This window comes from Ruminococcus sp. AF31-8BH, from assembly GCF_003460605.1.
Lineage (GTDB): Bacteria > Bacillota > Clostridia > Lachnospirales > Lachnospiraceae > Blautia_A > Blautia_A acetigignens.
Genome location: NZ_QTVN01000007.1, coordinates 57,672 through 173,014, shown reverse-complemented (window position 1 = coordinate 173,014; position 115,343 = coordinate 57,672). Strand labels below are relative to the sequence as shown.

The window sequence follows — 115,343 nt, the reverse complement described above, 5'->3', positions numbered from 1 at the left end:
CACAGAGAATAGAGATAGGCCGGGAACTTGTACACAAGCGTTGTGCCGGAATACATGGCAGAATTGTAAAGCTCCGGGATGATCTGCCCCAGCGTGTGCTCCAGCCCTGCATTAATTGCAATTTCCCGGTACTGTGCATAGTCCTCCAGGGTCCGCTGATAATTGCGCACAGAATACTGTTTGGAATCTATGGTCACAAATGCATCCGGATATTCGTCCAGGAGCTTCAGAAGGTCTTCGAAGGACATTGGCGTATATTTCCCGTAAATGGGTGTGTTCAGAAATTCTTCTGCGGAAAGTACTTTCTTTTTGTCCCCTTCCCACTGTCCCATAGGTTCCTTCCAGTTATGGCGGCATACCCATACTCCATCGCTGGTCTGGGATAAATCCACCTCAAAAAAGCGGCAGCCCTTGTCGTAATGGTTGATAAAGCTTTCCCGGGAATTTAAATAAGTGTAGCCATCAAGGCCACCCAGCGCGTGGGTTATGATATTGTAATTTTCCCAGTTAAATTCCGGCGTATTCACAGCAATTTCTTCTTTGGCATTCCCATATGGGACAGAACCTGTAAAGAGGCAGGCTGCCAGAAGGATTTCGATCAACAGTATAATTCTTTTCACGAATGCCTCCATATAGAAAAAAAGAGATATCTACGAAACGTAAATATCTCTTTTAATATGATCAGTAATTCAGTTTCGGATTAAACCAGCTCGATGAGCACTTCCATAGCGCCATCACCTTTACGCTGTCCAATCTTAACGATTCTGGTGTATCCACCGTTACGGTTAGCGTATTTTGGTGCGATCTCCTCGAACATTTTCTTAACCATATCTACTTCTTTAGTGTTTTTCTTCTTGCCAGCGCCCTTAGCCGGAACTTCTTTAACCGGGTAGAACACTTTCATCATCTGACGACGAGCGTGAAGTCTGGAAGGAGCGTCTTTTGTGATCTGCTTCTCAACTTCGTCATATACGGTTTTCTTCTTTCCGTCTACAACTTCTTTCACTCTCTTGCCTTCAGCGTCTTTTCTTGCAACCTTAGCTGTTACAGTAACAGTCTCAAAGTTGTCTTTCTCGCGAACTGCCATAGCAACAAGACCCTCAGCGATTTTGCGGATCTCTTTTGCTTTCGCTTCTGTTGTAACAATCTTGCCGTTGTATAACAGGTTTGTTACCTGGTTTCTTAACAGAGCTTTTCTCTGGTCAGCTGTTCTGCTTAATTTTCTATATTTTGCCATTTTAATTTTCCTCCATCTGTGGGACAGCAGTCCACGCTTGTTCGGTCTTACTGGACTGCTGCTTAGCAAATCCCCACTGTAATATGCTTACGAAGTGTCTTTGCAATCACTGCGATGCAGCGGTTCTTACTCCTCTGTTGGCTGAAGCTGTAAGCCCAGCTCTTTCAACTTGGCAAGTACTTCCTCTAAAGACTTACGTCCAAGGTTACGTACTTTCATCATGTCGTCGGAAGTCTTGTTGCAAAGCTCTTCAACTGTATTGATACCAGCTCTCTTCAGACAGTTATAAGAACGTACGGAGAGCTCAAGTTCATCAATGCTCATTTCAAGAACTTTTTCTTTCTCATTGTCTTCTTTCTCGATCATAACCTCAGCGGTCTTCGCATTCTCGGAAAGGTCAATGAAAAGGCTTAAATGCTCGCTTAATACCTTAGCAGCAAGGCTTACTGCCTCATCAGGATCCAGCGTGCCGTTTGTGTATACATCAAGTGTCAGCTTATCAAAGTCAGTCACCTGTCCTACACGTGTATTCTGCACGACCATGTTGACTCTGTCAACCGGGCTGTAGATCGCATCAACTGCAATCACGCCGATCGGCATGTCATCAGATTTGCCCTTATCCGCACTCACATATCCGCGGCCTTTTGTAATGGTAAGTTCCATTGCAAGTCTGCAATCCTTACCACCGTTTAAGGTAGCGATTACCTGATCCGGATTCATGATCTCGATATCCTGGTCAGCCTGAATATCAGCAGCTGTTACAACACCTTTGCCCTCACACTCGATGTATGCGGTCTTCGGCTCATTGTCAGCACTGTTATTCTTGATTGCAAGACTCTTCAGATTCATGACGATCTCTGTCACGTCTTCTTTCACGCCCGGGATTGAGCTGAATTCGTGAAGGACACCGCCAATCTTAACCTGGCTTACTGCTGCTCCCGGCAGGGAGGACAGCATAATTCTTCTAAGAGAATTGCCAAGTGTCGTACCGTAACCTCTCTCAAGAGGCTCTACAACGAATCTTCCAAATTTTTTATCTTCAGATATCTCGGTAATTTCGATTTTTGGTTTATTAAAATCAAACACTATAAGTTTCCCTCCTTCTGGGTATTCAACATGTTGAGGGTATTATTAGGGCTCATTATTTGGAGTACAACTCGACGATAAGCATCTCATTTACAGGAACGTCGATTTCTTCTCTTGTAGGAAGCTCTTTAACAACGCCCTTAAGGTTCTCCTGATCAGCCTCAAGCCAGTTCGGAACAAGTCTTCCGCCTGTTACTTCCAGGATTCCTTTGTATCTCTCAGAACCTTTGCATTTCTCTTTGATCTCGATGCTGTCACCAGCTTTTACAAGATAAGAAGGAATGTTTACGCATTTTCCGTTTACAAGAACATGCTTGTGGTCAACGATCTGACGAGCTTCTTTTCTTGTTCTTGCGAATCCCATACGGAAAAGAACATTGTCAAGTCTGGACTCAAGCATGATCATCAGGTTCTCACCAGTCTGACCTTTCATTCTGTCTGCTTTCTTGTAGTAGTTACGGAAAGGTTTCTCCAGAACGCCATAAATGAATTTAGCTTTCTGTTTTTCTTTTAACTGAAGACCGTACTCAGATACTTTACGGTTTGCACGTTTTAACTGTCTTGTGGATTTTTTATCAATTCCTAAATAAATTGGATCCATTCCAAGGGATCTGCATCTTTTCAGGACCGGTGTTCTATCTACTGCCATCTTGGCTTACCTCCTAATTCAATTAGACTCTTCTACGTTTTGGTGGACGGCATCCGTTGTGCGGAACCGGAGTTACGTCACGGATACTTGTTACTTCAAGACCGCATGCCTGAAGGGCACGGATAGCAGCCTCACGACCTGATCCTGGTCCTTTAACCATTACGTCTACTGTTTTTAATCCATGAATTAAAGCAGCCTTTGTTGCAGTCTCAGCTGCCATCTGTGCTGCATAAGGGGTAGATTTCCTTGAACCTCTAAATCCCAGACCGCCGGCACTTGCCCATGAAAGAGCATTTCCTTCGTTGTCAGTCAGAGTAACAATTGTGTTGTTAAAAGAAGACTGGATATGTGCCTGTCCGTGTTCAACGTTTTTCTTGACACGACGTTTTGTAGTCGCTTTCTTAGTTGTTTTTGCCATTTTAAAACTAACCTACGCTTTCCTTAATCAATTAAAATTTATAGTTAGGATACTGAATTATTTCTTCTTATTTGCTACTGTTCTCTTCGGACCTTTGCGAGTTCTTGCATTAGTCTTAGTCTTCTGACCACGAACCGGAAGTCCTTTACGATGACGGATTCCTCTGTAGCATCCGATTTCCTGCAGTCTCTTAATGTTCAGGGCGATTTCTCTACGAAGATCACCTTCTACCATCATTGTCTCATCAATGACAGCCTGAAGTCTCTTAACTTCATCATCAGTCAGGTCTCTGACACGTGTGTCAGGATTTACATTTGCCTGAGCAAGGATTTTGTCTGCACTTGGTCTTCCGATACCATAAATATAGGTAAGACCGATTTCAATTCTTTTCTCTCTTGGTAAGTCTACACCAGCTATACGAGCCATGTACTGTTTCCTCCATTTTCTTTACTGAAAGTCCTGCGTCCTGTACACCACTTGTATCAGATACAAGGTGAAATGGGGTGCATCTTAACGCACTCTTTCTTCTTTTTTAGTTCCTAATTGGGGTGCCTCGGTAAAACACCCAGCTGCTTTTGGCGATTCGCAGCCTTTCCGAAATTTGCGGCCAACGGGCCAACGTTGCCTCCGGTATTAGGCAATACATGCTTAGTTCATTATTTGTCAGATGTTACAACCCGTCCGGGTGTTCCATCTACAGCCGCATTCACAAACTAATCGGATTCATCAACCCTGACGCTGTTTGTGTTTTGGATTCTCACAGATAATTCTGATAGAACCTTTTCTCTTAATGACCTTGCATTTCTCGCAGATCGGTTTTACAGATGATCTTACTTTCACTGGAAATCCTCCTTCCGTAAAATATAGCATTAAAATCTGCAGTTTAGGCGCAGCTATACATAGGTACAGGCGCGTCCGCATTGTATTGTAGCATTATGGTCTACAAAATGCAAGCAGTTTTTTTATTTATTTGCAAATTTTTTTCATCTTTTTGGAAATCCGCTCCCATAAGATGAGAAACGAATAGAAAAACTCCTACATCCGGGAATCTGGGATTCACAGAGGCAGGAGCTTCGTTTTATAAAATCATTTTCTATTATAGAAGAATAAGCGAATAATGATTATTTATCTCTCCAGATGATTCTTCCCTTGGAAAGATCATATGGGGAAAGCTCCATTGTTACTTTGTCTCCCGGAAGAATACGGATAAAGTTCATGCGCAGCTTGCCACTGATGTGTGCAAGTACAACATGCTTGTTCTCAAGTTCCACTTTAAACATTGCGTTTGGCAGCTTCTCTAAAACAGTGCCTTCTACTTCAAGTACATCTACTTTTGACATTTTATACCTCCTGTATCGCCTTATATAATGATGTCAGGGTCAGAATCCTTTCCCTGATTCAAGTCTGGTGCCTGAAGCATCAGAACTTTGTGAGTGTCAGAATCTCCGGTTCGCCATCTGTAATCAGTATGGTGTTCTCATAATGTGCGGAAAGGGAACCATCCATGGTCACCACTGTCCATTCGTCATCCAGCCAGCATACATCTGCCCTGCCCATATTGATCATAGGCTCAATGGCAAGCGTCATGCCTGGAAGTAATTTCACTCCCCTGCGTTTCTGAGGGAAGTTGGGAATCTGCGGATCCTCGTGGAGATGGGTACCAATCCCATGTCCTACCAGATCTCGTACAATACCATAACGGTATTTTGCCGCATACGCGCCGATTGCCTTGGAAATATCATTGAGATGATTTCCTGCTTTCGCGAATTTTATTCCTTCAAAGAAGCACTGCTTGGTTACGTCCATAAGCTGCTTGGCTTCTTTGGAAACTTCTCCGACTGCATAAGTACGGGCCGCATCAGAATGATATCCTTTGTAGATCAGACCTGCATCGATCTTTACCAGATCACCATCCTGGATAATTTTGTCCTCCGAAGGAATTCCGTGGACCACTTCATCATTCAGGCTGATGCAGAAGGAGCCAGGAAAGCCTCCATAATTCAGAAAGTTCGGAATGCATCCCATGGAGCGGATCATATCTTCACCGATACGGTCGATCTCCTTGGTGCTCATTCCCGGTTTGATATAAGGGATCAGTCCGTCATGGACCTTTTCCAGAAGATGTCCAGACTCCCTCATAAGTTCAATTTCTTGTGCTGTTTTTATTGAAACTGACATTACTTCTTATCCTCTATTCTATTCGCCAAGGATCTTAACAATATCACCAAATACCTCATCCAGGTTCTTGGTACCGTCTACAGTTTTGAGTACGCCCTGTCCGGTATAGTAATCGATAAGCGGCTGAGTCTGCTCATGATATACGTTCAGACGCTTCTGTACAGTCTCCGGCTTGTCATCATCACGCAGTACAAGCTCTTCGCCGCATGTATCGCAAACGCCCTCTGTCTTCGGAGCTGCGAATACAACGTGATAGGTTGCGCCGCATTTTACGCATGCGCGTCTTCCGCCCATACGCTTTACAATGTTCTCATCCGGAACATCAACGTCGATTGCATAGTCGATCTTGCTTCCCAGCTTGCTTAAGGCATCGGTAAGGCACTCTGCCTGCGGAATGGTTCTCGGGAAACCATCCAGTACATAGCCGTTCTTGGCATCCGGCTGCTGGATTCTGTCCACAACAAGGTCGCAGGTAAGTTCATCCGGTACAAGCAGACCCTGATCCATATAAGTTTTTGCTTTCTTTCCAAGTTCTGTGCCATTCTTGATATTGGCACGGAAAATATCGCCTGTGGAAATGTGCGGAATGCTGTATTTCTCAGCGATTTTCTTTGCCTGGGTTCCTTTGCCTGCACCTGGTGCACCTAACATGATAATTCTCATAAAAAGCCCTCCACTTTCTCATACTACGAATTAAGGCTGTGACGCATAAGCACCACAACCTTTATTCTTTTAGTTGTTCAGGAAACCTTTATAATTGCGGACAAGCATCTGTGACTCGATCTGCTTCACAGTCTCCAGGATAACTCCAACAATAATGATGATGGAAGTACCGCCGAAGGATACGTTTGCTCCGAATACTCCATTGAAGAAGAACGGAATAACCGCAACGATAATCAGGCCTACTGCACCTATAAATATAATATAATTTAAGATTTTAGTCAAATAGTCTGACGTAGGTTTTCCTGGACGGATACCAGGAATAAAACCACCCTGCTTTTTGATATTGTCTGCTACTTCCAACGGGTTGAATGTGATGGAAGTATAGAAATATGCGAAGAATACGCATAATACAATATACAGAAGCAGTCCCCAGCTATACTGAAGCTGATTTGGATTACACCAGTTATTGGATGATAATCCTCGGATGATCTCACTGCCGATTCCAGTTCCGTTTGCTTTACCTGCAAGCTGTGCGATTACGCCCGGGAAGGACATAATTGAGGAAGCAAAGATAACCGGGATAACACCAGCAGTATTCACCTTCAACGGGATATTGGTAGTCTGACCGCCCATCAGTTTTCTGCCGACCATCTTTCTGGAATACTGAACAGGAATTCTTCTCTCAGCACCGTTGAGGATCAGTACGAATACGACCATAACAACAATGATTGCAAGAATAATAAGTCCTGCAAGCAGTCCTTTCGCAATTGTTTTACCTTTGATGAAGTTCTCATAAAGCAAAGATAAATCACTTGGGATTCTGGAAACAATATTAATAGTCAGGACGATGGAAATACCATTTCCAACACCCTTCTCAGTAATACGCTCACCAATCCACATCAGCATGGCTGAACCAGCTGTGAGACAAGCAACTACAGTTAAGCCCTTGAAGAAATTCATATTCGGGATCAAGCCCTGGCGACCGAAACCGATTGCCATAGCTACTGACTCAAACAACGCAAGACCAACAGTTACATAACGGGTAATGGCAGTAATTTTCTTTCTGCCCTCTTCTCCATCTCTCTGCATCTCTTCCAGTGCCGGAATGGCAATGGTAAGAAGCTGCATGATAATGGATGATGTAATGTATGGCGTGATGTTCAATGCAAAGATTGACATCTGGGTAAATGAGCCTCCGGTGAACGCATCAAAGAAGTTAAATGCGTCACCGGTGTTTTTTGCAAACCACTCTTTAAAGAAATCGCTGTCTACTCCCGGAACCGGAAGCTGTGATCCAATACGGATGACAAGAATCATCCATATAACATAGAGGAGTTTACGTCTCATCTCTTTTACTCTGAAAACGTTTTTGAGAGTTTCAAACATTTGATCACCTCTATTAGATCAGCTCTACTGTACCACCTGCTGCTTCGATTTTCTCTTTTGCAGTTTCACTTACAGCGTTAACCTTAACTGTAAGCTTCTTGGTAAGTTCGCCGTTTCCAAGGATCTTAACACCGTCGCCGGCTTTGGAAATAGCGCTGCTTGCGAGTAAGCTCTCAACTGTTACCTCTGCACCGTCCTCAAAACGATTCAGAACATCAACATTGATAGCAATGATCTCTTTAGAGTTTCTGTTTGTGAATCCTCTCTTAGGAAGACGTCTGTATAAAGGCATCTGTCCACCTTCAAATCCCGGTTTCTTGTGTCCGGAACGTGCTAACTGTCCTTTATGGCCTTTACCGGCTGTTTTGCCGTTTCCTGAACCATGTCCACGGCCTCTTCTGAAGTTATCGCTGTGCTTAGAACCCTCTGCTGGTCTTAAGTTTGATAATTCCATTATGGCACCTCCTTTTTGTAATTATGCTTCTTCTACTTTTACCAGGTGCTGTACCTGCTGAATCATTCCTCTTGTTGCCGCATTGTCTGGCATTTCAACTGTTTTGTGCATTTTGGTAAGACCCATTGCCTTAACAGTAAGTTTGTGCTTCGGAACTGCGCCAATCGGAGATTTTACTAAAGTAACTTTTAATGTATTTGCCATTTTAATATTCCTCCTTAAGCCAGAATCTCATCAACAGATTTTCCACGAAGTTTTGCAACTTCTTCCGGAGTTTTTAACTGTCTTAAGCCTTCGATGGTTGCAAGAACAACATTCTGCTTATTTCTGGATCCCATACATTTTGTACGGATGTTTTTGATACCAGCTAACTCGATAACGGCACGAGCCGGGCCGCCGGCGATAACTCCAGTACCTTCCGGAGCTCTCTTAAGAAGCATGGAAGCGCTTCCGTAAGAACCTACGAAGTCATGTGTGATGGAACCATTCTCATCTCTTGCTACGGTTACTAATTTCTTAATAGCGTCCTCTTTTCCTTTGCGGATTGCTTCCGGAATCTCGGCTGCCTTTCCAAGTCCTGCACCAACGTGTCCATTGCCGTCACCTACAACAACTAAAGCTGTGAAACGGAAGTTACGACCACCTTTAACAACCTTGGTAACACGCTTGATTGATACTACTTTATCTTCTAACTCTAACTGACTAGCATCAATAAGATTACGTTTCATGTGTTTCGCTCCTCCTTATTAGAATTTCAGTCCAGCTTCTCTTGCTGCATCTGCCAGTGCTTTTACTTTACCGTGGTAAATGTATCCGCCTCTGTCAAAAACAACTTCCTCGATGCCGGCTTCCACTGCCTTCTTACCGATTACAGTGCCAAGATATGCTGCTGCTGCAACATCGTCGGTGTTCTCAAGCTGTGCTTTTACGTCTTTCTGAAGAGTAGAAGCAGATACTAAAGTCTTTCCAACGGTGTCATCGATAATCTGTGCATAAATGTGTTTATTGGAACGAAATACTGCAAGACGCGGAGTTGTTGCAGTGCCATTTAAATGATGACGTAATCTTCTATGCTTTTTCTCGCGAATTTCCGCTCTAGATGCTTTATTAACCATTTTCTCACTCTCCTTAATTATTTCTTACCAGTCTTACCAACTTTACGTCTGATAACCTCAGTCTCATATTTGATTCCCTTGCCCTTATATGGCTCAGGTCTTCTCTTATCTCTGATTTCAGCCGCAAACTGTCCAACTTTTTCCTTGCTGATACCGGAAACGATAATCTTGTTACCGTCAACTTTGGTCTCAATACCTTCCGGATCTTCCATTTCTACCGGGTGAGAATATCCAAGGTTTAAAGTAAGCTTCTTACCCTGCTTAGCTGCTCTGTAACCAACACCGTTAACTTCAAGTGTCTTTGTATAACCTTCGCTTACACCAACAACCATGTTGTGGATAAGGCTTCTGGTTAAGCCGTGAAGGGCTTTCATTTTCTTTAAGTCGTTTGGTCTTGCAACAACTACATGACCATCTTCAACTTTGATTTCCATTTCTGTTGGAAGCGCTCTTTCAAGTGTTCCTTTTGGTCCTTTTACGGTTACTACGTTTCCTTCTGCAACAGATACTTCAACTCCTGCCGGGATAGCAACCGGAAGTCTACCGATACGTGACATACTATGTGTCCTCCTTACTTAGATTATCGGAGAGGTTACTGGAACCTCTCTGTTTTCAGTGTTTCGTCTACTTCTTGAATATATGGGGCCAAAGGCTTACCATACAAATGCAAGAACCTCGCCGCCTACCTGAAGTTTACGAGCTTCTTTGTCGGTGATAACACCTTTATTAGTGGAAAGGATTGCGATTCCAAGTCCTCCAAGAACCTTCGGAAGCTCATCCTTGCCAGCATAAACACGAAGACCTGGTTTAGAGATTCTCTTTAAACCTGTGATGATCTTCTCGTTTTTGTCTTCGCCATATTTCAGTGTGATATGGATGTTTTTTGCAACACCATCTTCAACTAAATCATATTTTGCAATGTATCCCTCATCAACAAGGATGTTAGCAATTGCAATTTTCATTTTGGATGCCGGAACATCTACTGTGTCATGTTTTGCAGTGTTTGCATTACGGATTCTTGTAAGCATATCTGCGATTGGATCGCTCATTGTCATGTTAGTTTCCTCCTCATATTCAGACTTTACATGTCATAGTGTATATAATAAATTTATGTGTTACCTGTAATAGCGGCTTACCAGGAAGCTTTCTTAACTCCCGGGATCTGTCCTTTGTAAGCTAACTCACGGAAGCAGATTCTGCAGATTCCGTATTTTCTTAAGTATGCATGTGGACGTCCACAAATTCTGCAGCGGCTGTACTCTCTTGTGGAGAACTTAGCTGGACGCTGCTGTTTGATTTTCATTGCTGTCTTAGCCATGAATCGTTCCTCCTATATCAGATCTGCTGACCCCGGCAAGAAGCCGGCGGTCAACTTTGGAATGTTCCTCTACTTATTTCGCAAAAGGCATGTTGAACAGCTTCAGTAACTCACGAGCTTCCTCATCAGTTTTTGCTGTTGTAACGAAGATAATGTCCATACCTCTTACTTTGTCAACTTTATCGTACTCAACTTCTGGGAAGATCAGCTGCTCTTTGATACCAAGAGCATAGTTTCCTCTTCCGTCGAAAGCGTTAGGATTAACGCCGCGGAAGTCACGTACACGTGGAAGTGCCAGGTTGATCAGACGATCAGCGAACTCATACATCTTCTCGCCTCTTAATGTTACTTTACATCCGATCGGCATTCCCTCTCTGATTTTGAAGTTAGCGACAGATTTCTTTGCCTTTGTAGCAATTGCTTTCTGTCCTGTGATCAGCTCCATATCTGCGATAGCAGCGTCAAGAAGCTTAGCGTTTTCTTTGGCCTCACCAACACCCATGTTAATTACGATCTTGTCGAGTTTTGGCACTTCCATAACGTTTTTATATCCGAATTTCTTGGTCATGGCATCCATGATCTCATTAGTGTAAAGTTCTTTTAATCTACTCACTTATGTCTGCCTCCTCTCTCAATTAATCGATAACCTTACCTGTTGCCTTAGCAACGCGGACTTTTTTGTCTCCATCCATCTTAAAGCCGACTCTTGTAGCTTTTCCGTCTGCCATAAGCATTACGTTGGAGATGTGAAGCGGAGCTTCTTTTGTAACGATTCCACCATTCTGGTTTGCAGCGGATGGTTTGGTGTGTTTTGTAACCATATTAACGTTCTCTACTAATACGGTATTGTCTTTTACGTTAACGGCAAGGACTTTGCCTTCTTTGCCTTTATCTTTACCAGCGATTACTGTAACAGTATCACCTTTTTTAATCTTCATAGCTGACATTAGGCACCCTCCTATAATACTTCCGGAGCTAAGGAAACGATCTTCATGAATTTCTTCTCACGAAGCTCTCTGGCAACTGGTCCAAAGATACGTGTTCCTCTCGGAGTTAAGTCGTCTTTAATGATTACGGCAGCATTTTCATCGAAACGGATATAGGATCCGTCTTTACGACGAGCGCCTTTTTTGGATCTAACTACAACAGCCTTTACTACGTCACCTTTTTTAACAACGCCGCCTGGTGTTGCATCTTTAACAGTAGCAACGATTGTATCGCCAATGTTTGCATATCTTCTTGTAGAGCCACCCATAACACGGATACAAAGGATTTCTTTTGCACCAGTGTTGTCGGCAACTTTCAGTCTTGTTTCCTGCTGAATCATACTGGTTATCCTCCTTATTTAACTCTCTCTACAACTTCAACCAGTCTCCATCTCTTGTCCTTGGACAGCGGTCTGGTCTCCATAACCTTTACGGTATCACCGATGTTGCACTCATTGTTTTCATCATGAGCTTTTAATTTATATGTTCTCTTCACGATTTTCTTGTAAAGAGGATGTTTTACATGGTCTTCAATTGCAACTACGATGGTCTTGTCCATCTTATTGCTGACAACCTTACCCACGCGGGTTTTTCTCAGATTTCTTTCCACGATTATGTCCTCCTAAATTCACTATTTGGAAGCGTTAGCTTTCGCAGTGATCACTGTCTGGATTCTGGCAATATTTCTGCGAACCTCTTTGATTCGTCCTGTATTGTCTAATTGATTGGTTGCATTCTGAAATCTCAGATTGAAAAGTTCTTTCTTAGCAGCTACTAATTCGTCGTTTAATTCTGCAGCTGATTTTGCCTGTAAATCTTCTACGAATTTATTAATTTTCACTGTTATCACCGCCTTCTAACTCTGCACGAGAAACTATTTTGCATTTACATGGTAACTTGTGCATTGCAAGACGTAATGCCTCACGAGCGATTTCTTCAGAAACGCCTGCGATCTCAAACATAACACGTCCTGGTTTAACAACTGCTACCCAGTATTCCAGGGCACCTTTTCCGGAACCCATACGAGTTTCTGCTGGTTTTGCTGTTACTGGTTTATCTGGGAAAATCTTGATCCAAACCTTACCACCACGTTTGATATAACGGGTCATAGCAACACGGGCTGCCTCGATCTGATTAGATCTGATCCAGCAAGGCTCGGTAGCAACAAGACCGAATTCACCATAATTGATCTGATTACCTCTAAGGGCTTTTCCTCTCATGGAGCCACGGAATTGTTTACGACGTTTAACTCTTTTTGGCATTAACATTATTTATCGCTCCCTTCCTTAGTTCCTTTTGTTGGAAGAATCTCACCATTGTAGATCCATGCCTTTACACCAACTTTGCCATATGTGGTGTCTGCTTCTGCGAAACCATAATCGATATCTGCACGAAGTGTCTGAAGCGGGATAGTTCCATCGCTGTAGAACTCTGTACGAGCCATATCAGCTCCGCCAAGACGTCCGGATACGGATGTTTTGATTCCCTTAGCACCGGATTTCATTGTACGCTGCATTGTAGATTTCATAGCACGTCTGAAGGAGATACGGTTCTCCAGCTGAAGAGCGATGTTCTCTGCAACAAGCTGAGCATCTCTGTCTGGTCTCTTAACTTCTTTAATATCAACGATAAGCTTCTTGTCTGTATATTTAGCAAGTTCAGCTTTTACTTTCTCGATCTCTGCGCCGCCTTTACCGATTACGATACCAGGTTTTGCTGTGTAGATGATAACTTTTACTCTGTCAGATGCTCTCTCGATCTCGATTTTGGAAACACCTGCGCTGTATAATTTCTTTTTAAGGAATGTTCTGATGTTGTAATCCTCAACCAGATAGTCTGCGAAATCGCTCTCTGCATACCATCTTGAATCCCAATCCTTGATAACACCGACTCTAAGGCCATGTGGGTTAACTTTCTGTCCCATGCTTATCCTCCTTATTTCTCATCCAGCACGATGGTAATATGGCTTGTTCTCTTCTCGATTCTGTAAGCTCTACCCTGTGCTCTTGGCTGGATTCTCTTCATTGTAGGTCCTTTATTTGCATAGCAGGCTGCAACTACGAGATTGTCTGCGTTCATTCCGTTATTATTCTCAGCGTTAGCAATAGCTGATTCCAGTAACTTTTTGATTACGCTGGAAGCGTATCTTGGGTTGTATGTCAGGATACCAAGTGCTGTCTGCACATCTTTGCCACGGATTGCATCTAAAACGTAGCAGGCTTTCTGAACAGAAATTCTTGCATAAGATAATTTTGCAGACGGTCTTGTCTCTCTATTATTCTCATTTCTGGCTCTCTTAATCTGGCTTCTATGTCCTTTTGCCATTTTAAAGTGCCTCCTTTCGTCATATTCAATATTCAGGGAAACACCGCGCATGCCCGAACCGCTCCTTGCGGATCAGGCAGCCTGGTGAAAAATTCTAACTAGCGAACACCGGATTTCTTTTCGTCTTTTCCGTGTCCTCTGTAGGTTCTGGTAGCAACAAACTCACCAAGTTTGTGACCAACCATATCCTCAGTAATATATACCGGCACATGTTTTCTTCCGTCATGGACAGCGATTGTATGTCCAACAAAAGACGGGAAGATTGTGGAACGGCGAGACCAAGTTTTGATTACGGATTTATCATTTGCAGCGTTTAATGCGTCTACTTTTTTAAGTAAGCTCTGATCTGCAAAAGGTCCTTTTTTCAGTGAACGAGACATTCTTAATCCTCCTTATTATTTGCTTAAAGCTTTTCCATCGCGTCTTCTTACGATGAGCTTGTTGGACGCTTTGTTTTTCTTTCTTGTCTTCAGACCAAGAGCAGGTTTGCCCCAAGGTGTACACGGACCTGGACGTCCAACCGGAGCGCGGCCCTCTCCACCACCATGTGGATGGTCATTCGGGTTCATGACAGAACCGCGAACTGTAGGTCTGATTCCCATGTGACGCTTACGACCAGCTTTACCGATGTTAATCAGGTTGTGATCGCCGTTTCCGATGATACCTACTGTTGCACGGCAGATGATCGGAACCATTCTCATCTCACCAGATGGGAGACGAAGTGTAGCGTACTTGCCTTCTTTAGCCATAAGCTGAGCGCCGTTTCCTGCGGAACGAACCATCTGGCCGCCCTTTCCAGGATGAAGCTCGATGTTATGAACCATAGTACCAACCGGGATAAGCTCTAACGGTAAGCAGTTACCTACACGGATTTCAGCTTCCGGTCCGTTCATAACTTTCTGTCCAACTTTAAGTCCTTCTGGAGCAAGAATGTATGCTTTCTCGCCGTCTGCATAGCAGATAAGAGCGATATTAGCTGTTCTGTTTGGATCGTACTCAATAGATTTCACTACTGCCGGGATTCCATCTTTTCTTCTCTTGAAGTCGATGATTCTATATTTTCTTCTGCTTCCGCCTCCGTGGTGTCTTACAGTGATCTTACCCTGGTTGTTGCGTCCAGCAGTTTTCTTTAAGGACACGGTAAGGGATTTCTCTGGTGTAGTCTTAGTGATCTCAGAGAAGTCGGAACCAGTCATATGTCTTCTAGACGGTGTATATGGGTTATAACTTTTGATTCCCATTTCTTTTCTCCTTTCAAATTTGTTCTCACGCTTTTGAATGCGTATAAAGTGCTATCAATTAAAGGCCTTCGAAGATCTCGATGTCCTTGCTGTCCTCTGTAAGGGCAACGATAGCTTTTTTGGATTTAGCAGTTTTTCCAACTACCATTCCACGGCGTTTTTTCTTACCATCAAGATTCATGGTATTTACGCTCTTAACTTTTGTTCCATCGAACATTTTCTCAACAGCTTCTTTGATCTGAGCTTTGTTTGCTTCCGGATGAACAAGGAAAGTGTATTTCTTCTCACCCATAGCAGCCATGGATTTTTCAGTGATCACTGGTCTTTTGATCACGTCATAATATTTAATATCAGCCATTATGCGTATACCTCCTCGATGGATGCTACAGCGTCTTTAGTTACTACTACAGTACCGTGGCTCATAACATCATATACGTTGATGCCGTTAGCTGCTACTGTCTGTACGTTCTCGATGTTTCTTGCGGAAAGGATTACGTTCTTATCTTCCTCTGCTGTTACGATAAGAGCTTTCTCTGCTTTCAGGTTTGTAAGAACCTTCTGCATTTCTTTTGTCTTAGCTTCAGCAATTGCAAGGCTGTCAACAACTACGAATTTATTGTCCTGAACTTTGGAAGTCAGAGCGGATTTAAGAGCTGCTCTTCTTTCTTTCTTGTTCATTTTCACTTCATAATCTCTTGGAGTCGGTGCGAAAATAATTCCGCCGCCTGTCCACTGTGCAGCACGGATGGATCCCTGTCTTGCATGACCGGTTCCTTTCTGTCTCCACGGTTTTCTTCCGCCGCCGCTTACTTCAGAGCGAGTTTTCGCTTTCTGAGTACCCTGGCGTTTATTTGCAAGCTGACGAACAACTGCAAGATGAACAAGATGCTCATTGATCTCAACGCCAAATACTGCATCGTTCAGCTCCATTGTTCCAACTTCATTGCCTTCCATATTATAAACAGTTACGTTTGCCATTTGTGTGCTCCTCCTTTCTTATTATAAGGACTTTACTGTCTCTTTGATTGTAACCAAGGATTTCTTAGGTCCTGGAACAGCACCTTTAACTAACAGTAAGTTATTCTCTGTATCTACGCGTACGATCTCAAGATTCTGAACAGTTACCTGCTCGCTTCCCATATGACCTGGCATGTGTTTTCCTTTGAATACCTTGCTCGGATCAGAACAAGCACCATTGGAACCTGCATGACGATGATATTTGGAACCGTGAGCCATAGGTCCTCTGGACTGTCCATGTCTCTTGATTGCACCCTGGAAACCTTTACCTTTGGAAACAGCTGTTGCATCGATGTGATCGCCAGCTGCAAAGATATCAGCTTTAATTTCCTGTCCTACTTCATATTCAGCAGCGTTCTCGAAACGGAACTCTTTTACGAATCTCTTAACTGCAACGCCTGCTTTTGCAAAGTGGCCTGTTTCCGGTTTGTTCACCAGTTTCTCTCTGATGTCGCCGAAGCCAACCTGAACTGCTGTATATCCATCGTTCTCATCTGTTTTAACCTGAGTTACAACACATGGACCAGCCTGTAAAACGGTTACCGGAATTAACATTCCATCTTCGTTGAAGATCTGAGTCATTCCGACTTTGGTAGCTAAAATAGCTTTCTTCATCTTTCTTCCTCCTATAGCGGATTGCCCTCTCGGGTAATCATATAATAAATAGCTAAATGCTTATGCATTTACAAGATTAATTATTTTGCCTTCATCTTGATGTCGATATGAACACCAGCAGGCATTTCCAGTCTGGACAGAGCATCAACTGTCTTCTGGGTCGGAGCAATGATATCAATCAGTCTCTTATGTGTTCTCTGCTCGAACTGCTCTCTGGAATCTTTATATTTGTGAACAGCTCTTAAGATTGTAACAACCTCTTTCTTAGTTGGAAGCGGAACTGGACCGCTAACTGTTGCACCATTCTTCTTAACAGTATCGATGATCTTTGCAGCAGATGCATCTACTAACTGATGATCGTAAGCTTTTAATGTGATTCTCATTACCTGATTTGCCATAAAAAAAGTCTCCTCCTATTCGTACTCACTATCAGTACGACAAGCGGCGACTGTACACATCTCCGTGTGTGTCCTAAAACACCTTCGTGCTTTGGTTCTTCACACACTCCCATCCCCTAGATGGCTATTGAACTTGTACAGTGACTTGTCGTCAGTTTCCTAACTTGACATTCGCTCCACGGAAAACCTGCCTTTCTGGCAGCAACCTCACGCTTCATTGCTATCATGTCACAGCAGATATTAGTATACACAAGGTTTTCAAAGATTGCAAGTGTTTTTTTCAAAAAATCGAAATATTTTTTGTACTAATTTAAATACAATTTTTGTGCAGATATTTTGTCTTTTTTCCTATTATAATAATACCAGCATCCAAAGATTCAATAGCTTAATTCAGAACAATGCCGTTGCAGGAAAGCATAACCGCAACTGCCTGATGCCCGTAATCCTGTTTTCACTTTAAATGAGACTGATGAAAATACGCATCTTCAATCGGATGCAGAGCCCGTGACGAAGGCTTTGTCTTTGAAACTATCGTATCGTCTACAATACAAAAAACAGGCTTTCCGGTGCGTGCTACTTCTGAATAAATAATCTCAATGACAGAACGCTTTAATATATCTGAAAGTAATAAATCATCCCATTTCCCAGAATTGAGAAAATGGGCAATTGTAGTTCTATGACAAGAACTGCTTTTAGCAAAGTCTGTGGTTTTCCCATGGGATCCTGAGCTGAAAATGCTGATCAGAATGCTCATGAGGTGATTTACCACTCTGTTGGAATAAGATTTGCATAAGTCAAATTTCTTAAACTGGTTGTATATGAATGACGAATGATGTATCGTATCTGTGAGAGACACCTTCTTTCTCGTGAATGTTGCAAATATTTTGTTTGGTCACTTTCATTGTACAACATAATCGAATTTAAGGTTTCTTTCTTTTATGCAAAATCACAAACTTGCTCATTTATAGCTGAAATAATATGAATATCCATATTTTAAGTAGTTATTCATTTTTTAGTAGGCTTTTACGATTTAGCAAGTAAAAGTTTTCTAGAAGAAAAATAGCCGCCAGCCAAATGAACACCTTAGAGTCTGTTAAAAAACGCTCTAAAGCGCACATCAGCCAGCAGCCTTTTATCAAGAAGCGTATTTATTATGTAGCAATTACATTATCTTTTTTGTGAACTTCCAGTTTTTATTCCATTATCAGTTCAGCACGTTTTTCTTCCGAAAGCATCACTGCTTGTATATCATTTTTGAATGTTCTTCCAGGTAGCAGGCACAGTATATGTGCACATTCTTTATGAACAGCATACTGTGAGCCATGAATAATAAATGGATCTAATTTTACAAAAGTGCCCTGCGGCACCAGAAAGGCTTCCAGATTATCAACACTGAATGTCTTTCCCGGCAAAGGTGTTCCCACAAATATAATCATATCATCGTCAAGAGCAAGCAATCCTTCACAGGTAAACTGATGTGCCTCCAGCATAGAAATTTCCATTTTTTCCGGCTTCACTGCCTGACATACCGATATTGTTGGCAATGTTGTATTACCAAGATCCAGTTTCACTACATCTGCAAAAAAACTATACGGAAAAATAGATTTCTCAGCCAAGGATTTATCATCCAGTAAATTTTGGTACTCTCCATATTTTGCAAATTTTTCCTTACTTAACAGCTGTACTTTTATTGTTTTCATATCAGCATCCTCCACTCATAAACAGCTCGGGCCAGGTTCATCTACAGAATCCAACTTTATATCCAAATATCTTGCAGCTTCCTTTAATACAGAAAACATCTTTCCATAAATGCCTCCCAAATGATGGATATAAGGACCAAACATAAGTTTTTCTTCCCACTTTTTCCAGTTATCTGTTTCCATCCAGACATAGGTACCAGTTGTAGCCGGTCCAGTTGTTGTTCTTGCTTCTCCAGCAAACAGACAATATTCGCCATTAACTTCATCGAACCTACATACAGTCAATTCCCCCTGCTTCAATTCAAACTGCCCCTGTCCGCCTACAATTTTCGCCTGGCTGTTCTCTGCCTTCAAAGAATATGGAAATGGTCCACAGTGCCATAACAGTTCTGCATTATCATTTTCCGGATGTCGAATTGTCAAGTCTGCTAAAAACTCAGCCTGTTCTCCCAATGTACAAGCACGTAAAATTGACATGGTAATAGCTCCATTAATGTCTGTTTCACATGCTACCGGAATTCCTAAGTCTGTCAATTCTCCAATTACAGCACAAGATGGCAACTTCATTAAAGCGCAGGTTGGCCAGCATTCAATTGCAGCTACATTACAATGATTCCGGGTAAGTGTTGATACTAATGCCACCTTAAATGCCACAAGTCTATCCGTATAATCATCGTCCATGGCAGAACAATCCATACGCATTTTTAAATCCTTCACTTGTTTCTCAAAATCTTCGCCTCTGGCTTCCAGTATTTTGTTTACTTCCATCTGCAGCATTACTGGTGCAATTGCTACCGTCTGAATACCAAACTTTTTCATTAATTTGGTTTCATCTGTCATCACACTGCGAAATGGAGAAGGCCGTTCCCCAATTTTGGCAATACGCAGACCTCTTACATCTTTAACAATGCAGGCTATACGGACAAATTTTTCATAACCGTTGCGAAATTCCTCAGTATCTGCCGGAACATTAAAAATATAACTGTATGTAATGCCATAACGGCGTAATACCTTAGTTGCTGCAAACATACCACATTGCGTATCTCTTCCTCTCTTTTGCGGTGTGTTTGGATATTCATCCCGTGCTCCCCAGACTAGCACCGGAACATGGAACTTTGATACTACATCAACAACAGCGCCTTCATCACCAAAATCACAAAATGGTACAAATATTGCATCTACATTTTCTTTGCGAAACTTATCCACAACCGCCGGTGCAAAAGCCTCATTCTCAATAATTCCATTGGTACAGATATCATCAATATCCACCAAAGTAACATTTTCAGCTTTAATGCTTCGGATAACCGGCATGAATTTTTCTTTTTCTCTGGTTGCTGTCTCAAGGTCCAGCATTCCTCTTCTTGTAGGCAAAACCCCAATTTTAACATTTGCTTTATACATGCTCTAACCCTCTTCGGTAAAAATTAACTCTCTCATCAATCTCCGTGTAATCTATTTCGCCAGTATCTAAAAATTTTTGCAATGTTTCCGAATTTGGAATTCCTGCTCTTCCTCCAATTCTGGTACATTTAATAGCGGAAACAGCACTGGCGGCCCTTGCACACTCCATTACGCTCTGTCCTTTAAGTAACTGTGCCAGAAATGCACCATGAAAAACATCTCCAGCTCCTACCGTATCTACAACATCAACAGAAAACGCCGGAAGGACAAAAAAGCCTTCCTTACTGTAGCCTACACAGCCTTTCTCGCCGAAAGTGAACACAACGATCTTCGGTCCTGATGCAAATATTTCCCTGCATTCTTCTTCCAGTTTCTCCAGACCTTTTTCCTTGCTCTCCGGGAACAGACCATCAAATACAAATTCAGACCCAATAAAAACATCAATCTTCGGAATCATCTCTTTAAGTGCCTCAGAATAAAAGTCCGCATCAATAAAAATTTCTGTTCCATTTTCTCTTGCAAAATCTACTATTTTTCCGGTTAGCTCTGATGTATCTGCAATAAACAGATATCTGGAATTTTTAATTTTATTCCAGCCAACCTCAGATTCAAGAAGCTTCGGTATAGTTCCTTTCTTAAATAAAATCGTCCTTGACTGTGTTTTCTGGTCACTTACTACGATACTGAAATGTGTTGCCGCATTTTTATGCAACACCATATCATCCACGTTAATTCCATGACGCACAAAATCAGCGTAACAGAATCTTCCATAGACATCATCTCCTAATGTTCCCCCGGCAGCACACTTTCCTCCCAGCCTTGCGCAAGCTACCAGACCACTTGATACCTTACCGCCACCCTGCCAGGATAAGCCTGTAATTAATGCCCCATGATTTTTCTGTGGCAAATTTTTAAGATTCAAATTCAGATCTATGCAGGGAGCATCCAATCCATATACGTCAAACTGCCTTTTCATATCTCTCCCCCCCGTTTTACATAGAAAATTTATTAGGATTCAACAGACGCATCTTTCCTGCTACAAAATCAATCATTCCTTTTCTAGAAATAAACAGCATTTTCAATCCATTGCCGTCATGTCCTGTTGCTTCCATTCCCTGCTCCATAGAACGATACATAGCGGTAAAATATTCCGTTGCAATATTAAACTTGCTCATGCCAAGATTCACAGCTTCCTGCATTTGTTCGTCAGGGATTCCGGAACATCCGTGCATAACCAGCGGAATTGAAACTGCCTTTCTGATCTCTTTAATGCGATCAAAATCCAGATCTGGTTTCTGGATGTAGTTACCATGTGCATTTCCTACAGCAATTGCAAGAGAACCGCATCCTGTCCTCTCCACGAACTCCACAGCCTTGTCTACATTAGTAAAATGATCTGTATTTGTTAAATCATCAAGATTCTGTGCATTTCCTACATGCCCCAGTTCAGCTTCCACATCCACATCAAAAATAGATGCTGTTTTCACCACCGCTTTGGTAACTTCAATATTTTCTTCATACGGTAGCGCAGATCCATCAACCATAACGGACGGAAAACCATCACGTATACCACCAACTGCAATTTCATAAGAAGCAGAATGGTCCAGATGCACAGCAACCGGTACAGTAGCTTTATTCGCAAGATCCTTTGCCATATAAGAAATATGTTTCAACGGAATATACTTATCCAACCCCGGAAAAAACTGAATAATTACAGGTACTCTTTCAGCCTCAGCAGCCGCAATTGCACAGCTGATGGTTTCATAATTAACTGTATTAATGGCAGCAACACCGTAATGATGTTCGGTAGCATGCTGAAGTAATTCGTTTACTTTTACAAGTGACATTTTTATTCCCCCTTTACTTTTGTATCAAAAAACAGCTGATACTCAGGCATTTTTTCGCAAAACGCACTGCTTATTTCATCTATTTTTTTGTAATCTTCCTGCTCCATGATAAAATCAAGCGCTTTCAGATTGTCAAGTGCATGCTCGGCATTTGCACCTCCCACAATCGGCGCTGTAAGATTCGGATTTTTTACAAGCCAGTTAATACAGATCTGTGTTGCGCTGTGATCATATTTTTTTCCTAATTCAATAAGGGCATCCGTTACCTCCAGGCATTCTTCATAAACACCTGGCTGAAACAATGCAGCCTTCGCACGCCCACCTGTAATCTGAGTATCTTTTGTAAACCTGCCGGTAAGCAATCCCTGTGCCAGTGTACTGTAAGGAATCACCCCAATATTTTCTTTTACGCAATAAGGTAGGATATCTTTATCGATATAGCGCCACAGCAAATTATAACAAGGCTGAATTACATCTACTGTACCGTAAGCAGATGCCTCCTTAAGCATATCTAAAGTGAAATTTGAAACACCAATACTTCTGATTTTTCCCTTTCTCTTCAGCTCATTTATGCTCTCCATAGCCAATTCCATTGACGTTCCTGCCTGCGGTGGATAATGTAAAAAATAAACATCCAGATAATCCATTCCCAGCCTCTTTAAGCTTTGATCGCAAGCCTCTTCCATTTCTTTCTTTCCATAATGCAATGGCCATACTTTAGAAAAAACAACAACAGACTCTCTGTCCGTCCCTTTTAATGCTTCTCCCAGCACTTTCTCCGCTCTTCCCATTCCATAAACTTCTGCAGTATCAAAAGTATTGATTCCATGTTCCAGGTATGTCTTAATGCATCGAATGCTGTTTGTATCCTCTATACTTCCAAAATAATCACCGCCTACAGACCAGCATCCCATAACAAATGGTGATACTTTTATTGCAGTATTTCCTAATTTTTTATATTCCATAAGTATATCCTCCCACAGGATTATCTTTCTTGTCCTTCATTGTTTTTACGATATTCATTTGGTGTCATACCATTCATTTTTTTAAATTGCTTGGAAAAATGTGCAAAACTTGGATATCCAACTGTTTCTGCAATCTGGCTGATACTAAGAGTACTTTGCAGGAGTAATCTTCTTGCCTCTCTCATTCTGCTTCTTTGAATATATTCACTTAACGATATTCCATTCTGGCTACGAAACAGTTTAGACAGATAACTGGGAGATAAATAAAAATCACTTGCGATCTGGCTTCTTGTTACACTGTCCAGGTATTTTTTTATATATGCTTTAATATCTGCAATAATCTGATCTTCTTTTTCCACATAGTTAATCTGTTCTGAAATCATAGCTGCCTCAGATAAAATCAATTTCTCCATGCAGGAAACATTAACAACTGCCCGTTCTTCTAGCTCCCTGTTACGCAATTTTGTCACTACTTGATACGTTGTAAGATTACATTCTTTTAAAATATTAACTGACATCATATTCCAGTCTGCCAAAACCGCATGCAAAAAATGAGAATCAATTGCCTGTGTACGCTTTACTCCGTCAAAATATCCGCAGACCCTCTGTTCAAACAAATCCAGTCTTTTCTCCAGAAGCAATGCTCTCCATTCATCAATTTCTGGTTCGTTATAGGCAGTGTCCAACCTTTTGCTGAAATCTTTTTCCAGGAAAACGCCGCTCTCACGGTTCAAATTATCCAGAAAGATTTCTTCCAGTTTTCGGATATGTGAATGAACATTTATAATCTCACAACATTCACTAAGATAACAAATTGTCTTATGATGATAAAAAGAAGAAAAAGTTTCAGCAAAACATTCTGCTGCATGCTTCAACTGTTTATATGGAAATGGATTTGCACCTGAAAAAACAGCAACAAACTGGGCATAACTGTTATATGACAAAAATTCCAGTCCGATATGCTCTTTTTCCACAATCTCTCTCAATATATTCTCACAGGTGAAGCTTAACAGCTCTTTGCTAAAATTCTCTTGTTCTTCTTCAAGACAGATCAACATCGCTACAAAGCTTTGTCCCTGCGTATAACTCAGCTTATCCTTTTTTATCCTGCTCGCCAGATTTTCCTGCGTTACTATATTTTCCTCATTTACCAATTCTCGCCAGAACATTTCTTTCACCAGATTCTGATGCGATATCCAGTTATTTCCAAGTTCCTGCAGCTGTTGCTGTTTCTGATAATCAATTCGTTTCGTGACAAGCTTCTTTACAATGTCTTCCAGAACATTTCTGTCTACCGGTTTCAGGAGGTAATCAAAGCACTGATATTTCACGGCCAGCTGAGCATAAGAAAAATCAGCATAACTTGTGAGCAAGATCGTCTCTGAACGTATATTCTGATTTTTTAGCCACTCCAGAAGATCAAATCCATTTTGTACCGGCATTTCAATATCCGTAATCAAAAAATCAATCTGCTTATTCAGGAAAACCTCTTTTGCCTGCTCCACACTATATACTCCGATAAGCTCCTCAATGCCAAAGGCCTCCCAATTTAGCTGTTTGCGCAAAAATGCAACAACATATTTGTTATCGTCTACAATCAAAAGCTTCATCTGTTTCCTCCTGTGGTATATGAATTTCCACACATGCGCCTCCATTTTCGGCGCAGGAAAACTCAACATTGGCCTGTCCTTCATAAATTAATTTCAATCTCTGAATCACATTATTGATACCAATGTGTCTTCCCAGCTTTTCTTTCGGATAAATTCCCTGTCTGAATCCTTCAAGCATTTCCTTCTGAAAGCCTTCTCCATTATCCGTGATACGAATACATAATACCTTTTTTTCTGTCCATACCCTTAACCCAATTTGCAGAATTCCTTCCCGTCCGACCGTATGCTTAATGGAGTTTTCCAGAAAGGTGCTGATCATCAATACAGGAATTTTCCGATTTTTGGCACTTTCCTCTATCTCAGAAGTAAATATAATCTGATTACTGTTCCACTCGTCATTGACCGCTATAACATCGTTCATATGGGATACTTCCTGCCCCACTGTGACCATATCCATGCAATCATGCATAATATATCGGTAATAATTGGCAAGACATACTGTAAGCTTATTGATTTTCTCAATTTCATTGTTCTCTGCCATTGCAGACAACATTGTAAGACAATTGGCAAAAAAATGAGGCCTGATCTGCAAATTTCTGAAGTTAATTTCCAACTGTTTTTTTTCAAGCTCGTTTGCATAGAGCTTCGTTGTAAGGCTATCCGCTCTTTTTCCAAGCTTATCCAGAATTTCATAAGCATCTTGTAAAGAAGTGTCATTCTCTGGCTTTCCTGTTTCACTGTCTGCTGTCTGATATTTCTCTAATATCTCTATTAGATTTTGAGTCGGAACCAAAAAAGAACGTCTTACATACCGGGTTAATTCAATCAGAATTCCAATCACCCACATTAACATAAGTATTTGGAAAATCTGAATAAGCATTTGCCATTTAAGGCCTCCATCTTTAGAAATGGTAATCTGAACTGAAAAGTCCGTATTACAGTTTGGAAAGCTGTAACACAACACACTGTTTCCCCACAGATGAAATTGCTTCTCATCTTGTTCTTTGTGCCCTGGCAGAAGTTCCACCTGCCCATATTTTCCCCAGTCAATTGTATTAATTCCAGACAGGAGATCACATTCTCTCGTCCAGGTACCCAGCATATAGTTTTCATAATGCCAGCTGGACAGAATTACCCTGCCAGCTGGTGTTTCTGCAAGATACCAGACTCCGCTTTTGTTTTCTTCATTATCCATCTTCAGGCGTTCTTTTAATGTATTTCGTATTTCCCGATATTGTGAAAACTGTATGTCGACCCTGGTCAGTTCAAGAAAGCTGTCCTTCTCTCTGTCATATACGAAATAGTTATAAGGAATGTCAGCCATCTCTCCCAGCAATTTATAAATCATCTGTAAATCTGATATTTTATTGACTCTTTCCAAATCGTTCATCTGATACATATTACGGTAATCCCGCCTGAGAATTACCGTCTGGTTCATGTAATTTGAATTATTCTGCAATTCTGACTCTATTTTCTGTACAAAACGATCTGCAATCTGCACCATCTGCTGCTCATCTGTCTGACGTTTCTGTACGTAAAAAGCGATCAGTACCAAAGTGCATATACATTGCAGTACAATACTAATAATCAGGAACTTTTTTAAATATCTGACAAAAAAGGGCTGAGTCATAATAATAAAACCTATCCTTTCACAGCTCCCAGCGTAATTCCTTCTTCAAAGTATTTTTGTAAAAATGGATACAAAATCAATACCGGCAGCATTGCTACAAAAGCAATTGCCATTCTGAGACTGATGCTGGGGATTTGTCCTGTCCCGCTGCTTCTGCCAAACTGTGTCAGATACTGAATATTTTTCACCATGACGTTCAGAAGCTGCTGGATAGAATATTTCGATGAATCACTTACATAGTATAATCCATTCATCCAGTCATTCCAATACGCCAAACCGGAAAAAATACCGATTGTAACAAAAATAGACTTTCCAAGGGGTAACACAATGTTTGTAAAAATTTTAAATTCTGAAGCCCCATCTATTCTGGCAGATTCATAAAGTGCTTCTGGAATGTTCCCTTTCAAATAAGTTTTTACAATGATCGCATTAAATGCACTGAACAGCAGGTTCGGAACAAGCAGTGCAAAATATGTATCTTTAATATGCAAAACGGTAGTATAGATCATATACGTCGGCACCATTCCGCCATTAAATAACATTACAAATAAAATCAGAAATGAGAAAATCTTTTTGCCGGGTAACTTGTCCAGAGACAGTGGATAAGCTACCATTGCAGTAATCAAAACATTGATAACAGTACCCACCGCAGTGACGCAGATTGTCGTAATATAAGCCCTAAGTATTGTTTCTCTGGATTCCCAAATATAAGAATAAGCTGCGAAACTGATTTCTTTTGGAAAAATAGAATATCCATTGATCAGAAGGGAATTTTCTTCCGTTATGGATGACATAAACAGCAGCAGGAATGGGAAGAAAATAACCAGCATCACAATCGACAGGATAATATATGCGGCAATTTCAAAATGTTTGTCTTGCTTTGATTTTACCATGTCACTCTCCTCCTAAAACAATGCGTTTTCCTCGCTGAATTTTCGTGTAATTGTATTAAATATTAAAATCATGATAAGCCCCATCACCGACTGGAAAAAGCTGGCAGCCGCCGACATTCCGATATTGCTCTGTGTAATCAGTGCCTTATATACAAATGTATCTATTGTCTGAGTTACATCCGATATCAGGCCAGAATTCTGTGGTACTTGGAAGAACAGACCGAAATCACTGTTAAAAATTCTTCCTATAGAGAGTAATGCCACGGTGATAATCGTAGGTTTCAGAAATGGAAGGGTAATATAACGTATTTTTTGAAATTTCGTTGCGCCATCCAGAGACGCAGATTCGTAAAGTGATGAATCAATGCCCAGGATTGTTGAAATATAAAGAATGCAACCATATCCAACGCTTTTCCATGTATTTACAAAAATCAGAATGAAAGGCCAGAATTTCTCAGTATCGTACCAGGATATCTTCTGGTGTCCTATGGACACCAGAAGATGATTAAGCATTCCTGCTTCTGGATCAAGAAACGCTCTTACCATATATGACACAATCACTATGGACACTACAAATGGAAACAAAATACTACTCTGTGCAAATTTTCGAAACGCAAGATTACCGATTTCCGTTATCAGAATAGCAAGCGCAACTCCAAAAATAATATTAATAATAATGAAACACAGATTATATCCCAATGTGTTTCGGAACAGAATCGGAAGTTCGTTGCTTTTGAGTAGGAATTTAAAGTTTTTCAATCCTACAAATTTACTTCCCCAAATACCATCCTGCACATTGTACTTTTCAAATGCAAGCACAAGACCGGACATAGGAAGATAGTTATTAATGAACAGATAAAGCAATGCCGGCAACATCATCAGATAAAGCGGCAGATATCTCTTATAGGGCTTAATCCGTTCTGCTAAAGTTTTTTTCTCTTTAACTTTATTACTCATAGCAGTCTCCATTCCGCAGACAATGTCTTAATGTAATGCCTGTTCTTTATTTTGATGCCAGAAATTCATCCAACTGTTTCTGTGATTCTGCAATAATATCCTGCATACCTGCATCATCCATTTCTTCAAGGAGCTTCGGCAGATATTCGTCAGGATCTACTGCTCCAACGACTAAAGCTTTATAATATTTATTTCGTACATTCGTTACTGCTGCAACTTCATCAGCAACTGGTTCAGAGTCAAAGGTAAATCCAAGCGCTTTAGATACTACAGCGGTATTGTTATAATCCACAATTGTCTGGTAAATGTCTGCACCATCTGTTGCCCATGGAGTACAGATAAACTGGTTCGGAAGAATCCAGCCTGCACCCAAGTGATATCCTACTGAGCTTGCATCCTTGCCTTCCGGATAGTCTAACAGCCCATCAGAATTAACTACATAATCTTCGCCTTCTACTCCCCAGTTGAGCAGATTCATAATATCAGAATCTGTTTCAAGCAGATTTAACATCTTCATTGCCTTCGCAGGATCTTTGGAACCGGAAGAAATCGCATAAGAAAAAATTGCTGCTGTAGAAGTTGTGGCATAAGGCTCGCCTAAATGTACCATCGTGAGATCTACGCCACCGCAGTTGTTTTCCTGGTCAGCCTCTGAAAGAGGATGTCCATAATCACTAAAGAATGAAAATGCCTGTCCGGATGCAATATAAGAATAATATGACTCTGTATCAGAAGCAGCACCGGAATTAATCCAGCCATTGTCAAACCATTTGTGATTGTATTCACACCATTCCTTAAACTCCGGAGATGCAAGAAGATTGGTAACAGTTGTATTATTTGCGAAGTCCATTAAACCGGCAAATGAAGTACCACCTACAGACATATCAAACACGACAGCTTTACCAACTCCAAGATTATCTGCTGCCAGCATCCACATACCTGGTTCTTTTTCAGCTACCTGCTCATAAATAGCATCTACATCTGCCATTGTTTTTACATTGCTTACATCAATATCATACTTATCCAGAATATCTGTACGGAAGAAAATAGTTGGCTGCTGTGCAATTTCTTTATGAACCGGCAAACCAAAAATCTTACCATTTAACTGAGCAGCTTTCGCAAGATCAGGAGAAGAATATGTAGCAATCGCCTCTTGACCATATTCATCCAGAAGGTCTGTCATATCAAGCAGATAACCGGAACTTACCCATCCCTGTGCATATCCGGTAATCGCAGTAAGAATATCAATATCACTTCCAGAGCTTAACTCCAAAGGAATCTGTTCCAGGTAAGTAGAGTATGGAAGCAACTGCAGGTTTAATGTCATATTCAGTTTCTTTTTCGTGATTTCATTTACATGCTCAACTACTCTGTCAATTTCACTCTGGCTTGGAGATGCCGCAGGAAGAGTAATCACCATATTAACCTCATATGGATCCTCTGAGAAATCAATGTCCTCATCAGCAGTTTCTGTCTCCTCATCTGCCCATACAGTCTGTGTTGCAAACAGCCCTGTTGTCATTACTGCACATAACAGTAAGCTCATTAGTTTTCTTTTCATTTACATTTCCTCCTTTGAAATTATATGTAATAAACGCTTCATTACATCCATTTTACTTGCAAAGCCTTACGTGGTACGCTTCTTATGTAGGTAATACCCGGATATCCCAGAAGCATACAACAACGTAATTTCTCTGCATCAATTTGTATAAGTTTCAGTGCTTCCGGATTATTTTTCAGGCCTAGCTCTATGAACCCGGAATACAGACATCCCAGTCCTTCTGTTGCTGCCATCAGCTCTATATTTGAAGCTGCCAAGGCTCCATCAATTGGCATATCTGAAGATATTAGCAGCAGTACAGGTGCCTCAAAAAATAAACTATCCTGTCCATTTTTATATTTTTCATAAATTCGATTCAAAGTTCCACTATATGGATTATCTGGTTTCTCTTTATGAAATTGCTCTGCACCCTGTCTAACGCCTTCAAATATTTGCGGAATCAGTTCTGGCAATCTGTCCTGCACTACCGTATAACGGACATCCTGTGCATTTCCTCCGGTGGGTGTATATCTTCCAGCCTGCAGAATTTCTGTCAGTAACTCCTTTTCCACTGTTCTTTTTTGATAATTTCTTATGCTTCGTCTGCATTTGATCGTATGCAAAAGCTGTCTGGAAGTCATATTTTCTGTCTGTCCGCTGCACTCCTCAAACTCATCATCCGGACAGTTATCCATATGAATTGCTGAGACCGGACAAAGTGCAATGCAGTGTCCACACTCAAAACAGTTTCCTTTTACTTCCATCTTGCCATGCTCCATAGACAGGTTATAGCCAAAACAATCTTTGGCACAATTTCCACATCCAACACACTTTTCTTTATCAATAATGATCATACGTTATCCTCTCGTGGCTATGAAACCGTGCTCAGTTTTTTTCAATTTCCATGCATTTTTGTTAACCACACAATTACAAATTTCTTTTTCACTGTATACTTCAAACAGCTCTATTTTCATTTCTTCACTTTCTATTATGAGTGTTTCATTTACAAGTTTGGCAAATAACTTTCCACAGATACCATCATCATAATAGTGTGCTTCTAATTCCCCCTGCAAATTCAGGATAACAACAAGCTTTTCAAAGTTTCTGTTTTCAATATGCATTGGCGCTTCCTGAAGCATGGGAATCATATGATTCTCTCTTAAATACAACGGAATCTGATCCAAACGTTTCTCTGCCGTAATCCATTTGCCACCTTCCAGCCGTTCTCCAGTATAAAAATCTATCCAACTGCCTTTTGGAAGATAAACCTTTACAATCTCCTGGTCGAATACTGGAGCTACGAGAAGGCTTTCCCCAAGCATATACTGTCTTGACAGATTTCTCACATTCCGGTCTTCTTGAAATTCCAGCACCATAGCACGCATCATAGGTAATCCCTTATAGTGTGTTTCATATGCTGTAGAGTATAAATACGGAAGGAGCCTGTATCTCAGCTTGTTGATTTTCAAAAACGCTTTCTGGGTTTCACGGGAAAATACCCAGGGTTCTCTCGGCGTAGACTGTCCATGGCTTCTGCTAAGAGGTGACATAAGTCCCATCTGCACAGACCGGATATATTCATCATCGGAAGGGATGCATCTTCTCCCTTCATAGTCGCAGTTATAAAAACCTCCGATGTCAAATCCCCAGAATGAAACTCCACTCATTCCTATACTCAGGCCGCCGTTTAGTACTGCTGCCAGATTATTTTTTGCTGCGGAAGAATCGCCAGCCCAGTTTGCCGGATAATTCTGGCTGCCTGAGTATCCGCTTCTGCCCCACAGAAGCGCACTTTCTCCCAATTCTTCTTTTGCTTCAACGGAAGCCTCATAAATCGTGCGGGCATATAGTAATGTGTATTTATTATGTGCTTCTTTTCCTGTCGATCCATCCCAAAATACCGCATCTTCAGGAACCTCCTCCGAAAAATCGGTCTTAATCACTCCAACTCCCATTTTCATCAGGCGTTTCACACGTTCTTTCATATATAGAACAAACTCTGGATTGGTAAAGTCAAGTGCTGCCACTCCCCATCCTGCTGCGTCTCCCTCGCCTGGAGAAAAAATATAGGGTTCTCCGTCTGTACGTTTCACCAGAAAGCCTCTTTCTTTCATAGAAAGGTACTGACGGGACACTCTCTGTGTTCCATCTGCCGTAATCTTTGTCTGTACATACGGGAACATCCAAAGAGAAAGATGAAAGCCTTTCTTTCTCAGTTCTGCAATCATTTCCTCCGGTTTCGGGAATCGCTTCTCGTCAAAGCTTAGTAGCTCCGAAGCATTGCCAAACATATCCATCCAGGCATCAATATGAATTACATCTGCAGACATTCCGAATTCATTCATCTTTTCTGCAATTTCTTCCACTTCTGCTCTGTTTAAATAGCTCATTTTGGACATCCAGAAGCCAAAAGCCCATCTTGGAATCATCGGTGATCTTCCGCTAGCTTCTGTATAATCGGCTAAAAGCCCTTTCATATTACGATTTGCAAACAGATAGTAGTCAAGATACGGATCTTCAGTTTCCATCGTATATGACACTCCTGACGAAGCCCCCATATTAAAGTGCGTTCTTGTAAACGTATTTACCAAAATGCTATAACCTTGTGTACTGACAAAGTATGGCATTCCTTTATAAGAAATATCTGAATTGGTAGATTGTGCATCTCTCTGCCAGACACATATCTTCTGGCCTCGTTTATTGAAATCTGTAAATTTTTCTCCAAATCCATAGAATGCCTCATCACTGTACATATACATGGTTTCAAATGTGTCTGTTACTCTTCCATTTTCATCCACGGAAAATCCTGTTGGAACCGACTTGTATTTCTGACCCACATCCTGATCTTTTATCTGCTCCTTCGTTAATTCCTCGCCATCCAGGTATACACTCATCTGCCATGGACACTTCTGAAACCTAAGCATCAGTCTCTCTGTAGATGCTGTAATTTCTTCCTCTTCTTCCTTAATTGTCATTGGTATTGTATCTGTTTTAGGAAGAACTGAATTTTCACAATATGTCTTCCCCGCTTCCGGATACATCCGGAAACGAAAAGCAGTCTGTGATATAAATTCTACTACAACCTCGGCCTGTTTCTTTCGGAAGGTCTGTAATTCAAAAGTAATCTTTGAACATCCTGGTTCATACGCAATCATCTTGTTCAAAAAATCTTTCTGTCCAGTCTGATTAAAATGGCAATATCCTTCCTTCAATTTAAGAGGGTCCTCAACAGTATGCTGACAATACCCTTTTTTCTCATTATCTGCTAATTGAATCATGATATCACCTCACTTTGCTTTAAATACGATAAATCTGTCATTTGCTTCAAAAGGAACTTCTTTTCCGTTAACTATAACTGTTTTAGGAGTCTGCTCAGTATAAACATAAATTTCAGAAATATCCATCTGTCTGATTCCTACTTGCAACGTGTCTCCCTGTAAGTTTGCACACAAACATCCTTCCACTCCATCATCATAATATGTCTGCTCCATCTGCCCGCCCAGATTGATCCATACCCTCAGTGATGTAAAGTTAGACTCAGCAATATGGTTCGGAGCTTCCGATAACATAGTAATCATACTGTTTTCTCTTAAATAAAGTGGTATCTGATCAAGTGGAGTGTCCAATTCTATCCAGTCTCCACCCGTCAGGCGCTTTCCTGTATAAAAATCTATCCAGCTTCCTTCCGGAAAATATACCATATGCTTTTTCTTATCAAATACCGGTGCAACCAGAAGTGATCTTCCCAACATATATTGTGTAGAAATTTCTGACACGTTTAAATCTTCAGAAAACTCCAGTAACATAGCCCTCATCATCGGTATTCCTTCACGATGTGTTTCCCATGCTGTACTGTAGAGATACGGAAGCAGCCTATAACGAATCTTATTAATTTTTAGGAATGCACTCTGCGCTTCCTCAGAATATTCCCATGGTTCTCTCGGTGTTGCCTGCCCATGACTTCTGCTTAAAGGTGCCATTAACCCCATCTGTACTGAGCGGATATATTCTTCATCAGAAGGCATTGCACGATTGCCTTCATCATCAGAATTATAAAAGCCGCCGATGTCGAATCCCCAGAACGAGATTCCGCTCATTCCCAGGCTCAGTCCGCCATTTAAAATAGAAGCCAGATTGTTCAGTGCCGCCGAAGAATCACCAGCCCAGTTTGCCGGATAATTCTGACTTCCCAGATATCCGCTTCTACCCCAAAGCAGAGCCTTTTCTCCCATTTCTCTTTTTGCTTCAGCAGATGCCTCATAAATTGTTTTCGCATAAAGCAAGGGGAACTTATTATGGCTTTCTTTTCCGGTCGTTCCATCCCAAAACACTGCATCTTCCGGAATTTCCTCTGAAAAATCAGTTTTTATTACGCCAACTCCCATCTTCATCAGGCGCTTTACACGTTCTTTCATGTACTGCACAAGCTCCGGATTGGTAAAGTCAAGTGCTGCTACATGGAATCCATCGCCCTCACCTAATGCAAAAAGATACGGTTCTCCGGCCTGATTTTTTACCAGAAATCCTCTTTGTGCCATATTCTGGTACAGTTTACTATTGCCTGGCACTGCCTTTTCTCCCATCATTCTGAATGGCAGTACATAAGGAAACATCCACAGCGATAAATGTAGTCCACGTTGTCTCAGCTTCTGAATCATTTCTTCCGGTTCCGGGAAGCGTTTTTCGTCAAAGTTTAGCAATTCTCCACTGCCTTCCTCACCTCCCATATTATCGAGCCATCCATCAATATGAATAACATCCACAGACATACCAAATTTTTCCATCTTATCTGCGATGTTCTCTACTTCTGCACGATTCATGTAACTCATCTTGGACATCCAGAAGCCAAAGGCCCACCTCGGTATCATATCAGATCTGCCACTGAGTGCTGTATAATCACGAATAAGTCCTTTATAGTCCTTGTTGCAAATCATATAATAATCCAGGTATGAGTCCTCTGTTTCCATCGTATAGGAAACACCGGAAGTTGCTCCCATATTGAAATGAGTTCTACTGTACGTATTCAGCATTACTGCGTAACCTGCTGAACTTATGAAATAAGGCATCCCTTTGTAAGAGGAGTCCGAATTGGTTGACTGGGCATCCTTTTGCCATATGGTGATTTTCTGACCCCGCTTATTGAATTTTGTAAATTTTTCGCCAAAGCCATAAAATGTTTCGTCACAATGTAGATACATTGTCGTAAACGCATCCGTAACCTTCCCTTCTGCATCTACAGTAAAGCCGGTAGGTATTGCCTTATACTTCTGATCCACATTATAGTCTTTAATCTGTTCGCATGTCAGTTCTGTTCCATCCAGCTCAATGCTCATTTCCCAGGGGCATTTACGAAATTTTAATGTGACTCGGTCTGTTTTTACACTAATAAAATTGTCATCTTCCAGTGTCTTCACTCCTGACATTTCCGAAAAATGAAATACTTCATTCAACCTGCAGATGTTTTCCCCTTCCGGCTGCATATAGAAACGAAAAACATTGTTTTTCTGGAAAGTAACAACAACTTTTGCCCTCTTCCGTCGAAAAGTTTCTGTTTCAAAAATACATCCCGCATCTGTCGGTTCATAGCCAATCATTCTGCCTAAAAAATCTTTCTGTCCCTGATGATTAAAATGACAATATCCCTTTTCAACTGACAATGGATCTCCGTCCATCTGCGGATGATACCCTTGAAGTCCATTATTCTGAATCTGAATCATTAATGCTACCTCCGACTATATTTCTTAATTTTCTCTATTGTATAACACGGAAACTTTCTTCACTATAATTTAAAAAACCCAAATTATAACTTTTGTTACATTTTCACACTCAGTTCTATCTCAGAATAATCATATATGCGGATTATTACAGTACCATCATCCTGTACAACCCATCCTTCTTCAAAATACAATGCAGTCTTTGCCAGGCACTGCTGGTACTCTCTGTGATTAACCGTTATACCAACAGGCTTGTCTTTCAAACCTTTGATAATCAGATAAGTCCATTCTCCAGTTCCCTGACACCGCATATAAAATCCATCTTTTTGCGGAACCATACAATATCCTATCCGATCAGTGCGGTCACGATGCCAGGTTCCCATTCTCTGTGTCTCCGACGGCGTGATCAGCAAAGCTTTTTTGCGGCTGGTTGTCATACTTTCACCCAGATGTAAGCTGCCGTTTAATTCCAGTGGCAGGAAAGTTCCTTCTCTTAAATAAACAGGAATCCTGTCAAGAGGTGCAAAAATCTCCAGCTCTTTCCCACCTTCTATAACATTCGTATTGTCCCAAAAATCTACCCAGTTTCCCTCCGGGAAAATAACATTTCTGTGTTCTCCTTCCGTATGTACAGGTGCCACCAGTAAATCAGGTCCATACATATAGGAGTCCTCGCATCCGATAAGTTCCGGATGGCCTGGAAATTCCATTGCCATTGTCCGCATCATCGGCATACCAGTCTCATGTGCCTGTATTGCCAGTCCATATGAATACGGAAGAATATTCTCACGAAGCCATGCATATCGCTTATATATTTGTACTGTTTCAGGGCTGTATTCCCATGGCTCCCTTGGCTCCGTGCCATGATAGCGCATAATCGGACAAAATACTGCCCATTCTGTCCATCTGAGATATGTCTCCTCATCTGAAAATCCGTCATACCCTGTTACATCCACTCCCCAAAATGGAAGGCCGCTGGCTGCTGCTGTTATTCCTCCATGGAGTGCATATGTCATTCCAAGGAAACTCGTTAAATGGTCTCCACCAAACTGACAGGCAAATGCCTGAGAACCAGGTGCTGCGCCTCTTGTATAAAGGACATGATCTTCTCCATAACGTTCGCAAAACAATTTTCGATAACTTTTGGCATACTCATAGGCATACCCATTATGCATCTGATCCCCACATCTGCCATCATAAAACTGTGCTTCATCTGGTACGAAATCTCCAAAATCAACCATCGTTCCACGAATTCCTGCATCCAGACGTACCTTCCATTGTGCACGCAGTAGATCCATTCCCTTCGGATGTGTAAAATCAATATAAGTAGGAAGTTTCTTATTCCCTTCATGTGGTGCAATCTTATTGATCGGAATATCCTCTGGTTCTATATCTGGAAGATATCCCCTAGCTTCTTCCATTGACATATCTGGATACTGCCAGGAAAATGCACGAATTCCTTTTTTCTCTGCAAAAGCTACAATTTTATATAATTCCTCACTCTTTGGATTCTTAAACCAATGGGCACCTGCCCCCTCTGCATAAATTCCAGAATGAGGAATATCCAGCTCTTCAAACTGTTCCAACACTGCCATCTGCTCTTTGCATACATCGTGAAGAGGACCGTGATACCACCTTCCCGCTCCACCTCCCGCCCATGGCTCAAATACCCATTTGGGCGGAAGAATTGGTCTTCCCGTCAACTGTGTGTAGCCATTCATAGTCTGCTCTGGTCTTCCTCTCCATATAAAGAAGTCCACAACAGGTCCGGAAACATGAAAGCGCAAAAGGTCTGTTGTCTCATTGGCAATATCTGCACGTATACGGTAATGACTGTTGATAAATACAGAATATCCTGAACTGATATGCGCTAACGGTATATTTTTGTAGGACTGATTTCCGATGGATGCCAGACATCCTTCACAGGCATCACGTTGCCATAATGAGCGAATTTTCCCTCTCTGGTTTACTGCATCAAAACATTCTCCAAAACCATAGACCCCATCTTCTCTATTGAGACGTAAATCCCATTCAGCACCTGCAATTTCATCCTTCTTTTCGTAATAAATCTTCAGTTGATCTGACCGAATCTCAAAATCTGTTCCTTCCAGATGAATTTTCCAGAGTAATCCAGGTGTTATTCTTATTTTTCCGTATACACTTTCAGCCACCCAGAAATCTTCCTGCCTGCTCAACTTAAGCTCTTCTTTCTTTGCATCAAAAAACCCTTTTTGAGCTTTATGAAAGCGAAAACCGCCTGCCCCTGCAGCAAGATACAGCTGTTGTCCGTCAGCAAAAGTCATGCAGACTTCCTGGTCTTCCTTACTTACTTTTTCCAGTCTGCCAAATGTTGTCCAGGCATTGCTGCGATTTCCCAGTGTGTGGTCGGTGTACCACCACTCAGTTAATTGTACAAAATATGCTATTGCAATGTCCAATTCTTTACATACAGCATCAATATCCCCTTTGAGGAATGCCTCGTTGCATAGTCTGCGTTCAACCCATGGTTCTCTAAATTCCCACGAGTTTGCTACAGACTGTCCTGTAAAATAGTCCATTCCTTCCAGCGTTAAAACATCCTGCCATCTTTGCAGAAGCCTGATTCTATCTGCCATATTTGCCAGAGTCGTAGCCTCTTTTGTATGGTGTAGTTCCTCTATTTCTCTTCTTTCTTCTTCTGATGGCCATACCAACTTTACAGGGCGCTGCCAGCGTTTTACTCCATCTGGAAGAGTACATAATACTTCTTTTTCAGAAGAAACTCCCTTTTCCCCATTTAAAAATACTTCCAGAAAAGTCAATGGGTCATACTCGAATCGATCTGAAAAATTCACCTGCATATCTAGCGGAAATGGAGTACTGATTTCACTGGTCTGATGTTTTTTTCGATATACCTGAAGTGCAAACTGCTTTTCCGGTCTTCCTCCAAATAGCTGCCACGGCAATGCCAGAAATGCCATCCAGCCATTCTCTATTGTCTTGGTTTTACAAGTATACATATCTTGTGTGATTTCTGTAATCTCAGCCTGATTCTCAATTCTGTCACATCCACCCAGATATCCCTTGTCACCTCCCAGGTAGGTCATCCCTCTTTGTGTAACAGCTTTTGCTACTCCCGTATTTTCGACTGTAAACACACTGAAGTCACGATGTCCAAATATTCCACTCTGTAGTGCAATTTCAACACAGTCCTTCCGTTTCAACCTTATTCTGTCTTTATCCTGAACCAGCTTTTCGCTGTCAGTCCTCTTCTTTTCTTTACATAAAAACAGTACATAAAGAGCTTCCGCATCCCACAAAAAACAACATTCTGTATCTGAAGCTGGTAAAAAGTGTCCACCAGCCCGATAGAACTTGGAAATTTTCACTGCGTTTTCCCAATCGGAAATTTTAACCTCAGGAGATGGTTTTTTCTCCACAGCAGCTCCAAGGTTCATAGATGAAATACCAAATCTTAATTGCTCCATATAGACTTCTCCCTTCTGTGTTCTCTTTATTTCAAGTTTATTGTAAATATCCTCTTTTCGACTATAATTTTCCACTCCAGAAATAGCACTTTTGTGTGCTTCTTATTATCTTCCAAAATTAATAAGAAAAAAAGAAGAGGCATCTCTCAAATGCCTCTTCTTTTCATAATGATAAATCACTCTTCATCATCATAGTAATCTTCATCGTCATCTTCTTCGTCAGCAAAGATATCAGAGTAATCAAATAAAGTAACCTTTGTAATTTCATCCTTTACAATGTCAGGTGCATCTCCCTCTTTCTTCGCCTTCGCTGCAAGCTGCGCCGGTGAATATCTCGGGATTGCCAGCTTCTTAATCTCTACCGGCTCATCATCCTCTTCAGAAGCTTCCTGTACCGCTTTCTTCTTAGACACTGCTTTCCTGGTTTGGGTTGCAGGTTTAGCAGACTTTCTGACCGGCTTACGATCCTCAGCAGTAGCTGCAGCGATTTCTTTCTTCAGAAGCTCATGTGCCTCACTTGTAGCATTCTGTACTGCTCTCTGTGGGCGTTCATCCTCCTCTGTGTCAAAATCATCCTCGTCAATCTCATCAACAAAGCCGCCGGTGCGGATCTTGCATTTCTCTTTCTTGCTGCGTTTGCTCTCAGCCTTGATCTCACGTTCCTCGTCACGGTACTCACGCTCTCTGCGCTTCTCTTCCCGTTTCAGTTCCTTGCGGCTCTTCACATATCCAGGCTCTGTGTCATCCGGGTAATCATCATAGTCATCATCCGGATCTTTCTTCCACAGCTCTGCGATCACATAGAGAATTACCAGGAACAGGACAACAAGTCCCAGAACGATCAGTCCCTCAATGCTCTTGGTAGCCGCCATCAGATAACCGATAAACGGGATCGTAGCAACGATCTTCGGAAGGTAGCTTCCAATTGCTACGTTAATCGGCTCTCCCTGTGAAACAGTAGGGTCCATGGCAGTTCCTGTGCCATTCTCCACATCAGCACTTGCAAGTGTATAACGATATACAGCATTGTCTTCGTCATTTACAAGGATCGGTGTACCCAGAGCTGCTTCTTCTGTTTTAACCGGAATTGCATATGTAACAGATCCCATTGCAAGATTGGACTCGATTGTGGAGTCGTCCCGAATTTCGGTAGTCACTCCGAAGAACGGAGGCACCGCTAATGCAACTACGCAAAGTATGGTGCATATCACAACAAAATGTACAATAAATTTTAGAAATTTAGACATTGGTAACCATCCTCACTTTTTATAGCATCCTTTACTGGTTGCTTAAGTATTGTTCAATACTGCTCATGGCAGCATCTTCATCTTCTCCGTTAGCTGAAAGTGTAATTTCCTCACCAGCATCCAGTCCCAGTGTCATCATGCCCATGATACTCTTGGCATTGACTTTCTTCTTGCCTACTTCAACGTAAATCTCACTGTTGAACTGGCTTGCCACCTGTACAAGCTGTGCAACGGGTCTGGCTTCAAGTCCTGTGGACAGGTGAATGGTGATTGGCTTTTTGATCATAATAACTCCTCCTTGTTTTCCCTCAGATCATCCGCGAGCAGGCTTAGCTTACGAAGTCGATGATTTACTCCGGATTTCCCGACCTGTGGGTTCAACATCAATCCTAATTCTTTAAGTGTTGCTTCCGGATACTGCAGCCGCAATCTTGCGATCTCCTCAAGTCCTTCACTCAGACTCTCCAGGCCCACCTTTTCCTCAAGCAGTCTGATATCTTCGATCTGCTTCACAGCCGCATTAACCGTTTTGTTGATATTTGCAGTCTCACAGTTGACCTTCCGGTTCACAGAATTACGCATTTCCTTCAGGATGCGGATATTCTCCAGATCCATCAGGGCCACATTTGCTTCCATGATAGCCAGCATATCCACAATCTGTGCACCTTCCTTCACATAGAACACATAGGACTTCTTGCGAAGCACGATCTTGGCATCTATGTGAAAGCTCCGGACGATTTCCTGTAACTGCACGCCAATCTCCTGGCTGGGACATACAATCTCAAAATGATATCCCTTCCTTGGATCACTGATGGATCCCGCACAGAGAAAGGCTCCGCGTACAAACGCCCTTTTGCAGCAATCCCGCTGATATACAATGGAATTAGATACGAATGGCATTCCTCCGCTGATTCCCGAAATTTCCAGTTTCAGAGAGTCCAGTATTTCCTTGATCAGAGCCTGATCGGTAACGGAAATACAGGAAAGATTCCCCCTTCTGAAACAGTCGGTCCGGGAATTTGATACATCTATCTCTATATTAAATGTTTTTTGCAATAATGTAAAGCTTTTTCTTGCAAGTGCCTCATTTTCTGTCTGGATACGGAGGAAAAATTTCCCATCTGATCCAGTGCCCAGGCTGCCGCAGAAAGTGAAAATCGCAGCCAGTTCTGCAATCTTACAGTGCCTTCCGGTGCCTATATGCCTGGAAAGTTCTTCTTTCACCATCCCTGAAAAAGACATTTCCAAAACTCCTTTTTATTTTTTCAGCAGACGATCCTTATCCACATCCCTGTGCTCCAGCCGGAAACCGTATTCCCCGTTTCGGGCAATTCTGCTGTACAGCTCTCTTGCAATGGTAACAGAACGATGCTTGCCGCCTGTACATCCAATGGCGATCACAAGACTTGTTTTGCCTTCCTGGGCATACTTGGGAATGAGAAACTCCGTCATATCCTCCAGCTTGTTTGCAAAAATCCTTGCAGTCTCATTGTCCATTACATAATTAAAAACGCTCTCATCCATACCCGTCAGCGGCCGCAGCTCATCCTCGTAATATGGATTTGGAAGAAAACGGACGTCAAACACCAGGTCTGCATCTGCCGGGATTCCGTATTTGAATCCAAAGGACAGCACCGTAACCATCATATTGCAGAACTTTTCGTCATTTACAAAAATCTTCTCGATTTCCTGACGAAGCTCTCTGGTGAGCAGATGAGTGGTATCAATGATGTAGTCCGCTCTTTTCCGAAGAAATTCCATTTTCTGGCGTTCCAGCCGGATCCCGTCATCCACTCTTCCGGAAGCGGCAAGGGGATGACTTCTTCTGGTCTCCTTGTATCTCTTTACAAGCACGGAATCCTCCGCATCCATGAAAAGAATCTCAAAATCATATCCGGCTTCCTTCATGTGATCCAGAACCTGTGCCAGTTCTTCCAGGGAACGGCCACTTCTGGCGTCAATTCCAAGTGCCGCGTTCTGCACGCCTTCCTCATGCACCTCCAGCATCAGTGAAGCAAATTTCTCCACCAATGGAATGGGAAGATTATCCACACAGAAATAATGGGCATCCTCCAGCATTTTCAGCACGGTAGACTTACCAGCACCGGAAACGCCTGTAACTATTACAAATCGCATATCTTATCTCCTGATGGGACAAATTTTTATTTCGTCCTGAAACATAAATTTCCGGCCTGAATTTCTCAGTCAGAATTCTCCAAGAAACTTCACTTCCGGCTCCAGTGTCACGCCAAACTTTTCTCTGACAATCCGCTGTACATCTGCCATCAGCCTGCATACATCTTCTGCGGTGGCATTTCCTGCATTGATCACAAAGCCGCAGTGCTTCTCGGAAACCTGGGCACCGCCTACCTGATATCCCCGAAGTCCGCTGTCCATGATCAGCTTGCCTGCAAAATATCCCTCCGGTCTTTTGAAGGTGCTGCCTGCACTTGGATAGGAAAGGGGCTGCTTGCTGCTTCTCATGCCTGCCAGCTCCTGCATCCGGCTGCGGATTGCTTCCGGATCTCCCTTCGCAAGAGAAAGCACGGCCTCCAGAACAATATAGCCGGCTTCCTTTACAACGCTGGTCCGATATCCCATGTGAAGCTCATCTGCCTGCAAAGTAAGAATCTCACCTTCCGGTGTCAGAACCGTCACTTCCTTCAATACATCCTTCATCTCTCCGCCGTAAGCACCTGCATTCATCACAACAGCACCGCCTAAGGTTCCCGGAATTCCGCCGGCAAACTCAAAACCGGTAAGAGATGCATCTCTTGCCGCTGCCGCAATTCCGGATAAAAGAGCACCCGCCTGGGCATGAATTTCCTCCCCGGAAACCGTAATCTTCCCAAAGCCGCGATACAGCTGTACCACTACGCCGCGGTATCCCTTATCACTTACCAGAAGATTGCTCCCGTTTCCAAGTATAAAATAAGGAGCCTTCTCTTCCCTGCAGATTTTCAGGACTTCTGCGATCTCATCCACTGACTTCGGTACCACGAACAGATCTGCCGGGCCGCCAATGCGAAATGTGGTGTGTCTGCTCATAGACTCCGCTTCCAGAACCTGCTCCTTTTCCAGAACCGTCTGAAAACGCTGTTTTATTTTTTCATTCACAGATTTACATCCTCTATCTTTCTAACTGATTTCATAAGGTTAAGAATAAATTATTCCATCTGTGCAGCAACGTAATTCTTCCCATTGCCGCATCGTTCTATTATACTATCTAACTGCCCAAATGTACAGGAAAAACGTATATTTTTCAACATTCTTTCTATACTAATAAATGTTCCACAGAAAGGAGATATCCATCATGTTTCAGCAGATTTTTCTGGCAGTCATCGGCTTCTGTGCAGGAGTCATTATCGCAGGCGGTGTAGTGGGCCTTCTCATCGGTCTTTCCATTGTGCCAAGATACGCCGGCGTTACCCACACAGGAAAACACATATTATTATATGAAGATATTACGCTGCTCGGAATTGTTTTCGGCAATCTTTTCTTTCTATATCGCTGGCCCATTCCAGGGGGCATGGTGTTTCTTGGCCTTTGCGGACTTTTCTCCGGCATTTTCCTGGGGGGATGGATCATGGCACTGGCCGAAATGGCAGATGTCTTCCCCATCTTTTCCCGAAGGATCAAGCTGACAAACGGGATCCGCCTGGTGGTAATCGCCGTAGCCCTGGGAAAAGCACTAGGCTCTTTGTATTACTTTTATCAAAGATGGTTTCCGTAAACTTTCCTATAATAAATAGGAGGGAACATTCTTGCCCTTTGCAGCTGCGCCGGACTTCTTCGGCGCTTTTTCTTCTCCCTGATCCGGATTTGCTGCCGCTACCGGGCATTCTTCGTTAATTCCCTTGTACCACTTCCGGTAATCCGCAGGGGAGCATCCCATCTCCTTGCGGAAAGTCTCGGAGAAATAGCTTGCTCCAGCGAACCCATTGGCAGATGCAATCTCGCCCATGGAGGCCGTCTTGTCGATCACTGCATCCATGCTGTTCCAGATCCTGCATTTCTGGAGATATTCAAATGGGGTCATGCCCATATGTTTCTTAAAGAACCGGCAGAAATCTCCGGTGCTTACCTGGCATGCCTCCGCCATTCCCGCAAGGGTCAGCTTCTCATTGCAGTTTGAAGCCAGGTATCCGGTCATGCGGTTTAACTTTGTACGCTCACGGATCACTGCATTTTTGCAGGATGGGGCAAGCTGAATGAATTTTTTGTAAAGACTTCCCCACGCAGTGAACATCCAGCTCTTCATGTCCAGCTCATAGGCCAGGTCTCTTCCAGCTGCAGTCTGCGCTGCTGCCAAAAGTGCCTGCAAAAGGATATCCTCATCTGTGTCTTCCTCTTCTGATGGCACGAATCTGCAATACGCAAAAGCCTCTGCCTCTGCCACAGGTGCAAGGTATTTCTCCCGAAGGCTCTCATCTCCTGCCGCCAGATAGCCTGCTGAAACTTCAATTACATAAAACCGACATCTTTCATTCCGGCTGGAGATCAGGCGGTAAGACTGATTCGCGTTGATAAACAACGCTTCCCCTGCCTGTAAGTCTGTTCTCTCCTGGTTTATCTGGCACTGCATTTGTCCCTCTTCGGCCAGAATAAAAGTAAAAAACTCCCCCTTTATACATGGCATATGTCCAAATTCAGGGGAAAGCAGCTCCAGCTGGCGTATCCGGATCTTTTCCTCGGATTCCTCTGTCAGAAGCTGCGCCCCTTTTCCTATATAATATTTTCCCATAAGGCACCTCTTTTCTTTTGTCCATAACAATACTAACATCATATTATAATTCCGCTGAAAAAGAAAGTATATTTTACATCTTTTTTCACATACTAACTGTAAATTCCATAACAATCTTATCCGCAGCAACTTTACATTTCCGTATACACAGGAGGCAGCAATGAATCAAGAACAGCAAAAAGAACAGCAGAAAAAATATGCCGATTATGTAAAAGAGGTCACACCGACTCACAGCCTGCCGCTTAACATGGCAAAAGCCTTTCTCACAGGCGGCCTGATCTGCGTTCTGGGACAGATCATAACAAATTTCGCAAAGTCACAGGGGCTGGATCAGGAGATGGCAGGAACCTGGTGTTCTGTTACCCTGGTTTTCATCAGCGTCATTCTCACCGGATTTAATCTTTATCCCAAAATCGGCAAATTCGGCGGCGCCGGAAGTCTGGTTCCCATCACCGGATTTGCCAACTCCGTGGCAGCACCTGCCATTGAATACAAAGCCGAGGGACAGGTTTTCGGAATCGGCTGCAAGATCTTCACCATTGCAGGGCCGGTTATCCTCTACGGAATCATGAGTTCCTGGGCCGCCGGAGTGATCTACTATATTCTGAAAATCATGGAGGTGATCTCATGAACACACAATCCCCCGCCAGACTTGCCGGCTCCGCCAGCATTGCCTTTCAAACTCCGGTTTATATTTCCAGCTGCGCATCCGTCGTTGGAAAAAAAGAAGGGGAAGGTCCCCTTGGAGATAAATTTGATCTGATCTGCGAAGATCCTATGTTTGGATGCGATACCTGGGAAGCAGCGGAAAGCACCATGCAAAAAGAAGCCGCCTCACTGGCTCTTGGAAAAGCAGGCCTTGCGCCAGGCGATATCCGCATGACCTTTGCCGGAGACCTTCTTGCCCAGACCACAGCTTCTTCCTTTGGCATTGCAGGTATGGGCATTCCTTTTTACGGACTTTTTGGTGCCTGCTCTACCATGGGGGAATCCCTTTCCCTGGGAGCCATGTCCATTGCCGCCGGATATGGAGAGCATATTTTATGCGCCACCTCCAGCCATTTTGCCAGCGCGGAAAAAGAATTCCGCTTTCCTCTGGCTTACGGTAACCAGCGCCCCCTTTCTGCCACCTGGACGGTAACCGGAAGCGGTGCCTGTGTTCTCTCTGGCGCACTGCCCCAGGAAGAAATCCCCCGGAAAACAAAACCTCTTCTCTCGGACAAGGGCTGCGTGCAGATTACCGGTCTTACCACCGGAAAGCTGATCGACTACGGACTTAAGGATTCCCTGAACATGGGCGGCTGCATGGCGCCTGCTGCCTGTGATACCATCTACCGGAATCTGTGTGATTTTGACAGAACACTGGAGGATTACGATGCGATTTTCACAGGCGACCTGGGGGCTGTGGGACAGAAAATTCTGTTTGATCTTCTGATGGAAAAAGGGTACGACATCCAGTCCATTCACCAGGACTGCGGACTTCTGATTTTTGACGGGGAGACACAGGACACGCACTCGGGAGGAAGCGGCTGCGGCTGCAGTGCATCTGTTCTTGCCGCCCACATTTTGCCGGAGCTTGCCAAAGGGACCTGGAAACGGGTGTTATTTGTTCCCACCGGGGCACTGCTCTCCAAAACAAGCTTTAATGAAGGCGATTCCATTCCGGGAATTGCCCATGCAGTGGTGCTGGAACATTGTCCTGTTTAATTCTTAGAAACGGAGGTTACACTATGGATTATTTCAATGCATTCTGGGTAGGCGGGCTGATCTGCGCCCTGGTCCAGATTCTGCTGGATAAAACAAAGCTGATGCCCGGCCGGGTTATGGTACTGCTGGTGTGTACCGGTGCCATCTTAGGAGCTGTGGGCATTTACCAGCCGCTGATCGATTTTGCAGGAGCCGGAGCTTCGGTGCCTCTTCTTGGATTCGGCAATACCCTTTGGAAGGGACTGAAAAAAGCCATCGACCAGGATGGCTTTATCGGACTTTTCACCGGAGGCTTCACTGCCTGCGCAGCCGGAATTTCCGCCGCACTTATTTTTTCCTATCTGGCCAGCTGGGTATTTAAGCCTAAGATGAAAGAATAATACAACTGGAGGTACTTTTCCATGAGCGATACCCTTTACATTCAGACAGAACAAAACGTGGAGGTTCATCACCCCCACGTTTATTTACAGGACATTGCCAAACTCTCCTGCAGCAATGCCAAAATATTAAACCGCCTGCGCGTAATGCCGGTAGCCAATCTGGACCCGGATAAGCCAGGACGCTACGTGATCTGTGCCATGGACTTAATCAAGGACATCCAGCAAAAGGAACCGGACCTGGACATCACCAACATTGGAGAGCCTACCTTCATCATCACTTATCAGAAGGAAGGCAGCGTCAATGTTGTTCTCAGATGGTGCAAGGTGATCTTCGTGTGTCTCGCCACCTTTTTCGGCGCAGGCTTTTCCATTATGACCTTTAACAATGACGTAGATGTCCCGGCGCTTTTTGAGCAGATCTACACTCAGGTCACCGGGCAGGCAACAGACGGCTTTTCTGTTTTGGAGGCTTCTTATTCCATCGGGATTGGGTTTGGCGTTCTGTTCTTCTTCAATCACTTTGGAAAAATGAAACTTACAGATGACCCCACACCTATGCAGGTACAAATGCGCCTTTACGAAGATGACGTAAATACCACCATCATGGAGGACGACTCAAGAAATTCGGAAAATAAATAACTATCTTCACACTTTGCCGGATCACAGAGAACACCATACATTAAAGCAGCTCCCATGATTCTTCATCATGGGAGCCTCTTTTTAACCCTCGTGTCCCTGGGTTTCCATAATATAATCTTTGCCATCCATTGTGATGATCGTGCACACATGCCCTCCGCAAAATGCAGAGCCGAAATGGTAATAGACATCACCGTAGCCTTTTTCGTAGTCATACTGAGGACCTACAAAACGGTATCTTGCAGTAAGTCCCAAGTCTCTGGCTGCATACAGAAGCGCCTGTGCGCCTGCATTGCACATCACGCCATCGGTTGTGTAGGTATAATTGTCATAAATGTATTTCTTTATGGCAGTTAATTTTTCCATCACAGTCATGCCGCTTGTCCAGGCTTTCTGCTCAAGTTCATTCATCCATTTCCGGTATTTTACCACTTTGCTGTCTGCCCCTGTTACGGTTACCTGGCAGGTTCTAAGCAACGTATTTTTGTAATAAACACTTACTGGAAAAGTACCGGCCTGCAGCTGATTGTAAATTTCAACTCTGTGTTCCAGATACATTTCCGGCTCATAAGAAGTCTTTATATAAGCAACCATGTTTTTCCAGTCTGATACATAATAATCAGATTCATATTCGGTTCCATAACCTAAATGCAGATTTGGTGTTGCCGGGGAACAAAGCTGCTGTGCATTTCCATTTGCAATTTTATAGGTAATATCTGTCGGCTTAATTGTACTTTTCGGAATAACTGACAGGCATTCCATATCATCGCCTACTATTGCTGTTTCGGGAAAATAACTCATATCAAAGGTTACGCCATGGGCTGTCACTGTGTTTGCTGACGGAGCCTGGGTTGGAATCGGAGTTGCCGTCGGCTGCGGCGTTGGCGGAACTGTTGGCTTTGCTGCAGGTTTGGCAGGCACTTTTACCGTAATGCCTTTTGCATCATAGGAGCCCCACTTTTTTGAGCAACTGTTGTAGGCTCTGACTGTGTACACATATTGGGTTCCAGCTATTAATGCGGCACTTTTGCTGCTTTTATGCACGTAGCTTCTCAGACTGCCCTTTACGTCGGTAACCCTGGTCCAGTTCTTTGCATTTGCCTTCTTGTAGTAGATTCGGTAGGAAGAGGCATTGGAAGTTTTGTTCCAGGTTACCGTTACCTTATTGTACACATTTGCCTTTACAGAAACCAGCTTCACTTTGCCCGGCACAATGGGAACTGTCACGCCTTTTCCATTTTTATCGTATGTACCCCATTTGCGGCTTGTCTTATTGTAAGCCCTTACCGTGTATACATATTTCTTTCCGCCTGCCAGAGGATTCCTGTTATTAGAAGTATGGGTATAGCTTGTTTTCCCGGAACTCACATCTGCTATTGCTTTCCAGGACCTGGCACCAGACTGCTTATAGTAAATCCGGTACTTCGTAGCATTCGAAGCTTTTTTCCAATTAATGGTTACCTTGTTGTTTCCAGTCATTTTCACACTGGTAATATTCACTTTGCCGGGTGTTTTCACTCCTGCTGCCTGTACAGACACCGCCGGAATTCCCATCAGCAGCACTGCCAGAAGCGCCAAAAACAGTGAGTAAAACGGGCAGGAAGTGACTTTCCTGCAATTTTCCTTCATACATTTTCACCTTCCTTTAATAAAAATCCATTTAACGTCATTTTACACCCATTTGCTCAAATTGCCAATTGCAACAATGTCAGTAATATCAAATAATTTCCACTAACAAAAATATTCTTCAGCTGTAACTCACCATGGCTCTACTATCCGGTAAACTATCTGCTTTCATTTATTACCTCCTGAATATTTCTGTACGGTACCTGGGAAAAAATGTTCCGCAGTTCGTCTGCCATATCAAGTGCCATGGCAATTTTAGTCAGAGCCAGCAGGGAAATCTGTCCGCTGGTTTCAAAACGTTTTATGGAACCGTAGCTTACACCGCTTAAATCAGCCAGCTTCTGCTGGGAAATCTTGCGGCGTTTTCGTATTTTGCGCACTCGCAGTGCCAAATTTTTATCAAGTTCCTCAGCTGTTTCCCATATAAGCGCTTCCATCTTTTCTCTCCTTTTACAGATAATATTTTATCTATAAAAAAATCATACCACACAATGCGTGTAACGGCAACGAAAATGTCTACCCACCATTGCCAAATCCCACTAAAGATGGTACTATATTCCTATGTGATTGCTCCCTGTGAACATTTTTGCACAGGGAGCTTATTTTACCAGATGAGGAGGTACATAATGAACGATTACAGAATGGGAACAAAATGTGTGCAGGCAGGTTATAAGCCTGGAAATGGGGAGCCGAGACAGATTCCGATCATTCAGTCAACAACATTTAAATACGATACCAGCGAGGACATGGGCAAGCTGTTTGACCTTGAGGCAGAAGGATATTTTTATTCCCGCCTTCAGAATCCAACCAATGACCATGTAGCAGCCAAAATTGCAGCCATGGAAGGCGGCACAGCGGCTATGCTTACTTCTTCCGGACAAGCCGCTAACTTCATGGCTCTGTTTAATATCTGCGAATGCGGAGACCACATTGTGGCCTCTTCCTCCATTTACGGCGGAACCTTCAACCTGATTTCCGTCACTATGGCAAAGATGGGAATCACAGCAACCTTCGTTTCCCCAGACGCTACAGAAGAAGAATTAAACGCGGCATTCAAGCCGAACACCAAAGTCATGTTTGGAGAAACCATTGCCAACCCGGCACTGACAGTCCTGGATATTGAACTGTTTGCAAAGGTTGCTCATGCGCATGGGGTTCCCCTTGTAGTAGACAATACATTCCCCACACCAGTAAACTGCCGCCCGTTTGAGTGGGGTGCTGATATTGTTACCCACTCTACCACCAAGTATATGGACGGCCACGGTGCAGCACTTGGCGGTGCCATTGTAGACAGCGGTAATTTCGACTGGATGGCTCATGCTGACAAATATCCGGGACTTTGCACTCCGGATGAAAGCTATCACGGAATCACCTATGCTGAGAAATTTGGCAAAGAGGGCGCATTCATTACCAAATGTACTGCACAGCTGATGCGTGATTTTGGTTCTATGCAATCTCCCAATAATGCCTTTATCCTGAATCTTGGACTGGAGTCCTTACATGTCCGCATGCCGAAGCATGTAGAAAACGGCCAGGCCGTTGCAGAATTCCTGGAGAAGCATCCGAAGGTTGCCTATGTGAATTACCCGGGTCTTCCTTCCAACAAGTATTATGAAAGAGCTCAGAAATATCTGCCAAACGGCGGATGCGGCGTTGTTTCATTTGGCTTAAAGGGCGGACGCGAAGCAGCTTCCACTTTCATGCAGAACTTAAAGCTTGGTGCCATTGAGACACATGTCGCAGACGCAAGAACCTGCTGCCTGAACCCAGCCACCTCCACCCACAGACAGATGACCGACGAGCAGCTCATCGAAGCCGGCGTACCAGCCGAACTGATCCGCATCAGCCTTGGTCTTGAGGACAAAGAGGATTTGATTGCTGATATTTCAAATGCACTGGATGCAATTAAATAACTTTTCCATATACCAAAGGGCGGCCGGATTATTCCCGCCGCCCTTTTTTATGAAATCCCTATTTACATTTCCTTTTCCCAAAACGAAATTGCCTCGTCCATCCAGCCGTCTGCGTCTGTTCCGGCTCCGGTGCCGAAGCCGTGATATGCATGGTCGTAGGCGCGCACTTCAATGTCTTTGTCCAGATTCTTCATGATATCAATCGTCTTTTCGATATCCTTCACATTCTGTTCTCCAATAACCTTATCCTCTTTTACATAAGCAAAGAAGGTCGGCGGCTGTGTTCCATAGCATCCTGCAAAGTCCTCATCATACCAGCCAGAATATGCAAGCATTGCCGCTGCAGGAGACGGAAGCCCATACCTTTGGTAGCCATACTCATTATCCAGGCCCCATAGCTGCGAAAGCCTTCCGCCTGCCGAAAATCCCCAGACAGAATAATTCTCAGAAGACACCTGGAACTTATCCGCATGATCCAGAATATATCCCATTGCTTTTCCAAAATCCTGATTTGCAATCGCTTCCTGGCTTTTGATCAGCTCGTTCGTGGTTGTCTGTCCGGTTGCTACCCTGTATTGAAGAATAAATACATTATATCCTTCTTCATGAAGCTTTTGTGCCACCGGAAATCCCTCCCCAAAAGAACATACAGCAGTAAAGCCGCCGCCTGGTACCACAAAAGCAAAAGGTGCATTTTTTTCTCCGGGAATAAAAAATAATCCGCAAGCTTCAAGGGTCTGATCCTCTTTCATTTCTGCTTCAGAATAATAGCGGTAAAACACCTGCTGCTGATTTTCGCATACGTCTAGCATGAAATTAAACCCATTTATGATAGCTTTCGTATTATAGTGATTCATGTCACATACACTCCGAAGTGTCTGATACGGCATTACAAGACTGTTCCAACGATCCTTCCAGGGAATAATAAAATCAGAAAAATCAGAAAATGCCGGATGCTTTACAATATGTCCGAAAGAATTTTTCTCATTTATATATGCATACGTCTGGCTTCCATCTTTTGCAGTCTGATAGTAGCTGCCGTCTCTTCCGATAAAATAATTTCCTGCCGCAGCCAGTCCCCCAAGTACAATCACGCTTACTGTTATTTTCACAATTTTTCCAGCTTTCATAATACTTTTCCCTCTCAAGAATGTTGCTCTTCCTTTAATTTCTTCTCCACTGTAAAGAAAAAAATCAGAATTGCACATATAAAATAAGCCGCTGTCTCTGCTCCAATGTAGCTTACAGATATTACACTTCTCACGCCTGTATTCTGTGCTGCCGCCCCCATTGCAATATCAGCAGTCTGATCATATCCTGCCCAGTTAAGCAAAGCACTGAAAACCGCATTGCAAACAGGGGTTCCCGCAACTGCGATCGAGCTGTAAATCGACATGGTAAATCCATCTGTTCTGATAGAGTTTTTCTTCTCTATGTAATCTATAACATCAGATAACATTGCAAGAATCATATAGCATACCGGAGAGGAGCCAAGGCATTTTAAAGCCACGCCAACTGCCACCGGTATCATCTGATCTTTCCCAAGCAGTGCAATAACTCCGCCAATACCGCCAAATATCATTCCCGCCGCACAAACATTTCTTTTTCCAAACTTATTGCAAAGAGGAATCACAACTACTGCCGCCATAGCCATTGGAACAGCTCCCATAATACTTAAAATTGACTGAGAAGCCCCCCACGCATCCGCTGTGCCCAAAAATGTATTATCAAGCACCCATTTACAAAAATAAGACATGGAACCATTTTTCATAGCTCCACTCCACTGAAACAGCAGATAGAACACCATGACAAGCCACCACATTTTCTCCCCTGCAGCTGCTTTTATCTGTTTTTTCACAGATATCCTCTCTTTTTCCAAATCAGAATCTTTTGCTGTTTTAAAAAGTTCTTCAGTCACTCTCTCCCGTGTATAACAATACTGCAGATAAATTGTAAATGCAGAGAAAACAGCAACTACAGCCATTGTACAGAACCATTTATACTGATTTTCTTTTAATGAAAAAGACACAAGCATTGGAAATACCATGGAACCAATTCCCATTGCGCCAAGGCCTGCAATATTTCCAGCAGCTGCAAGTGTTCCCCTTTTCTGGCTGTTCCTTGTTGATACCGAAACCAGCACAGAATTCGCCGTACTGTAAATCGGATATGCCACACTGTAAAACAGATTATACGCAACTGCAATCCATATATATTTCATCGTCCCTTGAAATGGTACTACAAACATTAAAACAGAAGATACAGATATCGTGAATGCAGAAAGCAGGATCCACGGTCTTGCTTTCCCTGCCATACACTTCGTTCTCTCGATCAATTGGCCTACGATCAGATTTGCTGCGATAATAAAAATTGTAGACACCAGCTGCAATCCTGTCAGAAAACCAAGATTTAACCTTAATACATCTGTAAAGTAGTTCTGCAAAATACTGGTAAAAATTCCAGAAGACAGAACAGCTCCAAATGGTCCGATAAAATACCCTAATAAAATCTCCGGCATATTGACTTCTTCTCCGGTAATTTTGGATTGCGGAAGTTTACTGTCTTCAAAATTCTTATTCAAAATTTTAGCCATTTTTCAACCTCATTTTCTTGCAATAGCAGACCAGAGCATTTTCCCCAATCCAGTTAAAAGATGTCCATTCACGATTTTGACAAATCCATCCACCATTCCACTTGTAAAAATTCCATGAGTTGTATTGATCAGGCCTCTAAAAGGCATATTATAGAAAAATAATATATCCAGATTTGCTTCCCCCTTCTTTTCACTTTTTTTCATCATTTTATCAAGTATCCTATAAATGATTCTTCCAACTGTTCCCTTTGCATAATACAGCTGACAAAAAGCATCATTTTTTTCTAATTCACCATTCCATGCTCCATCTGGAATTTTATATCCAAGAAGTTTTTCATATGAATCATCTGAAACCTGCTCTACATGTCCTGTTTCGTACTCGCTAAGATGAACTTTGTATGGATTTTTGGCTCCTGTTCCTTTTTGATAAACATTTTCCTGTAAAACACATTCTCTGGAATTTTTCGCTATCAGAATTTTATAGTTTCCTTCTTCAATTTCCCATTCTCCTGTTTGTACATTAAAATATGCAAATGTCCTTTCTTCAAATGGAATCTCAATTCTTCCAGTCTCTCCTGGCTTAAGAAATACTTTAGAAAATCCTTTCAGTTCATGCGCAGGCCTGAAAACTTCCGGGGCTTCTTTCTCAATATAGAGTTGAGCAATTTCAGCGCCAGCAAAATTTCCCGTATTGGTAATACAAAAGCTTACTCCTTTTTCTGATACGCTTAAATCCGAATATGTAAAATCCGTGTAACTCAATCCGTATCCAAATGGAAAAAGAACCTCTTTTTTCACTGTATCATAGTAACGGTATCCAACGTATAAACCTTCCCTGTACTCGCTGTTTCTCTCTTTTCCCGGATAATAGGCATACGCCGGAGTATCTTCATAACAAATCGGGTAGGTTTCATTTAATTTTCCAGACGGATTTGTTTTTCCTGTAATCACATCCAACATTGCAGACGCGCCTGCCTGTCCGCCAAGGTAGCCGTGCACAACTGCTTTTACTTTTCGGATCCATGGCATTTCCACCACACTTCCGGCAGATACGATCACAACCGTTTCCGTATTCATTCCAGTAACTGCATTTATAAGTTCCAGCTGGTTTTGCGGCATTTTCATATGAACACGATCCATTCCTTCTGACTCACTTGCCTCGTCAAGCCCAACAAACAGTAATACTGTATCTGCCTCTGCTGCTGCCTTTTTTGCACACTCAAGCAGCCTGTGATCTGTCTTTTGGTTTCTGTGATATCCTGGTTCATATATTACTTTTTTAAAGGAATATCCATCTATAATGTCCATGATATTCTCTACTTTTGTTGGATTCACAAGAGAAGAGCCTGCGCCCTGATATCTTGCCTTCTCTGCAAACTCTCCTATTACCGCTACTGTTTTATTTTCGGACAAAGGTAAAATATTATCCTGATTTTTCAGAAGTACAATGCTTTGGGCAGCTGCTTTTCTTGCAAGCTTATAATGCTCTTCCGCATCAAAACTCTTTTTCCCCATTTCGACTAACTGATGAACCGGAAGCATTGTTGTCAAAATTTCATCAATACGTTTGTCCAGTATCTTTTCATCCAGTCTGCCTTTTTGCACAGCTCTTACCAGTTCTTTCGCTGTTGTTCCGGAATTTCCTGGCATTTCAAGATTACTTCCGCATCTTACGCCCTCTGTATGGTCGTTGCTTGCCCCCCAGTCAGATACCACAATTCCATGAAATCCGAATGTATCTCTTAATAATTTCTGCAATAAATCTTGGTTTTCGTTTGCATATACGCCATTTATCTGATTGTAAGAAGACATGATTGCCTTTGGGGCAGCTTTCTTCACTGTTGTCTCAAAAGCCGCTGTATATATTTCACGCAAAGTTCTTTCATCTACTACTGAATTATTTGACATTCTTCGAAGTTCCTGACTGTTAACGGCGAAATGCTTTGGGCATGCAGCCGGGCCTTTGCTCTGAATTCCTTTTACATAAGCAGCTCCCAGTTCACCTGCAAGATACGGGTCTTCACTAAAATATTCAAAATTTCTGCCGCAAAGCGGACTTCTCTTTATATTCATTCCAGGTCCCAGAATCATGTCTACTCCAAAAGAGACTGCTTCCTCTCCCAATGCTGACGCAACTTCCTCAGCCAGCTCTGGATCCCAGCTATTTGCAATTGTTGCAGCTGTTGGAAAACAAGTTGCAGCTTTACTTTTATTAATTCCCAGCCAGTCCCCCTGTCCTTCCTGGGTTCTCATACCATGAGGACCATCTGACAGAAAAAAAGCTGGTATCCCATATGCCTCAAAATCATATGTTTTCCACATTCCCTTTCCACTTAACAGCAATGCCTTCTCTTTTAGTGTCATTTTATTTATAATATTTTTATTTTTTAATTCCACCTTATATCTCATCCTTTACCATAACATATCCAGATACAAAAGGCCTGGCAAAGATAAAACTGTATTATCATTGCCAGGTCTTTTTCGTCATTAAGCATTACCGGCTGCGTTCTCCCCGGTAATGTTTAAATTTCATTTTCCTCTACAATCCCGGTAAAACCTGCCGCAACATTTAAAATCATTGCAATTGCCACTACAGCCGCATAGATCACATACGACCGGATCTGGCTGAACTGATATAATCCGGAAACTACAAGTCCAAATGCATCCAGCATAATACTGCAGCTGATAATAGCAGTAAGTGCAGTTACCACAGCATTAACAGGTCCAGCCCAGTTGAGAAGTTCTTTTGCGCCAGTCATTTTCATTCCGGCTAATACCAGTACAGCTACTATTGCCGGAATTACCGATAATCCATATACCATTCCCAACTGACTGAGAACTGTACGATAAATCAGCATACTCACCAGAGAAAGAACTGCTGCCGCCATGACCAGATAAAATCCAATCTTTTTTTCACCTGTTGTTTTTTTCATTCTGACTTCCTCCTTCTTATGCTTTCTTTAACTTTTTCGCATACACTACAATAAATAACAATGTCAGTAATGCCAGGAATGCGTCCACACCATAGAATGCTATCTGCCACCATGGAGTTACAGATTCCATTACACTTGTATTTGTAATTCCATTCATTGCATTGGATTTCACAAGATTATAAAGCCAGTATTTGATGTTCTGCTTTAAAGCTTCCTGGAAAGCTGTATCTTTTGCAATCTCTGCTTTTACATCTTCCATCAGTCCAATTTCAGAACTTGAATATGCAGAAGAGGTAAGTGCCATACCGCCGCCATTAAATACAATATCTCTCCAGTTCATATAGTCGGCACCATTGATCATATCTGTCACATAAGCGCCAGTAAAGCCCCATTCAGTTCTTGTAATTTGCTCCAAAAGACTCTTCTTGGCACCAGAATAATCAACTCCCATACGATTAAAGGCTGTCATAGCACCTCCGGCAATATTCTCTGCCATTGCTCCCTGGAAGCCTCTGAGTTCATTTTCCCTTGCAGCCTGCTCCGTAAAGAACACAGACATTCCGGAACGGTTCGTTTCCTGATGATTATAGGCAAAATGCTTTACTGCTGCCACAAGCCCCTTTGACTGGGCACCCTTACAGATTGCTTTTCCAAGAATATTGGTAAGCATGGAATCCTCGGAATAGTACTCAAAGTTTCTTGCACAATATACTGCTCTGTGAAGGTTTAATCCTGGTGCATTGATAACACTGATGTTAGACCATAATCCATCTTCGCCCAGCAGTTCTCCCTCGCGTTCCAGAAGATCTGTGTTAAATGTCGCAGCTACCACTACCTCTGTTGGGAAACTTACCATGGAAGTATCTGCATTTTCATCATCCTCTGCTACATAAGTAGGCTCATCTGATAAATCCTTTGACCATCTTGCACTATATCCTGCTACCTGATCATAAGAGAAACCAATCGGTCCATCCTGTTCATATGTTCTCGGAAGAAATACGGAATCAATATTTTCAATGTCGTCACCGCCATACTCAATGAACTGAATGGCCTCGTCCAAAGACATCTGCTCAATAAGCTGATCCCACATAGGATCATTAATATCAATCGCACCGGAATAATTTCCATTTTCATCGATAATCATCATATCAATTAATTTCAGCCCGTTATCTTTATCCCAGGTTGTTCCTGAACCATTTTCCGTAAGTTCTGTTCTGCTGTTTCTAAGACCTTCCATCATCTCTTCTGTTGGAGTAATGCTTGTAACAGCGGTCCAGCCCTTGCGCCAGTCTGTTCTGGTTGTATATTCTACTGTGTCTTCAATGACTTTATTAATGTCACAATCCTGTAATGCATTCTGTACATTTGCAGAATATGTTTCCATATCTTTTGCTGCCAGATTCCATATCTGTACATTATCCGCATTGATCACAGCATCATCATTTACAGATACAAGCCCTTCCTCGGATCCTGTTTTCTTCGCAAGAACATTATTCAGTGCTTCATGGGCGCCATTTCCAAGAGCAAAATAATAGTCACCTTCATCCAGAACCCATGCACCAGCTGTTCCATCTGCTTTCACTGCGGTTTCGTCATAGCTCGCAAAATATGCAGGATTGATTTCAATTTCCACTGTTTCAGACTCTCCTGGTTCCAGAATCTGTGTTTTGGAAATTCCTGCCAGCTGAATTGCAGATTTTTCTACTCCTCCTTCTGTATAAGGAGCCTGTACATAAAGCTGTACTGCGTCTTTTCCAGCAGTATCCCCGGTATTGGTAACGGTTACAGTGGCTTTTCCCACACTTCCTGTCTGTACTTCTACTTTTTCCAGTTTCTGTTCAAAAGTAGTATAAGAAAGACCATAGCCAAACGGATAACTTACTTCATCTGCATAATTCCATGCCTCTCCTGTGGAGGAACCTTCTGTGGTATCTGCATTTCCCTTTCCGAGAACACAATCTTCATAACGTGTTTCGTAATATTTGTATCCGTTATAAATTCCTTCTGACTCTACTTCAAACCAGTCTGCTTTATCGGTCTCGGTAAGTCCATCCTTTTCCCCGGAAACAGAACTGTTCGAATAAGTATAAATTCCAAAATTTACCATGGATGGAGCGGACAGAGAATTCACTGCATATGTATCGGAAATATGTCCGGAGGGATTCGCATCTCCGCAAAGTATATCTGCCACGCCAAGAAATCCATACATTCCAGGCAAACCGGTCCAAAGAATGGAATCAATCTCATCATCTTCCTTTAACTCTTCAATTTCAATGGGGTTATCTGAATTAATCAGCACAATGACTTTTGTACTGTGTTCCTTCGCAAGAGCGATCATCTGCCGCTCATAGTCGGATAACGCCAATGGCCGTTCAAAACTGTCGCCAGATGTTGTATTTACCATATTTGGTTCATAATCAGCTGCTTCTGAACTGTCTCGTGAAATTACAACAACAGCAGCCGTATCATCTGCACTTTTTAACAGTTCATCTGAATACTCACTTGCCGGAATCTCACCAATTGGATAATCTGTATTTACTTCATACATAGGACCAAATCCTGGTGTCAGACTATGTCCCGGCTGACCGAATCCGCCCATTCTCATATACTGTGCAGCTGTATCGCTTGAATAAAAATCAACCATATCCTGATTTACATCAAATTCTTTTTCTGCCAGAGCTTCTTCCAGTCCATAAAAGACTGCATCGTCCGGACCTGCAACAGAGGAACCAATTTCGCCTCCCAGAGTTGGCACATGGGAATTCATTCCCCACAATGTTACTTTTTCACTTGCTTTGTTAATGGGCAGCGCAGCATTGATATTTTTAAAAAGAACACTGCCCTCTTCACTGATTTCTTCGGCAAACTGTTTTTTTGCATCAATCAGATCCTGAACAGAAGAAAATTCCGAATCAAAATAAATGGAATCGCCCGTTCCATCTCCTTTTTCAACCAGCTTAAAACTGGATGTTCCAAGTTTTGAATTGATAAAATCCGCACGTGTGGATGCAACTGCTGTTGCGGCACCGCTTATTGCCAGAAGGGTAGCCGATAAGCCAGCCAGTCCGCGCATCACATTTTTCTGTTTCATAGATGAATCCTCCTTTTTCTTGTGTAAGCGGATTATATCACCTCAGAACCTGTTATATATTTTTTTGACGTAAACCATCTTTTTTTAGCGTAATCTAACATTCTATTCAATTACATTTTATTTCTCTCTATTTTTATTGTGCATTATGCGCATTTTTCTTTTTATATTTTATGCAATTTTACCATTATATTTCATCCATGCTTTCCGGTATTGGAATCAGAATACGAAGCTCGAACCAGCCATCCTTTGCTGATACGGTCAGAGACCCTTTGTATTTTTCTGCAATTTCTTTCATACTTTTCACTCCAAAGCCATGGTATCGCCGATCCTCCTTGGTGGTAACCGGCAATTGGTTTTTCATTTTCAGTTCTCCCTGAAAACTGTTTTCTATCTTAATTCTTAGAAAACCTTTTTCCCTGGAAACCATTACATGAATCAGTCTTTTCTCTGGATTTTCTATCTTTTCTGTGCTTGTAATCGCATTATCCAGAGCATTTCCAAATAATGAGCATATATCCATGGAATTTAAAAAGTTCAGGGCTTTTCCATCCGCAACGCAGGTGATCTGAATATTTTTCTCCTGGCAAAGAAGACTTTTGGTCGTAAGGATTGTATCCAGAATATTGTTCCCGGTTTTATTCTCAGCTTCATACTGCTGAATCTCTCTTTCCATTCCGCTTAAATAGGCAAGCTTGTCTTCTTCAGAAATTTCTCTTTTCAGAAATTCGATCTGATGCTTCAAATCGTGATACTTCTGATTGATCAAATCCACACTGGTTCTGGATATCTGGTAATTTGCAAACTGCATTCTGTTCAATGCTGCCATCTGTGCCATTTCCATTTTTTCATGGGACTCTTTTAAAATAATATGATATGCTGTAAGAATGCTGACTCCTGCAAGATCTACGATTGTCCTGATAATATAAATGTCGCTTGGAATTCTGCTGGAAAACGGTGTACTGGAGCTCACATAGCTTAAATTACTTGCAGCAATCATACAGATACACATTACTGCCGAAAGAATCACTTCCCTTTTTTCTATGTGAATATGTTTCTGATCACGATTTATCCTTTTTTCTGCCAGAAGAACAATCACGAACAACACAGCTACTGTTCCCACTGTAATCAGACATTGAATGGCAGCGGAGTAGGAAACTCTTCGATTCTCAAATACATAACATACAAGCTGCCATCCAAGTGCCCCTGCAAGTTCTCCGAATGTATATGCGCGCACTGCATAGTAAATTACATTCCGGCGGTTCATATCGCATACTGCATAGATCATAAGAGCAGTAAACATAAATGCTATCATAATACTTGGAATGAACAGGACTGTTGATATATCTCTGGTAAAAAAATTATAGACCAGATACATTAACCCCAAAATCAGCAGTTCCGCATATGCCCATATATTTTTGCGCCTTCTTGGATTAAAAGCCGTATAAATGATTACTCCCAGAAAATTTGCCAGCACATAAGTAAAGCCTGGCGTTTTTGATAAATCGTACTCAAAAAAATAATTATAAATGTTTTGATACATCCACAGTGTCTCCTATTATTTTGATATTTCATTCAGATAATTATTAATAGCGTCCATCAACTGCTTCCGCCTTGGCCTGGTAACTGCAACTACATATTTTCCCAGAAGCACATCATTATTCTGGACACGTTCCACGTAAGCCAGATTGATCAGATAGCATTTGTTGCAGCGGAAAAAATGGAAATCCTTCAGAAGCTCTTCTGCCTCTTTCATCGATCCACGCGTCACGTATTTTTCACTTATCGTGTAATAAATCAGGTCATGATCCATTACTTCCACATATACCAGCTCCCGGATGTCAATGCGCTGAATTCCGTTTTTGATAGGAATGGTAGTGTACTGGCGGTTTCTGGCAGCCATCCGCTCCATAGCCTGCAGCAGAGTTCTGGAAAAAGCATAATAAGTGATAGGCTTCAAAATGTAGTCAAATGCCTGCACCTTATAACCATCCATCACATACTGTGGCATATTGGTAATGAAAATAATGACTACTTCATGGTCCAGCTTCCGGATTTCCTCTGCGGCTTCCATTCCGTTCACAAAGCTCATCTCAATATCCATTAGAATAATGTCATAGTCCGCCCTGTAATTCTCCAGAATCCCATCCCCATCTTCAAATTCCCTGATCTGAAAGCTCTCCCCCATCTGTGCTTCCATCTGCTTCAGATAATCTCTATACTGGCTGCGATATTCCTTATCATCTTCTACAATTGCAATTGTAATCATATGGTTACTTCCTACTTTCCTCTGCTTTTCCTCTCTAACAGTAAAATTCAAACATTTATTTTCTGATGTTTTACAGAACCAAAGCTTATGCTGCTTCATTTTCAAATGGGCCGTCTTTTTCGACAGCCCATTGCTTTTTCCATCCTCTCACCAAATTTTAAATTGATGGAATCACATCCCATATTCTTTATATAATTTTCTTCTGATTTCTGCATTCGTAACAACTGACTGAATTTCGTCATTTCTTCCGTCCAGTATCAAATGATTAATCAGAATGCTTAAACGTTCCTCGCCCTCTGCTTTTCCGATTTCTTTTCCAACTACCTGCCCTTCTGCACGAAGCCTTTCTGTTTCCAGTTCAAGAACTTTTCCACCCATAACCTCACCAATTCCTTTCCTGACCACATCCTCATTCCAGTTCTTCTTATTATAGCCTTTTCCATTCTAATTCTCAATCTATTATTTTTTCTGTAAAGCGCCAACATCCCTTCTTGCATTTCCCAACAAGGTATGTTACAATTTACCCGGTTAACGGAATGCAGTGTCAGGGGGAGCGCCCTGGTGTTGCGGTCAGACTTTTTGATGACGAAAAACTGGTGCAGTGAACACGAAGTATCTGCCGCATTGACGCAGGATGATTTTCTCATATGCAAGACGGAGGAATGAGGCGTAGCGGTGGCTACGCCGATTGACGACAACGCAGCATATGAAAAATCAGGCAAGTCAATGTGGCGGTTACTTCGTGTTCGCTACACCAGATTGCGAGGGAGCCCGTAGGTCCGGGTTGAGAGGATCCCGTCAGGATCGACCGAAACCTGTTCACCTGAAATTACAGGTGGATTGTCAGCGTCTGCTCGAAAGTCATTTTCGGTACATGCTGAGAGGCATGTATTTTTTTTATTTCTTTCAGCAGAAATATATCACCCAATAAGGGCATGGAGGTATTTCATTATGAAGAAACACATTGTATCCGCACTTTCCATGGCATTGTGCCTGGGACTTACCGCAGGAAGCGCAGTCACTGTATTTGCAGATGACACAAAGACTATCGACTCTTTGAAAATCGCATTTTCTCCCTATGCGGATTCCGACACCATCACAACAGCCACAGAACCCCTTGAGGACTTACTGAAGGAAACCCTTCTCACCAAGGGCTATGATGTAGAAAATGTGGACATGACAGTTGGCACAAGCTACACCGCTGTGGGACAGGCATTAAGCGCAGGCAGTGCAGATATCGGCTTTATTTCAGGCGGCAACTATGTACTGTTTTCTGATGACTGCGACGTTCTTCTTACCGCACTTCGCTACGCCATCAACAAGGATTCCGACGATCCCAAAGACTGGAACGACGGCACCATTGAGGAAAATACAGACGAAATGTCTACCTACTACCGTTCCATCATTCTCGCCGGACCAAGTGAAAAAGGCCAGGCTCTGCTGGAAAAAGTAAACAATGGCGAGGAGCTCACCTGGGATGATTTAAATGATGCCACATGGGCAGTGATGGGACCGACCTCTGCTTCCGGCTACATTTACCCAAGCTTATGGCTGAATGAGAAATATGGAAAAGGCATCAGCGATCTTGCAAATGCTGTGGAGTCTGATTCCTACACCACTTCTCTTGCACGTCTTGCTTCCGGACAGGCAGATGTTATGGTTTCCTACGGACACATCCGCACCAAATATGCTCCAGAATGGCAGGAAACCTTCGGCGGCACCGATGAAATGGTGAATCAGACGGGCGTAATCGGCGTTACGGACAAGATTTATAACGATATGATCGCATACAGCAAAACCTCTGATGTAATGCAGGATGAGGATTTCCGCCAGGCACTTGGGGATTCTTTCATTGAGATTGCAAACACAGACGAGGGAAAAGATATTATCAGCGTATTCAGCCAGGTTGGCTATGAGTGGGGCGATGACGCGAACTATGACGGAGAGCGTGAGGCCCAGGAGCTGCTGAAATCTATGGAATAATAAATAGAATTTTTTGAAAATCATAACTGCCGGGTCAGAGCCTTTCAGTGCGTTTGCCTCGGCAGTCATTTTTGTTATAAAATGAGGTCATTTTCATTTATGAATTTACAAATTCAGCATGTAAAAAAGGAATTTAATCATACAATGGCACTTGCAGATGTAACTTTCGCAGTCTCACAGGGGGAATTTGTCTCTGTGATCGGACCTTCCGGGGCAGGTAAAACCACTTTGTTCCGTATTTTAAACGGAATGCTCCCCTGCACCAGCGGACAGATTCTTCTGGATGGAATCCCCTTCCAATCTCTGCACGGCAGGCAAAAGCGCCGCCTTCAAACATCCATTGCTACCATTTATCAGGATTTTTGTCTTGTGGAGAATTCCACCTGCCTGGAAAATGTGCTCACCGCCAGCCTTCCGGACCTTGGATTTTTCTCCGGTGTGCTGGGGCTTTATGGAAAAAATCGCGAAGCGGAAGCTCTGCAGCTTCTGGACCGGGTAGGACTTCTTGACAAGGCAGAGGAGCCAGTGAAAAACCTTTCCGGCGGTCAGAAACAGCGTGCTGCCATTGCAAGAGCCCTGATGCGTCACCCAGGTATTTTGCTGGCAGATGAACCGGTCGCTTCTCTGGACCCTGTGACTGGGCGGCAGATTCTTGAGCTCCTGAGAAGCATTCATGAGACAGAAGGTGTGACCATTCTGATGAACAGTCATAATCTGGAATTTTCCAGGGAGTTTTCCCAGCGGCTTATTGGGCTTAAGAATGGGAAAGTTGTATTTGATGGGAAAGCAACAGAGCTGACTGAGGAAATTACAGAAAAGATCTACACCAACCCTGAAAACACAGTCAGGAAAAATGAGGTGTGATCCATGAACAAACGCAGCATTATAAACAATGCCAAAAGATGGGCGGTTCCAATAAGCTTCCTCTTTCTGTTTTTCCTGGCTGCCAGGTTTACTGGCTGTGACCTCGCTGCCTTCTGGAAGCGCAGGAGCCATCTTACCGATCTTGTGGCAGACATGATCCCACCAGATTTTTCCTATATCCGAAAAATCCTTCTGCCCCTTTTTTATACCATACAGATGTCTGTGACTGGTACCGTACTGGGAGCGTTTTTCGCCATTGCGGCTGCTCCCTTTGCCGCGGCAAACCTGAAATTTCCGGCAGCTTTACGGCGGATTCTCCGAATCCTTATTCAGGTTCTCCGTTCATTTCCAGCCCTGATTCTGGCGCTGACTGCCACTTTTTTGTTCGGGCTTGGAACCTTTGCCGGTACTTTTGCAATTACCTTGTATACCTTTGCCATTATGACAAAGCTGACTTATGAGGACATCAGCGCAGCTGATCCAAAGCCTTACCTGGCCCTTTGCTCCATGGGAGTTTCCCGTTTCCAGGCATATGTGCATGCTGTTATTCCGGACATTGCCCCTGGATTTCTCACCAATGCACTTTATCTCCTTGAGGCCAATGTGCGCCACAGCTCCATCCTTGGATATGTGGGTGCCGGTGGAATCGGTCTGCTGCTTAATGAGAAAATCTCCTGGCTGGAATTCGACAAGGTTGGCATGATTCTCCTCATGCTGTTCCTTACCGTGTGCGCGATTGAATATTTCAGCCGTTATCTGGCTTCGCTGGTTCGCGGAGAACGAAGGATAAAAAAAGAACATGCCAGACTGCTGGTTCTGTTTCTTGCCGCTGTATTTGTTATTTGTACGGTAACTCTTTCCCCGCCGGATTTTTCCCGCACCAGCCCGCAAACTTTGAGAAATATGCTGGACGGATTCCTGCATCCGGACTGGAGCTTCTTTTTCTCCACAGGAAAAGACGGGCTTTTTTATCTGCTTTTGGAAACTGTGTGCATTGCATTTATTGGAACAGTAATTGGAGCAGTTCTCTCGATTCCGCTGGCTTTTTTGAATACCAGAAGATTTGTGCCTGCTCCGGTCTGCTTTCTTTTTAATCTGCTGATCATGGGAATCCGGTCTGTGCCATTTCTGGTATACGGACTGATTTTCATCCGCGTATCAGGCCCTGGGGCTTTTACCGGAGTCCTTACTCTGGCAGTGTGCAGCATCGGACTTCTCACCAAACGCTTTACCGAAAGCCTGGACGCCCTGGACATGCGTCCCTACCATGCGCTGCTTGCCATGGGTGTACGCCCTTTGCCAGCCATCTGCCACAGTGTGCTGCCACAGCTGAAACCGGTTTTCACCTCTATTGTGCTCTACCGTTTCGACGTGAACATCCGTGAGGCTTCCGTCCTTGGCCTTGTGGGCGCAGGCGGAATCGGCGCCCCCCTTATCTTTTCCATGAACCAATACGCCTGGTCAAAAGCCGGCGCCATCCTGCTTGGCCTGATCCTCCTGGTATGGCTCATCGACCTCTTATCATCCAAAATCGGAGAGCAGAATTAACTGCCCTCCGATTTATGCTTTATCTCTATACGCTACTATTGTTTCGTATATGGTATATCCATCCATTTCAAATTTCTTATCTTCTCTCGGCGATTTCACATTATCACAAAAACTAAGCAAATATCCTGTTTTCTGCTGTTTGATTGACAGATATGTTTTCAATTGCTCCAAAGCTTTTGTTCCTTTTCTTTGAGAATTCCATACATGGTGCCAAGATCAATTTCCGGATTATTAAACTGATACGGTATTTCTTCTCCAGTATAAAGAAGCGGAACACACGGACCAGTTATATTAAATACTCTTTCTCCCATGCAGGCTCCTTTCTGGAAATATCTTTTTACAGAAAAAAGGTTCCAAGATACCATCACTCTAACAATAAAATTATGATACCATGAAACCTGATTTCCGTAAAGGCAATCAAAAATTTTCCCTACATCATATCCCCAAACTTTTTCAGAACAATGTCACGGATCACCTCTGCGCTGTGGTCGATTCCCAGGGAGGCGCTGTTGATTGTGAAATCCATATGTTCGTAATCTCCCGGCAGATATCCGGCGTAATGTTTGTGGTATGATGCACGGGCTTTGTCTACGTCAGAAATCATTTTTTTCGCAGCGTCCGGCTTCATTTTCAATATATCTACGCAGTTTCGCATTCGCGCTTCATAAGGCGCATAAATATAAATTTTCAAAATATTATCATGATCCTGCAAAGTGTAATCTGCGCATCTGCCCACAATAATACAGTTTTCCCTGTCTGCAATATTGGTAATGATCTTCCTCTGCTCATAATAAATGTCATCATGCCTGGTAGTGTTTCCTACTCCCAGAGGAAATTTCATTGCATAAAAGGGACCTGACACTTTTTCCTCTTCTAATCGTCATAACAGACGAAAATACAGTCTGAAAGTACATATAGTTCTTGTAACCAAATACCGCAAACAACTACTAAAAGGCTCTATTGCTGATGATGTGAAACAAAAGATTCTCGATATAGCCAATACTCGTAGCTACGAAATAATTGCTATGGAAACAGACAAAGACCATATACATTTTTTGTTAAGTTATGATGCAACGGATAGAGTATGCGACATTGTTAAAATTGTAAAGCAGGAAACAACATAATACTTATGCCAAAAGTATAATTCGGTCTTATCAAAACAGTATTGGAAGAAAAAAATATTTTGGTCAGATGGTTATTTTGCTTGTAGCATTGGAGAAGTGTCATCAGCAACTATACAAAAATATATCGAGAGTCAGGGATAATAGATAACGATTTACAAGGCTCCTCCCACCGCCTAAAGGCAGTGGGAGGAGCCTATGATAAACGAAAGGATTTATTTATGAACATCTGTAAGCTTTACATTAGCCTGCAACATCTCAATAATATCTTCATAGGAATACTGGTATTTCTCTTTATCTCGTTCCAATGAACTATCTCCTAGTAGTGTCAATAGGTTCATTATTTATTTTGATACTCATATAGCAAATAATGTTGCACTAGAACGGCTTTGAAAATGGCTTTCTGCAAATTGTGACGCACATCTTGCAGAAAGCCTTTTTTTCTGAAATTTTTTCTAAAAATAAAACAGTTTGTTTTTTTAAGTAACTGGTTCTTGACAAATAATATCCCTTACATTATAATACATTTAGCAATTAGGTTAAATGTTAAATAAAGGGATGTGATGAATTTTTGGGTATACAAGATACATTAAAAGCACTGGCTGATCCAATACGACGTGAGATTTTGAACTTATTGAAGAATGGACGGCTTTCAGCCGGAGAAATCTGCGAACATTTTTCAGTAACGGGAGCATCCATATCAAGACATCTGGCAATATTGAAGGAAGCTGATTTGATCCGAAACCAAAGAGAAGGAAAGTTTATTTATTATGAATTAAACACTTCCGTATTGGAAGATGTCATGCTGTGGATAACAGATTTGAAAGGAGCATCGGACGATGAAGGAAATGATAAAAAAATATAGAGGTTCATTAATCAGCTCTATACTGGTAATTCTTGCAGGAGTCCTGGTAGGTTTTACGAGTACACACGGCAAATGGATAAATGTACTTTTTGTAGTAACGCACTGTATATTTGTAGCAATCATATTTTATGATAACAGAAGCCGACAACAGAGCCCTAAGGTTATAGGGATGGCTATATGGATGGTACCTGTTATTACATTGCTTTATAATGGCATTTCCAGATTGGTAAATACCGGGGCTGGCATGGAGAACCTGTTTATGGCATTCATGTATTATGGAACAGGCTTACTGTTCATGGTTATAGGAAATTATCTGCCAAAGGTAAAACAGAACAATACGATAGGGATCCGGGTTATATGGACATTGCAGGATGAAGAAAACTGGAATGCAACTCATAGATTCAGTGGGAAGCTATGGATGGCAGCAGGTATTCTGTGTATGCTCTGTGGTCTTTTTGAGGAAAATATGGCAGCCCTTGTTTTGTATATTATAAGCATTATGGCAGCTGCAATCATCAGCATTCTCTATTCTTATCTCTTTTATAGGAAAAAGATAGCGACCGGAGAAAAATTAAAAATTCAGTATAGCAAAAAAACAATTGTGGTATACGGAAGCATAGCCATTTTAACCATTATATTCGTTATATGGACGTTGTTCTTGGGAAGTATTGAAATTCGTTTCGAGGATAGAGATTTTACTATTGAGGCACAAGGCTGGAGCGATTATACAGTAGACTATACGCAGATTGACAGTATCTCATATGAAGAAAATCCATCTCAGAACCGGAACGATTATAGAACCAATGGTTTAGGAAATCTTAAATATGCTATGGGAAATTTTAGAAATGATGTCTATGGAGACTATATCCGGTATACCCATTCATCCTGTCATTCATATGTAGTCATGAGCATAGATGGAAAAATATTGGTCGTAAATGGTGCAAATGATTCAGAGACAAAGGAAATCTATCAGACTATTTGCGAAAAGATGTCAAATGAATTAGAATAGCATCAGGAACGCCGGGAAAATGTTCCGACTCATCAATTGATTTAATTTTTGCCATGCCAGAATTGTCAGGCAAGATGAACTAACATGTCTTGACTGACTTTCTGGCATTTTTTTAATTTTTGTTTTTTGCAGCAAAAAGGCCATTTAACAAGATGTAGTATGTGTCAACTTTTTTCTCATCAATCAATCTTCCTTAGTCCAATCCTATAACGCTAACCCCTCAACTCTACCGTAACCACTTAAAAGACGGATAGTATCTTACAACAGCTTTTCCCACAAGCTGGTCAAATCGCACGAATTTGTTTTTCCATGAACGTGAATCTTTCGAATCATTCCGGTTATCACCAAGCATGAAATAACAATTTTCCGGAACTGTATACGGGCCATAGCTTCCGACCATTTTCTCCGGAATGAAAGAGTCATCCAATGGAGTGGGAGAACCATCAATATAAACCTTCCCATCCTTAATTTCCACTACCTCTCCCGGCAGTCCGATCACTCTTTTGATAAAAAGACGGCTTTCATCATCTGGGTATTTAAATATTACAATATCAAAACGCTCCGGATCCTTGAACTTTTCAGAGATTTTATAACCAAACAGATCAAGATTAATTCCATACGCAAGCCGAAAACCGAAAAGACGGTCCTTCACCATAAGTGTTTTTTCCATGGAGGGTGAAGGGATTTTTGCGTTAATCAAAACAACATTATTGATAACCAGAGTAATCACCACTACTATTACAATCACTTTCACATAGCCTAACAGTTCACGCCAGATTTTCATGCTCTCCACCTACCGTTCTTCATCATTCATATATCTGAACAATCTTTTGTCGTATTTTGCTTCGCGATACCATCCAATTCCGATCATGATCACGCCTAATACAATGGTAACTGTTCTTGCCATTGTATCAGCTGAAAACAGGCAGGTGATTACAACTCCAGTTCCTGCACCTGTAAAAAAATCAATAACGGACTTTTCCCGTTTTAATGATCCAAGCACTCTTTCTTTATCCATGGTTTTTACCATTTTGGCATCTTCCTTTATTAAGATGTCGAGAGAAATATCAAAACGGTTGCTGATGTCTATGAGAATCTGCAGATCCGGATAGCTCTTTTCATTCTCCCAATTAGACACAGTCTGTCTGGTAACATGAAATATTTTTCCAAATTCCTCCTGGGTCAGCCCCTTTTCTTTTCGTATTTTTAATATCTGCGTTCCAATGTTCATATTTGCTTGTCTCCTGTTCTTCCAATCGGTTTTGCTTTCTCACTTGGATTATATAAAAATTCCTGCCAAATGAAAAGCAATTTGCCTTTTACAGCGGGAAAAACAGGTATGCAAAGCTTCTTTGACATGGGATTTTTCTTATTCTGTAGTTTTGTACTTCATACTACATTCCCTTGGCTCAGACAACCTCGACCTGACACGCTTTCATAGCCTCCAGAGCCCGTTCATGGCTATCTGCTGTCACACCTGCACAACAGAGGGAATCCACAATAACTGGCACTTCCGGCAAAAATGCTTTCAGCAGCATGGCGTTGGAAATTACGCAGATATCCGTGCAAAGACCAACCAATGTAATACTGTCGATGGGCTCTGATTTATTAAATTCCTTTAACACTTTCCCCAAGGTTTCGCTTCCAAAGGTTGGCTTATCAATGGGAAGAGATTCCAGAAGCTCTGCAATCTCTTCCCGGATTTCCCAGCCATAGGTGCCACGAATGCAGTGCTCTACAGGAAGCATCCTGCCCTCCTGAGTCTGAAGGTAATCTTCGCCGTGAGTATCTCTCGTTGCCAGCACAAGCCCATTAAAATTCTTTACTTTATCTACTACATTTGGAACAATGGCTTCGGCCTCTGGTGTGCCAAGTGCTCCGTCAATAAAATCGTTCTGCATATCAATCACAACTAGAATGTTCATATTTTTTCTCCGTATATTATGCTTTACTTATTTCAAAAATTTATTTCGATATGGATAGATCACATCTTGCAGTCTACAGCATTCTTTCAATCATGTCAGCTTTTTCGCTTCTGCCCATCAGCCGATAGTATTTACACCATAATTGTAGGGATTGCAAAGGAATGACTTCTGTTCCAAGCGTCATTCTTTCCACGATTTGTTCTTTGTCAAGAGAACAATCATAAACCTTCCCTTCGCTTACAATTGAAAATCCAGCCATAACATCAATATCTACAGAATCAATGATGAATTCCATAAATACCTTTGTACGATACATTGGATCAGGAGCAGAAACTGGTGCGTGAAGTTCTCCCATTTCTGATAAAATAGTCCGGACCTGTTCAGCATCATGAACAGAGACCATTAAATCAATATCATGAAATTCAGAAATAATCCCCTTAAAGTACAGCAGCATAGATGCGCCTAAAGCCCACTCTATATTTGCCTCATTAAATCGATGTGCAATTTTCTGTAGTAATTCGATTTTCTTCTGTATTTCACACATATAATAACCTCCCACTTGTATAGTTATCTGGATAAAATGTGTTTGTTACTGATTCCTACGGATCACTCTGCAGGGACTGCCTGCAGCAATCACATTGTCGGGAATATTTTTTGTTACAACACTGCCTGCTCCGATCACAACATTATCTCCGATGGTAACGCCTGGCAAAATAATAGCTCCGCCACCAACCCATACATTGTTTCCAATGATAACTGATGCTGTTTGCGTTTTACAAAATTCAAATGATCCGTCTTCTTTAGGTATCCCAAAGCGATCTATGGCATTTGTTGGATGAAATGCCGTATAAATCTGTACATTTGGTGCAATTAAGGCGTTATCCCCGATACGAATTACATTGTCATCAAGAAAAGTACAGTTCATATTTACTTCACAGTTGTTTCCGAAATAAATATTGTTACCGTAGTCAACGTAAAAAGGAGCTGTTATCCATAAATTTTTGCCTTTTCCTCCAAGAAGTTCTTTCAGAATTCTTTCTTTTTCATCCGCATCTGCAGAATTTGTCTGATTATAATCTCTTACTAAATCTTTTGCCTTATGCCATTGTGTCAGCAGTTCCGCATCTCCACAATCATATAGTTCTCCTGCCAGCATTTTTTCTCTTTCTGTCATAGGTACCTCCATCTGATATCCAATGCACATAGTTTTTTAATAATACCACAAAAACAGGACTCATGCATGATTTTATACATGAATCCTGTTCTTATGAATAGTTTTTGCATCACATCGTTTTTGAAATTTCACTATCAAATTCTGTTTTCCCGATAAAAACTCTACAAATAGTCTTCTAATCGGTTTTTTCTTTGTCATAATAAATTGTAGCGGGATTTAGTGAAGCAATCGTTTGCAGGACGTGAGTTCACAATGTATATTCATCGCAGGTCGTCGCAACACTTCGCCGAGCTAACTGTCAACTGCGACTAAACATCTCAGGAGAGCCTTCGATGTTAAGTCTCCGTAGACAGTGGATCTCGTCTCCGTTAAGATCGCTCCTGGAATGACCTGCTCACGAATATACATTGCGAACTCACTGGTTACTGGTAAGGAGAATGTGCTAAAACGATACTTCTTCACTGGCACTGAGAGGAAATTCAGACTGGTACTTATTTACTGGCATTAAGGGGAATTCCAGCCGATGCACAGCCTCTGGACACCTGTTACTCCTAAGCAGGTCATTTCAGGTGCGCCCTTAGCCGTTAATTCACCGCTGTGCGTTGCAATATTCGGATGTGCGGATTGCGGGAATAGTTTTCAATAGCCAGCGTTCCCCCAGGTGTGCCGGGACAGACGGTTGGCGAATTTCGGGAATTTGGTGAGTAAGCGACAGGTGGGGATGCACTGTCTGAGCCCGATAGGGCGAGTTTGCTTCCCCACCTGTCAATAGGCGACGGAGCCAAATCCCGAAATTCGTCATTGGCTGCCCCGGCACACCTGGAGGAACGCGTCCGTCTTGCTTCACTAAATTCATCTTAGGCAAACAGACTGATTACAATTGCACAGATCAGTCCTGTAAAGCCTATAATCGTTTCCATCATTGTCCATGATTTTAAGGTTGTCTTCTCATCTATCTCAAGCAGGGAGCTTACCAGCCAGAATCCGGAATCATTCACATGGCTGAATGCTGTTGCGCCTCCATTGATAGCACAGACCATGGCAGCCAGATAAACAGGAGATAATCCTGCCACTCCTGGCATAGCTGCCATAATACCGGCTGCCATTGTCATAGCCACTACTGCTGCACCTACTGATGCACGGATTAATGCTGCAATCAGAAATGCCACAAGCACCAGCGGAAGACCGCTCTTCTCCAGTGCCGGTCCGATGATGTCACACATACCACAGTCCTGCAATACCCAGCGGATAATTCCTCCACCTGTAATAACAAGCAAAATCTGTCCTGTGGGGCGCAGGGAACGGTCCATGATCTTCTTTAACTGTTCTCCGTCATAGCCATGCTTTTTGCCAAGAAAATACATGGCAGATAATACAGCTATGATCAATGCCACAAATGGTGTTCCGAGAAATTCCAGTGCAGGACGGATAGCATCAATTCCCGGAATATATGCAGAAAGTGTATTGCATAAAATTAAAACCAGCGGAACAAGGATAATACACAGCACAGTAGAGAATGCAGGAAGATTTGCTTCCTCTTCTTCCCTGACCTCCTGGATATTAAACGGAAGTCCTGTATGAATACGGCTACCGATAAATTTTGACCACAAAATCCCGGCAAAGATCAGAGAGAGAATACCAACCGGCACACCCACTGCAATCATAACCCCCAAATCCACATTGAGCATATTTGCAACAAGCACAGAGCCTGCTGATGGCGGAATAAATGCAAATCCTGTTGCAAGACCTGCCAATAAAGGAATCACATAATATAATGTGGATTTTTTTGTTTTTCTGGCAAGTCCGAATGCCAGTGGAATCAGAATCACAACACCTGCCTCAAAAAACACAGTTGTACCAACTACCAGTCCCGTGATTCCAAGTGCGATTCCGGCTTTCTTCTCACCAAACCTGTTTATCAGTGTCTGGGCAACACACTGTGCTCCTCCTGACACCTCCAGAATTCCTCCAAATAAAGATCCAAGTCCGATCAGCAATACAATCCCCTGCAGAGTTTCACCTGCACCCTTCTCTACTGTGCTAACCAGAGTCGGAACCGGCATGCCGGCTCCAAGGCCTATAACCAGAGCTGAGATCAGCAGGGATAATACCGGGTGAAGTTTAAACTTGATAATAAGCAGCAGTAACAATACAATACCTGCCGCTGCTGCGATCAACAGCCTTGATGGCTCAGCCGCAAATGCCGCTTCTGTCATTTTTATTTTCCTCCTGAAAATCAGTTATAGTCTCTGTCCGGCGAAAATCATCCAACATATTTGTGTATCGTTGCTCTTACAGCTCCAGGTCCTGCAAGCATCTCACGGAACATATCCTCAATCTTCTCTCCCACACCATCTTTATAAAGATCCGTAAAGAACAGACGCTCATTGGAAAGAATTGGTTTTAACTGATCTGTGAAAGTCTCAGGTTTACCTGCTGCAATATCCTTAAACTGTTCCTGCAGCTCCTCATTCATCGGATCCGGTGCAAGCTCAAATTTATTTCCTTCATCGTCTACACCAAGCATATATCTGAGCCATCCTGCAATTCCAAGAGGTATAGCTGTCAGTCTGGAAGATTCACGGTGTTTCTGTCTGCCATATATACGCCAAAGCCTTTTTCCAGAGCCGGGCGGCCATTTGGAAAGCTGTCCTCAATTACCAGATACTGCGGTTTCTCGGCATTGACAAATGGCGCAATATATGTCTTCTTACCTGTGATCACCGGCTGCATATTCTCAACACCCATATTTTCAAGGTCTGCTGCAATCTGCTCACTTGGACGAGGTGTGATCTTGTCGATCATTGTCCATGGAAAAGCCACTACCTTCTCGTCACTTACATAGTTCACAAATCCCTCATCAACAAATCCTGCCTTCTTCCACTCTTCTGTCATTGTCAGAACGGACTCTCTAAGCTTTGCGCCATTTTGTGAACAGTTATCCATAGAAACCAGTGCAATCGGATATCTGCCAGCTTTATATCTTTCATAAAGCATTGCAACCAGAACTGCCATAGCACCACACGCCTTATCCGGTCCGTTCTTGATATCTGCCTCAACAAACGGGAACCATGTTCCATCCGCTTTCTGCAATGCATATCCTTTCTCTGTGATCGTAAAAGAAACCATCTGCAAGGATTTACTGGTAAAGATCTCCTTCAGCCGATTCCACTGTGCTTTATCAGAGGACTGTGCTTTCACTGCTTCTGCTAAGGCTCCAATCACTTTGTATTCACGTGTACCATCGCCATGCAGGATTACACTTAATCCCAGATTGTCATAGGGATCATAAATCTTATCTACCACATCATAATCAAAGGTTTCCACACAGGTAATACCACGATCCAGAATTCCATCCTCCAGAAGGCCATCTGCAATCCCGCCGATAAATATGCGGAAAATATTTCCGATACCAAAATGAACCCATCCTGGTTCTTTCTTTGCTTTCTCAGAAACTGCTGCCACATCATAGCCCGGAAGGGTGATTCCTGCCTTATTCCATGCTTCCTGTTCCTTAATTCCATTCATTGATAACTTCATGTTATATCCTCCTAGTTTGTCTTCTTACTATACTTCTCATTTGTTGTTATGTCTTTTACTTACGCTTATATCTCAATCGTAAGTTGAGTATATATCTTTTTTTTAAAAATCTATTGACAGAAATAATAATTTTCAAAGAACTTTTTTGTCTATTTTTACCATTTCAATGTGATTCCTTTGTATTGCTTTTTTTTCGTTCTATGCTACAATAAGTTTGGAACTTAACATTATCTTACAACATAATCAGGAGAACATTATGAGCGAAAAGGGATTGACCAACATAAGTCTCAAGAAAATAAATAAATCAAAGGTTTACCAATATATTTACAGAAAAAAACGACCTCCAAGCTGCAGATCGTTCAGGAGCTACAGATGGGTTTATCCACTGTCAGCCAGAATCTGAACCTTCTGGAGCAGGAAGGTCTTATAGAAAAAAATGGCTTTTTTGAATCCACCGGTGGAAGAAAAGCAAACGCCATTCAGATTGTGTCAGATTTCAAAATTTCCATTGGTGTCGGTATTTTAAAAGAAATGTTTCATATTACTGCTGTAGATCTGTATGGAAATGCTTTCTATACAGATACCATTTCGCATCCCTATTCTGACACACCGGATTACTATAAACAGGTTACAGACGCGATAAAGGAATTCCTTTTGTCACACCAGTATGACAATGACAAAGTACTTGGCATCTCCATTGCCACACAGGGCATCACCTCTCCGGATCATACTACTGTACTATATGGAGATATCATGAATAATGCAGGCATGAAGCTGGATGACTTTTCCAGATATCTTCCTTATCCCTGTTATCTGGAGCATGATTCCAAATCGGCTGCGTTCCTTGAGCTATGGAGGCATCCAGTGCTTGACAGTGCTGTTATCATCCTGCTGAACCGAAATCTGGGCGGCGGTATCATCACGAATCATCAGATTCATCAGGGACTCTCTATGCACAGCGGAACCTTTGAACATATGTGTATCAATCCTGATGGGCCACTTTGTTATTGCGGCAGCCGTGGCTGTCTGGAAACCTACTGTTCTGCCAATGCACTGGAACAGGCTGCAGGTATGCCCATCAAAGAGTTTTTCCCTCTTTTGCGCGAAAAAAAATCCCCCCAGATCATACAGATCTGGAAAGATTTTTTAAACCATCTGGCATTTGCCACGAAGAATCTTAACCTTATTGTTGATGCACCCATCATCCTCAGCGGCTATCTTGCACCTTATTTTACAGAGGAAGATATTGATTATCTGACAGAGCGTCTTCACAGGGCTGCACCATTCATGCTGGATAAAGCACAGATACTGGTGGGTACTAATGGGCAGTATACACCGGCAATCGGAGCTGCCCTGCATTATGTGGAGGAATTTGTTCAATCGATTTAAACGAAGCTGCATATAGACCATAGCTTCCGGTCATCTTTTCCCCGGAACAAACAGATGGCTCATATCCGTATGCTCCAGTTCAAGCAGCCATATTTTTTTGGCAACTCCTCCTGCATACCCTGTCAGGCTTCCATTTGTGCCTACTACGCGGTGGCAGGGAATGATAATCGAAATTTCATTATGTCCGACAGCACCGCCAACTGCCTGTGCAGACATTTTGGAAAGTCCCTGTTTTCTGGCAAGCCGGTGCGCAATTTCTCCATAGGTTGTGGTCTGTCCGTAGGGAATCTGCAGGAGGATATCCCATACAGACTGTCGAAATATAGATCCCATCGGATGCAATGGCGGAAAAAAGTCAGGTTCTTTACCAGTAAAATAAATATCCAGCCAGTGTTTCGTTTCGGAAAGAACCTGCGTTTCCTGAGACTTGTGTTCCTCTGGCAGATTGTCGGCAAAGTATTTTTCTCCTTCGAACCATAGTCCGGTCAGTCCAATTTCGTCTGCTGCCAGCAGAATCTCTCCAAGCGGCGATTTATAGCGGCAAGTATATACCATATTGCCTGTTCCTTTCAGAAAACATATTATTTGTAAGCTTGCTGCCCTATGATTTCCACCAATGTGGGCAGCAGATCATCAGCCTGGATCGGCTTTGCTATATGGCCATTCATTCCGGCAGCAGCAGCCTCTCTTTTATCTTCTTCAAATACATTCGCAGTCATTGCGACGATGGGTATACAGGCCTTATCCTGGTCTGGCAGGTGCCTGATTTCCTGTGTTGCCTGATAGCCGTCCATTTTGGGCATCTGAATATCCATGAGTATCATATCATAGGTTCCCGCAGGCATCTTTTTTATCCTGTTTACACACTGAATGCCATCTTCCACACGTTCTGCTTTAAGGCCGAAACGCTCGAGTATTGCCACTGCAATCTCTGCATTCAAATCATTGTCCTCTGCCAAAAGGATATTCTTTCCTGCAAGGATTTCACTGCCTGTTCCAGGAGTTTCAACGTGCATTTTTTTATAATAGCCTTCATCTGCTATCCGGTGTTTTAGTGTAACGGTAAATATACTGCCCTTTCCAGGCTCACTTTCCACATTTATCGTTCCGCCGAGGAGCTCCACATATTTTTTTACGATTGACATTCCAAGTCCGCTTCCTGCGATTTTGCTTTTTGTGGTGTTTTGCTCACGTGTGAATGCCTCAAAAATCCTTGTCAGATACTCCTGACTCATACCGATTCCTGTATCGCTCACACTGGTCCTCGCAATCATGTACCCAGGCTCATCGCATGGCAATTCATCTACGTTTACCGTAACAGAACCACCGGATGGGGTATATTTTATGGCATTGCTCAGGATATTGGCAAAAATTGCTTTTACCTTGGTAATATCTGTGAGCACATGCTCATGCTCTACATTCACTGTGTAATGAAATGCAATATTCTTTTTCTTTGCTTCATCATCAAATATTTCCAGCAAAGTCTGCTGGATCTCTTTAATCTGACCATAGCTCTCATCAATCTCCATCTTGCCGCTCTCAATCCGGGCCATGTCAAGTACATTGTTCAGGATTGACAGAAGAAGATTTCCGGATTGCTTCAGCTTCTTCAAATGATCTAAGGTTTCAGGCAGCTCTTTTCCTTTCAGTTCATCCTCCATAAGCTGTGTATAGCCCAGAATTGCATTCATAGGAGTACGGATGTCATGGGACATGTTGTGAAGAAAGCGGGTCTTTGCAAGGCTGGCATCCTCTGCTTTTTTCAGAGCGATTTCCAGCTTGTCATTAAGCTTTTGTGTATCACTTGCCGCAAGCATTGCCACTGCTTCTGCTTTCCTTGCCTTTCTTAAAAGCATGAGGATAATGCCGATTATGCTAAGTGAAAATAATCCTGCAGTGACAAAAACAGCAAGCATATTGTCTTTTATAAAATCATAAAGTGTTACCTTATCTGCTGTACTGTCATAGATAGCAAGGGCACTTGTAAGCATGTCAGAGGGCATAGTCTTCAGGGTTTTGTTCAGTATGGATAAAAGGGGGCCCTCTCCGCCTTTTACTGCAAAGCATGCCTCCATTGTTTTGGTAAGGGGAACACTTTTGAAATCTCGATTGTTATCGTATTTCAGTGCCTGACTGGTTCCCAGAAGAAAACAGTCTGCTTTTTCATGGGTGACCATATCTGCCGCATCGGCAAGCGAATCGTACTCAACCAGCTTCCAATTGGGATAACTGAAAATAATATGCTGTTTTAAGGCTTCTTTTTCCTTTGGCACAGCTACTGTATGCACTTCATTCTCATTAAAGTATTTCTCATCCGTTACTGCCATCAGGCTGTAGGTCCAGGCTGTATTGGTAAGTGCATAGCCTTTTTTTTCTGCAAAATCAGGATTCCTGCTGACATAAAAGATTGCGTCAATTTCACCCTCCTGTAACGACTGGAGCATTTCGTCATAATCATCGTATGCCTGCATATTAAATTCTAACGTCTGATTTCCCAGACAGTCCTTGGCATAAGAAATATATTCCGCCAGCGTACCGGTAAGCTTTCCGGTCTCTTCATCCATGGAAAAAACCGCCGGAGCATTGTCCAAAAAGCCGATCCGAATGTCACCATGCTCTTCCAGCCATGACTTTTCTTTCCCTGTAAGGCTCTGACTATAATCAAGGGTAAAATACTTCTTATACAGATCAGCCTTAAAAAAAGGACTGTTTTGATTCAGCTGAAGCATAGCAAAATCAAGCTCGGCCTTGATATCGCTGCGCTCTTTATTTATTGCAAAATATATGCCTGCTTTACCAACCGTGGTAACGGATGATATTCCCTGTTCAGACCAGATGGATTCCTCCAGCGATACAAAGCAATCGATCTCATGATTCGCTAATTTCTTTTCTACATCTTCATTATTATTCACATTTACATGCTCTGTATGTATGCCGTTTTTATTTTCCCATTCTGTCAGCATGATTTCAGGCTCTGTACCTAAGAGCACACCTACCCGTTTCCCGTCCATAGACTTGAAATCAGATGTTTCAATATCCGTGTGTGATAAATCCGCATAGAGGATATATTTTTCCTCACCCATAGGCTCCTCTGAAAAGAGCATCCTTTGTGCCCGTTCATCGGTGTAAGAAATATCCCCCATCACATCAATCTCACCATTTTCAAGCTTATCAAAACAGTTGGACCAGTCACATTTCACATACTCAAACTTCCATCCGGTATAGCCTGCCAGAGCCTGCATAAGTTCGTAGCCAAATCCTCTTCTGATACCATTTTCATCCACATAATCAAAGGTATCCTCAAAGGAGCCCATGCGGATAAGTTTCTGCTGCGCCACTTCCTCCTGACCTGCCATCTGTGGCTGCTTTTCATCATGATTCATTTCAGCAGCCAGGCAACATACTGACAATATCATCCACATTCCCAAGGCCAGAAATATCCCCGCGCATAGTGCGGCTGATTTTTTTCTGCTTTTATACATTGTTCTTTTCTCCATAGCTTATCGGATCATTAACCGTCACAGATTCTTTAAATTATTTTGTAATGCACAGATCAATTCCTCTATAACAATAGGCTTGGATAAAAATCCATTCATACCACATTCCAGAGCTCTTTTTCTGTCCTCATCAAAGGCATTTGCCGTCATGGCAAGGATTGTGATTTTTGCCAGTGCAGGCTCATCCAGTGCACGGATCTGCTTGGTGGCTTCATATCCGTTCATTACCGGCATCTGCACATCCATCAGCACCAGATCATAATCCCCTGGTGCTGAATTCTTAACCTTCTCCACCGCCTCTGCTCCATTTTCTGCGGTATCAACCAGAAAGCCATATTCTTTAAGGATTTCCACCGCAATTTCGCTGTTCAGTTCGTTGTCTTCCACAAGCAGTATGCATCTGCCTCTGAAATCTGAGCCTGCTGCCGGAAGGACTGCCTCTTCTGCCTCTGCCTGCATCCGACCGATAGCAGTCATTAAAGTCTCTCTGATATCTGACATAAACAAAGGCTTCGCACAAAATGCAGTTACCCCTGCTGCCCTGGCTTCTGCTTCGATATCGGACCAGTCATAAGCAGTCAGGATGATGATCGGCGTATCGTCACCAAGGCTGCGGATCTGGCGTGTGACCTCAATTCCGTTCATATCCGGCAGACGCCAGTCAATAATATAAGCATGGAATGCATCACCCAGTTCCAGAGACTGCCTTGCACGAAGAACAGCCTCCTTGCCGGAAAGTGTCCATTCGGAACGCATTCCAACCTTTACCAGCATCTTTGTTACACTGTCACAGGTATTGAAATCGTCGTCTACAACCAAAGCCTTAAGGCCTTCCAGCTCTGCGATTTTTTCTGTATGGTGGTGCTCAGGCTGAATCCTGAATGGCAGACAGACAATAAATTCAGTACCTTTGCCCTGTTCGGTCTGAACCTCAATGGTACCACCCATCATATTCACGATATTCTTGGTAATGGCCATGCCAAGTCCTGTACCCTGAGTCCTGCTCACAGTGGAGGTCCGCTCCCTCTCAAAAGGAGAAAAAATCTTCTGTACAAATTCCTGGCTCATACCGATTCCGTTATCCTTTACCCGGATCTCATACAGCTCACTGCCTTTTCGTGTCCCCGGATACTGTTTCAGCCGGACAGAAATGGTTCCCCCTGCAGGAGTAAACTTAACCGCATTGGACAAAAGGTTCAGAAGCACCTGGTTCAGCCGCGTCTTATCACAATAGACATCCTCATTGGTAACATCCATGGCATCCATGTAAAGCTCCAGCTGCTTCGCATGGATCTGCCCGCTGATAATCGTCTTCAGATCATGAAGCACATCCGACAGGCTGACCTCCGTTTCTTCCAACTGGATCCTTCCGCTCTCAATACGGCTCATATCCAGAATATCATTGATCAGTGAAAGCAGATGGTTGCTGGAGGAAAGGATCTTTCCAAGATAATCCCGTACCCTTTTCTGATTGTCAATGTTGCTCACAGCCAGGGTGGTAAAGCCAATAATCGCATTCATTGGGGTCCGGATATCGTGGGACATGTTGGAGAGGAAGGTACTCTTTGCCCGGCTTGCAGTCTCTGCAGCGCGAACTGCCTCAGAAAGTGCCTGATTCATTTTCCTGTCAGAGGTACGATCCGACATAACCAGGATATATTTCTTTTTTCCGTTTACCTCGCTGCACATTGCAACATTATGGAACCAACGCTGTTCCCCTGTTTTCTGATGAACGTATTCAAAATCCCCTTCCTGCTGTTCATGAACCTGGATTCTCTCCAGATAATTCTTCTCGGGAGCTTCAGATGTCCCGGAATGGAGTTTTCCCAGAATACAAATATCCTTGCGGATCTGTTCTGCAGTAATACCCAACAGCTTTTCCACATTCGGGCTGACGTAATCTGCCTTATATGTTTTTGCATCCAGCATCAGGAAAACGTCATCCACATTCATTGACAGCTTCTGAAACAGCTCATCCCTGTACAGGATCTCCGTATCCTTTTTCTTAAGATTTATCCTGCCCTTTTGAACAATAAGGCTGATAAGAAAGGCAGCAATGCAGAATACGACTGCGCCGACAAGGAGAAGCGTACTAAGCTGCAGGCTGTTCATACTGGCATTGACAATATCAGCCTTTACAAGTCCAAGAAATACCCAGTCCTGAATATCCGATTTTTCATAGACCAGATAATAGTTACTTCCATCCAGATTTACCAGCATCGCATCTGTATGTCCCTCCTTAAACTTCTCTGAAAGTTCAAGAATCTCTTTTTCGGACATATCCGAATGCTCTCTTAGAACACCCAGGAAATTATAGGCAGTTCCCCATGACTCAAGGGAATGGTCCACCACAACACGACCGTCCGGATGAACAACATAGCTCTTTGCATTTCCATTAAAAGCGGAAATATCCAGTACATTTACAATATCTGCGTTTTCATAAGCAATGGCAATGGCATCATATTCGAAATCCTGATAGGTTCCATGAGCCTTTGGGCTGGCAAAAACAAGCATCTGGGATTTTCCGGGAACAACTGCATTTGTGATCACGTCATTTCCCTGCTGGATCTTATTTTCAAAGTTTTCCTGTAATCCAAGATACCCGGTTTCACCTGATACCATCTTATAATCACCGTCAGCTGACAGAAAATAGAAATATAAAAATCCGGCATCCTCCTGTGCTTTCTCTATATAATCACGGATTTCATCTTCGCTGGAGGTATCCTTCAGATACTCCCCCCACATATGAAGATATGTCAGATTCTTATTTGCCAGTTCCCGCAGCATATTGTCAGACTGATGAAAAACCTCTGTCAGATGAGAAACACTTTCCTCATAAACTGTTTCAGACACAAACTTAAAATATTGGGAAACAGTCAAAGCGATTGCGAGAAAGGCAGCTATAAAAGCAGCCAGCCTGAATCGTTTTTTTATAATAGTTTTCTTTCTGTTTGTTTTACGCTTCTTAGTATTCATTCTTCTCATCTCACATTAATGTAGTCTTCAGGTTCTGCAAGAATAGCATTTTCATCTGAAACATATTCTATCCAGGTATCCTTCACAAAGGTGTCCCCTCCCTCAAATACCATATTTTCATCTGCCGGATATGCTTCCATATGCTTTGATATTGCAAGGCAGGTTACCGTAAAAGTATCATTATCCTGAATTGATTTTCCATCCTTTGTAACCTTGCTTAATGTATAGCCATCATCTGTTTCCATGACCTCCGCAGAAATACCGCTGACCACTGGCAGAGAGCCACGGTTAAAGGGATTGAATCCGCCCTGGTAGCCTTCTATGAAATTTCTGACCGTTTCTTTTAGTTTGGCTCCGCTCATCTTGCTGCTGTATGCCAAAAGGCTGTTTGGCATGATCATGCTTCTGGCCATTTTTTCTGTATAGCCAGCCTTGAGTACGTTTCCTGTAAAGCTGTTTCCTGTTGCGATCAGCACATCCGTCCCGTAAATGCCGCGCAGGGTATTTGCCATAACCGAGTATGCAGCATTCCCTCCACTGCTGTGGAAGCGGTTAGAATAAGACTTTTGTGAATCCAGCACGATATCCTTAGAAGCAGCGTCCTCCTCAAGAAGCTGAGAATTAAATGACTGATAAGCCTGCTTGGCATCATATTCGCCTGAAATCATCCTGGAAACTACATCCTTGGAAACAGAGAAAAAGTCATTTGACGCAATGCGGATATACATATGGTTTTCTTCGATCACAGGCTTCACATCCTTCAGATATTCCGTAAGATGGATGTTTACATTCTGGCTATAGCTTAACAGATCCTGCCCATCATAAATGATCTGGTTCTGCGCATCCTCTGAAAGCATTGTGTTCAATACCTTCATTGCCTTTTTCCTGCGAGCTTCATCCTGTGTCAGATCACGGTTTAAAGCCACCTGGAAATACGGCGTGGTCATCAGCCACTTTTCACCGTTCTGTTGAAAGAATGGAAGAAATGTTGTGTTGATGCCCTGGTCCTGGAACATCTTTACACCGGCAGAGCTGCCAAAATACATGGCAAGCTTACCGCTTTGAAACATCTCAATCACATCATCATAATTCATATCCAGATCATCCTGGCCAAGACCTGTATCCTCGATAAACTGTTCCATGCGCTCAAAAGCCTCCGGCCAGACTGTATCATCCAGACCTTCTCTCTTTGTGTTATCCGGATCACTGTAAGCGGTACGCCACTTGCGTCCGGCATTAGAAGACAGCTCCGATGCAGACAGGCCCTGCAGTGTTTCCATGCAGGTGTAATCATAATAATAGTCTGCCGTAAACCCACGGATTCCCACCTCTTCAAATGACTGGCAGGCAGAAACAAAGCTCTCATAATCTGTTGGAAGAGGAATATCATATTTTTCAAAAAGATCCCTGTTCACCACAAAGCCATGGGCATCTGCGCACACAGGAAGCCAGTTTATGCTGCCATCCTCATTCATAAAATTGCTGAGGTATGTATCATAGACAGCCCCTGCCGCATTGGTTGTGGAAAGATCCATCAGACTGCCCTTCAGGGGACTTGCATCATGCAGGGAAAAACGACAGCAGGTTATAATGTCCGGCAATCCGCCGTTTTCATCAAGAAACTTATAAAAGTCCAGATCATTATTACCTACTACAAATTCAACATTGATATCTGGAAGCTGTTCCTGGATGTAGGGTGCATATTTTTCATACAGGCTTGTACTCCATAAATACACCGTGATAGTTTCTGCATCTTCTTTTTCTGCACTTTTTCCGCCGCAGCCTGACAGAAGTGATATGGCTGTCACCATCACCAGAAGTACAGACAAAACTCTGTTCCATTTTTTCTTTCGCATTACGAATCCTCCCTTTTTATCTCCCGAAAATCTGATCCAGATTTTCCAGAATTGCATCTGCACTGATTGGTTTTGCAATATGGCCGTTCATACCTGCCTTGATTGCCTTTTTGCGGTCTTCCTCAAAAGCATTTGCGGTCATTGCAATGATCGGTATATTTGCGCATTTTGGATCATCCAGCGTACGAATCTCCCTGGTTGCAGTATATCCATCCATCTTCGGCATCTGAATATCCATGAAAATCAGATCGTATTTTCTGCCTTCTGCAGATGACATCATATTCACAGCATCCGTGCCATCCTCTGCGATATCCACATCCAGACCAATTTCCTTTATGATCGCGGTTGCAATCTCGCGGTTCAGCTCATTATCCTCTACAAGAAGAGCTTTTTTGCCTTTATAGTTTCTCTTGCTTTCTGCATGAGGCTTCTGATTTTCGCACTTGATTAGTTCTTCCTGCTCCGGAACCGGTTCCTGTTTCACTGCCTCTCCTGCTATTTCGCATTCAAGGGCAACTATAAATTCCGTTCCTTTTCCTACTTCACTTTCGACCTGGATCGTACCGCCCATCATATCCACAATATTTTTGGCGATTGCCATTCCAAGACCGGTTCCTCCGATTCCATTCTCTGTGACGGTATGCTCTCTTGAGAAAGAATCAAACACATGCTTTCGGAACTCCGGTGACATTCCGCTTCCGTTATCCTTCACCCTGAAGATCACGGTTGTAAATCCATCTTTGTTGCATGGTTTCTCTGAAACACAAATGCTGATCCTGCCACCGACCGGTGTAAACTTTACCGCATTGCTGCTTATATTCAGAAGCACCTGTGTCAGACGCAGCTTGTCGGTAATAATATCTTCATGGAGTATATCCTGTGTATCAATCGTAAGCTTCTGCTGCCTGGAATATGAAGAGCCATGGATGATCGTTTTCAGGTCATTCAGAATATCCGGCAGGTGTACCGCTGCATATTCAATTTCAACAGAGCCACTCTCAATTCTGCTCATATCCAGCACATCATTGATCAGACTGAGCAGATGCTGGCCAGATGTATGGATCTTTTTCAGATAATCCAGAACAAGCTCTGTATTATCAATATGTGCTGTCGCAAGTGCTGTGAATCCGATGATCGCATTCATGGGTGTGCGGATATCATGGGACATATTATTCAGAAACACTGTTTTCGCCTTGTTCGCATGCTCCGCAGCTGCAAGTGCATTTCTCAGGTTCTTATCCTGCTCTATCTCACGCTCTTTTTCCTCTGTGGCATCACGGTTTGCAACCAGAACGGTACATAGTTTCCCGTTTTTATCATATCCCTGCGGCACAATGATCATGGTCAGCCATCTTTCATCCACTGTCTGAGCTGTAAAGCTCAGCATCTCACGTTTCTCCAGACGCTTTGCCACAGTACTCATACTGATAAATTCCCGATATGCCTTCTGAAATGGCTCTGCAATAACCTGCCTTATAAGCTCTTCCTGGTGTGCTTTGGAAAGCATATCCCCTTTCTGGTCCGGCTTCATGCTCTTTGAAGCTTTTACGATCTCGATTTCCTCTGTCTTTATATTCACAAGAGAAATCGAGGAATATGCATGACCAAGTGCATCGATCACGCGAAGTCTTTTCTGATCCTGAAGGATACTTCTCTTTTCTGTTCTGCTCCTGCTCACCCGGTAAAGTGAAAAAAGAAGCAGTGCAAGCAGCACATAAATCATACATACCGTATTCCGTGTGATGTACACCTGATACTTCGGGAAAAAGATATATGCATCGTAGTCCTTTATCTTCTCCTGACGCCCATACCAGATCCCGTTTTTTGAATGAAGGCGGACAATTCTATTCACATCTGCTTTAAATTGGTTTTTATGCAGACTCTTCGCAGCTTCTATAGAGCGAGAAGTAAGCTCCTGTTTATTTGTGCTGACAACCTTGTTATCATCACAGATTACAACACTTCCATTCATCTCAAAGGGAAAATCGGAAAACAACGATGCCATGGTCAGATCACCGTTAAGCTCATTTACTTCCTCTTTCTGCGCATATGCGATCAGGATTCCTGCTGCGTCCTGCCTTGCCACTGCCGCAAAATCGTAAAGCTTTCCTTCATTTCTCAGACGGGTTGTATAGGTCTTTTCCGGATGATCAGCAATATCATGTACATAATCACATTCGATCAGCTTCTGCCACAGCGGCATGGCATCTCCATCCTTCGCTGTCTGTTCTGCCACCTTCTGGTCCTGATCCAGTACAAGGATTCCTGTCAGACGCTGTTCCCTTGCATATTCATCCAGCATCTCCTCGCTGAGATTGCCTTCCTGTGCTATGACCCGGCTTAATTCTGTTGTTTTGTCCATAAGACGTACCAGACTCTTTACCTGGTCATTAGTATTATAAATCTCATACCTTTCAATCCGGGTTTTTACAAAATCAAATGTCTCATTTAGTGTATTATTCAGTTTATTATTATCACTTGCTGTCAGCAGAAGAAAGGTCAGGATTCCGAAAAAAATCAGGATAAGCACCAGTAGACATGCATTTTTATCAAACCTCTTTTTCTGCATCTGCTTTCTTATCTTTCTGCTCATTTACTTTCCCCTTCAGGCAGAATCTCATCCGCATCCAATCCGTATTTTGAAACTATTTCTTCTGTAATGCCCTCATCCTGCATCTCTTTGAGGGTTTCTGTAAGATCAGCTGCTGCTTCCTTGTGGGTTCCTTTTTTAAAAGCAACGCCAAGCTCTGATTTATAAGGACTCTCCTTTAGCATACGGTAAGCCCCCTCACCATCCTGCACCAGGCTGCCAAGCATCGCCTCATGTCCCGCAATTGCATCTGCATAATCTTTCCTAAGTGCGGCATAAAGCTCATTTGTGGTAGAAAAGCAGTTTACCTGCTCCATCTGCGGAAGATCGGATTCAATCTTATGAAGAAAAAGATCCTCTGCTTTTGTAGTAGCCTGCACTGCAATCCTCTTCCCTTTCAGCTCCTGAAGCGTCTGGATTTCACTCTCGGCTCTTACAACCACCATCTGACGGCTGTACAGATAGGGTCCTGCCCACTGATATTTGTCTTCTCTTCCGTTCATGGAATAGCTGCTCCACAGACAGTCTATTGTCCCATCAGCCAGCAGCTCATCCTTGTCCTCCCAGACTATATTCTCAAATCTGGGCTGATATCCCAGCCTCTGAAAGGCTTCCCTGGCAAGCTCCACATCAACACCTTTGTATTCGCCGTCGCTTGTCTGATAGCTGTAAGGTTCGAAGTAATCTATTCCGATAACAATTTCCGGCTGTTTACTTTCTGCTGCTTTTTCTTTCATTATTCTGCATCCTCCCAGTATAAAACTGCCAGCCAGAAGAAATGCCATAATATAAATTCTATTTCCATGGGTATGGGAGCTGCTCTTTCGATTTTTTCTCATATCCAGTTCCTTTCCATTTTATCACTGTTCAGTAGTCTGCGTTTCGGTGTTTCGCCGTCTCACTATGCGAAGGCAAAGCTTTACCGTGTTAATGTTTAAAAAGCAAAAAGAGAACAGTCGATATATTTTCGAACTGTTCTCCTGCTTCCAAAGCCCACGCAGTATTGGCATGACTGTTTCCTGATCATTTTCGTCTATATCGTTTTTATAATATCACAGGCAGTTATGTTTGTCACTTAAAAATTTGAAGTTCAAACCCAAAAGTTCTTTACTTTTCGTCTGCATATACTAAATGCGGCCATCGGCTGGTTCTTCTGAAACTAGTGTGTCGGTATATATCTGGTCTCCAATATATTGGTTGTTTGGGATATTCCTTTGAAACTGTTATCCTGTACATATTTTTCCATTTTTTTTGCTGCCTCTGCCTGGGCAGAAGAATCTTCAAAATCAAATACAATTCTGGATCTGGCAAACTCTGCCTGTGAAACCCATATTTCAATTCACGCTCCCATGAAGGGAGCGACCGAGCATGACATCTCCGTTACTTCCGTTCCACTGATTTCAATCCGCACTCCCACGAAGGGAGCGACCATAAAAAGCCCGAATTCAAAATTATTCTTCATCATTTCAATCCACGCTCCCGCGAAGGGAGCGACAGCAATATTTCACAAATCCTCAAATTTATATTGTGAAACATTGACAAATACTACTCAAATTAATTCTTTAACCATTAATGCATAATATATTAATAAACTTAAAGCTAAAGTTTTAAGTTATTTTTCTGGTGCGAATCACCTTATAAATTTATGTGCACTTCACATTCGCACCAGTAATTTATAGAATCAGTGGCTGATCTACCGCAATTCCATGTTCAACTCCAACATGTTCTACTTTTGTCTGGTATTTATTGTCTAAATAATAAAAGCGTAAACTATCTACATTCTCATCAATAATATCAATTAAACTTTGTTTTAACACTACACTTTGCGCTTGGTCTAAAATACATTCAAACACCGAATTCTGAACACGTCTGCCATAGTTTTCACATTGTTTCGCCACTTTTCTTAACCGTTTTTTTCCTGATACAGTTTCTGTATTAACATCATATGTGATAAGTACGAGCATAGCAATTTACCTCATTTCCAAAGGAATACCGGATATCCGTCTAAATCACCGCGCAAATATCTGGCAAGCAGCATAGCTTGTACATATGGCAGCATTCCCCATTCAACTTTTTCTTTTAAAAATGGATGTGTAATAACCTCTTTCTTTTTATTTTGCCATTCTACTAATACCTTTTTGCGCAAATCATCATCCATCAAAACTGCTCCATTTTCTTTTCGTGAAAAATTTTTGCCATTTACAATCTTCTTATTAATCAAGGATAATACAAAGCGATCTGCATAAACGGCTCGAAATTCTTCTATCAAATCAAGAGCCAGTGACACTCTGCCCGGTCGGTCTGTATGAAGATATCCAACATATGGATCCAGACCAACAGTTTCCAGTGCTGAAGCAATTTGATTTGTTAATAAGGTATAAACAAACGAAAGCATCGCATTTACATTATCTAATGGCGGTCTTTTATTACGGCCACTAAAAGTAAAATCTTTTTTCTGTTGCAATATCAATTCATTAAAAACACCAAAATAAATGCTGGCTGCCTCACCTTCATACCCTCGTAACTGCTCTTTTGACTCTGCATTCTGTATTAATTCCAACGCATCCTTTAGCTGCAAAGACGCTTTTTTTACGCGTTCTGAATCAATTTGCATTTCATGGTCGCGTAAGGATCTTTCTAAAATCCATCTTGCATTGTATACTTTACCCAGAATACAGTTTTTTGCAATTTTCAAGCTTATATCTTCATCCTTACAACTCTTATATTGTTGTTCACGCAGAAGAACATTTCCTCTTGTTTTTCCAGATACCCTTGCCAGAAACTTTCCTTGTGGGCTTAGATAACATATAGAAATATTCCGTTCTGCGCAAGCACCCATCAGTGCCGGACTTGTTCCCCGATATCCAAATGATACGATACCTTCCAAATTATGTAATGGCAACCGCCCAATCTCTGTTTGATTGTCATATACTACAATCGTTTCTCCTTCCAATCCCAAATAACTATTTTCAGATGTCACATATAAAGTATTTAATAATTTTTTCACCTTGCATCCTCCCTTAATGACTGCGTTATATAAGCGGTCACTGAAATCGTCTTTTCTAACTTAGGGAGACATATTTCTTTTAATGAACAACTATTGCATGATTTGCCTGTTTTCACCTTCGGCGTATAGCCTCTGCTATAATACTGATGCATTTCATCAAATAACTCTTTTACTTCATCTCTTAGTTCTTTTGAAAACAATACATTTTCTCGTCTTCTTGTCTCCCCGTAGAAAATTGCCCCTTCTGATATTTCAGTCGAAAACATTTCTTCCAAACACATTGCCTGCGCTGTAAGTTGTAGTTTGTCCTCTTCTGTAATTTTGGGTTTTCCTTTTTTATACTCTACTGGAAATACTGAATATAATCCTCGATGTCCAAATAACGAAATACCATCCTCACACTTATGAAATTCTACAACATCACACTCTCCTGAAATGCCCATTTTTCTGGATGCTATTGGAAGAGCTCTTACAATAATGGTATCTTTTCGTTTTTCTTTACTCATCGGATCATGCACTTTTTTATGCATCAACTCACCAATAACTGTATGAACATTTTCAGCCCATTGTTGTTCGATATGAATTAATGCCCACTGCCTCCGGCAAAATTTAAAATGTTGTATTCCCGACAACATCAAATAGTCATCTTCTTTATATTCCATCAAATCATCCTTTTCACTTCAACTGAATCCGGAATCGTTTCTTCATGAACACACACTTTATAATCCTGGTATTTTCTCGGATACTCCACATCCTCCTTTTTTGATACTTCCACTGCATCAAACAGCTTATATGCCGGACAGTCTCCTAATTCTTTACTGTGTTTAAATACAATCAGTTCTCGTACTGCCATTTTTCCCCTTGCAGCTGAATGATCATTTTCAAACATATTAATAATAGCATCCCATAAAAGCTCCAGATCATCCTCTGAAAATCCTGTTACCTTTCTCGCCAGATTTGCAGAAATATATCCTTCTACTCGATATAGTCCATATGGAACTATACATTTTCTTCCCATCTCTGTGCTCTTATTTTCAGCATCTTTCTCTGTTGTAATCGCCACTCTTGTAATAGTCACTTCCTGACTGATGATCGGATCAATACTTCTGGCAAAACCAATCTGCACAGGTCCTCTTACTTGTCCACAATTCAAAGCAGCTTTGACAAATGTTGTCATAACAGCACCAAATGTACGAATATCATAAAAATTCTCGCACATGTAATCTCTTAACTTAAGATCTACATTTGGATCATTTTTCTTAAGTTTTTTGAGTGCTTCTGTTACCTTTTTATCGTCGCTCTCTTCCACCCCAAGTTCTTTACAGGCTTCCCGATCACTTCTGTTAAGCGGCGCATCTTCTTTGATATAAATTTTATACCCTTTCTCCTCTTCTTTGACTGTTTCAATATAATTACGGATTTTTCGCTTAATACAAACATCCGTAACAAGACCCAAACCACTTTCCGGATCAATTCTTGGCATATTCCCTGCATCAGGATCTCCATTTGGATTTCCGTTTTCCACATCAAATAATACTACAAACTCATACCTGTTTTTTATTACTTCGCTCATTTACTTCTCCTCCTTCTTCTCGTACCTTTTCTGCACCTGATGATAATACCCCAGCATAAATTTCCCCTGTTCTTCCAGTGAAAGACGACTTGGAAATCCCTGCATTTTCTCAGACAATTCTATTTTACCTATAAGTTCAGTTAACAGCTTTTCATAATACACCTTCGTTCCTGCTGATTCCCTTTCTATTTTTTTCATATGACTGTTTTTTAATTTGATTAATATAGGGAATACAGATGCCGGTGTTGCACAGGCAGAATTAAAGTACCGATCTCTGATGGTAGCATTAATTCCTGGATTCGCCTCTCTTTGAATAAATTCCAATACCGCGAACAATCTTCCAAGAACATAAGCTGTCTCTTTGCAATCCTCGTTCAATCCCATGAATTTTTCGCCTTCCTTCCAATTGTAATTCTTCATTAAAACTGCTTTTATAATCGCCGCTCTTCCACATGTAATGTTCCCCTGTTCTGAACGGATTCGAATCAATGTATCAGTATACAAGGTTGCCGGATATCTATTATTCTGAAGAACTGCATTTAACACCATTGCCGCCATACTGGGAATCGGAGTTTTATCTTTTGACTTTTGATTGACCGTTTCAAATAACATTTTTTGAATACCTAAATAGTCCAATTCCACCCAGGCAGGTTTTACAATCTCCATTCTCTGATAATGCTTGGACAAATTCTCCATAATATTACCAAATGAATTTTGATAAAAAAAGCGCACAGAAAGCCTTGCTACATTTGGTGCCAGACAAAGAATATAGAATTTTTGCTCCATGTTTAACTGGATATCTTGCACATCTACCCTTATACCTCTTTGCAGATTTCCGAACAGTTTTTTCATTTCCTCTTGATTATCCACTTGCGGATTCATCCATGACATAAAAGTTTTCTGATATTCTTCTTTTCCGGATTCTGCCCAGAATACAATCATTGAATCGCCTAACGGAAAACAGTATTCTCTTTGATTGAGTAAATAGTTGAGTGCTGTTGTATATGCAAACTCTGCATATTTACCAACCGGTGCATTATAACTTTGTTCTTTGCCATAAGATTCGAAAGCCGGTGCATTAAATGAAACCAGTGCAGCTCCACTTGACTGTGCTCCCGGAACCCCTTTTATCCCTTTATGAATACGTGAAATATCCGTTCTCTGTCCGGTTACCAGACAGATTCCTTGCTGATCGTTGCTTTCTGCATTTCTCGCTTCTTCCCATAAAGCTTTTATTTCATCGTCTTCTTGCGCCTCCAAAGCTCTCATGCCAAAAATAATGTTCCCACCCTCATTCAACTCTTCCCAATATTCTCTTAAAATCGGATTCTCTTTTGCAGTTTTCGGATTCCAGTTTCTAAAATAAGCACAGATAGCTTTTGCCATTGCACCTTTTCCTTTACCTAAAATTGATAGATGCTTATCCTTTGCTGCCAAAAAGCAATCCATTATTCTTGATTTTGTTCCATCTTCATCTATTCCAAGCAGATATTTCGCATTATCACACAAGAAATTTGCAGAGATTCCAGAAGATCTTATAACCATCTCAGGAACGAAAAGCATTGGAGCAATTAAGACTTTCTTTTTCCCTCTTTCCTCTTCTTGTTTCAAAGAGACTATTCCTTTTATTGTTCCGTCCTCATTCAATTCAATTACGTGTGACACTTTAGCCTGACACCATCCTGCTTTTGCCACTTTTCCTTGCTGGAGAAGATTTTCATAATACTCTTCCAAAGCCTGTAGAATCATCGAAACACCTCACAATCTGTAAGATCTAATACCCCTTTCTTCATAACTGCTCTAAAAAACATGGGTTGAATATTCTCCAGATTACTATAGTCCATATCATATAACATGAATCCCAAATCCTTCTCTGGTACTTCACTATATATAGTCGTTATGTCATTTTCCTCACATAAGCAAAACTGTGCCGGGAACTCTCTGCATCCAAAATATGGCATGTGATAGCATTCACCCCGTTTTAGTCTTCGCATTATGATATCCTTAAATTTTCCTGCGTTATCAGATTCATTTGCCTTATTGGTCAATTCAAAATGGGCTTCTATCACATAACATACATCACATAAAATCAAAGATGCTCTCTGAACAATGTCTTCCTTTGTGCTTATATAAAATGGTCTCTCATCTCCGTTATATGCCTGTAAAGCATTGCTCCTGGAAACTTTGCTCTTTACTTCATTTCTTCGAACACTTGTAAAACGAATCGGATTTTTCACATAAATCTTATCGATAATCCAACGCATTCCGGGGTGCCAGTAAATTGCTTCCAGAATTCCTCTTGCTGCGGACGGCGTCATGACATCATAAGAGCATCGTTCCACTTTAAGCTCGGGACGTGAAAACAAGGCATAATCCCCCCATACCTTTACTTTTACGCCAATCCCCATCTTATAATACCTCTCCTTTCTTATAACAAACTGCTATATAATCCCTTGGCTGATAATAAAAATCTGTATTGAAATTCGATATACATTGATCGATCCAGGAGTGATATACCTCCCACAGTCCTTCTAAAATCTCATCATCTGAATAGCTGTCTTCGATTAACCGTTCATATACTTCACCAATATCCCAATAATCCGGGATTTTATAATGGCATTCAGATACATTGTCAAAATTCCCCTCTTCTATTTTGCATTCTTCCGAAAACTCATATGCAACTTTTTCTATAGGTTCACAGTGAAAAACATCTGCATATTCATAAATCCTGGCAATTCTTTCTTTTCCAAGAAAATCTGTCACCTCTTTTCTACTTCTTTTTTGTTGACGACCAATATATTCAATCAGACTACATGTATAAAACAGTCTATTATTATTTTTTGTTCCCATATACTTCCTCACTTCCCACATACTTTAGCGTATCTAATGCAGAGATCGTATGAAAACTGATCTGATGTGTCGGATGACTGAATTTTGCCAATTCCCAGAAAGCTGCTCTTGAAATTTTTCCATCTATATAATTCTGGATATAATTATAAATAGTGTCATCTGCCATAGGTCCTTCCACAATGTCGTAAGTATGTGATTTTCCACTTCTGCAATGCACGATAAAATCAAGCCACTCCTCTGTCATTTCGTCAAAAACCAGATACTTCAACTTATTATCAGGTGTATATTCATAGCAATTCAATACTCCTGATGTTCCATAACGTGTTGCCCACCGTTTTGCCTGTTCCGGAAGTTTTGTACAATAAACGCCAAAATAAAAATCTTTATGATACAGTGCTTTTCTGATTTCCGGAAATTCTACAACGTCATTGCCTCCATGATATAAAACCATACAATGTCTCCTTATTAATCGCTTCTACGGTTCACTGCTATTTCTTAATCTCACTATACTACACTTCTACATATTAATCAATGCTTTTCGTGTTTGTTATATAAAATTTTAATGAAGATATAAAAAATACAATTGTAAAAACAAATTAATTCATGTATACTTAAGCTTGTCTGGGGAACCAGTGGATTGAAATATTAATATTTTTTTTAAAGCAAACAGGGTGTATGAATTTTTTTCATACACCCCATTTAATATTACATCATCAACACATCATCCACTGAAAAATCCAATCCCCACTCATCAGAATACTGTTTTTGCGACACCAGTTCATAAAAATCCTGCATATCTTCTGAGATTGGCCGAAGCATTCCGTTACTGTACAGCTTATCAAATAAACTGTTTTCGTTCCTTTCATCTCCATAAATCTGAACACAATATTGACCGGCTTCTCGAAGTCTTTCTTTCGATGCTCCCTTTGTTTTCAATTCGTTCAATAATTCTTCTGCTTTTAATTCTTTGTTGATATAAATCATCTTTGTGTTTTCTTCAATAAGCTTAAACTCTTTTGCTACTTTTGAAAAATTAAACCGCATCTGTTTAAATTCGCCCATGATGTTTTTCTTATCCAGGCTGGTTCCGCGATAATGATAAAGACGTTTAAAATAATCAGAAATCCCTGTCAAGTCATCTACTTTTTCATAGTCTTGTATAACAGATGCTGCTGTTTCAATCTGCAATTTTTGATTTGTCACTTTCTTTTCGTCAATGAAATCAAAAATATAAACTTTACTTTTCGCTAAGTCCTTCTTTCCATTCCTGTTGCACCTTCCGGCTGCCTGAATCAGAGAATCCAATCCTGCAATCTGCCTGTAAACAATGTCAAAATCCAAGTCTACACCAGCTTCTACCAGACTGGTTGAAACAACAATACATTTTTCATTATTATCCAGTCGCTCCCGAATTAATTTCAATACTCTTTTTCTATGTTTTGGATACATGTTTGTGGATAAATGATATATATTTTTTCTTTCTTCCCGCAGCTTTTTGTACAGCTCCTGTGCGGCTTTTTTCGTATTCACAATGCAAAGTATACTTTGATCTCCCTGCATTCGCATGATCAGTTCGTCTTGAGAAATTTTTCCTATTTTTTCATAAGTAACTCGCTCAAAGAAACGAAATTGTTCTTCCACACATGGACATAATTCTATCATTTTATCTTTGGATGAGAAAAACATTTCAAGCGCAGGCTGTGTTGCAGTACACAAAACAATACTTGAGGCATAATTATCGACTAATTCCTGTAAAACAGAAATACAAGGTTTTAAATAATCCATCGGCAGCATTTGTGCTTCATCAAAAATTACAACACTGTTTGCAATGTTATGGATTTTCCTGCATTTTGATGATTTGTTTCCAAATAAAGATTCAAAGAACTGCACATTTGTTGTCACAACTACAGGTTTATCCCAATTTTCACTTGCAAGCTGCATTGGATAAAATTCTTCTGAATCTTTATATTCTACATTGCAATGATTTTCCAATACATTTTCTGCACCAAGAATTTCCCGAAACACCTGGGCATTCTGTTCAATTATACTCGTATAAGGAATCACATAAATAATCCGATCCATCTGATGCTTCACTGCATGTCTTAATGCAAAGGCCAGAGAAGCAATCGTCTTCCCTCCTCCGGTTGGAACTGTCAGGCGATAAATTCCCTTTTCTCGCTTCCCCATTTCCATACAGTGAGCTAAAATCTCTGTTCTTCTTCCATTGATACTTTCCAGTTCAGCATTGCTTAACCAAGGCTCAATATATTGTTCTAATTTTTCCTCCAGAATCTGCATTGTTTCTCCCGCAACACGGCCAGTATTTTCATTTTTCATAAAAGCTTCCGTATCCAAAAAATCGGCATCTACTAAACATGAATATAACATCCTTACAAAAACACTTAATGAAAAATCCAGATTCTTTGTTGGATCAAACACAATTGGATCCGTATGAAGCTGTGGAATTTCTATTTCCTTTTCATAATTTTTAAAATCACAGATTTTTTTATTATATCTTCCACATAAGCTATTGCCTATTGCAGTGTTTCCATAGTCTGGAAGTCCGGCATGATGTCCGGCAATACAGTAACTTAAAATAGAATAGTAACCGCCTTTTTCATTGCAGACTTTCGCACCTGCAGTTGAATGATCTACTCTTTCACCTGTATCATTTCGAATTTTTCTTTGAAACTCTTTGGAATATTTCCCAAGGTCATGTAACATTCCACAACAATAACCCCATTCCTTCTTCCCAAATCTTTCCGCAAAAAATCCTGCTAATTCAGCTGTACCATATAAGTGTTCTTTTACTGTCTGTACTCTTTCATTATCTTTATGCGCTATATACTCCATGGTAACAACACCTCGTTTCATCCGGGACAATTTCTTCTGCCTTTGCCAGTACCGCAATTCCTGCCGGTATTGCAATTACAGTCAGTAAAATTATTTTTAATCCAATAATTTTCCTTCACGATACGACCATTCCAGATAGTCTGGATTTTGATAATATAAATCTGTATTAAAATTCGATATTTCATCACTAATAAAAGAAGAAATATTCCATAATCAATGTCATTCAGTTAAGTTCAGATTAGCGAAATAAAGTATATCACATCTTCAAAAACATAGGAAGCCTTTGTCCCACGCTATCAGAATCAGGCAATCAACTTTACCGGGGAAGATATGGGAAGTGACAAAGCTATGATGATCGTGCTTCTTTATATTGTCATAGTAATTATGGCTTTTGTCTTTAGAATTACAATCAGCAATACGATTCGAAAGGAAGCAGGTGTGATCGGAACACTGCGCGCATCCGGCTATACAAAGGGTGAACTTATCAGGCATTATATGACACTTCCTGTGATCATTACCCTGTTCGGAGCATTGATCGGAAATATTCCGGGATACACCGTAATGAAGAATGTGTGTGCCTCTATGTATTATGGAAGCTATAGCCTGCCGACTTATGTGACAATATGAAATGCAGACGCTTTTTGGATGACAACCCTTGTACCGATAGCAAAATGGCGAAATCAGCAGATTATACATCTGGTCAACATCGGTCGTGGTAGTTCTCTGGCTTTTATTAAGTTTTCCCATTGAAAAAGCAGTCATGGAGATTCTATTTAGGGAAATGATGCTGACAAGTGTTTCAGGATGGATTGCACTTTGGATCGATCCAAAGATTTATCTGGAAATGTTCGTAATAGGTATAGGAACTTATGCAGCTGTGTCACTTCTTGAATACCGCAGAATCCGTAAAATTCCAATGGATGAAGCTCTGAAAAATGTAGAATGACCCCAAAAAATATTTTATTTTTTACGAAAATTTTATTCCATTTTTTAATTTCTATGCTATAATGCTTTGTTATCTAATATACGGTGTATAACACGAGGTGAAGTAAATGAAGAAAAAAACACTTGTGCCTTTTATCGTTTTTTTGCTGGGCATATGTCTTATCAGTTTCATTGTATACAAAACAAATGCCCATGAGGAAGAACAAAAACACACAACGGCACAATTAAATGCAACTACTTATGGTGAACGTATAAAAAATGAAATTACAAATGGAATAGAAATTACGGATGTTCTGAAACAGATTTTGATCAGTGAAGATGGAGAGCTTAATCAGTTTGATACGGTTGCAAAGAATATTATGTCTGACTCCATTGAAAGTATTCAGCTCGCTCCCAATGGTGTTGTGACAGATATTTATCCTGCCGAAGGAAATGAGGCAGGTAAGATTGACCTGCTCCATGATAAAGACCGCCAAGAAATTTCCTGTTATGCCAGAGATAACCATACCCTGATCACACAATGTCCCTTCGAGTTGAAGCAAGGTGGCTATGGACTTGCTGTCCGTAATCCGGTTTATCTGAAGGATGACAATGGTCAGGAATATTTCTGGGGGTTTACTATTGTTATTTTACGTGTTCCAGATATTTTTTCGGACTCGATCAGTGCACTCTCAGACTTTGGCTATGAATATAAGCTTTCAAAAACAGTCGCTCCCTGGGATAACACTTATGAAGTTGTTTATCAGTCAGATGGCTCAATAATTCATCCTGTTTCTTATGATTTTACAATAGGTGAGGAAAACTGGAAATTTGAGGTAATGCCTGAAGGTGGATGGCAAAATACTGCATTTATAGCTTTAACCAGCGGATTTTTTGCCTCTATTGTCTTACTTCTGTCAGGTCTTACCAGGGTATGGTTAGTATCTAAGGAAAACAAAAACAAATTTCAAATACTGGCACACATAGATTCTCTTACAAATATTTACAACCGCTATGGATTTAATGAATTAGCAGAGAAGATGATTTCAGAAAATCCCAAAGCGCATTTCATAGCCGCATTCCTTGATATAGATGACTTTAAATTAATTAATGATATCTATGGACATGCCTATGGAGACAAAGCATTAAAGAGTCTGGCCGATAGTATGAAAGCATTTTTTCCATCTGATGCGTTGCTGGGCAGAAACGGCGGTGATGAATTTTGCATTCTTCTGCAAAACAATGCCTGTGAAGCCGCTGCGAAGCAGCTTCAGCAATTTACCAGGATTCCAAAGACATTCTCATGCAATGGGCAAGAACATCCATTTTATATTTCTCTTGGATATGCGGAATATCCGGACTTTGCATCAAACTGTTTACAGCTCATGCGCTGTGCAGATGCGGCACTTTATGAAGTTAAGCTCCATGGAAAAAATGGATGTATGGCATACAAAGAAGGACTTCAATCAAGAGTTCGCAAGCAGCTTGGATTTGCACTTAAGGATATCTCTGAACACCTTCCGGGTGCATTTATTATTTACAAAGCGGATAAAAAAGAGGATGAGCTTTTCTATGCAAACCATGAGTTTCTCCATATGACCGGATATAAAGATATGGAAGAACTTTTTAGGCTTACAAAGAGAAGCTTCCGCAACCTGATCCGGGAAGATGAACGACAGCAGATCGAAGCAAGCATCTGGGAGCAGATTGATAATGGCAATGAAAATGACTATATTCATTTTCATCTTCGGAAAGCTGACGGATCCTATCTTTCTGTGCTTGACCATGGCAGAATCGTAGAGAATCAACAATACGGCAGAGTATTTTATGTAATGTTTATGGACTGGAAAGACATGCACATTCATTACAGCGATAAATTTTCTTACAGCGATAAATTTTCAAAGCGAACAGCAGGAAATATCACAAATTGAAATAAAGTCGGTACAGGATATGAAAATCCCGCACCGACTTTATTTGTTATGTTTTGATTTATCAATGCCTTTTTTTGCAATTTATAAAATATATTCCATCTGTTTTTCTTTTGTTTTCATTCCCATCTTTTCATAGAATTTTTCTGCTGAAATATTTCCTGTCCATACATTCAAGGTTACTTCATAGCATCCCTTTTGCTTTGCCTCATTTTTTACATGTTCGAATAATCTTTCACCGATATGCTGTCCTCGTGCTTGTTGGTCCACACACAGGTCATCTATAAAAAGGGATTTAAACGGCACCATATTATTTGAAAAAGGTTGTTCCCGTAATTGACAAAATGCATATCCTACACAAATATCAGCTTCATTGGCGGCAACATATATTGGATTTTTTTCGTTTTTTAAAAGCTCAGTCAGTTCGTCTGCTGTATATTTTGTAGTACCGGGAATAAAAATATCAGGTCTTATGTCTGCATGAATCTGCAGCACCTGTCCCAACAGTTCAATAATTCTCGGAATGTCTTTTTCTTCTGCTTTTCTGATGATCATTTTTTTGCTCCTTCTAATCTCTTCCAAAAACAATTTCGTCTCCTGCTCCGATTCCTTATTTTAATCTCATTTCTTCTATTTCACAACCAAAACTCAAATCTGTTCATTCCCATTTTTTCTCTTAATTCTTTTTATTGAAAAATTCCACAAAAACATTAGAGTAAAATTATCAATCATATACAAAATACTTCTTGAATTTTTATAAAAAAAGTAGTAAAACATTAGATAATTAATAAAGAAAATTTCCGCCTTTATTATCCGTTGGATAACAAGGGCGTTTTTAATATATTCTATATTCAAAGAAAGACGAGGAGAAAGATTATGAGTGGAATTATGATGATGGTGATTGCCATTGTAGTTCTGGGTGGCGCATATCTTCTGTATGGCCGCTATCTGCAGAACAAATGGGGAATTGATCCAAAAGCAAAAACTCCGGCATATGAGATGGAGGACGGAGTTGATTATGTACCTGCAGATACTAATGTTGTATTCGGACATCAGTTTGCCTCAATTGCAGGTGCAGGCCCGATCAACGGACCTATCCAGGCTGCAATTTTTGGTTGGCTTCCAGTTATGCTGTGGATTCTGATTGGCGGTGTATTTTTTGGTGCAGTTCAGGATTTTGCTTCCATGTATGCATCTGTAAAGAACAAAGGACGTACAATCGGGTATATCATCGAAGCATATATTGGAAAATTAGGAAAAAAATTATTCCTTTTATTCTGCTGGTTGTTCTGTATTCTGGTTGTTGCAGCATTCGCAGACGTAGTAGCAGGAACCTTTAATGGATTTGCCGCAAACGACGCAGGCGAAGTTACAAAGGTAGCCGCAAACGGAGCTGTCGCAACTACCTCCATGTTATTCATAATAGAAGCTGTTGGACTTGGATTTTTCCTGAAATACACAAGATTCAATAAATGGATCAATACAGCATTTGCGATTGTATTACTGGTAGCCGCAATTGCACTGGGACTTAAATTCCCGATGTATATAAGTCTTGGAACCTGGCACCTTATTATATTTGCATACATCCTGGTAGCCAGTGTTGCACCTGTATGGGCATTGCTTCAGCCACGTGATTATCTGAACAGTTATCTGCTTATTTTTATGATTGTGGGTGCGGTAATTGGTGTATTTGTTGCTAATCCTTCCTGTAATCTAAAAGCTTTTACAAGCTTTAATGTTGATGGACAGTATATGTTTCCGATTCTATTCGTAACCATTGCCTGTGGTGCGGTTTCTGGGTTCCATTCCCTGGTATCCTCAGGTACTGCATCCAAACAGATAAAAAATGAAAAGAACATGCTCCCTGTTTCATTTGGCGCAATGCTCATGGAAAGCATGCTTGCCATCATCGCACTGATTGCAGTAGCATCTTTTGCAGATGGTGAGGCGGCAGCACAAGGACTGACAACCCAGCCGCAGATTTTTGCAGGTGCAATTGCAAATTTCCTTTCTGTAATTGGTTTGTCCCATTCATTAGTGTTTACATTAATTAACCTTGCCGTATCTGCATTTGCACTGACATCACTTGACTCTGTAGCACGAGTAGGACGTCTCTCTTTCCAGGAGTTTTTCCTTGATTCTGATACAGATGAAGAAAATATGAACCCGTTTTTAAAGGTGATGACTAATAAATATTTTGCAACGATTATCACACTTGTACTGGCCTATCTGCTTACAAAAGTGGGTTACGCAGAAATCTGGCCATTGTTTGGTTCTGCAAACCAGCTGTTATCTGTGCTTGCGCTTGTAGCCTGTGCAGTATTTTTAAAGAAGACAAAACGTCAGGGCTGGATGCTCTGGGTTCCAATGGTATTCATGATGGCAGTAACCTTTACAGCACTTGGCATGACAATTGTAAAGCTTTCCAAGGCATTTGTTACCACCGGTCTTGATCTTGGAAATTCTTTACAGCTGATATTTGCAGTCCTGCTGTTAATACTTGGCGTACTGGTAGCAATCCAGGGTATTAAAAAGCTTTTGGAAAAACCAGAGGTTAAAAAGCAGTAAAATCAGTAAAATCAGCATAGACTGACAGATTTCTTCAAACAAACCGCTGCAGCTATTTGCAGCGGTTTGTTTTCATTCCCCAGAATATGGCATTCATGATAATCACAATCAGCAGCACAGCAGCCATAGATACCCAGAATCCCATATTGAGTCCGAGCCATTCACAGGTTCCAAAAAGTGTCATCCATAATTCTTTCCAATTCATTCTTTCCACCTCCTAGAGCGTGTTTGAAAAAGGCTTTCTGCAAGATGTGCGTCACAATTTGTGGGAGATTTTGTCCGGATGAGGGCGCCGTAGCGGGCTACGGCAACTGAATTCGGGCAAAATATACCGCAAAGTGGGGCGTGCAGATTGTGGGAATGATTTTTCAAACACGCTCTAGAGCAGTTCGCCATAATAGCGGACATATGCTTTTTTCAAGCTTGTTGCCAGCAGATTGCATCTGCAGTAGATGAAACCAGTGAGTTCACAATGTATATTCGTGAGCAGGTCATTTCAGGAGCGCTCTTAACGGAGACGAGATCCACTGTCTACGAAGACTTAACATCGAAGGCTCTCCTGAGATGTTTAGTCGCAGTTGGCAGTTAGCTCGGCGAAGTGTTGCGACGACCTGCGATGAATATACATTGTGAACTCACGTCCTGGTAACAACTGCTTCACTAAGCACCTGCTTATTTTGTTAATTTCCTGTAATTCTCCGGGTTTTCATATTCCTTATGGATTCCATCATCCTCGTACAGAAGATAGCTGCTGCCATCATAGCCAAGAAGCTGCAGCTTTGCTGTGTCAATGTCCTTTACGCACTGGGCGGCTTCAGCAACAGGGATACATTTGTGATTGCGGATAAAGAGAGGAACCTCATTTAATGCAATGTCTACATAATGAACACCTTTTTGCAGAACCTCTTCCGAAATAGTTCCATCGGCAAGGAATTTTACAAACTTCATTTCCTCAGGCAGATATACGTATCGTCCTCTTGCATTCTGCTGGTAAACAGGAGCGATCATAATCTCGTTTCCAAGAATCAGCTGATCCTCTATCCGGACCGCCATCTTGTCATCCGGGTAAACGAAGCCAAGAGGTTTAAAATACATATCATCATTTAATGCAGCCTTCATGTACTCACTGTACAGATACGGTACCAGGCGGTATCTGACATTTACAACATTGCGAAAATCCTCAATATCCTCAAACTGGTAGCATTCCTGCTCTCTTGTTCCAAGAGCTGCATGGTTTCGCATAAGAGGCGTAAACACACCAAGTGCCATATGGCGAAGCACCAGATCTCTGGTTGTATCTGCACCAAATCCTCCAAGATCCGCACCTGTATACAAAAAGCCGCACATATTCAAAGACGGAAGCATTTTCAGGTTCAGAAGAATATGTGACCACCAGGACTTGTTATCTCCCATCCAGATTCCACCGTAGCGGTGCATTCCGATATAGGAGGATCTGGAAAACATCAGGAAGCGCTTTTGCGGATCAATACGCCGGAAGGCTTCTCCGGCTGCTCTTGTCATGTTATAGCCGAAGAGATTGTGTACCTTATCATGACGGATCTTTTCACCATTTACATTGTGATAAAATCTACAGTAATCCTCTGAATTATTGGCAATCCCGTTTAGTTTGCCCTGCATTTCCCAGACATGAATCCTGCCATCCTGATCCTGTGCAAATTCTCCGGCAAGCTTTTTTGCCTCTTCCAGTCCCTCAGAGGAATAAAAAATAGCCGGCTCGTTCATGTCGTTCCAGAAACCTTCGATGCCCTGGTCAATAAGAATACGGTATTTGTCCCCGAACCACCTTCTGGCATCCTGATTTAGAACGTCTGGAAAATGGGTATCCCCAGGCCATACTGCCGCAACGAAGTCACTTCCGTCCTCTCTCTGACAGAAGTAACGGTTTTCTACCCCTTCCTCGTAAACATCATAGCCATTTTCAACCTTCACACCAGCATCAATGATAGGGATCAGATAAAGATCCTGTTCTTTCATTTCCTTTACAAATGCAGGAAAATCAGGGAAATTTTCCGGGTTTACGGTGAAGTCCTTATAAGCATCCATATAATCAATATCCATATAGATCATGTCTAATGGGATATGATTCTCACGGTATCCTGCTGCCACCTTGCGAAAATCTTCCATTGTAGTGTAGCCCCATCTGCTCTGGCCGAAACCAAAAGCAAATTTCGGAGGAATGTAGCTGCGTCCGATTACATGACGAAACTGCTTCACAATGTCATAGGCAGACTCCCCTTCAAGCACATATACATCCAGGTCAGCCGCTCCACAAGAAACCTTTAAGGTATCCATTCTGGTGTATCCGATGTCAAAGGTAATTGCTGATGGATAATCGAAAAACAGACCAAATGTAGTTTTGCCGCTTATAATGATAAAGTTATGTGCGCCATACAAAGAGCGCTTGTCTTCCGTATGATTGGGCTCATCTGTACAATTGCTGATATAACAATATCCTCTTTTGTTGATTCCACGGTTCGCTTCTCCAAGCCCATAGACGATATCATCCTCATCCATTATATATGTAAAATCAAAGCCATTGTCCAGACTGATTTTTCCGTAGGGAAATTCTCCATTCGCGCTGTCAACATTCTTAATCAAGGCCTCTGTATCAAATGGCGTGCCATATCGGTATTTTCTGATCATCTCATTCTTCCTTTCATCTGGCTTCAGAACAAATTCTGCAGACTCTTACTTTATGGGGTCTTAACAGTAATTTATCTGAAATCGCAGGCTATCCATAATTTTCACTAAGTTATGTACATAACTTATGTAAAATAAACATATCATCATGTTTGTCATTCGTCAATAGGTTATGTATATAACCTACTTAATGTATAATAGAATATTTTTGTTTTTGTGTACTTTTGACAAGCGCCAAAAGCTTTGTTATAATTTGATAAATCAATTATAGGAAGTATTTATATGACAACAATCAAAGATATTGCAAATCGTGCCGGAGTAAGTACTACTACAGTATCAAATGTAATTCACGGAAAGACAAAGAAGGTGTCTCCTGCTACAATAGAATTAATTGAAAAATTGATTCAGGAAATGGGATATGTGCAAAAATTAGGACTGAACGTATTAAATAACACCAGCTCCAGAATGATTGCTCTGGTCATACATGCACATAGAAAATATGAAAATTCTATAATATCTGATCCATTTTATGGGAAAATCATCGGATTTATTGAAGAAAAGCTGCAAATGCAGGGATATTATATCATGCTGTATTCTACAGATGATGTAAATAAAGTTTTCCACACTGTAATGGCATGGAATATTGATGGTGTTGTTGCCTTATCCTTTTCTCGAAATGACTGCAATAAGATCTGGTCTCTGATTCACAAGCCAGTTATTTCTATTGATGCCTATGGAAGCTCTCAGGGCAGCCCTTTTGTAACTAACATTGGTTTGGATGATTTCACCGGCGGTTCCCGTATGATCGAATATATTCTGGGATGTGGCTATCACGATATCTTTGTCTGTGCAACCAGTGATTATGGTATTGATCAGACACGCTGGAACGGGGCAAGAGAAATGTTTGCCAGGCTTACAGAAAAAAACAGCAGCAAAAAAATCCGTTTTATCAATATCGGAGAAACCACTCTCACCAGAGAAAGCTTCTATCAGCAATTAATACGACGGATTCCTTTTCCTCAAAAAACTGCGGTCTTTTTTCTGTCTGATTTTTATGCAATAGAGGCTATCAGTTATCTTGCCACCAGAGGTGTTTGCATTCCTGCAGATATTGGAATTGCGGGATTTGACGATATTACATATGCCCGTCTTACAGTTCCAAGGCTTACTACCATTCACCAGGACATGGAGAAAAAAGCTGAGCTGGCTGTTTCAGAGCTTTTAAAAGCAATTGAAAATCCAGCTGCATATACAGGGAAAGAGGCTCTTCTGGATGTAATACTGATAGCCCGCGACTCCATATAGAAGATACCAGGGGCAAAAGGTCAAAAAGCCGATGCCGGACTATTATAAAATCCGGCACCAGCTTTATGATTTAGAAGGAAACCAGTCCTCCCTTTAGCATTGAATCTGTAAATTCAACAAAGCCGCCATCTGAATTCAGATTCAGATACAGGTTATCCAGGTCCGTTTCATCCACGATCCATGCCATCACCACCTGAACAGATTCTCCCGGAGCCAATGCTCCAATATAATTGCCGCCGTTTCCATAATCTTCCACCGCACTGCAATATGTCATGGAGCCTGTTTTTGCCACGCCATCTTCCATGTAATAATCGTAGCCATCACCAGGCTCTTCAGATGGGAGATAAATCCTGTACGAACCGTTTTCATGTTTGATTGTCACCAGGCTGCCATGATATAAAATATTTCTCATTTCAGCATCTGTATTGTTGGTATAGGTAACCTGTGCATAAACCAGCTTCTGATTTACAGCTGCTTCGTCTACAACTTTGTCCAATGTATTTTCTCCGTCACCGGATTTAACATAAGATAAATGGTTCTGTTTGAGCTTGCCATCACCTGTAACAGCCGTTTTCCATTCTTCCGGAATGTCTGCTCCCTCAAGTACGCTAAGGTTATCCAAAACCTGAATGCTGTCTGCACAAACCGAAATCCCATCGGAAATATCCGTATTTCCTTCTGTATCCTCATACATTGCTTCTAACGCCATGGTATCCCCAATGCCATTTATGGTGATCTGATCCTCCGCAACTTTGTTTCTGATTTCGCCTGTATCTGCCACAGGATTTACCATATCACTCCAGGTTTGCAGTCCCTTTGTTTCAATTAGGTCTTCTTTCTCTGTGATGGTCATATTTTCAGCAAATTTAATGGCATCTTCCTTTGTAACATCATCGCCAAAGTAAATAGTGAATACCCGATATTCTTCCGGATAAAACAGATATATCCGTTTATCAAAGGATTTGTCCTGTTTCAGGTCCAACAGCTTCACATATACGCCCTCATGTTCACCAAAGGTCAGTTCTTCGCTTTCAATAACCCCTTTATCGATCCATGTCTTGCCCAGATCATCCTGATCTATAAGCACAGAGGATATGGAAATACCGCCCAGGTATGGTGTGTCCGAATAACTTAGCTTGTAGTCATCCATCCATTCCATTCCCTCAGGAATATATCCGGCTGAAATTTCTATATCTTTTATTTCTTTGGGAAGCTTTGTCTTCTTTGCGCCTTCGTCCACATTAATTCCTGTGGCAACACTATATTCCCCCCTATGCTCCAAATACATGTAATACAGCTTGGTTCCTGCATAGGCTGCCGCAGATGTTCCCATTATACAAATTAACGCAACAGCTGCAGCATGTCCCATTTTCCATTTATATTTGTGTCTCTTTTTCATTGGAACCATATTCGTTATTTTTGTCTGTCTTGCAACCTCTTCCTGTATCATATTGTGAATAAAATCCGGTGTTTCCGGCAAATCATTTTTTAATCCGTCTAATCTCATGCAAATATCTCCTCTAATTGAACGACTTTTTTTAGTTTTTCCCTGGCTCTTGCAAGTCTCTTTTGTACCGCGCCTTCTGATATGTCAAGAATCTGTGCAACCTCTTTTACACTGAATTCTTCCATGTAGTACAAAATAACCGGTACTCTCAGTTCTTCCTTAAGGGTATTGACTGCTTTATAAAGCTCGCTGTAGTCATAATGTTCCTCGTGCCAGGTCAGATTTTCAACATAGGACTCATCTAACTGCTCACTCATTTTCTTTTGCCTCGCAATGTTATAGCATTCGTTGATCAGTATTCGTATCAGCCATGTTTTTGCGTAACGATCCTTTTTTAATGTATGAATTTTTGTAAATGCTTTTACAATTGATTCCTGTATTGCATCGGCACAATCCTGATCATCCGCAAGGATTGTTTTTGCAGTTGCATATAGTTGTCGTTCTGAAGAAAGAATCAACTGTCCAAGTTCTTCTTTTGTCAATTCGTTACCACCTTTCATGCCGGCCAGCTTTTTTATTTACATAGATTAGACGGATAAAAACCAAAAATATCCCTGATTTCAGAAAAAAAATCCCCTTAAGCAGATTTTGGTTATTTACCTTGTCTGCTTAAGGGGAATCATATCACAGAATATCATCCGGCGAAATGGCTTTTATTAATCATACGATACCCAATTCCAATATGCGTCTGGATATATTGCATCCCATTTTTTTCCCGTTCCAGTTTTTTTCGCAGTGTTGCCATAAAAACGCGAAGGGAGGCAATGTCATTTTCGGAGCACCGTCCCCAGATCTGCTGGGTAATATAAGTGTGCGTCAGTACTTTTCCTACATTACGGGATAAAAGACAGAGCAGCTTATATTCGATGGGTGTCAGATGTAATTCTTCGTCCTTCAGATATGCACAGCCGGCGCTGTAATCTATCTTCAATTCACCATTTGTAAAAACAGAGGTTTCCGGCTGTTCACCTGTCTGCGTGATTGCAAGTCTCCTTTGTGTAACGCGAATACGCGCAAGTAATTCCTCTACGGAAAATGGTTTCGTAATATAGTCGTCCGCACCTGCATCCAGAGCTTCAATTTTATCTGTATCCTCACTTCTGGCACTGATCACAATAATCGGCATGTTGGACCAGGTACGGATTTTTTTTATCACCTCTACGCCTTCCATATCAGGAAGTCCAAGATCCAGAAGAACAATATCCGGATGATGGGAGGACGCTTCCAGAATGGCCGATGAGCCGTTTTCTGCTGCCAGATATTTATAATCATGTGTCTTTAATGTAGTAATGATCAGGTTTCTTATAGGTCTGTCATCCTCAACCACCAGAATTAATGCTTTATTCATTTAAAGTCACCTCACTTAAGGGTAAAGTAAAAGTAAAATTACATCCATGAGGATCATGGTCAGTCAGTATCAGAGTTCCGTCATGGGCTTCTATAATAGAGTGGCAAAGTGCCAGGCCAAGTCCCAGACTTCGGTGACTGTCCGCAACTGTTGTTTTCCCGGTATAAAACATCTGGAAAATATGCGGCTTCATTTCGTCTGGGATTCCGGGGCCATTGTCTTTTACGCTGATCTGCGCTTTTCCATCTGTTTTTGTTCCCTGAATGCAGATGACTGTACCCGGCGGCGTATATTTTATGGCATTGTCAATTAGATTTACCAGAACCTGAATGATCAGGCGGACATCCATACGTGCAAGAACAAGCTCTTCGCAATCGGATACAATTTTATAGTCATCATGTTTCCTGCTGATATGCCGCAGGGATTCTGCAATCACCTCATCTAAAAGCTGATCTGAAAATTTAAATTTCAGTCTCCCATCATTTAGCCTGGTAATGGAAAGCAGATTCTCCACAACTCCGATCAGCCATTCGGAATCATCATAGATGTCCGTATAAATCTGGTGCTTTGTAGCTTCGTCCAGGCGTTCGCTGTTGCTAAGAAGCATATCTGCATTGCCTGAAATGGAGCAAAGGGGAGTTCGAAGATCATGGGAAATTGCCCGAAGAAGATCTGCCCGCAGCTGTTCATTTTTGGCTATCACTGCATTTTTCTCTTTTTCCATGGCATTTTGTGCGTTTTCCATTGCAAGCGCACATTCATTTATCACAGACAGCAGGATGCTGTATTCAAAAGAATCCAATGTTTCCTTTTGCAGCGGTATTCCAATTACACCGTAAACATTGTTCCCGCTTCGAATTGCCAGATATAAGCATTTGGCCTGTGGAAAATGATGTGTGGATGCACCGGCACGCTGCCTGTTTTCATAGGTCCATCTGGCTATCTGCTGCTCTTCTTTTGTCAGGAAGTCTTCTGTGTCCTCTTCTGCCCCGGAGAAAAGCTTTCCCTCTGATAAAGCGTTATTTTCTACTACATATGCTGTAATATTACGGTTCAGAAGACGAAGAAGCTGTGTACAGGTAACATCAAGAATTTCTCTTTCTCCTTTTGCCTTTTGCAGCAAGCGATCTGTATCAAAGAGAATCTGCGTGCGAAAGGCAAGCTGTGCGGAAAGCTTTGCATGTGTTTTCAGCTTTGCTGCAAGTGCCCCTGTAAGCACAGATGAAATAAGCGTTATGAGAAAGGTCACGGGATAACCCACAGCATAGGTCTGAAAAGACATCCTTGGTTCTGTCAGGAAAAAACAGAATAAAAAAACGCTTAAGAAAGAGCCTGCCACACTGCAAAGATAGCCATCTGTCACAATGGAGGTAAGCAAAACTCCCAGAATGTATATGGTTACAATATTTGTATCTGTGAAATTCAGCTTCTGAAACAAAAGACCAATCAGGGTACACACTGCAAATATAAAAGCCGTCAGGAAATAATCCCTTGCAGATGGTTTTTCCATATACCATGCAAATGGCCGTTTCTGATAGGTTTTGGTTTTGACTGCATCCGGGATAATATGGATATCAATGTCCGGTACAAGCTCAATCAGCTTTTCTGTCAGAGTCATCCTGCTGAAAAAGTGATTTCGTCTGGCATTGTTTTGTCCGATCACGATTTTGGTAACATTGGACAGCCTGGCATACTCTGCAATCTGTACCGGTATGTTTTCCCCATGAGTCATTACGATTTCTGCTCCCAGCTTTTCTGCATACCGGATATGCTCTTCCAGCCTTTCTTTATCCATGGCTTCTGCTTTTGTACCAGTTTGCACATACAGGGCGGTGAAACGCGCCTGCAGCCCTTCTGCCATTTTGGTCGCTGTATCTATTATTTTTTTATTGGAGGGTGCTGCTGACAAACAAACAAGGATATGTTCCTCTGAATTTATGTTATTCTTCTCTGTTATTAAGCTCATCCGGCCTGCTCCCTTTTTCTGCCTTTTTTGCAATTATATCATGCAACTGTATTATGGTCAAAATCCTTTTTTTCATCCCTGGACTGTGCATCAAAAATTATAATTTCAGCTTCCTTATATTCAATTTTACACTCATGAATCTCTCTTAACAATTCTTCATCCGAAAGAGTATTCAAAAACAATATCTTTGATAAATGCTGCTTTTCTTCCGTATTTTCCTGAATTTCGCCCCAAAACTGATCTGCTTTATTTGCAATATAAAATCCAAGTCCAAACATACAAAATACAGTAATTGTCAATATTCCTTCTGCCATTGTCTTCACCTCTATAGCAACATCTTTATAACAAATGACTATATGCGGAAGCACTTCTGAAGTGCCCTGTATTCTCCTAACACCAGCAGTTTATTATGCTCTTCAAAATACGTATCCGGTGAAATTGCAATACCGAATTCTCCTTCATTTTTTACTGCCAGAATATTAATGTTGTAGCGTTTTCGGATATCCAGCTCTCCTACTGTTTTTCCAACCCATTCTTCCGGCACCTCCACCTCAAAAATTGCGTGGGAAGCATCCACCTCCATATAATCGAGGATATGGTCATCTGTGTAACGGATAGAGGCCCATTTTGCAACCTGCTTTTCCGGATAAACCACCTTGTCGGCACCGTTTCGCAAAAGGAACTTTTCCTGAACATCACGTTCAGCTCTGGATATTACCAGTTTTGCTCCCAGTTCCTTCAAAAGTGAAGTGGTTTCAAGGGAATTCTGAAAGCTTCCTCCAATGGTCACAAAGCAGATATCGTAATTTCCAATTCCAAGGGAACGCAAAAATTCAGCATTGGTACTGTCACCGATCTGCGCATTGGTCACAAATGGCAATGCTTTGTCTACCCTTTCTTCATTCCAGTCAACCGCCATGATTTCATGACCCAGCTGGCTTAACTGCATGGCAATATGTCTTCCAAATCTTCCAAGTCCAATAAGCAATACACTTTTCATAATTTTATTTTCTCCTTCTTATCCAACTGTTATTTTCTCCACAGGCAGCTTTGCGTTCCCCCTGTTTTTTCTGGAAAGCACCGCATAAATCAGGGTCAGGCCACCTACACGTCCCAGATACATTAGTATAATCAGCACAATTTGTGAAAAAACATGAAGCTTTGGCGTAACTCCCAATGTAAGTCCTACTGTTCCCACAGCTGAAGCAGACTCATACAGGCAGTCTAAAAGAGGAAGCTCTTCATATATACTGATTGCAAGCCCGCCGCAAAAAAACAATACAAAATAAAGCATGGCGATTGTTGCTGCATTTTTTATCACATGATATTCCAGTCTTCGTCCAAAGGCCCCTGCATTTTCCTGACTTCGGAATGTGGCAATTGCATTTAAAACAAGAACTGTAAATGTTGTGGTTTTCATTCCACCTGCTGTAGAACCAGGCGAACCGCCGATCAGCATTAGCAATATCATAACTGCCTTTGAGGGTTCACTCATCTTTGAAATGTCAATGGTATTAAATCCGGCAGTTCTTGTAGTTACCGATTGGAACGCCGCAGCCAATAAACGGTTTCCTGTGGATAAATTTTTCAGATCGCAGGTGAAAAAGAAAACAACAGGAAACAAAATCAGGCATGCGGTAGTCATAAGAATAATCTTGCTTTGCATGCGGTAGCGTTTAAAATTCAGTTTGTTTATATAAATATCATCCCAGGTGAGAAAACCGATTCCTCCTATGACGATCAGAAGCATAATTACCACATTTACAAGGGCATTTGCAGAATACCCGGTCAGGGAAGGAAAGGGATTGGCAGCGGTTCCCAGAATATCAAATCCTGCATTGCAAAAAGCGGAGATGGAATGAAAGACGGACAGCCAGATTCCCCTTCCCCCGTAATCCGGTAAAAAAACCGGCAGCAGAAACAATGCCCCGGCAGCCTCAATCAAAAATGTTCCCTTTAAAATAAACCTTGTCAATCTGACGATTCCACCAACCTTAGGCGCAGAAATTGCATCCTGCATGGTGCTTCTTTGCATGAGGGATATTTTTTTACCGGAGAGAAGGGAAACGGATGCAGCTACAGTTACCACTCCAAGTCCGCCTATTTGTATGAGCATAAGAATAATCGTCTGGCCTGCCACCGACCAGTAGCTTCCGGTATCCTTCACAACAAGCCCTGTAACACATACCGCCGAAGTGGCTGTAAAAAGAGCCTCATGAAACGGAGTCAGTGTTCTATCAACAGATGAAAAGGGAAGCATCAGAAGAAAGCTTCCCAAAAGGATCACTCCTGCAAATCCCAGAATTATCAGCTGAAAAGATGTCAGATGTTTTTTCTTATATGATTTTTTCGGCATAAATAATCAGAACTCCTTACGAACAATTACTTTTTTGTTGCATCCCATTATATATAATTGCCCTTAAAGATGGTATAAGAGTATCTGATTTCGTATTAAGATTGTATAAAGATGTGTAAAAAATCAAATCATTAAAGTACAAATAAAAAAAAGAAGGCGCTATCTGCGCCTTCCAAGTCTTCCTTTAAAATCTGTATAATCAAAATCTGTAAGC

At 41.8% G+C, this 115,343-nt stretch carries 117 protein-coding genes and 2 pseudogenes (2 of these 119 cut by a window edge); 18 read left to right on the top strand and 101 right to left on the bottom strand.

The window, feature by feature from the left end; translation table 11 throughout:
- From DWZ38_RS10675 to murB, 52 genes are all read right to left on the bottom strand, one after another.
- Window positions 1-620, bottom strand: partial view of a phosphatidylinositol-specific phospholipase C/glycerophosphodiester phosphodiesterase family protein gene (locus tag DWZ38_RS10675; protein WP_243000234.1) — the 5' portion only. It extends 238 nt beyond the left edge of the window; only the first 620 of its 858 coding nucleotides appear in the window; its start codon is at window positions 618-620; its stop codon lies off the left edge, out of view.
- Between the two features lie 80 nt (window positions 621-700).
- Complete coding sequence (locus DWZ38_RS10670; RefSeq protein WP_117852577.1) at window positions 701-1,237, bottom strand: bL17 family ribosomal protein; 537 nt, start codon at window positions 1,235-1,237, stop codon at window positions 701-703.
- A 126-nt stretch (window positions 1,238-1,363) separates the two neighbouring features.
- Entirely contained in the window at window positions 1,364-2,323 is a 960-nt protein-coding gene (locus DWZ38_RS10665; RefSeq protein WP_117852575.1) for a DNA-directed RNA polymerase subunit alpha, read from the bottom strand.
- Between the two features lie 55 nt (window positions 2,324-2,378).
- Window positions 2,379-2,972, bottom strand: coding sequence for a 30S ribosomal protein S4 (rpsD, locus tag DWZ38_RS10660; protein WP_117852573.1), 594 nt, complete (start codon window positions 2,970-2,972; stop codon window positions 2,379-2,381).
- Window positions 2,973-2,994: 22 nt separating this feature from the next.
- Window positions 2,995-3,390, bottom strand: coding sequence for a 30S ribosomal protein S11 (gene rpsK, locus DWZ38_RS10655; RefSeq protein ID WP_117852570.1), 396 nt, complete (start codon window positions 3,388-3,390; stop codon window positions 2,995-2,997).
- A 57-nt stretch (window positions 3,391-3,447) separates the two neighbouring features.
- Window positions 3,448-3,816 carry a 30S ribosomal protein S13 gene (gene rpsM / locus DWZ38_RS10650; protein ID WP_117852568.1) on the bottom strand — a complete coding sequence of 123 codons (369 nt, stop codon included), beginning with the start codon at window positions 3,814-3,816 and terminating at the stop codon, window positions 3,448-3,450.
- Window positions 3,817-4,116: 300 nt separating this feature from the next.
- Window positions 4,117-4,230: a 50S ribosomal protein L36 gene (rpmJ, locus tag DWZ38_RS10645; RefSeq protein ID WP_003022746.1), complete on the bottom strand. Its 114-nt coding sequence runs from the start codon at window positions 4,228-4,230 to the stop codon at window positions 4,117-4,119.
- A gap of 281 nt (window positions 4,231-4,511) precedes the next feature.
- Complete coding sequence (gene infA, locus DWZ38_RS10640; RefSeq protein ID WP_117852566.1) at window positions 4,512-4,730, bottom strand: translation initiation factor IF-1; 219 nt, start codon at window positions 4,728-4,730, stop codon at window positions 4,512-4,514.
- Between the two features lie 79 nt (window positions 4,731-4,809).
- Window positions 4,810-5,568 (bottom strand): type I methionyl aminopeptidase, encoded by a 759-nt coding sequence (map, locus tag DWZ38_RS10635; RefSeq protein ID WP_117852563.1) that lies wholly within the window; start codon window positions 5,566-5,568, stop codon window positions 4,810-4,812.
- 18 nt (window positions 5,569-5,586) lie between these two features.
- Window positions 5,587-6,231 carry an adenylate kinase gene (locus DWZ38_RS10630; protein ID WP_117852561.1) on the bottom strand — a complete coding sequence of 215 codons (645 nt, stop codon included), beginning with the start codon at window positions 6,229-6,231 and terminating at the stop codon, window positions 5,587-5,589.
- A gap of 69 nt (window positions 6,232-6,300) precedes the next feature.
- On the bottom strand, window positions 6,301-7,617 hold the full coding sequence (secY, locus tag DWZ38_RS10625) for a preprotein translocase subunit SecY (protein WP_117852559.1): 1,317 nt from the start codon (window positions 7,615-7,617) through the stop codon (window positions 6,301-6,303).
- Window positions 7,618-7,630: 13 nt separating this feature from the next.
- Entirely contained in the window at window positions 7,631-8,071 is a 441-nt protein-coding gene (gene rplO, locus DWZ38_RS10620) for a 50S ribosomal protein L15 (protein ID WP_117852557.1), read from the bottom strand.
- A gap of 21 nt (window positions 8,072-8,092) precedes the next feature.
- Window positions 8,093-8,275 (bottom strand): 50S ribosomal protein L30, encoded by a 183-nt coding sequence (gene rpmD, locus DWZ38_RS10615; protein WP_117852555.1) that lies wholly within the window; start codon window positions 8,273-8,275, stop codon window positions 8,093-8,095.
- Window positions 8,276-8,289: 14 nt separating this feature from the next.
- Window positions 8,290-8,799, bottom strand: a complete 510-nt coding sequence (gene rpsE / locus DWZ38_RS10610; RefSeq protein ID WP_117852552.1) for a 30S ribosomal protein S5 — start codon at window positions 8,797-8,799, stop codon at window positions 8,290-8,292.
- Window positions 8,800-8,817: 18 nt separating this feature from the next.
- Entirely contained in the window at window positions 8,818-9,186 is a 369-nt protein-coding gene (gene rplR, locus DWZ38_RS10605) for a 50S ribosomal protein L18 (protein WP_117852550.1), read from the bottom strand.
- Between the two features lie 17 nt (window positions 9,187-9,203).
- Entirely contained in the window at window positions 9,204-9,743 is a 540-nt protein-coding gene (gene rplF / locus DWZ38_RS10600) for a 50S ribosomal protein L6 (protein WP_117852547.1), read from the bottom strand.
- Window positions 9,744-9,839: 96 nt separating this feature from the next.
- Window positions 9,840-10,241: a 30S ribosomal protein S8 gene (gene rpsH, locus DWZ38_RS10595; RefSeq protein WP_117852545.1), complete on the bottom strand. Its 402-nt coding sequence runs from the start codon at window positions 10,239-10,241 to the stop codon at window positions 9,840-9,842.
- A gap of 77 nt (window positions 10,242-10,318) precedes the next feature.
- Window positions 10,319-10,504, bottom strand: a complete 186-nt coding sequence (locus DWZ38_RS10590) for a type Z 30S ribosomal protein S14 (RefSeq protein WP_117852543.1) — start codon at window positions 10,502-10,504, stop codon at window positions 10,319-10,321.
- Window positions 10,505-10,577: 73 nt separating this feature from the next.
- On the bottom strand, window positions 10,578-11,117 hold the full coding sequence (gene rplE / locus DWZ38_RS10585; protein WP_117852540.1) for a 50S ribosomal protein L5: 540 nt from the start codon (window positions 11,115-11,117) through the stop codon (window positions 10,578-10,580).
- Between the two features lie 22 nt (window positions 11,118-11,139).
- A complete protein-coding gene (rplX, locus tag DWZ38_RS10580) occupies window positions 11,140-11,451 on the bottom strand; it encodes a 50S ribosomal protein L24 (RefSeq protein WP_117852538.1) in 312 nt (103 codons plus the stop codon).
- An 11-nt stretch (window positions 11,452-11,462) separates the two neighbouring features.
- Window positions 11,463-11,831, bottom strand: coding sequence for a 50S ribosomal protein L14 (gene rplN / locus DWZ38_RS10575; protein WP_022067326.1), 369 nt, complete (start codon window positions 11,829-11,831; stop codon window positions 11,463-11,465).
- Window positions 11,832-11,845: 14 nt separating this feature from the next.
- On the bottom strand, window positions 11,846-12,103 hold the full coding sequence (rpsQ, locus tag DWZ38_RS10570; protein WP_117852536.1) for a 30S ribosomal protein S17: 258 nt from the start codon (window positions 12,101-12,103) through the stop codon (window positions 11,846-11,848).
- An 18-nt stretch (window positions 12,104-12,121) separates the two neighbouring features.
- Complete coding sequence (gene rpmC / locus DWZ38_RS10565) at window positions 12,122-12,331, bottom strand: 50S ribosomal protein L29 (RefSeq protein WP_117852533.1); 210 nt, start codon at window positions 12,329-12,331, stop codon at window positions 12,122-12,124.
- Entirely contained in the window at window positions 12,321-12,758 is a 438-nt protein-coding gene (rplP, locus tag DWZ38_RS10560; RefSeq protein ID WP_117852531.1) for a 50S ribosomal protein L16, read from the bottom strand. The genes rpmC and rplP overlap by 11 nt, the downstream gene beginning before the upstream one ends.
- Window positions 12,758-13,414, bottom strand: a complete 657-nt coding sequence (rpsC, locus tag DWZ38_RS10555) for a 30S ribosomal protein S3 (protein WP_117852529.1) — start codon at window positions 13,412-13,414, stop codon at window positions 12,758-12,760. Before rpsC ends, rplP begins: the two co-directional genes overlap by 1 nt.
- Window positions 13,415-13,425: 11 nt before the next feature.
- The gene (rplV, locus tag DWZ38_RS10550; RefSeq protein WP_117852663.1) at window positions 13,426-13,815 is read right to left on the bottom strand and encodes a 50S ribosomal protein L22; all 390 of its coding nucleotides are present in this window, start codon (window positions 13,813-13,815) and stop codon (window positions 13,426-13,428) included.
- 98 nt (window positions 13,816-13,913) lie between these two features.
- The gene (gene rpsS, locus DWZ38_RS10545) at window positions 13,914-14,195 is read right to left on the bottom strand and encodes a 30S ribosomal protein S19 (protein ID WP_015526921.1); all 282 of its coding nucleotides are present in this window, start codon (window positions 14,193-14,195) and stop codon (window positions 13,914-13,916) included.
- 15 nt (window positions 14,196-14,210) lie between these two features.
- Window positions 14,211-15,056, bottom strand: coding sequence for a 50S ribosomal protein L2 (gene rplB, locus DWZ38_RS10540; RefSeq protein WP_117852526.1), 846 nt, complete (start codon window positions 15,054-15,056; stop codon window positions 14,211-14,213).
- A 58-nt stretch (window positions 15,057-15,114) separates the two neighbouring features.
- Window positions 15,115-15,414 (bottom strand): 50S ribosomal protein L23, encoded by a 300-nt coding sequence (rplW, locus tag DWZ38_RS10535; RefSeq protein ID WP_117852524.1) that lies wholly within the window; start codon window positions 15,412-15,414, stop codon window positions 15,115-15,117.
- On the bottom strand, window positions 15,414-16,034 hold the full coding sequence (rplD, locus tag DWZ38_RS10530) for a 50S ribosomal protein L4 (RefSeq protein ID WP_117852522.1): 621 nt from the start codon (window positions 16,032-16,034) through the stop codon (window positions 15,414-15,416). Before rplD ends, rplW begins: the two co-directional genes overlap by 1 nt.
- A gap of 21 nt (window positions 16,035-16,055) precedes the next feature.
- Window positions 16,056-16,688, bottom strand: a complete 633-nt coding sequence (gene rplC / locus DWZ38_RS10525) for a 50S ribosomal protein L3 (RefSeq protein ID WP_117852520.1) — start codon at window positions 16,686-16,688, stop codon at window positions 16,056-16,058.
- An 80-nt stretch (window positions 16,689-16,768) separates the two neighbouring features.
- Window positions 16,769-17,086 carry a 30S ribosomal protein S10 gene (rpsJ, locus tag DWZ38_RS10520; protein ID WP_117852518.1) on the bottom strand — a complete coding sequence of 106 codons (318 nt, stop codon included), beginning with the start codon at window positions 17,084-17,086 and terminating at the stop codon, window positions 16,769-16,771.
- A gap of 451 nt (window positions 17,087-17,537) precedes the next feature.
- The gene (locus tag DWZ38_RS10515; RefSeq protein ID WP_243000233.1) at window positions 17,538-17,840 is read right to left on the bottom strand and encodes a transposase; all 303 of its coding nucleotides are present in this window, start codon (window positions 17,838-17,840) and stop codon (window positions 17,538-17,540) included.
- Window positions 17,841-18,279: 439 nt separating this feature from the next.
- The gene (locus DWZ38_RS10510; protein ID WP_117852516.1) at window positions 18,280-18,786 is read right to left on the bottom strand and encodes an ureidoglycolate lyase; all 507 of its coding nucleotides are present in this window, start codon (window positions 18,784-18,786) and stop codon (window positions 18,280-18,282) included.
- Between the two features lie 15 nt (window positions 18,787-18,801).
- Window positions 18,802-20,187: a fucose isomerase gene (locus tag DWZ38_RS10505; protein WP_117852514.1), complete on the bottom strand. Its 1,386-nt coding sequence runs from the start codon at window positions 20,185-20,187 to the stop codon at window positions 18,802-18,804.
- Entirely contained in the window at window positions 20,180-21,163 is a 984-nt protein-coding gene (locus tag DWZ38_RS10500; RefSeq protein WP_117852512.1) for a carbohydrate kinase family protein, read from the bottom strand. Before DWZ38_RS10500 ends, DWZ38_RS10505 begins: the two co-directional genes overlap by 8 nt.
- Window positions 21,164-21,179: 16 nt before the next feature.
- Window positions 21,180-22,034 (bottom strand): class II fructose-bisphosphate aldolase, encoded by an 855-nt coding sequence (locus DWZ38_RS10495; protein WP_117852510.1) that lies wholly within the window; start codon window positions 22,032-22,034, stop codon window positions 21,180-21,182.
- 2 nt (window positions 22,035-22,036) lie between these two features.
- The gene (locus DWZ38_RS10490) at window positions 22,037-22,999 is read right to left on the bottom strand and encodes an aldo/keto reductase (protein WP_117852508.1); all 963 of its coding nucleotides are present in this window, start codon (window positions 22,997-22,999) and stop codon (window positions 22,037-22,039) included.
- A gap of 20 nt (window positions 23,000-23,019) precedes the next feature.
- Window positions 23,020-24,609, bottom strand: a complete 1,590-nt coding sequence (locus DWZ38_RS10485) for a helix-turn-helix domain-containing protein (protein WP_178105315.1) — start codon at window positions 24,607-24,609, stop codon at window positions 23,020-23,022.
- Window positions 24,584-26,239 (bottom strand): histidine kinase, encoded by a 1,656-nt coding sequence (locus tag DWZ38_RS10480; RefSeq protein WP_117852503.1) that lies wholly within the window; start codon window positions 26,237-26,239, stop codon window positions 24,584-24,586. Before DWZ38_RS10480 ends, DWZ38_RS10485 begins: the two co-directional genes overlap by 26 nt.
- 11 nt (window positions 26,240-26,250) lie before the next feature.
- Window positions 26,251-27,132: a carbohydrate ABC transporter permease gene (locus DWZ38_RS10475; protein ID WP_117852501.1), complete on the bottom strand. Its 882-nt coding sequence runs from the start codon at window positions 27,130-27,132 to the stop codon at window positions 26,251-26,253.
- 12 nt (window positions 27,133-27,144) lie between these two features.
- A complete protein-coding gene (locus tag DWZ38_RS10470) occupies window positions 27,145-28,089 on the bottom strand; it encodes an ABC transporter permease subunit (protein WP_117852499.1) in 945 nt (314 codons plus the stop codon).
- Between the two features lie 46 nt (window positions 28,090-28,135).
- Complete coding sequence (locus DWZ38_RS10465) at window positions 28,136-29,650, bottom strand: ABC transporter substrate-binding protein (protein WP_117852497.1); 1,515 nt, start codon at window positions 29,648-29,650, stop codon at window positions 28,136-28,138.
- A 41-nt stretch (window positions 29,651-29,691) separates the two neighbouring features.
- Window positions 29,692-30,483: a nitroreductase family protein gene (locus DWZ38_RS10460; protein ID WP_117852495.1), complete on the bottom strand. Its 792-nt coding sequence runs from the start codon at window positions 30,481-30,483 to the stop codon at window positions 29,692-29,694.
- Between the two features lie 3 nt (window positions 30,484-30,486).
- Entirely contained in the window at window positions 30,487-32,907 is a 2,421-nt protein-coding gene (locus tag DWZ38_RS10455) for a TIM-barrel domain-containing protein (protein ID WP_117852492.1), read from the bottom strand.
- Window positions 32,908-32,916: 9 nt separating this feature from the next.
- Window positions 32,917-35,346, bottom strand: a complete 2,430-nt coding sequence (locus DWZ38_RS10450) for a TIM-barrel domain-containing protein (protein WP_117852490.1) — start codon at window positions 35,344-35,346, stop codon at window positions 32,917-32,919.
- Window positions 35,347-35,441: 95 nt separating this feature from the next.
- Entirely contained in the window at window positions 35,442-38,810 is a 3,369-nt protein-coding gene (locus tag DWZ38_RS10445; RefSeq protein ID WP_117852488.1) for a TIM-barrel domain-containing protein, read from the bottom strand.
- A gap of 176 nt (window positions 38,811-38,986) precedes the next feature.
- Entirely contained in the window at window positions 38,987-40,057 is a 1,071-nt protein-coding gene (locus DWZ38_RS10440) for a hypothetical protein (RefSeq protein WP_117852486.1), read from the bottom strand.
- A gap of 31 nt (window positions 40,058-40,088) precedes the next feature.
- The gene (locus tag DWZ38_RS10435; RefSeq protein WP_021924589.1) at window positions 40,089-40,343 is read right to left on the bottom strand and encodes an HPr family phosphocarrier protein; all 255 of its coding nucleotides are present in this window, start codon (window positions 40,341-40,343) and stop codon (window positions 40,089-40,091) included.
- Window positions 40,340-41,299, bottom strand: coding sequence for a DNA-binding protein WhiA (whiA, locus tag DWZ38_RS10430; protein WP_117852484.1), 960 nt, complete (start codon window positions 41,297-41,299; stop codon window positions 40,340-40,342). Before whiA ends, DWZ38_RS10435 begins: the two co-directional genes overlap by 4 nt.
- A 15-nt stretch (window positions 41,300-41,314) precedes the next feature.
- Window positions 41,315-42,193, bottom strand: a complete 879-nt coding sequence (rapZ, locus tag DWZ38_RS10425) for an RNase adapter RapZ (RefSeq protein ID WP_117852482.1) — start codon at window positions 42,191-42,193, stop codon at window positions 41,315-41,317.
- Window positions 42,194-42,262: 69 nt separating this feature from the next.
- Window positions 42,263-43,174 (bottom strand): UDP-N-acetylmuramate dehydrogenase, encoded by a 912-nt coding sequence (gene murB / locus DWZ38_RS10420; RefSeq protein ID WP_021924586.1) that lies wholly within the window; start codon window positions 43,172-43,174, stop codon window positions 42,263-42,265.
- A gap of 196 nt (window positions 43,175-43,370) precedes the next feature.
- Here murB and DWZ38_RS10415 point away from each other — a divergent pair, with 196 nt between their 5' ends.
- Window positions 43,371-43,790 (top strand): stage V sporulation protein AB, encoded by a 420-nt coding sequence (locus DWZ38_RS10415; protein ID WP_021924585.1) that lies wholly within the window; start codon window positions 43,371-43,373, stop codon window positions 43,788-43,790.
- 6 nt (window positions 43,791-43,796) lie between these two features.
- On the opposite strand, the gene DWZ38_RS10410 is transcribed toward DWZ38_RS10415, so the two are convergent.
- Window positions 43,797-44,801, bottom strand: a complete 1,005-nt coding sequence (locus tag DWZ38_RS10410; RefSeq protein WP_021924584.1) for an AraC family transcriptional regulator — start codon at window positions 44,799-44,801, stop codon at window positions 43,797-43,799.
- A gap of 160 nt (window positions 44,802-44,961) precedes the next feature.
- Here DWZ38_RS10410 and DWZ38_RS10405 point away from each other — a divergent pair, with 160 nt between their 5' ends.
- From DWZ38_RS10405 to DWZ38_RS10390, 4 genes are read left to right on the top strand one after another with little or no spacing between them, the layout of a single operon-like run.
- Entirely contained in the window at window positions 44,962-45,432 is a 471-nt protein-coding gene (locus DWZ38_RS10405) for a SpoVA/SpoVAEb family sporulation membrane protein (RefSeq protein WP_021924583.1), read from the top strand.
- Window positions 45,429-46,508 carry a stage V sporulation protein AD gene (locus tag DWZ38_RS10400; RefSeq protein ID WP_117852477.1) on the top strand — a complete coding sequence of 360 codons (1,080 nt, stop codon included), beginning with the start codon at window positions 45,429-45,431 and terminating at the stop codon, window positions 46,506-46,508. Before DWZ38_RS10405 ends, DWZ38_RS10400 begins: the two co-directional genes overlap by 4 nt.
- Window positions 46,509-46,531: 23 nt before the next feature.
- Window positions 46,532-46,888, top strand: a complete 357-nt coding sequence (spoVAE, locus tag DWZ38_RS10395; protein WP_117852474.1) for a stage V sporulation protein AE — start codon at window positions 46,532-46,534, stop codon at window positions 46,886-46,888.
- 21 nt (window positions 46,889-46,909) lie between these two features.
- Entirely contained in the window at window positions 46,910-47,527 is a 618-nt protein-coding gene (locus tag DWZ38_RS10390; RefSeq protein ID WP_117852471.1) for a stage V sporulation protein AA, read from the top strand.
- An 81-nt stretch (window positions 47,528-47,608) separates the two neighbouring features.
- Here the strand turns inward: DWZ38_RS10390 and DWZ38_RS10385 are convergent, their stop codons facing one another.
- Together DWZ38_RS10385 and DWZ38_RS10380 are read right to left on the bottom strand one after the other, a co-directional pair.
- Window positions 47,609-49,153: a fibronectin type III domain-containing protein gene (locus tag DWZ38_RS10385; protein WP_117852469.1), complete on the bottom strand. Its 1,545-nt coding sequence runs from the start codon at window positions 49,151-49,153 to the stop codon at window positions 47,609-47,611.
- A gap of 155 nt (window positions 49,154-49,308) precedes the next feature.
- Window positions 49,309-49,587 (bottom strand): helix-turn-helix domain-containing protein, encoded by a 279-nt coding sequence (locus DWZ38_RS10380; protein ID WP_021924578.1) that lies wholly within the window; start codon window positions 49,585-49,587, stop codon window positions 49,309-49,311.
- Window positions 49,588-49,776: 189 nt separating this feature from the next.
- Here DWZ38_RS10380 and DWZ38_RS10375 point away from each other — a divergent pair, with 189 nt between their 5' ends.
- On the top strand, window positions 49,777-51,063 hold the full coding sequence (locus tag DWZ38_RS10375) for an O-acetylhomoserine aminocarboxypropyltransferase/cysteine synthase family protein (RefSeq protein ID WP_021924577.1): 1,287 nt from the start codon (window positions 49,777-49,779) through the stop codon (window positions 51,061-51,063).
- A 62-nt stretch (window positions 51,064-51,125) separates the two neighbouring features.
- On the opposite strand, the gene DWZ38_RS10370 is transcribed toward DWZ38_RS10375, so the two are convergent.
- The 8 genes from DWZ38_RS10370 to DWZ38_RS10335 form a co-directional block, all read right to left on the bottom strand.
- Window positions 51,126-52,193, bottom strand: a complete 1,068-nt coding sequence (locus tag DWZ38_RS10370; RefSeq protein WP_173767361.1) for a dienelactone hydrolase family protein — start codon at window positions 52,191-52,193, stop codon at window positions 51,126-51,128.
- Between the two features lie 14 nt (window positions 52,194-52,207).
- Window positions 52,208-53,656 carry an MFS transporter gene (locus DWZ38_RS10365; protein ID WP_117852464.1) on the bottom strand — a complete coding sequence of 483 codons (1,449 nt, stop codon included), beginning with the start codon at window positions 53,654-53,656 and terminating at the stop codon, window positions 52,208-52,210.
- Window positions 53,657-53,665: 9 nt separating this feature from the next.
- Complete coding sequence (locus DWZ38_RS10360; RefSeq protein ID WP_243000232.1) at window positions 53,666-56,020, bottom strand: glycoside hydrolase family 3 C-terminal domain-containing protein; 2,355 nt, start codon at window positions 56,018-56,020, stop codon at window positions 53,666-53,668.
- 158 nt (window positions 56,021-56,178) lie between these two features.
- On the bottom strand, window positions 56,179-56,589 hold the full coding sequence (locus DWZ38_RS10355) for a hypothetical protein (protein ID WP_117852459.1): 411 nt from the start codon (window positions 56,587-56,589) through the stop codon (window positions 56,179-56,181).
- A gap of 16 nt (window positions 56,590-56,605) precedes the next feature.
- Entirely contained in the window at window positions 56,606-59,680 is a 3,075-nt protein-coding gene (locus DWZ38_RS10350) for a glycoside hydrolase family 3 C-terminal domain-containing protein (RefSeq protein WP_117852456.1), read from the bottom strand.
- 184 nt (window positions 59,681-59,864) lie between these two features.
- Window positions 59,865-61,220: an ATP-binding protein gene (locus DWZ38_RS10345; RefSeq protein WP_021924571.1), complete on the bottom strand. Its 1,356-nt coding sequence runs from the start codon at window positions 61,218-61,220 to the stop codon at window positions 59,865-59,867.
- A 15-nt stretch (window positions 61,221-61,235) separates the two neighbouring features.
- Entirely contained in the window at window positions 61,236-61,946 is a 711-nt protein-coding gene (locus DWZ38_RS10340) for a LytTR family DNA-binding domain-containing protein (RefSeq protein WP_021924570.1), read from the bottom strand.
- A 171-nt stretch (window positions 61,947-62,117) separates the two neighbouring features.
- Window positions 62,118-62,324, bottom strand: coding sequence for a hypothetical protein (locus DWZ38_RS10335; protein WP_117852454.1), 207 nt, complete (start codon window positions 62,322-62,324; stop codon window positions 62,118-62,120).
- 573 nt (window positions 62,325-62,897) lie between these two features.
- Between DWZ38_RS10335 and DWZ38_RS10330 the strand changes: the two genes are divergently transcribed.
- The 3 genes from DWZ38_RS10330 (at window position 62,898) to phnE (ending at window position 66,341) form a co-directional block, all read left to right on the top strand.
- A complete protein-coding gene (locus DWZ38_RS10330) occupies window positions 62,898-63,929 on the top strand; it encodes a PhnD/SsuA/transferrin family substrate-binding protein (protein WP_117852451.1) in 1,032 nt (343 codons plus the stop codon).
- Window positions 63,930-64,028: 99 nt separating this feature from the next.
- Window positions 64,029-64,793, top strand: a complete 765-nt coding sequence (phnC, locus tag DWZ38_RS10325) for a phosphonate ABC transporter ATP-binding protein (protein WP_117852449.1) — start codon at window positions 64,029-64,031, stop codon at window positions 64,791-64,793.
- A gap of 3 nt (window positions 64,794-64,796) precedes the next feature.
- Window positions 64,797-66,341 carry a phosphonate ABC transporter, permease protein PhnE gene (gene phnE / locus DWZ38_RS10320; protein ID WP_117852446.1) on the top strand — a complete coding sequence of 515 codons (1,545 nt, stop codon included), beginning with the start codon at window positions 64,797-64,799 and terminating at the stop codon, window positions 66,339-66,341.
- Window positions 66,342-66,499: 158 nt separating this feature from the next.
- Here phnE and DWZ38_RS22235 read toward each other — a convergent pair whose 3' ends face one another.
- Window positions 66,500-66,652, bottom strand: a complete 153-nt coding sequence (locus tag DWZ38_RS22235) for a hypothetical protein (RefSeq protein ID WP_021924565.1) — start codon at window positions 66,650-66,652, stop codon at window positions 66,500-66,502.
- A 119-nt stretch (window positions 66,653-66,771) separates the two neighbouring features.
- Window positions 66,772-67,182, bottom strand: coding sequence for a cytidylate kinase-like family protein (locus tag DWZ38_RS10310; RefSeq protein ID WP_178105314.1), 411 nt, complete (start codon window positions 67,180-67,182; stop codon window positions 66,772-66,774).
- A gap of 851 nt (window positions 67,183-68,033) precedes the next feature.
- On the opposite strand from DWZ38_RS10310, the gene DWZ38_RS10300 reads away from it, so the two are divergent.
- A complete protein-coding gene (locus DWZ38_RS10300) occupies window positions 68,034-68,327 on the top strand; it encodes an autorepressor SdpR family transcription factor (RefSeq protein WP_147343004.1) in 294 nt (97 codons plus the stop codon).
- Window positions 68,302-69,336: an SdpI family protein gene (locus tag DWZ38_RS10295; protein ID WP_117852439.1), complete on the top strand. Its 1,035-nt coding sequence runs from the start codon at window positions 68,302-68,304 to the stop codon at window positions 69,334-69,336. The genes DWZ38_RS10300 and DWZ38_RS10295 overlap by 26 nt, the downstream gene beginning before the upstream one ends.
- A gap of 226 nt (window positions 69,337-69,562) precedes the next feature.
- Here the strand turns inward: DWZ38_RS10295 and lepB are convergent, their stop codons facing one another.
- The 9 genes from lepB to DWZ38_RS10260 form a co-directional block, all read right to left on the bottom strand.
- Window positions 69,563-70,120, bottom strand: coding sequence for a signal peptidase I (gene lepB / locus DWZ38_RS10290; RefSeq protein WP_021925670.1), 558 nt, complete (start codon window positions 70,118-70,120; stop codon window positions 69,563-69,565).
- Window positions 70,121-70,129: 9 nt separating this feature from the next.
- Window positions 70,130-70,567 carry a helix-turn-helix transcriptional regulator gene (locus DWZ38_RS10285; protein ID WP_117852436.1) on the bottom strand — a complete coding sequence of 146 codons (438 nt, stop codon included), beginning with the start codon at window positions 70,565-70,567 and terminating at the stop codon, window positions 70,130-70,132.
- Window positions 70,564-70,695, bottom strand: a complete 132-nt coding sequence (locus DWZ38_RS23120; RefSeq protein ID WP_278308934.1) for a hypothetical protein — start codon at window positions 70,693-70,695, stop codon at window positions 70,564-70,566. Before DWZ38_RS23120 ends, DWZ38_RS10285 begins: the two co-directional genes overlap by 4 nt.
- A gap of 50 nt (window positions 70,696-70,745) precedes the next feature.
- Window positions 70,746-71,261 (bottom strand): cysteine hydrolase, encoded by a 516-nt coding sequence (locus DWZ38_RS10280; protein WP_021925668.1) that lies wholly within the window; start codon window positions 71,259-71,261, stop codon window positions 70,746-70,748.
- Window positions 71,262-71,334: 73 nt separating this feature from the next.
- The gene (locus DWZ38_RS10275; RefSeq protein WP_117852434.1) at window positions 71,335-71,805 is read right to left on the bottom strand and encodes a DUF1897 domain-containing protein; all 471 of its coding nucleotides are present in this window, start codon (window positions 71,803-71,805) and stop codon (window positions 71,335-71,337) included.
- A gap of 45 nt (window positions 71,806-71,850) precedes the next feature.
- Window positions 71,851-72,435: a sugar O-acetyltransferase gene (locus DWZ38_RS10270; RefSeq protein WP_117852432.1), complete on the bottom strand. Its 585-nt coding sequence runs from the start codon at window positions 72,433-72,435 to the stop codon at window positions 71,851-71,853.
- 857 nt (window positions 72,436-73,292) lie between these two features.
- Window positions 73,293-74,651 carry a gluconate:H+ symporter gene (locus DWZ38_RS10265; protein WP_117852430.1) on the bottom strand — a complete coding sequence of 453 codons (1,359 nt, stop codon included), beginning with the start codon at window positions 74,649-74,651 and terminating at the stop codon, window positions 73,293-73,295.
- Between the two features lie 47 nt (window positions 74,652-74,698).
- Window positions 74,699-74,962, bottom strand: coding sequence for a hypothetical protein (locus tag DWZ38_RS23490; protein ID WP_330681222.1), 264 nt, complete (start codon window positions 74,960-74,962; stop codon window positions 74,699-74,701).
- Between the two features lie 38 nt (window positions 74,963-75,000).
- The gene (locus DWZ38_RS10260; protein WP_330608718.1) at window positions 75,001-75,975 is read right to left on the bottom strand and encodes a hypothetical protein; all 975 of its coding nucleotides are present in this window, start codon (window positions 75,973-75,975) and stop codon (window positions 75,001-75,003) included.
- 372 nt (window positions 75,976-76,347) lie between these two features.
- Here DWZ38_RS10260 and DWZ38_RS10255 point away from each other — a divergent pair, with 372 nt between their 5' ends.
- The gene (locus tag DWZ38_RS10255) at window positions 76,348-77,364 is read left to right on the top strand and encodes an ROK family protein (RefSeq protein ID WP_243000231.1); all 1,017 of its coding nucleotides are present in this window, start codon (window positions 76,348-76,350) and stop codon (window positions 77,362-77,364) included.
- A 30-nt stretch (window positions 77,365-77,394) separates the two neighbouring features.
- Here DWZ38_RS10255 and DWZ38_RS10250 read toward each other — a convergent pair whose 3' ends face one another.
- The 15 genes from DWZ38_RS10250 to cas3 form a co-directional block, all read right to left on the bottom strand.
- Entirely contained in the window at window positions 77,395-77,919 is a 525-nt protein-coding gene (locus DWZ38_RS10250; RefSeq protein WP_117852427.1) for a methylated-DNA--[protein]-cysteine S-methyltransferase, read from the bottom strand.
- A 26-nt stretch (window positions 77,920-77,945) separates the two neighbouring features.
- Window positions 77,946-80,747 (bottom strand): transporter substrate-binding domain-containing protein, encoded by a 2,802-nt coding sequence (locus tag DWZ38_RS10245; RefSeq protein WP_243000230.1) that lies wholly within the window; start codon window positions 80,745-80,747, stop codon window positions 77,946-77,948.
- Between the two features lie 135 nt (window positions 80,748-80,882).
- On the bottom strand, window positions 80,883-83,846 hold the full coding sequence (locus tag DWZ38_RS10240) for a response regulator (RefSeq protein ID WP_117852422.1): 2,964 nt from the start codon (window positions 83,844-83,846) through the stop codon (window positions 80,883-80,885).
- The gene (locus tag DWZ38_RS10235) at window positions 83,843-85,693 is read right to left on the bottom strand and encodes an ABC transporter substrate-binding protein (protein ID WP_117852420.1); all 1,851 of its coding nucleotides are present in this window, start codon (window positions 85,691-85,693) and stop codon (window positions 83,843-83,845) included. Before DWZ38_RS10235 ends, DWZ38_RS10240 begins: the two co-directional genes overlap by 4 nt.
- A 16-nt stretch (window positions 85,694-85,709) precedes the next feature.
- The gene (locus tag DWZ38_RS10230) at window positions 85,710-88,286 is read right to left on the bottom strand and encodes an ATP-binding protein (RefSeq protein WP_117852417.1); all 2,577 of its coding nucleotides are present in this window, start codon (window positions 88,284-88,286) and stop codon (window positions 85,710-85,712) included.
- Window positions 88,283-89,020 (bottom strand): transporter substrate-binding domain-containing protein, encoded by a 738-nt coding sequence (locus DWZ38_RS10225; protein WP_243000229.1) that lies wholly within the window; start codon window positions 89,018-89,020, stop codon window positions 88,283-88,285. The genes DWZ38_RS10230 and DWZ38_RS10225 overlap by 4 nt, the downstream gene beginning before the upstream one ends.
- Before the next feature lie 936 nt (window positions 89,021-89,956).
- Window positions 89,957-90,247: a CRISPR-associated endonuclease Cas2 gene (gene cas2 / locus DWZ38_RS10220; RefSeq protein ID WP_117852415.1), complete on the bottom strand. Its 291-nt coding sequence runs from the start codon at window positions 90,245-90,247 to the stop codon at window positions 89,957-89,959.
- Between the two features lie 11 nt (window positions 90,248-90,258).
- Window positions 90,259-91,290: a type I-C CRISPR-associated endonuclease Cas1c gene (gene cas1c, locus DWZ38_RS10215; RefSeq protein WP_117852412.1), complete on the bottom strand. Its 1,032-nt coding sequence runs from the start codon at window positions 91,288-91,290 to the stop codon at window positions 90,259-90,261.
- The gene (cas4, locus tag DWZ38_RS10210) at window positions 91,287-91,952 is read right to left on the bottom strand and encodes a CRISPR-associated protein Cas4 (RefSeq protein ID WP_117852409.1); all 666 of its coding nucleotides are present in this window, start codon (window positions 91,950-91,952) and stop codon (window positions 91,287-91,289) included. Before cas4 ends, cas1c begins: the two co-directional genes overlap by 4 nt.
- The gene (gene cas7c, locus DWZ38_RS10205; protein WP_117852406.1) at window positions 91,952-92,863 is read right to left on the bottom strand and encodes a type I-C CRISPR-associated protein Cas7/Csd2; all 912 of its coding nucleotides are present in this window, start codon (window positions 92,861-92,863) and stop codon (window positions 91,952-91,954) included. Before cas7c ends, cas4 begins: the two co-directional genes overlap by 1 nt.
- A complete protein-coding gene (gene cas8c / locus DWZ38_RS10200; protein WP_117852404.1) occupies window positions 92,864-94,612 on the bottom strand; it encodes a type I-C CRISPR-associated protein Cas8c/Csd1 in 1,749 nt (582 codons plus the stop codon).
- Window positions 94,609-95,271 (bottom strand): type I-C CRISPR-associated protein Cas5c, encoded by a 663-nt coding sequence (gene cas5c, locus DWZ38_RS10195; protein ID WP_021926689.1) that lies wholly within the window; start codon window positions 95,269-95,271, stop codon window positions 94,609-94,611. Before cas5c ends, cas8c begins: the two co-directional genes overlap by 4 nt.
- Window position 95,272: 1 nt before the next feature.
- Window positions 95,273-95,713 (bottom strand): hypothetical protein, encoded by a 441-nt coding sequence (locus DWZ38_RS10190; RefSeq protein WP_117852401.1) that lies wholly within the window; start codon window positions 95,711-95,713, stop codon window positions 95,273-95,275.
- Window positions 95,697-96,164, bottom strand: coding sequence for a DUF3990 domain-containing protein (locus DWZ38_RS10185; protein ID WP_117852399.1), 468 nt, complete (start codon window positions 96,162-96,164; stop codon window positions 95,697-95,699). Before DWZ38_RS10185 ends, DWZ38_RS10190 begins: the two co-directional genes overlap by 17 nt.
- Window positions 96,165-96,418: 254 nt before the next feature.
- The gene (gene cas3, locus DWZ38_RS10180; RefSeq protein ID WP_347519404.1) at window positions 96,419-98,587 is read right to left on the bottom strand and encodes a CRISPR-associated helicase Cas3'; all 2,169 of its coding nucleotides are present in this window, start codon (window positions 98,585-98,587) and stop codon (window positions 96,419-96,421) included.
- 309 nt (window positions 98,588-98,896) lie between these two features.
- On the opposite strand from cas3, the gene DWZ38_RS23485 reads away from it, so the two are divergent.
- From DWZ38_RS23485 to DWZ38_RS10170, 3 genes are all read left to right on the top strand, one after another.
- Window positions 98,897-99,193 (top strand): FtsX-like permease family protein, encoded by a 297-nt coding sequence (locus tag DWZ38_RS23485; protein ID WP_330608720.1) that lies wholly within the window; start codon window positions 98,897-98,899, stop codon window positions 99,191-99,193.
- A 154-nt stretch (window positions 99,194-99,347) separates the two neighbouring features.
- Window positions 99,348-99,512: a hypothetical protein gene (locus tag DWZ38_RS23480; protein ID WP_243176641.1), complete on the top strand. Its 165-nt coding sequence runs from the start codon at window positions 99,348-99,350 to the stop codon at window positions 99,510-99,512.
- 106 nt (window positions 99,513-99,618) lie between these two features.
- Window positions 99,619-101,421 (top strand): diguanylate cyclase, encoded by a 1,803-nt coding sequence (locus tag DWZ38_RS10170; RefSeq protein WP_117852395.1) that lies wholly within the window; start codon window positions 99,619-99,621, stop codon window positions 101,419-101,421.
- Between the two features lie 81 nt (window positions 101,422-101,502).
- On the opposite strand, the gene DWZ38_RS10165 is transcribed toward DWZ38_RS10170, so the two are convergent.
- Window positions 101,503-102,000: a GNAT family N-acetyltransferase gene (locus DWZ38_RS10165; RefSeq protein WP_347519400.1), complete on the bottom strand. Its 498-nt coding sequence runs from the start codon at window positions 101,998-102,000 to the stop codon at window positions 101,503-101,505.
- Between the two features lie 294 nt (window positions 102,001-102,294).
- Here DWZ38_RS10165 and DWZ38_RS10160 point away from each other — a divergent pair, with 294 nt between their 5' ends.
- The gene (locus DWZ38_RS10160) at window positions 102,295-103,986 is read left to right on the top strand and encodes a carbon starvation protein A (protein ID WP_117852393.1); all 1,692 of its coding nucleotides are present in this window, start codon (window positions 102,295-102,297) and stop codon (window positions 103,984-103,986) included.
- A 52-nt stretch (window positions 103,987-104,038) separates the two neighbouring features.
- Here DWZ38_RS10160 and DWZ38_RS10155 read toward each other — a convergent pair whose 3' ends face one another.
- Complete coding sequence (locus tag DWZ38_RS10155) at window positions 104,039-104,191, bottom strand: hypothetical protein (RefSeq protein WP_021924475.1); 153 nt, start codon at window positions 104,189-104,191, stop codon at window positions 104,039-104,041.
- Window positions 104,188-104,298, bottom strand: a pseudogene (locus DWZ38_RS23475) (DUF6783 domain-containing protein); the annotation flags it as partial. The gene DWZ38_RS10155 and the pseudogene DWZ38_RS23475, both read right to left, overlap by 4 nt.
- Between DWZ38_RS23475 and DWZ38_RS23470 the strand changes: the two are divergent.
- Window positions 104,248-104,442 (top strand): annotated as a pseudogene (locus DWZ38_RS23470) (DUF6783 domain-containing protein). The pseudogenes DWZ38_RS23475 and DWZ38_RS23470 sit on opposite strands and share 51 nt — an antisense overlap.
- A 216-nt stretch (window positions 104,443-104,658) precedes the next feature.
- Here the strand turns inward: DWZ38_RS23470 and DWZ38_RS10145 are convergent.
- Window positions 104,659-106,650, bottom strand: a complete 1,992-nt coding sequence (locus DWZ38_RS10145; protein WP_117852388.1) for a TIM-barrel domain-containing protein — start codon at window positions 106,648-106,650, stop codon at window positions 104,659-104,661.
- A gap of 279 nt (window positions 106,651-106,929) precedes the next feature.
- Between DWZ38_RS10145 and DWZ38_RS10140 the strand changes: the two genes are divergently transcribed.
- Window positions 106,930-107,952 (top strand): LacI family DNA-binding transcriptional regulator, encoded by a 1,023-nt coding sequence (locus tag DWZ38_RS10140; RefSeq protein WP_117852386.1) that lies wholly within the window; start codon window positions 106,930-106,932, stop codon window positions 107,950-107,952.
- 70 nt (window positions 107,953-108,022) lie between these two features.
- Here DWZ38_RS10140 and DWZ38_RS10135 read toward each other — a convergent pair whose 3' ends face one another.
- The 8 genes from DWZ38_RS10135 to DWZ38_RS10100 all read right to left on the bottom strand — a co-directional run.
- Window positions 108,023-109,459 (bottom strand): DUF4367 domain-containing protein, encoded by a 1,437-nt coding sequence (locus DWZ38_RS10135; protein ID WP_117852384.1) that lies wholly within the window; start codon window positions 109,457-109,459, stop codon window positions 108,023-108,025.
- Window positions 109,456-109,941 (bottom strand): sigma-70 family RNA polymerase sigma factor, encoded by a 486-nt coding sequence (locus tag DWZ38_RS10130; RefSeq protein WP_117852381.1) that lies wholly within the window; start codon window positions 109,939-109,941, stop codon window positions 109,456-109,458. The genes DWZ38_RS10135 and DWZ38_RS10130 overlap by 4 nt, the downstream gene beginning before the upstream one ends.
- Window positions 109,942-110,093: 152 nt before the next feature.
- Complete coding sequence (locus DWZ38_RS10125) at window positions 110,094-110,807, bottom strand: response regulator transcription factor (RefSeq protein WP_021926747.1); 714 nt, start codon at window positions 110,805-110,807, stop codon at window positions 110,094-110,096.
- Complete coding sequence (locus DWZ38_RS10120; protein WP_117852378.1) at window positions 110,800-112,773, bottom strand: ATP-binding protein; 1,974 nt, start codon at window positions 112,771-112,773, stop codon at window positions 110,800-110,802. Before DWZ38_RS10120 ends, DWZ38_RS10125 begins: the two co-directional genes overlap by 8 nt.
- A gap of 38 nt (window positions 112,774-112,811) precedes the next feature.
- Complete coding sequence (locus DWZ38_RS10115; protein WP_021926745.1) at window positions 112,812-113,087, bottom strand: hypothetical protein; 276 nt, start codon at window positions 113,085-113,087, stop codon at window positions 112,812-112,814.
- A gap of 38 nt (window positions 113,088-113,125) precedes the next feature.
- Entirely contained in the window at window positions 113,126-113,773 is a 648-nt protein-coding gene (locus DWZ38_RS10110) for a TrkA family potassium uptake protein (protein WP_021926744.1), read from the bottom strand.
- A gap of 18 nt (window positions 113,774-113,791) precedes the next feature.
- A complete protein-coding gene (locus DWZ38_RS10105; RefSeq protein ID WP_117852376.1) occupies window positions 113,792-115,129 on the bottom strand; it encodes a potassium transporter TrkG in 1,338 nt (445 codons plus the stop codon).
- A 159-nt stretch (window positions 115,130-115,288) separates the two neighbouring features.
- Window positions 115,289-115,343, bottom strand: partial view of a carboxynorspermidine decarboxylase gene (locus DWZ38_RS10100; RefSeq protein ID WP_117852372.1) — the final stretch only. 1,157 nt of this gene lie beyond the right edge of the window; the window shows 55 of its 1,212 coding nt (coding positions 1,158-1,212); its start codon lies beyond the right edge, outside the window — the gene reads right to left on this strand; the stop codon is at window positions 115,289-115,291.

Bases quoted from the DNA above. Each gene is read 5' to 3' on its own strand.
- DWZ38_RS10670 (WP_117852577.1), bottom strand. From the start codon at position 1,237: ATGGCAAAATATAGAAAATTAAGCAGAACAGCTGACCAGAGAAAAGCT.
- rpsD (WP_117852573.1), bottom strand. From the start codon at position 2,972: ATGGCAGTAGATAGAACACCGGTCCTGAAAAGATGCAGATCCCTTGGA.
- rpsK (WP_117852570.1), bottom strand. From the start codon at position 3,390: ATGGCAAAAACAACTAAGAAAGCGACTACAAAACGTCGTGTCAAGAAA.
- rpsM (WP_117852568.1), bottom strand. From the start codon at position 3,816: ATGGCTCGTATAGCTGGTGTAGACTTACCAAGAGAGAAAAGAATTGAA.
- infA (WP_117852566.1), bottom strand. From the start codon at position 4,730: ATGTCAAAAGTAGATGTACTTGAAGTAGAAGGCACTGTTTTAGAGAAG.
- map (WP_117852563.1), bottom strand. From the start codon at position 5,568: ATGTCAGTTTCAATAAAAACAGCACAAGAAATTGAACTTATGAGGGAG.
- DWZ38_RS10630 (WP_117852561.1), bottom strand. From the start codon at position 6,231: ATGAGAATTATCATGTTAGGTGCACCAGGTGCAGGCAAAGGAACCCAG.
- secY (WP_117852559.1), bottom strand. From the start codon at position 7,617: ATGTTTGAAACTCTCAAAAACGTTTTCAGAGTAAAAGAGATGAGACGT.
- rplO (WP_117852557.1), bottom strand. From the start codon at position 8,071: ATGGAATTATCAAACTTAAGACCAGCAGAGGGTTCTAAGCACAGCGAT.
- rpmD (WP_117852555.1), bottom strand. From the start codon at position 8,275: ATGGCAAATACATTAAAAGTTACTTTAGTAAAATCTCCGATTGGCGCA.
- rpsE (WP_117852552.1), bottom strand. From the start codon at position 8,799: ATGAAACGTAATCTTATTGATGCTAGTCAGTTAGAGTTAGAAGATAAA.
- rplR (WP_117852550.1), bottom strand. From the start codon at position 9,186: ATGGTTAATAAAGCATCTAGAGCGGAAATTCGCGAGAAAAAGCATAGA.
- rplF (WP_117852547.1), bottom strand. From the start codon at position 9,743: ATGTCACGTATCGGTAGACTTCCGGTTGCTATCCCGGCAGGAGTTGAA.
- rpsH (WP_117852545.1), bottom strand. From the start codon at position 10,241: ATGACAATGAGCGATCCAATCGCAGATATGCTTACAAGAATCCGTAAT.
- DWZ38_RS10590 (WP_117852543.1), bottom strand. From the start codon at position 10,504: ATGGCTAAGACAGCAATGAAAATCAAACAGCAGCGTCCAGCTAAGTTC.
- rplX (WP_117852538.1), bottom strand. From the start codon at position 11,451: ATGTCAGCTATGAAGATTAAAAAAGGTGATACTGTTACAGTAATCGCT.
- rplN (WP_022067326.1), bottom strand. From the start codon at position 11,831: ATGATTCAGCAGGAAACAAGACTGAAAGTTGCCGACAACACTGGTGCA.
- rplP (WP_117852531.1), bottom strand. From the start codon at position 12,758: ATGTTAATGCCAAAAAGAGTTAAACGTCGTAAACAATTCCGTGGCTCC.
- rpsC (WP_117852529.1), bottom strand. From the start codon at position 13,414: ATGGGACAGAAAGTTAACCCACATGGCCTTAGAGTCGGTGTTATCAAG.
- rplV (WP_117852663.1), bottom strand. From the start codon at position 13,815: ATGGCAAAAGGACATAGAAGCCAGATTAAGAGAGCCAGAAATGAGAAT.
- rpsS (WP_015526921.1), bottom strand. From the start codon at position 14,195: ATGTCTCGTTCACTGAAAAAAGGACCTTTTGCAGATCAGAGCTTACTT.
- rplB (WP_117852526.1), bottom strand. From the start codon at position 15,056: ATGGGAATCAAAAGTTATAACCCATATACACCGTCTAGAAGACATATG.
- rplW (WP_117852524.1), bottom strand. From the start codon at position 15,414: ATGGCTGATATTAAATATTATGACGTGATCAAAAGACCAGTGATCACT.
- rplD (WP_117852522.1), bottom strand. From the start codon at position 16,034: ATGGCAAACGTAACTGTTTATAATATGGAAGGCAATGAAGTTGGAACA.
- rplC (WP_117852520.1), bottom strand. From the start codon at position 16,688: ATGAAGAAAGCTATTTTAGCTACCAAAGTCGGAATGACTCAGATCTTC.
- rpsJ (WP_117852518.1), bottom strand. From the start codon at position 17,086: ATGGCAAATCAGGTAATGAGAATCACATTAAAAGCTTACGATCATCAG.
- DWZ38_RS10515 (WP_243000233.1), bottom strand. From the start codon at position 17,840: ATGAGCATTCTGATCAGCATTTTCAGCTCAGGATCCCATGGGAAAACC.
- DWZ38_RS10510 (WP_117852516.1), bottom strand. From the start codon at position 18,786: ATGAAAACAATAAAAGTACAGCTGTTAAGTAAGGAAAAATTTGCAAAA.
- DWZ38_RS10505 (WP_117852514.1), bottom strand. From the start codon at position 20,187: ATGTATAAAGCAAATGTTAAAATTGGGGTTTTGCCTACAAGAAGAGGA.
- DWZ38_RS10500 (WP_117852512.1), bottom strand. From the start codon at position 21,163: ATGAAAAGGCAGTTTGACGTATATGGATTGGATGCTCCCTGCATAGAT.
- DWZ38_RS10495 (WP_117852510.1), bottom strand. From the start codon at position 22,034: ATGTCACTTGTAAAAGTAAACGAATTACTTCAGCATGCTACCGAACAT.
- DWZ38_RS10490 (WP_117852508.1), bottom strand. From the start codon at position 22,999: ATGGAATATAAAAAATTAGGAAATACTGCAATAAAAGTATCACCATTT.
- DWZ38_RS10485 (WP_178105315.1), bottom strand. From the start codon at position 24,609: ATGAAGCTTTTGATTGTAGACGATAACAAATATGTTGTTGCATTTTTG.
- DWZ38_RS10480 (WP_117852503.1), bottom strand. From the start codon at position 26,239: ATGACTCAGCCCTTTTTTGTCAGATATTTAAAAAAGTTCCTGATTATT.
- DWZ38_RS10475 (WP_117852501.1), bottom strand. From the start codon at position 27,132: ATGGTAAAATCAAAGCAAGACAAACATTTTGAAATTGCCGCATATATT.
- DWZ38_RS10470 (WP_117852499.1), bottom strand. From the start codon at position 28,089: ATGAGTAATAAAGTTAAAGAGAAAAAAACTTTAGCAGAACGGATTAAG.
- DWZ38_RS10465 (WP_117852497.1), bottom strand. From the start codon at position 29,650: ATGAAAAGAAAACTAATGAGCTTACTGTTATGTGCAGTAATGACAACA.
- DWZ38_RS10460 (WP_117852495.1), bottom strand. From the start codon at position 30,483: ATGATCATTATTGATAAAGAAAAGTGTGTTGGATGTGGAAATTGTGCC.
- DWZ38_RS10455 (WP_117852492.1), bottom strand. From the start codon at position 32,907: ATGATTCAATTAGCAGATAATGAGAAAAAAGGGTATTGTCAGCATACT.
- DWZ38_RS10450 (WP_117852490.1), bottom strand. From the start codon at position 35,346: ATGATTCAGATTCAGAATAATGGACTTCAAGGGTATCATCCGCAGATG.
- DWZ38_RS10445 (WP_117852488.1), bottom strand. From the start codon at position 38,810: ATGGAGCAATTAAGATTTGGTATTTCATCTATGAACCTTGGAGCTGCT.
- DWZ38_RS10440 (WP_117852486.1), bottom strand. From the start codon at position 40,057: ATGTCTAAATTTCTAAAATTTATTGTACATTTTGTTGTGATATGCACC.
- DWZ38_RS10435 (WP_021924589.1), bottom strand. From the start codon at position 40,343: ATGATCAAAAAGCCAATCACCATTCACCTGTCCACAGGACTTGAAGCC.
- whiA (WP_117852484.1), bottom strand. From the start codon at position 41,299: ATGTCTTTTTCAGGGATGGTGAAAGAAGAACTTTCCAGGCATATAGGC.
- rapZ (WP_117852482.1), bottom strand. From the start codon at position 42,193: ATGCGATTTGTAATAGTTACAGGCGTTTCCGGTGCTGGTAAGTCTACC.
- DWZ38_RS10415 (WP_021924585.1), top strand. From the start codon at position 43,371: ATGTTTCAGCAGATTTTTCTGGCAGTCATCGGCTTCTGTGCAGGAGTC.
- DWZ38_RS10410 (WP_021924584.1), bottom strand. From the start codon at position 44,801: ATGGGAAAATATTATATAGGAAAAGGGGCGCAGCTTCTGACAGAGGAA.
- DWZ38_RS10405 (WP_021924583.1), top strand. From the start codon at position 44,962: ATGAATCAAGAACAGCAAAAAGAACAGCAGAAAAAATATGCCGATTAT.
- DWZ38_RS10400 (WP_117852477.1), top strand. From the start codon at position 45,429: ATGAACACACAATCCCCCGCCAGACTTGCCGGCTCCGCCAGCATTGCC.
- spoVAE (WP_117852474.1), top strand. From the start codon at position 46,532: ATGGATTATTTCAATGCATTCTGGGTAGGCGGGCTGATCTGCGCCCTG.
- DWZ38_RS10390 (WP_117852471.1), top strand. From the start codon at position 46,910: ATGAGCGATACCCTTTACATTCAGACAGAACAAAACGTGGAGGTTCAT.
- DWZ38_RS10385 (WP_117852469.1), bottom strand. From the start codon at position 49,153: ATGAAGGAAAATTGCAGGAAAGTCACTTCCTGCCCGTTTTACTCACTG.
- DWZ38_RS10380 (WP_021924578.1), bottom strand. From the start codon at position 49,587: ATGGAAGCGCTTATATGGGAAACAGCTGAGGAACTTGATAAAAATTTG.
- DWZ38_RS10375 (WP_021924577.1), top strand. From the start codon at position 49,777: ATGAACGATTACAGAATGGGAACAAAATGTGTGCAGGCAGGTTATAAG.
- DWZ38_RS10370 (WP_173767361.1), bottom strand. From the start codon at position 52,193: ATGAAAGCTGGAAAAATTGTGAAAATAACAGTAAGCGTGATTGTACTT.
- DWZ38_RS10365 (WP_117852464.1), bottom strand. From the start codon at position 53,656: ATGGCTAAAATTTTGAATAAGAATTTTGAAGACAGTAAACTTCCGCAA.
- DWZ38_RS10360 (WP_243000232.1), bottom strand. From the start codon at position 56,020: ATGACACTAAAAGAGAAGGCATTGCTGTTAAGTGGAAAGGGAATGTGG.
- DWZ38_RS10355 (WP_117852459.1), bottom strand. From the start codon at position 56,589: ATGAAAAAAACAACAGGTGAAAAAAAGATTGGATTTTATCTGGTCATG.
- DWZ38_RS10350 (WP_117852456.1), bottom strand. From the start codon at position 59,680: ATGAAACAGAAAAATGTGATGCGCGGACTGGCTGGCTTATCGGCTACC.
- DWZ38_RS10345 (WP_021924571.1), bottom strand. From the start codon at position 61,220: ATGTATCAAAACATTTATAATTATTTTTTTGAGTACGATTTATCAAAA.
- DWZ38_RS10340 (WP_021924570.1), bottom strand. From the start codon at position 61,946: ATGATTACAATTGCAATTGTAGAAGATGATAAGGAATATCGCAGCCAG.
- DWZ38_RS10335 (WP_117852454.1), bottom strand. From the start codon at position 62,324: ATGGGTGGAAAAGTTCTTGAACTGGAAACAGAAAGGCTTCGTGCAGAA.
- DWZ38_RS10330 (WP_117852451.1), top strand. From the start codon at position 62,898: ATGAAGAAACACATTGTATCCGCACTTTCCATGGCATTGTGCCTGGGA.
- phnC (WP_117852449.1), top strand. From the start codon at position 64,029: ATGAATTTACAAATTCAGCATGTAAAAAAGGAATTTAATCATACAATG.
- phnE (WP_117852446.1), top strand. From the start codon at position 64,797: ATGAACAAACGCAGCATTATAAACAATGCCAAAAGATGGGCGGTTCCA.
- DWZ38_RS22235 (WP_021924565.1), bottom strand. From the start codon at position 66,652: ATGGGAGAAAGAGTATTTAATATAACTGGTCCGTGTGTTCCGCTTCTT.
- DWZ38_RS10310 (WP_178105314.1), bottom strand. From the start codon at position 67,182: ATGAAATTTCCTCTGGGAGTAGGAAACACTACCAGGCATGATGACATT.
- DWZ38_RS10295 (WP_117852439.1), top strand. From the start codon at position 68,302: ATGAAGGAAATGATAAAAAAATATAGAGGTTCATTAATCAGCTCTATA.
- lepB (WP_021925670.1), bottom strand. From the start codon at position 70,120: ATGAAAATCTGGCGTGAACTGTTAGGCTATGTGAAAGTGATTGTAATA.
- DWZ38_RS10285 (WP_117852436.1), bottom strand. From the start codon at position 70,567: ATGAACATTGGAACGCAGATATTAAAAATACGAAAAGAAAAGGGGCTG.
- DWZ38_RS23120 (WP_278308934.1), bottom strand. From the start codon at position 70,695: ATGTCAAAGAAGCTTTGCATACCTGTTTTTCCCGCTGTAAAAGGCAAA.
- DWZ38_RS10280 (WP_021925668.1), bottom strand. From the start codon at position 71,261: ATGAACATTCTAGTTGTGATTGATATGCAGAACGATTTTATTGACGGA.
- DWZ38_RS10275 (WP_117852434.1), bottom strand. From the start codon at position 71,805: ATGTGTGAAATACAGAAGAAAATCGAATTACTACAGAAAATTGCACAT.
- DWZ38_RS10270 (WP_117852432.1), bottom strand. From the start codon at position 72,435: ATGACAGAAAGAGAAAAAATGCTGGCAGGAGAACTATATGATTGTGGA.
- DWZ38_RS10265 (WP_117852430.1), bottom strand. From the start codon at position 74,651: ATGACAGAAGCGGCATTTGCGGCTGAGCCATCAAGGCTGTTGATCGCA.
- DWZ38_RS23490 (WP_330681222.1), bottom strand. From the start codon at position 74,962: ATGCTTGGTGTAGACGATGAAGGAAATAAATTTGAGCTTGCACCGGAT.
- DWZ38_RS10260 (WP_330608718.1), bottom strand. From the start codon at position 75,975: ATGAAGTTATCAATGAATGGAATTAAGGAACAGGAAGCATGGAATAAG.
- DWZ38_RS10255 (WP_243000231.1), top strand. From the start codon at position 76,348: ATGGGTTTATCCACTGTCAGCCAGAATCTGAACCTTCTGGAGCAGGAA.
- DWZ38_RS10250 (WP_117852427.1), bottom strand. From the start codon at position 77,919: ATGGTATATACTTGCCGCTATAAATCGCCGCTTGGAGAGATTCTGCTG.
- DWZ38_RS10245 (WP_243000230.1), bottom strand. From the start codon at position 80,747: ATGAATCATGATGAAAAGCAGCCACAGATGGCAGGTCAGGAGGAAGTG.
- DWZ38_RS10240 (WP_117852422.1), bottom strand. From the start codon at position 83,846: ATGAGAAGAATGAATACTAAGAAGCGTAAAACAAACAGAAAGAAAACT.
- DWZ38_RS10235 (WP_117852420.1), bottom strand. From the start codon at position 85,693: ATGCGAAAGAAAAAATGGAACAGAGTTTTGTCTGTACTTCTGGTGATG.
- DWZ38_RS10230 (WP_117852417.1), bottom strand. From the start codon at position 88,286: ATGAGCAGAAAGATAAGAAAGCAGATGCAGAAAAAGAGGTTTGATAAA.
- DWZ38_RS10225 (WP_243000229.1), bottom strand. From the start codon at position 89,020: ATGAAAGAAAAAGCAGCAGAAAGTAAACAGCCGGAAATTGTTATCGGA.
- cas2 (WP_117852415.1), bottom strand. From the start codon at position 90,247: ATGCTCGTACTTATCACATATGATGTTAATACAGAAACTGTATCAGGA.
- cas4 (WP_117852409.1), bottom strand. From the start codon at position 91,952: ATGGAATATAAAGAAGATGACTATTTGATGTTGTCGGGAATACAACAT.
- cas7c (WP_117852406.1), bottom strand. From the start codon at position 92,863: ATGAGCGAAGTAATAAAAAACAGGTATGAGTTTGTAGTATTATTTGAT.
- cas8c (WP_117852404.1), bottom strand. From the start codon at position 94,612: ATGATTCTACAGGCTTTGGAAGAGTATTATGAAAATCTTCTCCAGCAA.
- cas5c (WP_021926689.1), bottom strand. From the start codon at position 95,271: ATGGGGATTGGCGTAAAAGTAAAGGTATGGGGGGATTATGCCTTGTTT.
- DWZ38_RS10190 (WP_117852401.1), bottom strand. From the start codon at position 95,713: ATGGGAACAAAAAATAATAATAGACTGTTTTATACATGTAGTCTGATT.
- DWZ38_RS10185 (WP_117852399.1), bottom strand. From the start codon at position 96,164: ATGGTTTTATATCATGGAGGCAATGACGTTGTAGAATTTCCGGAAATC.
- cas3 (WP_347519404.1), bottom strand. From the start codon at position 98,587: ATGAAACGAGGTGTTGTTACCATGGAGTATATAGCGCATAAAGATAAT.
- DWZ38_RS23485 (WP_330608720.1), top strand. From the start codon at position 98,897: ATGGGAAGTGACAAAGCTATGATGATCGTGCTTCTTTATATTGTCATA.
- DWZ38_RS23480 (WP_243176641.1), top strand. From the start codon at position 99,348: ATGATGCTGACAAGTGTTTCAGGATGGATTGCACTTTGGATCGATCCA.
- DWZ38_RS10170 (WP_117852395.1), top strand. From the start codon at position 99,619: ATGAAGAAAAAAACACTTGTGCCTTTTATCGTTTTTTTGCTGGGCATA.
- DWZ38_RS10160 (WP_117852393.1), top strand. From the start codon at position 102,295: ATGAGTGGAATTATGATGATGGTGATTGCCATTGTAGTTCTGGGTGGC.
- DWZ38_RS10155 (WP_021924475.1), bottom strand. From the start codon at position 104,191: ATGAATTGGAAAGAATTATGGATGACACTTTTTGGAACCTGTGAATGG.
- DWZ38_RS10145 (WP_117852388.1), bottom strand. From the start codon at position 106,650: ATGATCAGAAAATACCGATATGGCACGCCATTTGATACAGAGGCCTTG.
- DWZ38_RS10140 (WP_117852386.1), top strand. From the start codon at position 106,930: ATGACAACAATCAAAGATATTGCAAATCGTGCCGGAGTAAGTACTACT.
- DWZ38_RS10135 (WP_117852384.1), bottom strand. From the start codon at position 109,459: ATGAGATTAGACGGATTAAAAAATGATTTGCCGGAAACACCGGATTTT.
- DWZ38_RS10125 (WP_021926747.1), bottom strand. From the start codon at position 110,807: ATGAATAAAGCATTAATTCTGGTGGTTGAGGATGACAGACCTATAAGA.
- DWZ38_RS10120 (WP_117852378.1), bottom strand. From the start codon at position 112,773: ATGAGCTTAATAACAGAGAAGAATAACATAAATTCAGAGGAACATATC.
- DWZ38_RS10115 (WP_021926745.1), bottom strand. From the start codon at position 113,087: ATGGCAGAAGGAATATTGACAATTACTGTATTTTGTATGTTTGGACTT.
- DWZ38_RS10110 (WP_021926744.1), bottom strand. From the start codon at position 113,773: ATGAAAAGTGTATTGCTTATTGGACTTGGAAGATTTGGAAGACATATT.
- DWZ38_RS10105 (WP_117852376.1), bottom strand. From the start codon at position 115,129: ATGCCGAAAAAATCATATAAGAAAAAACATCTGACATCTTTTCAGCTG.